The sequence below is a fragment of the Mesorhizobium sp. M0048 genome (genome assembly GCF_040323405.1).
In the GTDB taxonomy this organism is placed as follows: Bacteria; Pseudomonadota; Alphaproteobacteria; order Rhizobiales; family Rhizobiaceae; genus Mesorhizobium.
In genome coordinates, this window is the sequence record NZ_JAMYUV010000008.1 from 53,587 (window position 1) to 163,607 (window position 110,021).

Sequence of the window (110,021 nt, forward strand, 5' to 3'; positions counted from 1 at the left end):
TCGCCGATATTGGGCATGCCGAAACCATAGGCAACCGTGTTGATCGCCGCCGTGGTGTTCGAGGTGAAGACGATGTTGTCGGTGCTCGGTGCGTTGAGGAAACGGCGCACCGTCTCGCGCGCCTTCTCATAGGCGTCGGTCGCAGCATTGGACAGGAAATGCAGGCCGCGGTGGACGTTGGCATATTCCTGGGAATAGGCGTGCTGGATAGCGTCGAGCACGGCCTGCGGCTTCTGCGCCGAGGCGCCATTGTCGAGATAGACCAGAGGTTTGCCGTAAACTTGCCGCGACAGGATCGGGAAGTCGCGGCGGATCGCCTCGACGTCGTAGGGGATGTTTTCGACTTTCTGGTCCATCACAAGCTCTCTCGAGGCATCGCCTCATTCCGTCCAGCACCCCTCATCCGACCGAGCTTCGCTCGGCCACCTTCTCCCACAAGGGGAGAAGGAAGAGCGCCTCTCCTTCTCCCCTTGTGGGAGAAGGTGGCGCCGAAGGCGACGGATGAGGGGTGTTGGCACCAACCCCTCAGTCACCTCTACCCGTGCGTCAAAAACCAATCGTCGAGCCGACGTTCCAGCGCCTCGACGATGGCCTCGTCGTCCAGTTCCTCGATCACTTCGGCGACGAAGGCCTTGACCAGCAAGCCGCGCGCGGTCTTCTCGTCGACGCCGCGCGCCATCAGGTAAAACAGATGGCTGTGGTCGATCTCGGTGACGGTCGCGCCATGGCCGCAGACGACGTCGTCGGCGAAGATTTCGAGTTCCGGCTTGGTCGAGAACTCGCCGTCGTCCGACAGAAGCAGCGTGTTGCAGGCCATCTTGGCGTTGGTCTTCTGCGCATATTGGTGGACGTTGATGCGGCCCTGGAAGACGCCGCGCGCCTTGCCGGTCACCACATTGCGGATGACTTCGGTCGATGCGGTATGCGGCACGGCGTGGTCGAGCACCATGGTGACGTCGGTATGGGTGTCGCCGGCGAGCAGATTGATGCCGCGCAGCGTGAATTCGGCGCCCTCGCCGGTCGTCTTCACAACGACCTCTTGGCGCACCAGTCTGCCGCCGGCATTCATGACGAACAGCGTCAGCTTCGAATTCTTGCCGAGATGCGCCTTGAACTGGGCGAGATGCGTCGCCGTATCCGGCTGCTCCTGCACGACAAGCCATGTCACTTCGGCGCCCTCGCCAAGCACAAGCTGGCTGACCGAACTGACCAGCGCCGCCCCCTCGCCCGCCTGGCGTTCGACGATGACAGCGTTGGCGCCGGCACCGACACGGACGGCCAGGCGTACATGCGTCTGTCCACCGGCCTGCAGATTCTGCAGCTCAAGCGGCTTTTCCAGTTGGGCGCCGTCGGCGATGTCGACGAAATAGCCGTCGGCGACAAAGGCGGTGTTGAGCGCGCCGATGGCGTCGTCGCTGCCATAAGAATCAAGCCCAGATGCTGCGCTGCCGTCGGTCAGCTTCTCCGACAGGCGCTGCACGGCAACGCCTTCGATATCGGGCAGTTTCATATTCGAAACGCCGTTCAGCACCGGCAAAACGCTGGAGCCCTCGACGATCGGCGCAACGGCTTTCGCGACCGCTGCCGGATCGAAGTCCGGCACCGAGATCAGCAGCCGGCGCAGGTCCGTATAGTGCCAGGATTCGACGCGCCGCGTCGGCAGGCCGCTCTTGATCGCCTCGATGGCGTCGTCGCGCTTCAGCATCACCGCGCCGTCGCCGGGCAGCAGCGACAGCCGCTCGCCAAAGGCGTCGATCAGCGCCGTTTCGGCCGGTGTCCGCTGGGGTGTCGTGTGCATATTCATCAGTATCGCCTTGTTTGGCTTGCCTTCCGGGCCTGCTGGCATCTCACGCGGCTTGCCCGATCACGCCGGCATAGCCATTGGCCTCGAGATCGAGCGCAAGCGACTTGTCGCCCGACTTGATCACCTGGCCCCTGTAGAGCACGTGCACCGTATCGGGCACGATGTATTGGAGCAGGCGCTGGTAGTGGGTGATGACGACGATGGCGCGGTCCGGCGAGCGCAGCGTGTTGACGCCGTCCGCGACGATCTTCAGCGCGTCGATATCGAGGCCGGAATCGGTCTCGTCGAGGACGCAAAGCTTCGGCTCGAGAAGCTTCATCTGCAAGATCTCGGCGCGCTTCTTCTCGCCGCCGGAAAAGCCGACATTGAGCGGCCGCTTCAGCATCGCCATGTCCATGTTGAGCGAGGCCGCCGCGTCCTTCACGCGCTTGAGGAATTCCGGGATTTTTAGCGGCTCCTGGCCGCGCGCCTTGCGCTGCTCGTTCATCGCCACTTTCAGGAATTCCATCGTCGCCACGCCCGGTATCTCCATCGGATACTGGAAGGCGAGAAAGATGCCGGCGGTAGCGCGCTCGGCCGGATCCATTTCAAGGATCGACTGGCCGTTGTAGAGGATGTCGCCCTCGGTGACCTCATAGTCCTCGCGGCCGGCGAGGATATAGGACAGCGTCGATTTCCCCGAGCCGTTCGGCCCCATGATGGCGGCGACCTCACCGGCCTTCACCGAAAGATTCAGGCCGCGGATGATCTCGGTGCCGTCATCGACGATACGGGCATGGAGGTTTCTGATTTCAAGCATTATTTTCCACTTTCTTGTTCGCGGTGCCCGGCCTGCGACGGAACTTTTCTAAAAGCTCGAAAAGCGCGTACAAACTTGCTGGTGACCAACATCCAGCCAAAAAACCCAGCCGCGCTTAAGCCTGCAATCGAACCACCAATAGTTTTTGTCGAACTCAAGCCAAACACTGCGCCTATCAACGCCATCACAGCACCACCAACAGCCAATGTCAGCAAGAGCATCAGAACGGCAAATATCAAGCCTTCCACCCGCTTGAACAAATCCATGATCGCCGTTCCAGTTAACTCACCCAACACTCCCCTCAAGACTAATCCCGATCAGCTTCTGCGCTTCGACCGCGAATTCCATCGGCAGTTGCTGGATGACGTCCTTGACGAAGCCGTTGACGATCAGCGCAATCGCCTCTTCTTCCGGGATGCCGCGCTGCATGACGTAGAACTTCTGGTCCTCTGAAATCTTCGAAGTGGTCGCCTCGTGCTCGAACTGCGCGGTCGAATTCTTGGCTTCCATGTAGGGCACGGTGTGTGCGCCGCACTGATCGCCGATCAGCAGGGAATCGCAATTGGTGAAGTTGCGGGCGTTGGTCGCCTTGCGGTGCGCCGAGACCTGGCCGCGATAGGTGTTCTGCGAGAAGCCGGCGGCAATGCCCTTGGAGATGATGCGGCTCGACGTGTTCTTGCCGAGATGGATCATCTTGGTGCCGCTGTCGACCTGCTGATAGCCGTTGGAGACGGCGATCGAATAGAACTCGCCACTAGAATCGTCGCCGCGCAGGATGCAGCTCGGATATTTCCAGGTGATGGCCGAACCGGTCTCGACCTGTGTCCACGAAATCTTCGAGCGATGGCCGCGGCAGTCGCCGCGCTTGGTGACGAAATTATAGATGCCGCCCTTGCCTTCGGCGTCGCCGGGATACCAGTTCTGCACCGTCGAATATTTGATTTCGGCGTCATCGAGCGCGATCAGCTCGACCACCGCGGCATGAAGCTGGTTCTCGTCGCGTTGCGGCGCCGTGCAGCCTTCGAGGTAAGAGACGTAAGCCCCCTCCTCAGCGATGATCAGCGTGCGCTCGAACTGGCCGGTATTCTTCTCGTTCATGCGGAAATAAGTCGACAGTTCCATCGGGCAGCGCACGCCCCTGGGCACGAAGACGAAGGAGCCGTCGGTGAACACGGCCGAATTCAGCGTCGCGTAGAAATTGTCGGAGGTCGGCACGACCGAGCCGAGATACTTCTTCACCAGCTCCGGATGCTCGCGGATGGCTTCCGAGATCGAGCAGAAGATGACGCCGGCCTGCGCCAGCTCCTTCTTGAAAGTGGTGACGACGGAGACGGAATCGAACACCGCATCGACGGCGACGCGGCCCGACTTGTAGACGTTGTCGCTGGCTTCCTCGAGCTCCGACGCATCGGTCTTCTGCACGCCGGCGAGGATTTCCTGTTCCCTGAGCGGAATGCCGAGCTTCTCGTAGACCTTCAGCAGTTCGGGATCGACCTCGCTGAGCGAAGTCGGGCCGGGCGTGCTCTTGGGCGCCGCGTAATAATAAATGTCCTGGAAATCGATTTTGGGATAGTGGACGCGCGCCCATTTCGGCTCGTCCAGCGTCAGCCAGCGGCGATAGGCTTCCAGGCGCCATTCCAGCATCCAGGACGGCTCGTCCTTCTTGGCCGAAATGAAGCGGATAATGTCTTCACTCAGGCCCTTGGGGGCCTTGTCCATCGCGATTTCGGTCTGGAATCCGTATTTATACTGGTCGACATCGATCTTTCGAACTCGATCGATCGTCTCCTGCACAGCAGGCATCAGCGTTCTCCATCCACGCCGGGGTCAAGGCCCGGCAGTTTTCAAACTATGGCACCGCGAACGAGCACCCTTGAGCACCCGCGGCGGCGTAAGTTTCATATAGTGCGTTCATGCCGGAAATTCACCCGGCCAAATTCGAACGCACGGCTCTACCAGGCCACAAGGCCCAAATATTCCTTCGCCGCGCTCAGGCGGCCTTTTCCCTGTTCACCTTTTCCCTACCGGCTTGCCGTGCAACGATCGTCGCCAGCGCCGCGCGAAACAGCTCGATATCCTTGGCGCTGGTCGCGTGGCCGATGGACACACGCAACGCGCCAACGCTATCGCCGTAACCCATGGCTTTCAGCACGTGACTCGGCCCGACTTTGCCCGACGAACAGGCCGATCCGGCCGACAGCGCCACACCGGCAAGGTCGAAGGCGATCTGCGCCGTCTCGGCCTTGATGCCGGGAATAGCGAAGAATGTGGTATTGGCAAGCCTTGCAGCGCCGGTCCCGAAGATTTCGGCGTCCGGAACAAGCGTTTTAACGATCGCCTCGATTTCGTCGCGACGCTGCCGCACCGCTTCGATCGTTTGCAAGCCGGCAGACGCTTCGCTAGCGGCCGCACCAAACCCGGCAATCGCCGCCAGGTTTTCGGTGCCGCCCCGATGGCCCTTTTCCTGGCCGCCGCCGCTGACCAGCGGTTTTGGCATCATCAGGTCCGACGCCGCGACAATGGCGCCGACGCCCTTGGGGCCGCCGATCTTGTGCGACGAGAGAATAAAATAGTCTGCGTAAGCCTCTGATATATCGAGCGGAATGCGGCCGGCTGCCTGCACGGCATCGACGACCAGGATGCCACCCGCCGCCTTGACGATTTCGGCGATGCGGCCGACCGGCTGGATTACGCCGGTTTCATTGTTGGCAGCGTGGATGGCCACCAGCGGTAAGCCTTCGGCCTTGTCATGCTGGGCGAGAGCCTCGGCCAAAACGTCGAGCCTGACGACGCCGTCGGCGTCGACGCCGATCCGTATCACCTGCGCCGCTGGGAAACGCCCGCCGTTCAGCAGGCAAGGATGATCGGCCTCGGACACATAGAGCCGGCTCATACGGACAGCACCGCGCCCCATCTGCCAGTCCGGCGTCAGCAGCGTCGAGGCCGCTTCCGTCGCGCCGGAGGTGAATACGACATGCTCGGCCCTGGCGTTGGCCAGTCGCGCCACATTGCGCCTGGCATCCTCGATCAGCCGCCGCGCAGCGCGGCCCTCGGCATGGACGGAGGACGGGTTGGCGGCGACGTCGAGCGCGGCGACCACCGCCGCGCGCGCGGCGGCAAGCAGCGGCGCGCTGGCATTGTAGTCGAGATAGGCGCGTGCTCCGGCCATTTCCGTCCAACTGGTCCCTTCAAAAGCCGTTCCGCGAAGATAGCGCGTTATTTCCTTGAAATTGCAAGGCAAGACGTCCTATTTACGCGGCTTGCGGCGCGGGTGGCCGAGCCACAGTTTTGGCCGCCCAGTTTTGAACAATTCTAAACTAGCTTCTAGAAAGACGCTCGCCCTGCGTCAAGGCCTAGGGAAAACTGGGGCCAGAGGAAAAGTTGTTCCGGGCGCCGCGCAATTTATGCCAAGTGGAGTATTTCATGCCTGAGGTCATTTTCACCGGTCCGGCCGGCCGTCTGGAGGGTCGCTATCAGCCCTCGAAGGAAAAGAGCGCGCCGATTGCCATCGTCCTGCACCCGCACCCCCAGTTCGGCGGCACGATGAACAACAAGATCGTCTACGACCTCTTCTACATGTTCCAGAAGCGCAATTTCACCACGCTGCGCTTCAATTTCCGCGGCATCGGCCGCAGCCAGGGAGAGTTCGACCACGGCACCGGCGAGTTGTCCGACGCCGCGGCGGCGCTCGACTGGGTGCAGTCGCTGCACCCCGATTCGAAGAGTTGCTGGGTTGCCGGCTATTCGTTCGGCTCGTGGATCGGCATGCAGCTTCTCATGCGCCGGCCGGAGATCGAGGGCTTTATCTCGGTCGCGCCCCAGCCCAATACCTATGATTTCTCGTTCCTGGCGCCATGCCCGTCGTCCGGCCTGATCATCCACGGCGACGCCGACAAGGTCGCGCCGCCCAAGGACGTGCAGGGCCTGGTCGACAAGCTGCACACGCAAAAAGGCATTACCATCACTCAGAAGACCTTGCCCGGCGCCAACCATTTCTTTGCCAACCATGCGGAGCTTCTGATCGAGGAATGCGCGGACTACCTCGACCGCCGGCTGGCCGGGGAACTGTCCGACCCACGGCCGAAGCGGCTGAGATAATCGGCGATGTACCAACCGCCTCACTTCCAGGAAACACGGCCGGACGTCCTGCACGGGCTGATCCGGGCGCATCCGCTTGGCCTGCTGGTGTCGAACGGCACCGAGGGGCCGATCGCCAACGCAATTCCCTTTCTTCTAGACGCGCCCTCCCTGCTCAACGCGGATGTGCCGCCGAACGGCAGGCTGCGCGCCCATCTGGCCAAGGCCAATCCGCAATGGCGGCTTTTGGCCGACAGTCCCCTGGTGCCGGTGCTGGTCGTCTTCCAGGGCGCCGATGCCTATGTGACGCCGTCCTGGTACGAGACCAAGCGTGAAACCGGCAAGGTGGTGCCGACCTGGAACTACGCCATCGTCCAGGTGCGCGGCATCGTCACGGTGATCGAAGACCAGGATTGGCTGGCCGAGCAGATTTCCGATCTGACGATGTCGCAGGAGGGCAGCCGCCCGGCGCCGTGGGCGGTGACCGACGCGCCGGCACCCTTCATCCAGTCACAGATCAAGGGCATCGTCGGCCTGGAAATCGAAATCACCGAAATCAGCGGCAAGTGGAAAGTCAGCCAGAACCGCCCGGCCGGCGACCGCGTCGGTGTCGCCGAGGGGCTCGAGAGCGAGACCGCCAACTCGGCCGACATGGTCCAGTTGGTAAGGTCCTACGGCGGGCTGGACGGCAAGTAGTCTTGCTTGCTTGCTCGACCGGTTCAGGCCGGTGGCGGGCTCAATCGACCTTGGTCATCGCCGCCTTGCGCTCGTTGGCGATCAGCCAGAGATTGCGGATATAGATCAACAGGCCCATGGCCTGGCCGGCGATGAACACCGGATCCTGACGCTGGATGGCGTAGATCAGCAGCAGGCCGCCGCCGAACAGCGAAAAGAACCAGAAGGCAATCGGCACGACGCTGCGCTTGGCTTTTTCCGACGCCACCCACTGCACCAGAAAGCGCATGGTGAAGAAGAACTGGGCGACGAAGCCGAGCAGCACCCAGGCATCGAATTGCTTGACGAAAACATCGTGAAGCCAGGTCGCCAATTCCTGAAGCACGTTACCCATGCCTGATTTCCTCTACTTTGGGCATTCTGCGGCGCCTGCGGCGCAGCCACCAGACGCCGGCAAGATCGAGCACGCCCTGAAGGCCGCGATCGAAGATGCCGTAATTCGATTTGCCGTGACGGCGGGAGCGGTCGACGACATCGCAATGGACGACGCGGTAGCCCTCCTGGATGACCAGCGCTGGAACAAAGCGATGGGTGCCGTCGAAGAAGGGCAATTTCCGCAAAATGTCGGTGTGAATCGCCTTGAGGCCGCAGCCGGTATCCCGCGTCTCGTCGTGCAGGATGGCTTTTCTCAGCCCGTTGGCGAAACGCGACGCCAGTTGCTTGATCTTGCTGTCGCGGCGCTTCAGACGCTGTCCCTGCGCGGCCCCGACTTCGGGACCAGCCTGCCGCAGCGCGTCGATCAACACTGGGATATAACCGGGGTCGTTCTGACCGTCGCCGTCAATGGTGGCGACTATATCGCCCCGCGCCGCCCAGGCGCCTGAGCGCACCGAGAGCGACTGTCCGGCGGATTTTTCATGCCTGAGATGGCGCAGCGGAAACCGGCGAAGCGCTGCCTCTGCTGCAAGCACCGAAGGCGTATCGTCTGTCGAGCCATCGTCGACGACGATGACCTCGAAGTCCCGCCCGGCCATGGCAGTGCCGATCTCGTCGAGCAGAAGCGGCAGGTTCGCCGCCTCGTTCCGGCAAGGAATGACGATGGATATCTCCGGCATCTCGACTCTGTCACAGGATATGGCATTCGATCGATGCCGCGCGGTCCAGAGGAAGAGCCCCGCTGGCGCGGCGCCTCATTACGCCAGCCGAAACAATGACGCAAGCAGGCCGCACGCTATCCGCGCGGACACAAAACCGGATTCCACTTTTGCTGATCGCGCAAAACCATCCGAAGCGTGATCGGACGCAAAACCGGATTCCACTTTTGCTGATCGCGCTTGAGTGCTAAACGCCCGCCTTCATGCACAGCCGGGCCGCGTTCGGCCGGAAGCTTTTCGGGAAAGAAAATGTCCGCCTTCAAATCCGATTTCCTGCGCACCATGAGCGAGCGCGGTTTCATCCACCAGACCTCGGACGATGCCGGCCTCGACCAGCTTTTCGCCACGGAAACGGTGAGCGCCTATATCGGCTTCGACGCCACCGCGAGGAGCCTGCATGCCGGGTCGCTGATCCAGATCATGATGCTTTACTGGCTGCAGCAGACCGGCCACCGGCCGATCGCGCTGATGGGCGGCGGCACCTCGATGATTGGCGATCCGTCGTTCAAGGACGAGGCCCGCAAGCTTTTGACGCCGCAGGATATCGAGAACAATCTCGCCGGCATCCGCCGCAACTTCATGCCCTACCTCAAATTCGGCAGCGGCCCGAACGGCGCCGTCATGATCAACAATGCCGACTGGCTGATGGATATCAACTACGTCAATTTTCTGCGCGATGTCGGCCGGCATTTTTCGGTCAACCGCATGCTGGCCTTCGATTCGGTCAAGCTCCGGCTGGATCGCGAGCAGTCGCTGTCGTTCCTCGAATTCAACTACATGATCCTGCAGGCCTACGACTTCGTCGAGCTCTACAAGCGCCTCGGTTGCCGGCTGCAGATGGGCGGCTCCGACCAGTGGGGCAACATCGTCAACGGTATCGATCTCGGCCATCGCATGGAAGGCGCGCAGCTTTATGCGCTGACGACGCCGCTGCTCACCACCTCGTCCGGCGCCAAGATGGGCAAGTCGGCCTCGGGCGCGGTCTGGCTCGATGCGGAGATGTTGAGCCCGTACGACTTCTGGCAATATTGGCGCAACACCGAGGATGCCGATGTCGGCCGTTTCCTCAAGCTCTATACGACCTTGCCGCTCGCCGAGGTCGCGCGCCTCGAACGGCTCGGCGGCTCGGAGATCAACGAAGCCAAGAAGATCCTCGCCACCGAAATCACCGCCATGCTGCATGGCCGCGGGGCGGCAGAGGAGGCCAGCGAAACGGCGCGCAAGACGTTCGAAGAAGGGGCGCTCGCCGAAACACTGCCAACAGTCGAGGTGGGCAGGGCCGATCTTGAAGCCGGCGTCGGCATATTGTCGCTGTTCGTCACCGCCGGGCTGGCTGCGTCCAACGGCGAGGCACGGCGGCATATCCAGGGCGGCGCCATGCGCCTTAACGATCAGCCCGTGTCAGACGATCGCAGGATGGTGACGCTGCAGGATCTGGGGCCGGAAAACGTCGCAAAGCTGTCGCTCGGCAAGAAGAAGCACGTTCTGGTGCGGCCGGTCTGACCAGGGCCCGCCCTTCCTGTTAGATCTTTTCCGAAACCGGTTTCATCTTGCGGCGCTGGACCTTAGGTTCGGAATCACGGCCGAGGTTAATCGGCTAGCTCCCGAGAATGGCCGAGATGCCATTCGTCTCATCGATCGGAAGGAGCAGGTAGCGCAAATTGCGGACGTTCTGCGGCGCTTCGATGAACGTCTTGTTCGGGGCCGGAAGCGGACCGCCTGCTCGTAGAAGCGAGATCTATACAAGCTGACATTAAGTTCCGCGCGAGCAGCCTCCTGATCTGATCCAAAACGGTCCTTGCCGAGACTGATCCATTGCCTGAAAGCGGACGTAGGTAGAATCGGTGCGCCTGCCCCGGCTTAGGCGACGTTGCGGACGTCCGTTCTCCAAAGTTGTTACGCCGGGTGGACGGGGATGCACGTGCAAGCTGGGGTCAGAACGGGTTATCAACGCGCTTGTCCGCAGCAAGCGCTTCATAATCATGCAATCGCCTCTGTTGTGCGTGACAGGAGGTCTTCCGCCAGCCGTGACGCGGCCTCTCGCGCATCCTGGCGAGCCGCATGATCAATATCGGGTCCAAAGAGGGTCTTCTGGATGATTAGACTGCGGACATCTTCGATACCGATGAAGCGCAACCACGCTTGTACATAAGGTTTTTGAAAATCGAAGCGCTGCGCCGGAGTGATAGATTGCGCTGCATAGTCGAGACCTCGCGCGTAGACTACCACTGCGATCTTATCCCGGAGCAGTCCTCCGAACCCGTGTTCAGGATCGAACGAGAAAAGGATGTCCTTCTGCGATACCAGGTCGATGAAGTGCTTGAGCTTGTAGGGAATGCTGAAATTCCACAGAGGCGTCGACAGCAGGACAATATCCGCCCAGTGCAGTTGTTGCGCCAACTCTTGCAATGTGGCCCATGCCTGCTGTTGAGAAGGGGTAAGCGGCGCGCCGCTGAGCCCCGCATATTTGGCCAACATCGCGTCCACACCGAATTCTGGGAGGTCGACATCCCATAGGTCGAGCGTTGAAATCTCCAAGTCGGGTCGTCGAGCACGATAGCTTTGAACAAAGGCGTCGGCGACCTCACGCGAGGCGGAACGCTCTTTGCGGGGCGAGGAAACGATATGCAGTAGCTTGGTCATGGATCACCCTTGCTCATTGTGACGAACCACATTGCGTCATATTTCAATTCGATATAGAAATTGAGATTATCGACGATATTAATCATGGATCAGAATATATGTTGGAATTGGTCCTGCTCAGGACGTTCGTCGCCGTGTTCGACGAAGGCGGCTTCAGTCGGGCAGGAGCGCGACTAAACCTTACGCAGTCGGCCGTCAGTGGGCACCTGCGCCGTCTCGAGGAGCAGGTCGGAAAGCCCTTACTCAACAGGACGACGCGCTCGCTGGAGATGACACCCGATGGCGAGCGCCTGCTCGCCTATGCCCGGGCGATGCTCGCCCTTAACCGGGATGCTTTGGCCGATCTGGCGCAGGCACCCTTTCACGGCAGGGTTCGCGTCGGCCTCTCGGAAGACTTCGCACAGGTCCCCATCCTTCGCGCCTTGCAGGCATTCGGCGCTGATCGCCCCGGATTGCAGGTCGAGGTGCAAGTCGGGATTCCGAGTGCGCTCCTCTCGAAGATGAAGGAGGGCAACATCGAACTGGTGCTCGGATCACAATGTGAGGGTGAGGAGATGGGGCGCCTCCTGTGGCGCGAGCCTCTTGTCTGGGCATGGGGGGATCGTACCGGCGTGAATCTTCCGGACCCGCTGCCGTTGGCGGTGTTGCCGGAACCTTGCCCCTACAGGGAAGTTGCTCTTGAACGGCTTGCCAAGGCCGGGATCAGCCAGCGCACGGTGATGATCTGCGCAAGCAACTCCAGCCTGAGGGCGGCTGCCATCTCAGGCTTTGCTGTAGCGCCGATGATCGCCAGTCAGCTGAGAAACGGCCTTGTCAGGGTACCCGAAAGCTACGGTCTGCCAGAGTTACCAGAAGCGGAGTTCAGGCTATTTGCCGCATCGAACGGCGATACCTCCGTCCTCGAAGAACTGGCGGAGGCCATCATGAATGCCGTTCCTCGAAGGCACGCTGGCGAGGACTGATCCTGAACTCGCACCGACGTCTGCTTTATGGCTAGTTCCGAATGTCCAGAAATGGCGCAACCGCGCGACCTCCATCATGGTCACAACAATGTCTGCTGTCAGGCAATGGTAACGGTCACCTCAATGGCCGAGATTGCGGCGGGAAGCGGCCATTTAAACCCGGGCTGACGTCAGTCGCCTTTGGATCATGGGCGTGAATTCGCGGGCGGACGAGCGGCCGCTTGAGATCAAAACTCGGTCGCTCGAGGTAATTGGGTTTTGACCTCACCGATACTCGAAGATCGACCTGAAGATCCCGGGCGCTATCACCGATAGCGGATTGACCTCCAGGTTGGGCTTGTTGGCGTTGCCCTTGAGCCTGTAGGTGACGCCGATCAGGCCGCGGTCGCGGCCGTTGCCGAGCAGCGCGCCTATCACCGGCAGTTCGCCGAAGATGCGGTTTACGCCGTAGGCCGGCATGAACGTGCCGGTCATGTCCATGTTGTTGTTCTGGTCGTAGAGCGTGCCCTGGAAGGTGGTGCCGATGCGCGGGCCGCGCAGCACGCCGTTGCGCAGCTTCAGATAGCCACTGCCCTTGTCGATCTCGCTGAAGCCGCGCTCGAATTTCACCCTCGACGTGTCGAGATTGCCCTTGACCGCCTCGTTGAGGCTGCGGCTGTCGCCGGCCGGCGTCGTCGACACGATCGAGGCGAGCTTCGGCTCGTTGACGACAACGAAATTCCTGGCGTCGACCTGGCCCTTCATCGGCCCGTCGCCGGCCCCGGTGAGCGCCAACGTGATCGAGCCGCCTTCCATATGCTCGTAGATGTTGAGGAAGCGCAGTATGGCGCCGGCGTCGGCCGACTTCATGTTGAGCGTTCGCAGGCCGCCGCCGGTCGTGTTGCTGACGGTGATCGCGGCTCCCGAACTTGCGGTGGCGCTCACCTTGAGCCCGTTCACTCTGGAGCCGGCGGCGCTGTAGTCGAGCTTCAGATTCGACAGCACCTCGTCGTGGAAGCCGGTCAGGGAGCTGACGTCGGCGCTGACCGAGATCGCATCGACGCCGGTGGTCTTCGTCGCGGTATCGACATCGGACGTGAATTGCTTGATCAGCGAGCGTGCGTCCAACGCGCTGCCGCTGACCTCGACCGCATAGGCCTTGCCCGACCGCTTCACCGAGACGGCGACGTCGTCGCCCCTGTTCAACGTGACCTTGCTGAACCGGGCCGAGGACAAGGCGCCGTTAATCAGCACGGCGCTGCCGTCGATGGAGAAGGTCTTGCCGTCGAGTTCGAAATTGGACAGCGTCGTGGTGTCGCCGGTCTTCGCCATGGCGAAGACGACCTTGGCGGGAATGCCGGGGCCCTTGCTCCAGCCGGCCCAGGGAATGTCCAGCCTGGCATTGGTCAGGTCGGCCGACACGTTCTGGTAGCCGGCGCCGCTCTTGTCGATTGCCACCTTGATGGTTCCGGAAAGCAGTGTCGACAGGCCAGGCATGGCGCTGGCGCGCGTCTTGTCGTCGAGCACCAGCGCTACTTTACGACTGCGCGGCGGACCGCCATCCCTCAGCGGCTCAATCAGGTCGAGCTCGGCCGGAATCCCGTTGAGCAGTGCCTTGGCCGAGATCACCGCCCGGTCGGGCGCGACCGTGATCGAGCCGTCGGCATGGCTGACCGTCTGGCCCTCGAACGGCTTGGCAAGCGACAGGTCCTTGTAGTCGAGCGCCACCAGCCAATCGAGTTTGGACGAGTCGACACCGGACTGCAGCGGAATATCAGCCTTGACGTGGCCGGTCACCGTGCCGGACAGGTCGTCCGGCAGCAGGCCGACATGGCGCATAGCGTTGATCGGATCAAACGATGCCAGTTCGGCGATTGCCGGCGCCTCGCCGGCGACATCGATGTCGAGCGCGCCGATCACCGGCGGATGGTTCGCCGCCTTGACGGTAAGCGTGCCGTTGCTTGCCGCCACGGTGCGGCCGCTCGGCATATAGACGCTACCCGACGACAGCGCGACGTCGACGTCGTTGCCGTGGAAGCCGACGACGCCGACGGCATCGCGGATCGGCGGAATGCGGCCGGCCGTGTCGAAGCGCGATCCTTCGACCTGGAAGCGGCCGAACACTTCATCGGCGGAAAGCGGCACGCCGTTGCCGAGCCGTCCGGGCACGACCTGGAATTGCAGGCTGCCATTGGCGACGCGGCCGCCGAACAGGTTCTTAAGCACCCACAGCCTGGCATTGCGCGCCGAAAACCACGGCCATAATTGCTTGACGTGCGAGACCGGCATGTCGTGGACATTGAGCGCCACCGATATGCCCGGCGCCTGGTTGGCGACGTATGAAACCGAAGCCGTGCCCAGCACTTCGCTGCCGGGTCCGGACCGGACGCCGATCTGCTCGGCGATCAGCTTTTGGCTCGTCGGCTGGTAGAGGCCGGCAATACGGGCGATGAAGCTGAGCGCCGGCTCCGGCGAATCCGAAGGCGCCAGGGTCGAACCGTCGCTGGTGAGGTCGTAACGATAGGATGGCTCCTCGCCGGCTGTGCCGGTAGCCGGCTTCGGCCCGATCGAACCGGCGAAATCGAAGGTCGAGCGGCCGGTTTTCAGCAGCAAACTGTCGACCTGGATCTTGTTCGACCCGGCGACGAGCGTCGCATCGAGATCGATATCGGCCGGAAGCAGGCCGCGCGAACCGAGATCGAGCACCGATCCGGTCAGCGACAGGGCAGCGGTCAGCCGCGAACCGTTGTCGCCGGTCCCTTCCGACCCCGCCAGCTTCAAGGCGATCGCGCCCAATTTGCCACCTGCTGCCGCAGCGTCGGCGTCCGCCGTCTGGATGCTGGCGTCCAGCATGGTGATGCGTCGCGTCGCCGGATCGCGGGTGGCGGAAGCGGCGATGGTGAGCGCCCTGCCGTCGACATCCGCGTCGGATGAAAACTCCATGCTTCCCGGTCCCGATTGCGAGACTGAGGCGTCGGCGATGGTGACCGACTCGACAGATCCGGTCTCGGGCAGTACCAGCTCGACGTTGCGCAGATCGATCTGGCGCATCGAATCCTCGCGCACCGCATCGAGCGCCCGGTTGAGGTTGGCGAAGACGGCGGCGGAAAGTTTTTCCGGATCGATGAGGCCGTCCTGGTTGCGCAGCTCCGCCGTCCAGTCACCGCCGGACGGCATTGCCGCCATGACGATGTGCGCGTCGGAAATCCGGGCGCTGGTCAGCCGCACCTCGCCCGAAAGCAACGGGATCAGCCGGATGCCAAAGCGGACCCGGCCGGCGTCGGCCATCGGTGTTCCGTCGGCGGTCTTGAGGCTGACGTCGCTGACCTGCAGCGCAATGAAGCTCGACCCGTCAAGCGTCAGCCGGGCCGGTCCGACGGCAACGTCGACATCGAAGCCGGCCAATTTCTCGATTGCCGTTTCGGCTTCCGCGCGAAGCCGCTCCGAGCCGAAGCCGGATACGCCGATCGCGTAGACGCCGGCGGCAGCCAGCAGCACAAGGGCGACGAGGCCGGCAAACAGCCGCGCCATCAAACGGACGCCGCGACCGATCGACGCCTGGCCGAGCGGCGGGACGCGGCACGCGGACGGAAAGGTTCCCAGGTCGGTGATCTCGTCACGCCTGAACCTGATCTTCTCGTGCTGCGGTAGCTCCTGATCCACGCAATCTTCCGTTGAGACGAATTCGATCGTGGACGAATCCTCGCTCGACATTATATCGGTGCAGCCTGGCGCGTAACTTCAAACAAGGGCATCGGTATGGCTGACCTCGACGTGGGCGATGTTGCGCCGCAATTCGATCTTCCGCGCGACGGCGGCGGTTCACTCAGCCTCGCCGCATTGCTGGGAAAACCCATCGTACTCTATTTCTACCCACAGGACGACACCACAAGCTGCACCAACGAGGCGATCGGCTTTTCGCAGTTGAAGCCAGAGTTCGAAAAGGCCGGCGCTGTCGTCATCGGGCTCTCGCCGGACAGCGCCAAGAAACACGACAAATTCAAGGCGAAGTACGATCTGAGCGTCGATCTTGTCGCCGACGAAGAGCGCAAAGTGATCGAGGCTTACCATTTGTGGGTGGAAAAGAAGCTCTACGGCCGCACCTATATGGGCGTCGAGCGGGCGACGTTCCTGATCGGCCGCGACGGACGCATCGCCAGGATCTGGCGCAACGTCCGCGTCAAGGGGCACGCCGAAGAGGTGCTGAACGCGATTCGCGCTCTTTGAGAGCTGCGCCAGGCCGCCGCAATGCGATACCCGTTTTGCGCGAAGACCTTTGCCTGTCGTTCGATCCGGCAAAACTTTGTTAACCCTAATAATGTGTAATCAGGCTCGTCGTTGGTGTCGTAACGAAAGCTTGGTCCCGTGAACGTAGCCAGTCAGTCAGCGGTCTTCGGCAGACGCAAAGAGCCCCACACGGTCATCATCGCCCGGGGCGACCAGATAAGGCATTTCACCATACACCCGTGGCTTGCGGCATTTTGCGGCTCGGCGCTAGCGGCGATCGTCATTGGCTACCTGCTGGCGACCTCTTATCTGGTGCTGCGCGACGATCTGATCGGCGCCACGACGGCGCGGCAGGCGCGCATGCAGCAGGCCTACGAAGACCGCATCTCGGCACTGCGCAGCCAGGTCGATCGCATCACCAGCCGCCAGCTACTCGATCAGCAGCTGATGGAAACCAAGGTCAGCGAGCTGCTGGAACGGCAGAGCCAGCTCAGCCTGCGTCACGGCCGCCTCGGGCCGATCCTCGAACGAGCCGAAAACGAGGTCGCAACGCCGCCCGTGCCGACGGCAAAGCCGGACGAACATGCCGACGCGACCGGCAGCATCCAGCCGATGGGCTATTCCGTCGCCAGCCTTGCCGCCCCCCTTGCCGCTCCTGTGGGCGTTGACGACACCAGGCCGTTCTCACTGTGGTCGACCCGCGCCGATCCGCTGCCGAGCGAAAGCGCGGCCGACCGGGCGGACAAGCTCTTCGTTTCGATCAACAACTCGCTGAAGGCCATCGAGAGCCAGCAGCTCACCCGCATCGCCACACTTGCCGACAATGCCTACAAAAGCGCCGACGCGATCTCGCAGGCGCTTGAGGCCGCCGGCCTGCTCGTCGATAGCGAATTCGAAAAGAGCGACGTCGGTGGCCCGCTGATACCACTCGACAGCTCGTTGGTCTTCGACAGCAAGGTCAAGGAGTTGGACGAGGCTCTTGACGCGCTGGACCATCTTAAAAAGGAAGCGCGGCGGCTGCCGCTCGCCAACCCCGCGCCCGGCCATAGCGTCACCAGCCCGTTCGGCGTGCGCACCGATCCCATCCTCGGCACGGCCGCCTTGCATTCCGGCATGGATTTCAGGGCGCCGGTCGGTATGCCGGCCAAGGTCACGGCAGCCGGCGTGGTCGTCAAGGCCGGCTGGAACGGCGGCTACGGCCGCATGATTGAGGTCGACCACGGCAACGGTTTTGTGACGCGTTACGGGCATCTCAGCGAAATCGACGTCGCCGTCGGACAGAAGCTCGATGCCGGAGACATCATCGGCAAGACCGGCAACAGCGGCCGCTCAACCGGCCCGCATCTGCATTACGAGGTCCGCCACAACGGCGAGGCAATCGATCCGCTACGGTTTCTGGCCATCGGCAAGAAGGTCGAGCGGTACCTCTAGGGAGCCGGGCTGCTCCCTTCGGGCTCGGCATGACGCCAGGTTCGCTCCGCACGGGGTGTCAATTTTATTTTTGAATTCCATTTGACTGAATAAATCTTCGGTGCCAGTCTGACCTCTCTCGAGGGCGCAAGGCATGGCACTGCGGGGAACCAATCAGGAGTTCGGGCGGCCGTATAATCGGCGCATCGTGCTCGAATCCATCCGCCTTCACGGACCGATTGCCCGCGGCGACATTGCAAGACGCGTCGGGCTCACCGTGCAGACGGTGTCGACCATCGTTCGCGAGCTGGAAGAGCACGGTTACGTGTTGTCGCTGCGCGAAGAGCCCAAGGGGCGCGGCCTGCCACCGGCGACGCTGCGCATCAATCCGGAAGGCGGCTATGCCGTCGGCATCCACGTCACCCCGCTGGGCATCAATGCCGCCCTGATCAACCTAAGCGGCGATGTTATCGAGAGCACCTACCGCGAAGCCCCAAATGCAACGCCCGACCACGCTTTCGACCTGATCGGCGCCATGGTGCTCGAATTGACGGCATTGCGGCCCGGTGGCCGCGTTCTCGGCATCGGCATGGCGCTGCCCGGACCGTTCGGCGTGGAGTCCATGAGCTTTGTGGGGCCGACCACCATGACCGGCTGGAAGGATGTGGCGCTGCGCGAGCGGCTGGCCGCCTCAACCGGGCTGCCGGCCTTTTTCGAAACCGACATGGCGGCGGCGGCTATCGGCGAGCGCCTCTACGGCCTCGGGACGGCATATTCCGAATATTACTATCTCTATTTCGGTGTCGGCCTCGGCGGCGTCATGGTGCATGATGGGGCCGCATTGCGCGGCGCCTGGGGAAATGCCGGCGAGATCGGCCACATTCCTGCTGTGCCGGGCGGCGAGCCGTGCCCGTGCGGCAATCGCGGCTGCCTCGAACGGTATCTCTCGCTCGAGGCGCTGCGGCGCCGCAAAATCGCCGACGCCGAGTGGGTGAGCGAGATTGCGCCGATATTCCGCAACGCCGTCACCATCATCGAAAACCTGTTCGACCCCGAAACCATCATCCTCGGCGGGCTGGCGTCCACCGACCTGCTCGAAAGGCTTGCCGGCGCGGCCGCGCACCTGCCCAATTCGGTCTCGGCGCGAAGCGATCGCACGACGCCCCGCGTCAGCGTCGCACGCGGCGGCCAGCATGCGGTGTTGCGCGGCGCCGCCGCACTTGCCGTTTCGGGGGTGCTTTCGCCGCGCTTCGGCCAGATCTTCACCGCCGAACGCGAACGCGGTCGGGATCTCTTGCATAACAAGGGGATCGCGGCATGAGTGAACCGCTGCTGGTGCTCGACAACGTCGCCAAGAATTACGGCGCCATCGAAGCGCTGAAAGGCATCAGCTTTTCGATCGGCAAGGGCGAAGTGGTGGCGCTTCTGGGCGACAACGGCGCCGGCAAATCGACGCTGGTCAAGATCATTGCCGGCGGCCTCGAGCCGACCTCCGGCCGCATGCTGTTCGAAGGCAAGGAATTCCTGGCCAAATCTCCCGCCGAGGCCAAAGCCGCTGGGATCGAGACGGTCTACCAGGACCTGTCGCTTTGCACCAACGTCGACGTGGTCGCCAATTTCTTCATGGGCCGCGAGATCACCAGGAAGGTTCTCGGCATTCCGGTACTCGACGAGCGCGCGATGGAGCAGGTGGTACAAAGGGCACTGGCCAGCGCCGGCACCCGCATTCCCTCGCTTCGCACCAATGTCGAGCATCTTTCCGGCGGCCAGCGGCAGGCCATCGAGCTCAATCGGTTCGTGCATTTTGGCGGCAAGCTGGTGCTTCTCGACGAGCCGTTCGCGGCGCTCGGCGTCGAGCAGACGCGGCGCGGCCTCGACATGATCCGCCAGGTGGCGAGCCAGGGCATCGGCGTCGTCATCATCACCCATATCATGCAACAGGCCTTCCAGGTCGCCGACCGGATCGTGGTGATCCGGCAAGGTGTCGTGGCTGGCGACGTCGCACGCAACAAAACAAGTCCCGACGCGGTGATCAACATGATCACCGGAGAGACGCTCGCCGGTGCCGGACCGGCGAACTGAGGGACAAATGAGGGGTCCGGCGCAAGAGGAGCGAACGACATGAAGAAAATACTTCTTTCCGTCTTCGGTATCCTGGCACTGGCCTTTGCCACGCTCACGCCGGCATTCGCTCAGTCGAAGGGCACCGTCTACTACATGGTGCCGACATTGCTCGATGAGTTCCAGACCGGCTCGGTGAGCGCGCTGGAACTGTTCCTGAAGCAGGTCGGTTACGAGATGAAGACGCTGAACGCCGACAACAAGACCGACGCGCAGCAATCGCAGATGAACGACGTCATCGCGCTGAAGCCGGCGGCGATCATCCTTGCCGCCGTCGATTTCAATGCGCTGAAGCCGTCGGTCGAGGCGGCCCGTGCCGCCGGCATCCCGGTCGTCGAGTTCGACCGCCAGATAACCTCGACCCCGTCCGACTTCACCTCGGTGGCCGGAACCGTCGAGATCGGCTACGTCGCTGCCGATCAGGCGCAAAAGCTCCTGACCGCGAAGAACGGCTCGGTGAAGGGCAAGATCCTGCAGGTGCTCGGCGATCCGGGCGACCCCTACACGCTCGACATTCAGAAGGGTTTCGAGGAGAAGATGAAGGCGTTCCCGGACGTCAAGATCATCTCGCTGCCGGCCATGCAATGGGAGGCCAGTAACGCGGGCACCATCGTTGCCGACCAGATGCTCGCCAACCCCGACATCGACCTGATCTTCAGCCACGCCGCGCATCTTTCGGTCGCCGCCGTCGCCTCGCTCGAGGCCGCCGGCAAGAAACCGGGCGACGTCATGCTGATGAGCTCGAACGGCGCTCCGGTCGGCCTCGACCTGATCCGCAAGGGCTGGCTCAATGTCGAAGTCGAGCAGCCGCTCTACGCTCAGGCTGCGGCGGTCGCGATGTTCATGGACAAGGTGGTCAGCAAGCAGGAGATCAAGCCAGGCGAATATGATGTGCTTGGCCTGAAATCGACCCTGACCAAGGAAGCGTGGGGGCCGAACATCAAGATCCCCGGCGCTGCGATCACCAAGGAAAACGTCGATAACCCGGCCTTCTGGGGCAACATGAAGCCGCCGACCGAAACCATAAAGCCGGTCGAATAGCGAACTCACCAGAAGCTCCGGGCCATGCCGGCCCGGAGCCCAGCCCTGCAGCCACGGTGCGTTCGAACGGACGCGCACGGGAATGCTGCAGCAATTTGCAACCGCGCCTGATAGTCCGAAAACCGGGTGGTTTTTCGGGGTCGGCGCCAACCGGATCCTGAGATGAACCCCCGCACGCGCCAAACCCTCGAGTTCATCCTCGACAATCTCGTCTGGTTCATGCTGGTCTTCGTGCTGGTGGTCTTTTCCATCCTTATCCCGAACTATTTTCAGCTCGGCATCTTCGCCAACATCATCGAGGCGTCGAGCGTGCTCGGCGTCATGTCGATCGGCTTGGCGCTGGTCATCATCGCCGGCCATATGGACCTGTCTGTCGAATCGGTGGCGGCGCTCAGCGCCATGGCGGTCGGCATTCTGTTCTGCTCGTCGGGCATCGGCCTTGGCATCCAGTTGCAGCCGCAATGGCTGATGGTTCCGGTTTCGCTGCTCATCGCCCTTGCCGTCGGCGGCCTCATCGGCGTCATCAACGGCTACCTGGTGGTCAAGGTGAAGATGAGTGCCTTCATCATCACGCTGGCCTCCTACATCTGGGTGCGCGGCCTGGTGCTGGTCATTTCCGGCGGCCGCTCGGCACAGGACCTTGCGCCGGCAATCCGCTGGTTCGCCATCCAGCGCCTGGGCGGCCTGCCGCTGACCGCCTGGATCGCCATCGCCTGTTTCATCGTCTTCTCGCTGATCATGGCCAAGACGCCCTTCGGCCGGCACCTGGTCATGATCGGCGGCAACGAGACGGCGACCTTTCGCGCCGGCATCCGCGTCAACCGCAACCTGGTCATAGCCTTCGTTCTCGCCGGCGCCATTGCCGGTCTTGCTGGCTGGCTGCTGGCAATCCGCACCTCCGGTGCAACCGCCAATCTCGGCGTCGGCCTGTTGTTCAATGCCTTCGCCGCGGTCGTCATCGGCGGCGTCAGCCTGAAGGGCGGCGTCGGCACCTTGCCCGGCGTCTATGCCGGCGTGCTGCTGCTCTCGGCCATCAACACGGCGATCAATTTGATGGGCCTGCCGGCCAACTTCACCCAGGTGATCCACGGCCTTCTGGTGCTCGCCGCCGTGCTGCTCGACGCATTCAAGCAGACCATTCGCCAGAGGCTGGCATGACCGGCCGTCTGGAAGATAAGGTCGCGCTGATCGTCGGAAGCGCACGCGGGATCGGCAAGGCGATCGCACAGCGCTTTGCCGAGGAGGGCGCGAAGCTGGTCCTGGCCGATACCGAGGTTGAGGCCGGGCAAGCGACTGCGGACGAGCTTGGCGCCGCCTTCATTCGCACCGACATCTCGCAGATGGCCGATGCCGAGGCTGCTGTTGCACTGGCGCTCGACCGTCACGGCCGGCTCGACATCATGGTGCAGAATGCCGGAATCTATCCTTGGCAATTGCTGGAAAACACGAGTCCCGACGATTGGGATCGGGTCATGGCGGTGAACTTGCGTGGCAGCTTCATCGCCGCACGCGCGGCGCTGGTGCCGATGAAGGCACAGCATTTTGGCCGCATGCTGTTCACCTCCTCCATCACCGGCCCGCACGTCACCAGCCCCGGTCATGGCCACTATTCGGCGACCAAGGCCGGTATCAACGGCCTCATCCGTTCGGCGGCTCTCGAATTCTCGACGTACGGCATCACCGTGAACGGCGTCGAGCCCGGCAACATCCTCACCGAAGGCATAGAGCAGCATCGCGGTACGGCCTTCATCAAGAACATGGAAGACGCCATCCCGCTCGGCCGTCTCGGCAGCCCACGCGATGTGGCCAATGCCTTCCTGTTCCTAGCCTCAGATGACGCCGACTACATCACCGGCACGACCATCATCGTCGACGGCGGGCAGCTTTTGCCTGAGGGCAAGGATTTCCGGCTGCTGCCGCCATGATCCTCGATTTCGGCGGCGGTTTCTTCCTGCGCCGGGCGACCGCCGCCGATCATCCGGCACTTGCGATGATCTGTCTCAAGACCGGCGATGCCGGCAAGGAGGCCAGCTGCCGAGAGGACGACCCGGACCTGCTCGGCCTGCTCTACACCATTCCCTACCAGGCCCTCGAACCCGATCTGGCCTTTATTATCGATAGCCCGACAGGTGCGGCCGGCTATCTGCTTGGCGCAGCCGAAACAGCCGCTTTCAATGCCAGCCTGGCATCAGACTGGTACCCGGAGCTGCAGCGGCGCGTTGCAGCCCCGGGACCCGACAGCTCACGCTGGCGTGGCAGCGATTGGGCGCGGCACCGGGTCCATCATCCCGATTTCGCTGTTTCGCCTGCGCTGGCGGCCTACCCGTCGCATGGCCATATCGACCTGTTGCCGCAAGCGCGCGGGAAAGGCATCGGCAGGCGCGCGATGGCCTTCCTCGAGCAGCGCCTTGCCGCGAGCGGCTCGACCGGCATTCACCTCGAAGTCATGCCGGAGAACGATGGTGCGCTGAAGTTCTATAAGGCGATTGGATTTGAGGTGGTGCAGGACGCTGATTCATCGAAGCGTTGTGTTTATGTGGCGAAACTGATTGCTCACGCTCCGGCGAGTGCAGGCTGATCTGCGACAAGCCAATCGCCCAAGTTGCAAAGAACCGGGAGGCCGATGGAAGTACAATGCTGCCGTTCTGCAGCAGCCAGTTGCCCCGTGTGAACACCTTTGCCGCGGGAACGAAACCTTCCTCGGGTGGTCCACCGCAGACACGAAAGTTACCAGCATCAACACAGTGCGGGGCTAATTCGAGTGTTGGCGGAGCGGCTACTAGTTCACTGTGGGCGGCAGGGGAACATTCGCGACCGTTTCCCCGGCCACGATCGAGAACACATAAAGCAGATAGATCGCTAACACCAACAGCGCGAGGAATGAGCCGCTGGCCAAGATTCCCGCAATCGTGGCGCGGCGATACGGTTCGCCTTTTTCCTTCTTGAAGGTGTCTTCTGCGCTACGGGTTGTCTCCACAACCCGTTCGCCCGGAAGCCGGTTTCCTTCGGCCTCCTTAGATATCTTATCGGCGAGATCTCCTGCGATCACCGCATCATCCGGAAGATGACTCGCAAGCCATCCAGGAATATTTTCGCGCCCACCCATGCCCATGTGCAGTAAGATTTTAGCTTTCTTTTGTGCTCCCTTAAATTACTGTAAGCTTTAACTTTCGGCAATCGTTTGCCACCCAGGGAGCCAGCAGATCAGACTTAGGTCCCACGGGAAAGACAGTTCGATCAGACCAAAGTCCTACTGTCTATGCGCTCACCCCGGACCGCGAAGCGTTTGGGAGCGGAGATACCGCAACAATCACGAAACCGCCAGTTGCGTCGATTGCTGGTTTGTTTGCCGGGACAACTCAGTATCGAAGGGTCCATGTGCACTGCGGCGGGACCTTACCGTCGACCGACCACGTGCCTGTTAGCCAATCTCGATACCATCACTCTCGAGAGGCCTGCCCTGGCTCTGCGACGTCTTCAGCAGTGAATGTGACGCCTCGATCAGCCGACGCGATAGGGCGATCGTGTAGCGAAGCTCTTCAATCAGCGCGGTTCCGTGTTCAGTGGCCTGACGAGCACGTGCTACTTGGTTATTGTCGGGCTTCCGAGGGAATTCTTTCACGCTCCGACCTCCAAACCATGCCGACATTATCGCGAAGACCAGTGCCTGGCAACGAAGAAGCCCGCCGCCTCTTTCCGATGCGGCGGGGCGATCAAGGAGAAATGATAAGATGCCAGATAGTTGCGTCTACCAACCGCCAGTTGGACGATTCTCCGACGGTGCAGGCGTGTGAACCGGACATTGCAAAAAGACAATGCCTGAATGAACACGTCGATGGAAAGTGGTGGGCGATGACGGGCTCGAACCGCCGACATCTTCGGTGTAAACGAAGCGCTCTACCAACTGAGCTAATCGCCCGCTCCGGGCCGGACCTTTAAGCAGTTAGGACCGGCTTCGCAAGGCCAAATGAACGGCGAGTGGCTTGGCCGGGAGTCGGTTTCGGCAACAAAGTTCGGCTTGTCAAAAAACCTTCTCCTGTTTGCTGTTATGCTGTCCGGGTCCGCTTGACACCCGGTGGCTTACCCCTTATCCACCGCCCCAACGACGAACACGGCTGACACGTGCTCGTCCATGCGCGGGTGTAGCTCAGTTGGTTAGAGTGCCGGCCTGTCACGCCGGAGGTCGCGGGTTCGAGCCCCGTCACTCGCGCCATTTCTCCTTAGGGCCACGTGCCCTTGATGTCGGAGAAATGTCGACGTTGATTTGTCAAAAATCATCTTCTTTCGTGACCCAGTCCAGGTCCATTCCTTTCGAATTCTGGCATTGATCCTCATCCATCGACCTGCCCGCCTGTTTGTGGTCAAGCCAGAAGACAATAGCTTCTCGGACAGAGCCGGGTCTAACCCATTCGCTCCCGCTCACAGTCTCATCCCGCAGCGCCGGGCTTCACCCCTTGGCGAGCAGTGCCTCGACTTCCTGCAGCGTCGGCATGGACGGCGCGGTGCCCGGGCGCGTGACCGAGATGCCGGCGACGGCGCAGGCGAAGCGCACCGCCTGCAGGGGTTCGATCCCGCTCGACAGCGCGGCGGCCAGGCCGCCATTGAAGGCGTCGCCCGCCCCGGTGGTCTCGATGACCGGGCCGGCGGCGACCGCTGCGACATGCTCGGAACGGTCGGCCGTGTGCAGCAGCGCGCCCTTTTCGCCGAGCGTCACGACGACAGCGCCCACGCCCTTCTCAAGCAGGCTGTCGGCGGCACGGCGGGCATCGTCGATGGAGGACACCTTGATGCCGGTCAGTTCCTCGGCCTCAGTCTCGTTCGGCGTCACATAGTCGCAAAGTGTATAGATGCGGTCCGGAAGCTTGGCCGCCGGCGCCGGGTTGAGAATGGTGGTCACCCCTGCCCCGCGCGCGATCTCCAGCGCCCGCATCGCCGCCTCGATCGGCTGCTCAAGCTGGGTGACGAAGACGCCGGCCGCGCGGATCAGGCCGGCATTTGCCTCGATATCGGCGGGCGTGATCAGCATCGCCGCACCGGGGCTGACGATGATCGCGTTGTTGCCGCTCGTCTCCTCGATGAAGATATAGGCGGCACCGGTGTAGCTTTCCGGCGTGTCGATGACGGCGCTCTTCACTCCGGCCTGCGACCAGGTCTGTCTCGCCATATCGGCAAAGGGGTCAGCCCCGAGGCGGGTCAGGAAGGTGACATCGGCACCGAGCCGGCCGGCTGCCACCGCCTGGTTCGAGCCCTTGCCGCCGGGGCCGAGCGTGAAGGACGTGCCCAGGATCGTCTCGCCCATCCGCGGCTGGCGGGCGGCGCGGTAGGCCGTGTCGGCGACGAAGACGCCCAATATGACAACCGGCTTCATGACGATCGGTTTCGCCGGCATGCCCCTACTCCGCATCCGGTGGCACGACGCCCTTGCGGAAGGCAAAACAGCCATAGAAGCGGCGCTCGCCGGTCTGGATGACGCAATAGGCCTTCTTGGCGCGTTCGTAGAAGGCGTAGCGCTCGACCGAGATCATCGGCCAGGCCTTGCCCTCGGCGGCATCGATCTCTTTTTGCACTTCCTGCTGCACGGCGGGAATGTCGTCCGGCTTGCCGACGATCTCCATGCGCGCGGCCGCGTCGTCGACGAAGGTGTCCAGCGGATAGAGCGAAAGCACCGCCTTGACCACGTCGGCCGCCGACGCATCGATGCGCAGCAGCCGGCCAAGCACGGTCTGGCGCGCCACCGAATCGGACGGGAAATTGGTGTCGGCGATAATCAGATCGTCGCCGTGGCCCATCGCCCGCAGCGCCTGCAGCACATCGGCATTGAGCAGGGGATTGATTCCTTTGAGCATGGTATTCCTCGCGAAGTTTGCTGGGGCGAAATCAAAGACGCTTGCCGGTCTCTGCGTCGAAGAGATGCACCTGGTCGAGCCGCGGTTTCAGCTGCAGTGTGTCGCCCGGCTTGAAGTCGTGGCGCTCACGGAACAGCGCCACCATCTCGCCCTCGCCGAAGCGCAGGAACACCAACGTCTCGGAACCGGTCGGCTCGACCACCGAAATCTTCGCCGAAACACCATCTGGATGGATTTCGAGGTGCTCGGGCCGCACGCCGTAGACGACATTGCGGCCATCTTCCACGGCACTCTTGGCAGCAATCGGGAACGGCGTCCCGGCGATCTCGACGACGGGCTTGTCGCCCTTGCGCACGACGCCCTTGAGCAGGTTCATCGAGGGCGAGCCGATGAAGCCGGCGACAAACAGGTTGGCCGGCCGGTCGAACAATTCCAGCGGCGCGCCGACCTGCTCGATGCGACCGTCGCGCATCACCACGATCTTGTCGGCCATGGTCATGGCCTCGATCTGGTCGTGGGTGACGTAGATGGTGGTGGTCTTCAGTCGTTGGTGCAGTTCCTTTATCTCCGTGCGCATCTGGACACGCAGCTTGGCATCGAGATTGGAGAGCGGCTCGTCGAACAGGAACACCTGCGGGTTGCGCACGATGGCGCGGCCCATGGCGACGCGCTGGCGCTGGCCGCCCGAGAGCTGGCGCGGATAGCGCTTGAGGTAGGGATTGAGGTCGAGGATGTCGGCGGCCCGCTTGACCCGCTCAGTGACCACCGCCGGGTCGGTTTTGCGCAGCTTGAGAGCGAAGGCCATGTTCTGCTCGACCGTCTTGTGCGGATAGAGCGCGTAGTTCTGGAACACCATGGCAATGTCGCGCTTGGCCGGCGGCAAATGGTTGACGACGCGCTCGCCGATGGCGATGGTGCCGCCGGAGACCGTTTCCAGCCCCGCTACCATCCTCAGCAATGTGGACTTGCCGCAACCGGAAGGCCCGACCAGCACCACGAACTGCCCGTCGGCGATGTCGACGCTGACATCGTGCAGAACCTTGACGGTTCCGAACGCCTTGGCCACATTGCGGATCGCGACTTGAGCCATCATTCCCCCTTTGGTTGCCGTGAAGCTAAACAACGCAAACGGCGAGGGCAAGTCGGTCTCTTATAGATAAAAAACCCATTCACGTTGACACCGCACTTCGTTGTGCGAATAGTGACAGTGTCCGGCTTATGACCCTGTTCCGGGCGCACCGGTACGCTTGTCCGGGACTGAATGCCAAGCGTCGCGGGAGGGAGAATTCGGGCCGCTATTTACGGGAGTCGCTGTCGTTGGGGAACATAATCGGCGCTCCATCATCTGAACCAAATTCACGATTGACCTTCTGGGAGGAACGAGATGAAAGTCAGCCTTTATAACCAATTTGTCCGCGCCGGGGCCACCCGCCGCGACGTGCTGAAGGGAGCGGCCAGCATGGCCGCCCTCGCCGCGGCGTCTGGCGCCGGGCTTGGCGCCCTGACGCGCCCGGCCGCGGCCGCCGATGACCTGCGTGCGCAGATCCTGCAGATTCCGGGCGTCGGCAAGGGTCAGCCGACCGATGCCGATTTCCAGCAGGTCGGCGAGCTTTGCCTGGGAGCCACCAAGGCCAATGTCAAGGAAGGCGAATTCGCCGGCGTTGAACTCACCTTCATGGGCCTCAACAACCAGAACCTGCACAATGTGCTGTTTCGCGGCTTCCTGAAGCCGTGGGAGACCTATACCGGCGCCAAGATCAACTGGATCGACCTGGCGCAGGCTGACTACAATCCGCGTCTGCAGCAGGCGATCGCTACCAACACTATCGACTTCGACATTGTCGAAATGGGCGCACCGTTCGAAGGCGACGTCTGCGGCAAGGGCCTGACTTCGGAGATGCCCGACTGGGTCAGGACGCAGATCGACATGGACGACCTGGTGGCCTATCTGAAACCTCCCGTCGGCACATGGAACGGCAAGCAGTATCGTGTGACCGTCGACGGCGACGCGCATAACTTCAACTACCGCACCGATGTGTTCGCCGATGCCGATCTCGCCAAGGCGTGGAAGGATGGGGGCGGTGAAGGCGAATGGGGCGTGCCGAAGACCTGGCAGCAAGTGCAGGCGGTGACCAAGTTCCTCAAGGGCAAGCAGGTGAACGGCCAGGACGTCTATGGCTATCTCGATGCGCCCAAGCCCTGGGGCGGTTTCGGCTTCTACTTCCTCGGCAGCCGCGCCAGCGCTTACGCCAAACATCCCGACGACAAAGCTTGGCTATTCGATCCGGACACCATGAAACCGCGCGTCAACAACCCGGCCTGGGTCCGCGCGATCCAGGACGTGATCGATGCATTGCCTTCCGAACCGCAAGATCAGATCAATGCCGACCCGAACCAGACCTGTTTCTCTCAATTCCTCGGCGGCACCGGGTCGATGCTGGTTTGGTGGGGAGACGCTGGCTCGAACGTCAAAACCAACGACTCGTCGGTCGTAGGGGACGTCACCGGCTTCTCGATCCTGCCGGGCTCGGACGATGTCTACAACTCCAAGACCGGCCAGTGGGACAAGCTCGCCAGCGGCCCGAACCATGCGCCGAACTGCGCCTATCTCGGCTGGGGCGTCTACGTCATGGCGCGCGTCGACAGCGACGAAAAGAAGAAGAAGGCCGCCTGGTCCGCCGCCGCTCATCTCGGCGGCAAGGACCTGTCGCTCTGGTGCGCGGCCTATCCGTCGGGTTTCCAGCCCTACCGCAACTCGCATTTCAACATTCCGGAATGGGTGGCGGCGGGCTACGACGAAGCGTTCATAAGCTCATATCTCAAGTCGGAAGCCGAGAGCTACAACCATCCGAACGCGGCGATCGAGCCGCGTATCCCCGGCATCTTCCAGTACTACAGCGCCGCCGAGGACATTTTGGCCAACACCTTTGCCGGCAAGATGAAGGCGCAGGAAGGCGCCGACGCCATCGCAGCCGCTTGGGAGAAGATCACCGACCAGATTGGCCGCGACAACCAGATCAAGCTCTACAAGGCCTCGCTCGGCATGTAGGCTGAGATCGTGAAACTTGGTCCGGCAGCGCAAAGCCGCCGGACCTCCGCTTGACCGACTTGGCCTCGACCAGCTCGGCCGGTCATCGAGCCTCCTGTGAACGGGCAAGACGCGTGGCTGACCGGACCCTGGCTGACCAGACTTTGTCGACAAGTGAATGGCCGGCAGGCGCCGTGCCATCCGACCTGATCCCACGGAGCCGCAAACGGCTTGGCTGGGCGCTGATGGCTGCTGCAACGCTCGGCCTTCTGGCGGTGATCGCGCTGCAGATCCTTTACAAGAGCGATGTCGACGCTATCGGCTTCGAGAGCTGGCGGCCGGTGGTCTACGCCTATGTGCTGTGGGGTGTCGCACTCGGCATCGGCCAGGTGCTGACGCGCGGCGAGGACGGCCAGCGCGCGCTGTTCCTGCTGCCGGCGCTGCTGTTCACCATTGCCATGGTGATCTTCCCGACCCTGTTCGGCTTCTACATCGCGCTGACCGATTGGAACCTCAGTTCTTTCAGCGGCCGGAAGTTCAACGGGCTCGACAATTTCTGGCAGATGCTGAACGATGCCTATTATCGCAACGCGCTGTTCAACATGGTGCTCTACGTGCTGGCGGTGTTGGTCGAATATGTGATCGCCTTCGGCCTGGCGCTGCTGCTCAACGCGCAGATCCGGGCGCGAAAATTCTTCCGCGTCGTCTTCCTGCTGCCGCTGATGCTGTCGCCGGTGGCGGTGTCGTGGATGATCGGCAAGTCGTTGATGGAATACCGCTTCGGGCCGGCCGCCACGCTGGCGCGGCATCTCGGCTGGGAAAACCCGGCCTTCTTCTCCAACCCGATCACCGCCCGCATCTCGATCATGGTGCTCGACGCCTGGACCTTCATCCCGTTCATGATGATCATGCTGCTCGCCGGCCTGCAGGCGATGTCGCGCGAAGTGCTCGAGGCGGCGCGTGTCGATGGCGCCAACCCATGGCAGACCTTCTGGCAGGTCACCTTCCCGCTGATGCTGCCGGTCTCGGTGACGGCAGTCATCCTGCGCATCATCTTCAAGCTGAAGCTCGCCGATATCATCATCACCGTCACCTCTGGCGGCCCGGGCGGCGCGACCGATTCAGTGTCGAGCTTCATCTACCGCGAATATCGCGATCGATCGAATGTCGGCTACGGCACGATGCTGGCGATGGCCTATTTGATCATCATCATCGTGTTCGTGACCTGGCTGCTGAAATTCGCCAGCCGCTTCGTGCGCAACGTCAACTGATCGGGCCGGCAAGATGAGCGTTCAGACCACGGACTATGCCGCTTCCGAAATTCGTTCGCCGGCGAGCTTCGTCGCCAACCGCGTCTTCATCTACGGCGCGCTCATCTTCTGGGCCTTCATCTGTCTGTTCCCGATCTATTGGACGATAACCACTTCGTTCAAGACCGCGGTGGACGTCACCCAGGGCCATCTGATTCCGTTCGTCGACTTCCAGCCCGACTGGAAAGGCTGGCGGTCACTCGGCCTCTCTCCGGACTCGATCCTTCGGACGTCGACGGTTCGCGACGAATTTATCAAGCGCTTCATGAATTCGGTCATCACTTCGGTCGGCGCCTCGAGCCTGGCGATCGTCATTGGCAGCCTCGCCGCTTACGGGCTGACCCGCTATCGTTACAAGTTCGCCTGGTTCAGGAACGAGGACATCTCCTTCTTCTTCCTGTCGCAGCTGATCCTGCCGCCGGTGGTACTGGCCTTGCCCTTTCTCGTGCTCTACCGGGAAGTCGGCCTGCTCGACACACGCATCGGGCTGATCCTGCTCTATACGCTGATGGTGCTGCCGATCGTCATCTGGATCATGCGCGACCAGTTCAATTCCATTCCCGTAGAACTGGAGGAGGCAGCACTCGTCGACGGCCTGTCGATCTGGGGCGCTTTCTTGCGCATCGTCATGCCGATCGCGCTGCCGGGCATGGTCGCGGCCTTCATCCTTGCAATGGTGCTGTGCTGGAACGAGTATTTCTTCGCCGCGCTTCTGACCTCGACCGACGCCAAAACCATCCCTGTCATGGTGGCGAGCCAGACCGGCTCACAAGGCATCAACTGGTGGTCGATGGCAGCGCTCGCCACCGCGGCCATCACACCGCTCGCCGTTATCGGCATCGCGCTCGAGCGTTACCTGATCATGGGCATGACGGCGGGCGCGGTGAAATAACTGCGCCAGCCTTCCCTTCTTCCACAACAAGGGAATAACAAGGGAAGAGGGAAAACCGCGCTAACCCGAAAGGGTTGCCCGCAAATGATCGAGGATCATGGCGATCCCTTTTTGCCCCAATTCGGCCGAGGCTTCGGAAGCACTTGCCGTGTACCAGCCGGTGTTGTCGGCGAAGCGGTCGGCATCGACCGCTTCCGGGCACAACGCCAGCATCAGCGACGTCTCGCCGATGCCGGCATGGTCAAACGGGTATTGGGTGTGCATTGAAGCCGGCATCAGCGGATGCACCTGCACCCAGTTGAAGAAATTGCTGCCCTCGGCGTGCTCGGCATAATAGTTGGCCATCGCCGCAGAGCCCCACCAGCCTTCGCCACGTTCTTTCTCCAGGAAGCGGAAGATCGCCTGCCGGCCGGCGGCCTTGAAGGCGAGATCGGTTGGCATGCCGGCAGCAAAATTTTCGGTCTGGTGGTGAATGATGGCGTGGATGTTGCGGAAGCCGATACGCAGCAGGCTGTAGAACAATTCTTCCGCAAATGGCGCCAGCACATTGCCGCCGACCTGCACCGAACCACTGCCCTCCGGTGCTGCAACCGCATAGCTCGCCGCGCCGTAATAGAAGGGCGGCAGAATGACGATCTCGGCTTCTTTTTCGAACAGTTCCAGGCTCTTGATCACCGCCAGCGTGTCCATGCCGACGGCCATGTGCTCGCCATGGTATTCAAGCACACCGAGCGGCAACACGACCGGCCGGTTCTCGACAATCGCCTTGCGGATCTGGTGCGGCAGCATCAATTCGTACCGCATGACAACTACTCCATATTGGTGTGGCGGGCGCGCATCGCTTCAGGCGAGACGCCGGTCAGGTCCCGGAGCTTCAGCACCATCACTTCGAAGAGAACGAACAGCGCGCCTTCGAAGACCGAGCCCATCGGCAGCACGGACGTCTTTTCCGGCCCCTGGTCGTCGGCCATGGTCTGAGCCGGGATAAGCAGTGTGAAGTCGGCCAGCTTCGCGGCAGTGCTGTGGGATTGCGCGGTGAGCAGCAGGACTGTGGCACCGGCCTCGCGCGCGACCCGCATCAAGGTCAGCACCGTCGAGGTCTCGCCCGGGCCGGAACTGGCGAGGAAGACATCGCCCGCGCCCAGGGGCGGCGTGGTCATATCGCCGACAACCGAAACCGGCAGACCGAGGTGATAGAGCCGCATGGCAAAACCCTTGACCTGCAGCGCCTCGCGGCCGCACCCATAGGTGACGATCTTTCTCGCGCCCGCCAAGATGGCGCAAGCGGCGTCGATGCGGCTTTCGTCGATACGTTCCAGCACGGTACCAAGCTCGCTCAGCGCAATCCCAAACAGGTTTTCGCCGGCGTCCCTCATGACTGCACCAGCTTGCAGTTGCCGGAGAACCACTTGAATATGTCAGTCACATCTGCCCCGAACAGCTTGTTTTCATTCATGCTATCACCGCGAAAATCGGTGTCCAACGACACGCAGTGCTTTTGATGTGCCACAGCCGTGATAGTGTCACGGCAAATCGCAAATGAGGAACAACAGTATATGAAGACACGGCATTTCGACCGCATCGGCAATGGCGGCATCACCTTCACCGAGCTCGGCTTCGGCACCGCGCCGCTCGGCAATCTCTACCGCGCCGTCTCCGACGAGGACGCCAATGCCACGCTGGAGGCGGCATGGCGGGTCGGCTGCCGCTACTTCGACACCGCGCCGCTTTATGGGCTAGGCCTAGCCGAAACGCGGCTCAATCCGTTCCTGCGTTCGAAGAAGCGCGACGACTACGTGCTGTCCAGCAAAGTCGGACGCATCATGCGCGCCTGTCCGCCGGATCAGCGCACCGGCATCGGCAAATTCTTCGACACCCCTTCGCGCCGCGAGGTCTACGACTATAGCTATGACGGTATCATGCGCTCCTTCGAGGCCTCGCTGGAACGGCTCGGTGTCGACCGCATCGACATCCTCTTCGTGCACGATGTCGACGTCTTCACGCATGGCAGCAAGGAAGCCTCGGACCAGCGCATCCAGGAATTCATGAGCTCCGGCTACTATGGATTGCTGGCATTGCGCGACCAGGGCGTGATCAAGGCGTTCGGCGGCGGCATCAACGAGTGGCAGGTTGCCCAGACGCTGGCCGAGCGCGGCGATTTCGATCTGTTCCTGCTTGCCGGGCGCTACACGCTGCTGGAGCAGGAGGCGCTGCAGTCTTTCCTGCCGCTATGCCAGCAACGCGGCATCGGCATCGTTCTCGGCGGGCCTTACAATTCCGGCATCCTGGCAACCGGGCCGAAGCCCGGCGCCTACTACAACTATTCGAAGGCGCCGCAGGACATCATCGACCGCGTCACCCGTATCGAGGCCGTCTGCAAGCGCCACGGCGCGCGCCTGATCGAGGCGGCGCTGCAGTTCCCGCTGCTGCATCCTTCCGTCGTCTCGGTAATCCCCGGCGGCCAGTGGCCTGGCGAAGTCGAAAGCAATCGCTCGCTGCTCGACGCGAAGCTGCCATCGGCGCTGTGGGCCGATCTCAAGAAAGAAGGCTTGATGCGCACGGACGCGCCGACGGCGTAGCGCCGTCCTTTCCAACAGAAAAGAAAAACCGGATATGCCGGTTCTTCTTTTCTCTGAAAGACTTAAGGAGGCGCTTAGTTGACCGCGTCCTTGAGGCCCTTGCCGGCCGAGAACTTCGGCACGGTGCGCGCCGGGATCTTCACTTCCGCACCGGTCTGCGGATTGCGGCCGGTCGACGCGGCGCGTTTTGACACGGTGAAATTTCCGAAGCCGACAAGCCGGACATCGCCGCCCTTTTTCAGTTCGCCGGTGATGACGGAAAACACCGCATCAACCGCCGACTGCGCGTCACCCTTCGAAATACTCGCGGCATCGGCGACAGCGGATACCAGTTCGTTCTTGTTCATAAAAATTCCCTTCCATGAGAAAACCGGAACACTCGACTCATCCGGCAGGAAACGGACTTTAGAAAGAAGCGCCCCGGCAACCAAGTCGAAAAGCGCCAAGAAAGTTGAAAAAAGCCCGGAAATCTGCGGTTCTTCACATGAAAAAGCCGGGCTCAAGGCCCGGCTCTCTCTTTGTGCATTGCAACTTTAGCAAGCGCTAATGCGCCAGCGATTTACCAGCTTCGTCTGCGACATCGACCACGGCCGGCGCATTAACGGGTTCGACCCACTGGATCGGTTCCGGCATGCGCACCAGCGCATGGCGCAACACTTCACCGACGCGTGAGACCGGAATGATTTCCATGCCGCTCTTCACGTTTTCCGGAATCTCCGCCAGATCCTTGGCGTTCTCTTCCGGGATCAGCACCTTCTTGATGCCGCCGCGCAGTGCGGCAAGCAGCTTTTCCTTAAGGCCGCCGATCGGCAGCACCCTTCCGCGCAGCGTGATCTCGCCGGTCATCGCCACATCGGCCCTGACCGGGATACCGGTCAGCACCGAAACGATTGCCGTCGCCATCGCCACGCCAGCCGACGGTCCGTCCTTCGGGGTTGCGCCCTCCGGCACGTGGACGTGGATATCGCGCTTATCGAACAGCGGCGGCTCGACGCCGAAATCGATGGCCCGCGAGCGGACGTAAGAGGCCGCCGCCGAGATCGATTCCTTCATCACATCGCGCAGATTGCCGGTCACGGTCATGCGCCCCTTGCCGGGCATCATGACGCCTTCCACCGTCAACAGCTCGCCGCCGACTTCCGTCCAGGCGAGCCCGGTGACCACGCCGACCTGATCGTCGCTCTCGACCTGGCCGAAGCGGAAGCGCGGAACACCAAGGTAATCGGCAAGATTGTCCGCCGTGATGTTGATCGTCTTCTTCTTCGTCTTCAGGATCTCGGTCACCGCCTTGCGCCCGAGCTTCATCAGCTCGCGCTCCAGGCTCCTGACGCCCGCTTCACGGGTGTAGGTCTGGATGATGCCGCGGATCGCGTCCTCGCCGACGGAGAACTCCTTCGGCTGCAATGCGTGGTCGCGGATCACCTTGGGCATCAGGTGACGCTTGGCGATTTCGATCTTCTCGTCCTCGGTGTAACCGGCGATACGGATGATCTCCATGCGGTCCATCAAGGGCGCAGGGATGTTCAGCGTGTTCGCCGTCGTCACGAACATCACGCTCGACAGGTCGTATTCGACCTCGAGGTAATGGTCCATGAACGTCGAGTTCTGCTCGGGATCGAGCACCTCGAGCAAAGCCGATGACGGATCGCCGCGGAAATCCTGGCCCATCTTGTCGATCTCGTCGAGCAGGAAGAGCGGATTGGATTTCTTCGCCTTCTTCATCGACTGGATGACCTTGCCGGGCATCGAGCCGATGTAGGTGCGCCGGTGACCGCGGATCTCGGCCTCGTCGCGCACGCCGCCCAGCGCCATGCGGATGAACTCGCGACCGGTCGCCTTGGCGATCGACTTGCCGAGCGAGGTCTTGCCGACACCGGGAGGTCCGACGAGGCACAGGATCGGCCCCTTCAGCTTCTTCTGGCGGCTCTGCACGGCGAGGTATTCGACGATGCGGTCCTTGACCTTGTCGAGGCCGAAATGATCCGTATCGAGCACGTTCTGGGCAAAGGCCAGATCCTGCTTGACCTTGGAGTTCCTGCCCCATGGGATCGACAGCAGCCAGTCGAGATAGTTGCGCACCACGGTCGATTCAGCCGACATCGGCGACATCGTCCGCAGCTTCTTCAGTTCGGCTTCCGCCTTTTCGCGGGCCTCCTTGGAAAGCTTGGTCTTCTTGATACGCGCCTCGATCTCGGCGGCCTCGTCGCGGCCGTCCTCGCCCTCGCCGAGCTCCTTCTGGATCGCCTTCATCTGCTCGTTGAGGTAGTATTCGCGCTGTGTCTTCTCCATCTGGCGCTTGACGCGCGAGCGGATGCGCTTCTCGACCTGCAGCACCGAGATTTCGGCTTCCATGAAGCCCATCGCCTTTTCCAGCCGTTCCTTGACGGACAGCGTGGCAAGCATCTCCTGCTTCTCGGGGATCTTGATGGCAAGATGCGAAGCGACCGTGTCGGCGAGCTTGGAATAGTCGTCGATCTGGCTGGCGGCACCCACCACTTCGGGCGAGATCTTCTTGTTCAGCTTGACGTAGTTCTCGAAGTCGGTGACCACGGAACGCGCCAGCGCCTCGACCTCGACCTCTTCCTCATCCGGTTCGACCAGCGCCGCAGCACGGGCTTCATGGAAGTCGGGACGGTCGGTGAACGCGACGATTTTCGCACGCGAGGCACCTTCGACCAGCACCTTCACGGTGCCGTCCGGCAGTTTCAGCAATTGCAGCACATTGGCGAGCGTGCCGATGTCAAAGATGGCATCGGGCTCCGGATCGTCGTCGGCGGCATTCATCTGGGTCGCGAGCAGGATCTGCCTTTCCTGACCCATCACTTCTTCCAGCGCCTTGATCGACTTTTCACGCCCGACAAAGAGCGGAACGATCATGTGCGGGAACACCACGATGTCGCGCAGTGGGAGGACTGCGAAGACGCCGTCGCTGGGAGCCTTGGATAATTTGGCCATTGTCCAACCTTTCATGTCGCGGCCGCCAATCGGCCAACCGCGAATCTCATATTAACGACCGAGGATCGTTCCGCCTACCACCGTTTGTGACGGGAGTTTTACAGCACAGAATTCGGCACCACGGCCTTCTGCCATTAGTTGGAGGCACTGAGGGTAAAGATCAAGGGTCAACACGGTCCGTACCTCCAATCCGCACCCAGCACGCGGCGCCATGCGCGGTATGCGACAGCAAAACGGCGCCCCGCGGCGCCGTTTCAGAAAAATCCATTGCCGGCTCACGTCAGGCGCTGACGTTGCCCTTCTTCTCCTTCTGCTCGGAATAGATGTAGAGCGGCCTGGCGTTGCCTGACACCACCTCTTCCGAAATAACCACTTCGCGCACGCCTTCCAGTGCCGGCAGCTCGAACATGGTGTCGAGCAAGATCGCTTCCATGATCGAACGCAGGCCGCGTGCGCCGGTCTTGCGCTCGATGGCGCGCTTGGCGATCGCCGAGAGCGCGTTCTCGTGGAAGGTCAGGTCGACATTTTCCATCTCGAACAGCCGCTGATACTGCTTGACCAGCGCGTTCTTCGGCTCGGTCAGGATTTGGATCAGTGCCGGCTCGTCGAGATCCTCCAGCGTCGCCAAGACAGGCAGACGGCCGACGAACTCGGGAATGAGGCCAAACTTCAAGAGGTCCTCAGGCTCGACCAGGCGGAAAACATCGCCGGTGCGGCGATCCTCGGGCGAAGCGACGATAGCGCCGAAACCGATCGAGGTCTTCCTGCCGCGATCCGAGATGATCTTGTCCAGCCCGGCGAAAGCGCCGCCGCAGATAAATAGGATGTTGGCGGTGTCGACCTGCAGAAATTCCTGCTGCGGATGCTTCCTACCGCCCTGCGGCGGCACGGACGCGACAGTGCCCTCCATGATCTTCAAAAGTGCCTGCTGCACGCCCTCGCCCGATACGTCACGGGTGATCGACGGGTTGTCCGACTTGCGCGAGATTTTGTCGATCTCGTCGATATAGACGATGCCGCGCTGGGCGCGCTCGACATTGTAGTCGGCCGACTGCAACAGCTTCAGGATGATGTTCTCGACGTCCTCGCCGACATAACCGGCTTCGGTCAGCGTCGTCGCGTCGGCCATGGTGAAGGGGACGTCGATGATGCGGGCCAGCGTCTGCGCCAGCAGCGTCTTGCCGCAGCCGGTCGGGCCGATCAGCAGGATGTTCGACTTCGCCAGTTCGACATCGTTGTTCTTGCCGGCATGGGCGAGGCGCTTGTAGTGGTTGTGGACGGCCACCGACAGCACGCGCTTGGCGTAGGGCTGGCCGATGACGTAGTCGTCGAGAACCTTGAGGATTTCCTGCGGTGTCGGCACGCCCTCGCGCGACTTCACCATCGAGGTCTTGTTCTCTTCGCGGATGATGTCCATGCACAGTTCGACGCATTCGTCGCAGATGAACACCGTCGGCCCGGCGATCAGCTTGCGCACTTCGTGCTGGCTTTTGCCGCAAAACGAGCAATAAAGCGTGTTCTTGGAATCACCGCTGTTGTTGCCGACCTTGCTCATTTTCCTGTCCTTTCATGGCCGCCCGCCGATGGTCTGGTTGAAAGGGCGCATATTCAATCTATCGCGGGAATCCGCTGCCGCCAGTGCCCCGGCTCCCGCAACGCATTCCGTACGAAACACAAATCGGAAAACGGGGCAATGATTCGAACAACCCCACGCAAAGCTAAGCCGTCGAAAATCAACATAGCCTTAACGTAGGCAATTGCACCCGTCGAGGGAACAGCCAATTGTGGCCGAAATGCCGCAAGCTGCGCCAAAAGCGCGTAATCCCGCCACTCATTGCCACCGCGTGGCCACCGCGGGACTATAAGGCAATACCTTCGACCGGCTCACGTGACGAAATGACCTTGTCGATGAGGCCGAAATCCCTGGCCTCGTCGGCAGTCATGAAATGGTCACGGTCGAGCGTTCTTTCAATCTCATCGTAGCTCTTGCCGGTGTGCTTGACGTAAACCTCGTTGAGGCGGCGCTTCAGCTTGATGATATCCTGGGCATGGCGCTCGATGTCGGAGGCCTGGCCCTGGAAGCCGCCGGAAGGCTGGTGGACCATGATGCGGGCATTCGGTGTAGCAAAGCGCATGTCCTTGTGGCCGGCAGTCAGGAGCAGCGAACCCATCGATGCGGCCTGGCCGATGCAGAGCGTCGACACGGCGGGCTTGATGAACTGCATGGTATCGTAGATCGCCATGCCGGAGGTGACGACGCCGCCGGGCGAGTTGATATAGAGGTTGATTTCTTTCTTCGGATTCTCCGCTTCGAGGAACAGCAGTTGCGCGCAGACCAGCGTCGCCATGCCGTCCTCGACCGGGCCGGTGATGAAAATGATGCGCTCCTTGAGGAGCCGCGAGAAAATGTCGTAGGCCCGCTCGCCGCGATTGGTCTGTTCGACCACCATCGGAACGAGGTTCATGTAGGTTTCGACGGGGTTCTTCATGGACTATCCCTTTTTGAGGATGGGATTCCGGCGCCGGAGATTTGCAATCGGGCAGAATCGGTTCTGGATCGTTATTGTGTAAATAGGATGCCGGCTCACCCTAGCGCAAGGCCGCCTCTCCTAGCCATCCGGTTAAGTCGAATCAAGGTTTCCAAAGCAAGTTTTGCCCGTCGCCGTGCCGGCAGCCCTCTCCTGCCGTCGGAAGGTCGCTCATGCCTGGCCGGCGTTTAGCGTTTTCTTAACCGCATCGCTTAACGAAAAGTGGTGAAACCGCTTTTTCCAGCCACGGCTTACCCTACAATTCAACGTTGAACTCGCTTCATGCAGTTCAAACAGGGGAGTGCGATGATCAGGAAAGCTGCTTCCTTGGCCCTTACCGGCATCACCGTTCTCGGCATGGCGTCCGAAACGGCTGCCGGCGGACGCGTGATCGAATGCTACGAGCAGGTCAACAGGCCGGCCGTCTACGACACAGTCTATGAGGACGTGCTCGTCAGCCCAGCCGGCCAGCAGGTGGAATACGAAGCGCCAATCTACGGGACGCGCGAGCGCTTGGTGCAGATCGCGCCGGCGCACGTCAGCTACGAGATCGTGCCCGCCATCACCCGCATCATCTACCGCTCCGTGAAGGTTGCTGACGGCGGCTATTCCTGGGAATGGCGCATCATCAATGGCCGCAAGGTGCTGTGCAAGGTCAGGCACAAGGCGCGCTATGAACGCGTGGCCGAAATCGTCGTGGTTGAGCCGGAACGCCGGCGGCGCGTTGTCCTCCCCGCCGAATACGAGAGCGTCGCCGAAGAGGTTCTGGTGCGGCCGGAGCAGCGGCGCATCATCGACATTCCGGCGTCGTATCAGACAGTGGCTCGCCGCTTGGTGGTCAGGGAGGGTTCGTCGAGCTGGCGGCGAGTGCATATTCCGAGGCATTGCCGATACTAGGCGCTCAGGGCGCCTCGGCCCTGAGCCATTTCTTCAGGCCGTCGACATCGTCATTGCCGACGCAGGCCGCAACCCTTCTGCCAACAGCCGCGCCGAACTTGTAGCCGTGGCCGGAGCAGGCCGAGACGACCAGGCATTTGCCTTTCCGGTGGGCCAGGAATCTCTCGTCGACGGTGAAGGTGTAGGCGCAGGTGACCACTTCGGTGACCCTGTACTCCTCGATCCGGGCAATCGGCGGCGAAAACAGGTTGCGGATCGCCTCACCCTCGCCCGGCACCGGCTGGCGGTTCCAGTCGGCATCGCTGGTCGGCACCCTGTGCAGGCCCGAGCCGAATTTCATGCCGGCGCCACCTGTCGGCGGAATTGCGTAGCCGTCGATGGTGCCGCCGACGTTGAGGACGACCGGCGCTGCCTGCCAGGCTGCCTTCAGATCAACCGGCGGTTCGACATAGGCGAGCGCGGTGCGCCAGGTTTTCAGTTCGCCGTCCAGTTCCGGGAACAGTTTCAGGACCCAGGCGCCGGCAGCGACGACGATCCGGTCGGCCTGCATCGTTTCGCCGCTCGCAAGCACGACCTGTCCGGCGTCGGCGTCGATCTCGGCGACCTTGCTGTTTTCGTAGACATTGGCGCCGTTCGCGCGCAGCCACCTGGCGAGGCCCGAAGCGATCTTGCGGCAGTGCAGCGCGCCGCCGTCCGGCGAAAAATATGCATAGCGGAATGAACCAGGTTCTAGGAACGGCCAGCGTTCGACCGCGGCGTCCGGCTCGACCAATTCGAACGGATAATTTCCCGCTTCCATGCCCTCGCGGTATTCCTCCGCCTCATCTCCCGGCTCGCGCGAAATACAGATGAAGCCGCGCGGATCGAGATGGCTTTCACCGAGATCGGCCCACATCTCGTCCCAGGCCTCATAGGCTTCGGTGATCAGCCGGCCGTAGCCCGTTCCGGCCCGGTAGGCGCGGCGAATAATGCGATGGTGGTCGCCGGAGGCGGCGAGCGGATTGGGAATCGATCCCTGCTCGACGATCGAGACGAGGTGACCAGCCTTGACCAGCGACCACGCCGTCGAAAGTCCGGCAATGCCTGCACCGACCACGATCACATTCATGAAAACTGTCCTTCCGCAACCGCTTCGGCGGCTCACCTCACGGCAGGGCCAACATACGGTCTGGCACCAGACTGGCAAGCCGCGCTAATGATCTGGCATGACCGAATTGAAGCCGCCCTACCTTGCCTTTGATCCAGCCACGCGCAGCCTGCGGCTCGATCCGCACGAGCCGGCTTTCTTCCACAATCCATACGAGGCCTACACCTTCCTGCATGGCGCATCGAACGCCTTCTTCTGGGAAGAATTTGGCTTCTGGTGCTTTGGCGGCTTCGACGATGTCAACCGTCTGCTGCGCGATCGCCGCTTCGGCCGCCAGAACCCGGCCGGCATTCCGGACAGCCGAGGCATCGGCCAGGACCGTACGCATCTCAGCGCATTCGACGGCGTCGAGGCCAATTCGATGCTGGAGCTGGAGCCGCCTGTCCACACACGGCTCAGAACGCTGGTCAACCGCGCCTTCGTCTCGCGCCAGATCGAGCGGCTCAGGCCGCGCGTCGAGGCGCTGGCCAACGAACTGATCGACCGCTTCGAACCAGGAGAAGTCGACCTGCTGCCGGCGCTCGCCGCTCCCTTGCCGATCACCATCATTGCCGAGATGCTCGGCGTGCCGGTCGACATGGGGCCGCAGCTGCTCGACTGGTCGCATCGGATGGTCGCCATGTACATGCACGGCCGCACCCGCGAGACCGAAGAGACGGCCAATCGCGCGGCGCGGGACTTTTCGCATTTTTTGCGCGGCTACGTCGCCGAGCGGCGAAAGAGGCCGGGCGACGATCTTCTGTCGCTGCTGATTGCGGCGCAGGAGGACGGCCAGAAACTGTCGGAGGACGAGCTGGTATCCTCGGCCATCCTTTTGCTCAATGCCGGCCATGAGGCAACTGTCCACCAGACCGGCAATGCGGTGCGGTCGATCCTCGCACAAGGCGGCGATCCACGCCGCTTCTTCACCTCGTCGGAAGCAACAGCCGCGACGGTCGAAGAGTGCCTGCGCTTCGACGCGCCGCTGCACATGTTCACGCGCTACGCCTATCAGAAGGTCGAGGCCGGGCCTGGTATCGTCGTCCAGCCGGGCGAGACGATCGGTCTGCTGCTCGGCATGGCCAATCACGACCCGGCGGCCTTTGCCGAGCCCTTCGCCTTCAGGCCGGGCCGCGCCGACCAGAAGAACGTATCGTTCGGCGCCGGCATTCATTTCTGCATCGGCGCGCCGCTCGCCCGGCTCGAATTGCAGGTGTCGCTGAAAACCCTGTTCGACCGGCTACCGCAGCTGCATCTTGCCGAACAGCCGCGCTTGCGCGACACCTATCATTTCCATGGGCTGGAAACGCTCGCCGTGCGCTTTTGAGCATTCGTCCGGCAGGCTCAGCCGCAGGGGTGATCAAAGCTTGATCACATACTCCTTGCGAGTCGTTTCAAACACTTCCCAGCTGCCCTTAAAGCCCGGCCTCAGCACGAAGCTGTCGCCTGCCCTGACAGTGCGCGCATCGCCGCCGTCTTCGGCGATCACCGAAACCCCTGACAGGATGTGGGAGAACTCCCACTCATCATATTCGATGCGCCATTTGCCTGGCGTCGCTTCCCAGACGCCGGCATAAAGGCCGCCGTCCTGTTCCTCGACATTCCAGGTGCGGAATTTCGGATCGCCCGAAATCAGGCGATCCGGCGCCGGCGCGCCAAGTTCCGGTTCGACGGTGTCGACGCCGACGGAAAGAAATTTCGGCGGAGTCATGGCGATCAAACCTTGGCGAGAGCCTGTTCCAGATCGGCGACGATGTCGTTGACGTCCTCGATACCGACCGAAAGCCTGACTGTGTCCGGCCCTGCCCCCGCGTTGATCTTCTGCTCGTCGGAAAGCTGGCGATGCGTGGTCGATGCCGGGTGGATGACCAGCGACTTGGTGTCGCCGACATTGGCCAGGTGCGAGAACAATTCGAGCGCTTCGACGAATTTGATGCCCGCCGCATAGCCGCCCTTCAACCCGAAGGTGAACACCGCGCCGGCGCCAAGCGGCGAGTACTTCTTCTGCAGCGCATTGTTCTTGTCGCCGGGCAGGCCGGGATAGGACACCCAGGCGACCTTGGGGTGCTTGGAGAGCCATCCGGCGACCGCCGCCGCATTGTCGCAGTGGCGCTGCATCCTGAGCGGCAACGTCTCCAGGCCAGTCAGGATAAGGAATGCATTGAACGGCGAAAGCGCCGCGCCGATATCGCGCAGGCCAAGCACGCGGGCAGCGATGGCGAAGGCGAAATTGCCGAAGGTCTCGTGCAGGACGAGGCCGCCATATTCGGGGCGCGGCTCCGACAGCATCGGATATTTGCCCGACTTCGACCAGTCGAAGGTGCCGCCGTCGACGATGGCGCCGCCGATGGAATTGCCGTGACCGCCGATGAACTTGGTCAGCGAATGCACGACGATGTCGGCGCCATGTTCGATCGGCCGCAGCAGATAGGGCGAGGCCAGCGTGTTGTCGACGATCAGCGGCAGGCCGTGCTTGCGTGCAACGTCGCCGATCTTCTCGATGTCGACGAAGACGCCGCCCGGATTGGCCAGGCTTTCGATGAAGATTGCCTTGGTCCTGTCGTCGATCTGGCTCTCGAAGCTCGAGATGTCATTGGTGTCGGCCCAGCGCACCTGCCAGCCGAAATTCTTGAAGGCATGACCGAACTGGTTGATCGAGCCGCCGTAAAGCTTTGTCGCTGAAACGAAATTGTCGCCGGGCTGCATCAGATTGTGGAAGACCAGCACCTGCGCGGCATGGCCGGAGGCGACCGCAAGGCCTGCCGTGCCGCCTTCGAGTGCCGCGATGCGCTCTTCCAGCACCGCCTGGGTCGGGTTCATGATGCGGGTATAGATGTTGCCGAACGCCTTCAGCCCGAACAGCGAGGCGGCATGGTCGGCATCGTCGAAGACGAAGGAGGTCGTCTGGTAAATCGGCGTCGCTCGCGCGCCGGTCGCCGGATCCGGCTTGGCGCCGGCATGGACGGCGAGCGTGTTGAAACCGGGCGTGCGGGCCATCGAAAAACCTCCCTTTGAACCTTCTGAAAAGCGCGCCGCATTCTTGGCGGAGCCCGGCTCCGAATGCAAAGAAGAAAATGCCCTTCCCCGTGACAACGGCGGGCGGGGCTGGCGGAAAAATACAGCAGAACTGGAAGATTATTTCTGGCGAACGCCGAAACTCTGGAATCCCGGGCGCATCAGCGGCTTTTTCGACGACAAGACGCCGGAATTGACGCCGGTCCAGCCGATCTCGCCGGACAGCTTGCCGTATTCGATCTTCGGGCAACGGTTCATCACCACCTTGACGCCGGCGGCCTCGGCACGCGCGGCGGCCTCGTCATTGCGCACACCAAGCTGCATCCAGATGACGTTCGGCAGCGGATCGAGCCGCAAGACCTCCTCGACGATGCCCGGCACTGCCACGGAGCCGCGAAAGACGTCGACCATGTCGATTGGCTCTGGAACATCGGCCAGCCTGGCATAGGTCATCCGCCCGAGGATTTCCTTGCCGGCCTGGCCGGGATTGATCGGGAACACCGAAAACCCCTTGCCGAGCAGATATTTCAGCACAAAGTAGCTCGGCCGCACGTCATTGGCCGACGCGCCGACCATGGCGATGGTCTTCACCGAATTGAGGATGCCGGCGATATAGGCGTTGTCGTAGGCGTCGTGGTTCATGCCTTGTCATACAGCGCTTCGGAGTGAGGTGCCAACAGCCGAGCAAGTGGCTTGCAATGGGCCAGAGGGGAACCTCGTCAGCCGGGCAGCGAGATCGTTCCGTCTTCCGCAATCGGAAAGGCCGGATTGTGCGCGACTTCCCAGACATGCCCGTCGGCATCGGCGAAATATCCATACCAGCCGCCCCAGAAGGCGCGGCCAGCCGGCTTGACGATACGGCCGCCGGCTTTCTCGGCCATCGCCAGCACTGCATCGACCTCGGCGTCGGAGCGGGTGTTGTAGGCGAGATAGACGGCCGACGGCGCCTTGGAGAAGGTAACGCCCGAATCCTCTTCGGCGCTTTGCCGCGGGAACAGGCCGAGAATGGCGCCGCCCATCTGGAAGAAGGCAACGCCCTCGGTGATCCCGGCATGGCGCTTCAGGCCCATCGCCTCGTAGAAGTGCACGGCGCGGTCGAGATCGTCCGTGGCGATGGTGATGATGGAGACGCGCGGTTCCATACCCGCCTCCTATTCCTCCGGCCATTCCGGCTTGCGCTTGCCGATGAAGGCGCCGATGCCCTCTTCCGCATCGCGCGCCAGCATGTTCTCGACCATGACGCGCCCGGTGTAGTCATAGGCCTCGGCCAGCCCCATCTCGGCCTGCTCATAAAACGCTTCCTTGCCGATCTTGACGACCAAGGACGATTTGGAGGCAATGGTTTGCGCGTATTTGGTGACGATTTGATTCAGATATTCGCGCGGCACGACGCGGTTGACCAAGCCGAATTCCTTGGCGGTTACCGCATCGATCGTCTCGCCGGTCAAAAGCATCTCCATGGCGTACTTGCGCGAGACGTTGCGCGACAGCGCGACCATCGGCGTCGAGCAGAACAGGCCGATATTGACGCCAGGCGTGCAGAAGGTCGCCTCGTGCGAGGCGATGGCGAGGTCGCAGCTGGCGACCAGCTGCAATCCGGCCGCTGTCGCCAGGCCATCGACTTCGGCGATCACCGCCTTAGGATGGCGAACGATCGCCTGCATCAGGGAAGCGCAGGCGGAAAACGTCTTTTCGAAGAAGGCCCTGCCGCGATCGGCATCGGCGCGGTGCGCGCTCAACTCCTTGAGGTCGTGCCCGGCGCAGAACACTTTGCCGGTCGCCCCAAGCACGATGACGCGGACGGATTTGTCGGCCTTGGCGCGGTCGAGTTCCGCCGTCAGCGCCGCCATCATTGCAAGCGAAAGAGCGTTGGCCGGCGGATTGGCGAGCGTCAGGCGCAGCACGCCGTTGTCCAGCCTGGAGACGACCGGCCCTTCGGCAACGGCAGGCTTGATGGCGACGATTTCGGCCATGATCGTTCCTCTGCGATTCCGGATCGGTGATGAACTAATCTAGTATGCCGTCTCGCTTCGTCCAACTCCCTCGTCCGCTTCTGCCCTAATGAATGGCCGTTGCCAGAAACGCCACGTCGCGTTCATACAAGCAGGGCGCAAACCGGGAGACTGAAATGCCTGCCCAAAGCAATCTCCAGCCGATGCTGGCGGCTGCCGAAATCAACACGCTGATGGCAACCGTTTTCCCGCAGCTCAACGACCAGTTCACCTTCTATGAGGCGTTGGAGGTGTTTCCAGGCGGCTGTATCGTGCGACTCAATGCCGACGAGCGCCATTTGCGCCCCGGCGGCACCGTGTCGGGTTCGGCGCTGTTCACGCTGGCCGACATAGGCGGCTATGTCTGCGTGCTATCGCATGCCGGACCGGATGCGCTTTCGGTCACCACCAGCCTCAACATCAATTTCGTCCGCAAGGCCGAGGCCGGGCCGATCGACGGCCATTGCCGCATCCTGAAGCTGGGCAAGAGCCTGATGGTGTTCGACATCGACATCGTCGCCGGGCCTGAGAGACACACGGTAGCGCACGCAACGGGCACCTATTCGATCCCACCAAGGCGGGTACCGGCCTGATGCTTTCTATTGAATTTTTTGTTGATGTGTATATATGTGCGCACAGGGATTTTTGTTTGAGCGTGACAGCCGCAAAATCGTGAAGCGTCTCGAGGATGATGGTTTCGAGCTGGTTTCCGTACGCGGCTCGCATCACAAGTTTCGAAAGGGCGAGATCGTGTTGATCGTTCCGCATCCGGAGAAGGATCTACCAACCGGTACAGCTCGCGCCATCTCCAAACAAGCGGGCTGGATATAGGTACCTGGAGCGTCTTGGAGGCTGAGATGAAGAACTATTTCGCGTTGGTCGATAAAGATCCCAACAGCGCGTTCGGCATTCGCTTTCCCGACATTCCCGGCTGCTTTTCAGCCGCGGACGAGGCGGAAGACATCGTTCCGAATGCAGTCGAAGCGTTGCAACTGTGGGCGGAGGACATGCCTGTTCCCGAACCGTCCAGCCATGAGGCGATCGTTGCGCTTGCGGATATACGCAAAGCACTTGCTGAAGGAGGCTATCTGGTCTCGGTACCACTCATCGACAATGACAGCGCCGTCGTAAGGGCGAATGTAACTTTCGAGCGCGGCGTCTTGCGGGCGATCGACGCCGCAGCGCGCGACCGAGGCATAACGCGATCGGCATTCCTCTCCAGCGCAGCTCGCAAGGAAATCGAGGCAAAGCACTGAACTCACCTGACACAGGGCCAAAATCGCGATGTGGTAAAATCATACCTTTAACTCAAATCCTTGTTTTCATTTAAGTTTATCTTCCAGCAATCATTTCATGCGCCTTGACGCGATAACCACCCTCCCCTATAAACCGTGACGAAGCAGCGGCCCGCAAAGGCCGCCGTTTTGTTATTGGCGACGGCAAGTGCCTTTTGCCAATCCAAGCAACAAGAAACGCCTTCTTTTGAAGGTCCGAACCGAAAGCAACAATCCATGGCAACCTTTTCGCAGAAGCCTGCGGATGTGGTGAAGAAGTGGGTGCTGATCGACGCCGAGGGTCTCGTCGTCGGCCGTCTCGCCACTGTCATCGCCAATCATCTTCGCGGCAAGCACAAGCCCACCTTCACCCCGCACGTCGACGACGGCGACAACGTTATCGTCATCAATGCCGACAAGGTGGTGTTCACCGGCAAGAAGTTCACCGACAAGGTCTATTACTGGCACACCGGCCACCCCGGCGGCGTCAAGGAGCGCACCGCGCGCCAGCTGCTCGAGGGCCGCTTTCCCGAGCGTGTCGTCGAAAAGGCCGTCGAACGCATGATCCCGCGCGGCCCGCTCGGCCGACGCCAGATGAAGAATCTCCGCGTCTATGCAGGCACGGAACATCCGCATGTCGCCCAGCAGCCCGTTGTCCTCGACGTGGCCAAGCTGAACGCCAAGAACAAGAAGGTTTCGTAAGATGGCTGAGCTTTCCTCGCTCGCAGAACTCGGAACTGCCACCGGTAACACCAACACCCAGCCGGCGGCACCCGTCCATGTCCAGAAGCTCGACAAATCGGGCCGCGCCTATGCCACCGGCAAGCGCAAGAACGCCATCGCGCGCGTCTGGGTGAAGCCCGGCTCCGGCAAGATCGTCGTCAACGACAAGGTGTTCGCCGAATATTTCGCGCGTCCGGTCCTGCAGATGATCCTCAACCAGCCGATCATCGCGGCCAACCGCGCCGGCCAGTACGACATCGTTGCCACCGTCATCGGCGGCGGCCTTTCCGGCCAGGCCGGTGCCGTGCGCCACGGCATCTCCAAGGCGCTGACCTATTACGAGCCGGCGCTGCGCGCCGTACTCAAGAAGGGCGGCTTCCTGACCCGCGACAGCCGCGTCGTCGAGCGCAAGAAGTACGGCAAGGCGAAGGCCCGCCGGAGCTTCCAGTTCTCCAAGCGCTAAGCGCTGCGCAATTACACGCTATCGAAAGGCCGCCTCCGGGCGGCCTTTTCATGAATGGCGGCAACCAATCACCGGCGGCAGGCGCGGCTCGCTCGCATCGTGGCAGACTTCAGGCCTTGATGAAGTCGATAAACGCCCGGAGCGGCGCCGGCACGAGGCGCCGGCCGGGATAATAAAGGAACGGCCCGGAGAAGCTCTGCCACCAGGGTTCAAGCAGCGGCTCGAGCGCCCCGCTCTCGAAATGAGGGCGTAGCCAATCTTCGAACAGGCTGATGATGCCGGTGCCAGCGATGGCTGCATCGACTTTGAGGTCCGTCGCCCCGCCCAGGGTCACGAGAAGCGGCCCCGTCGGGTCGACCCGCACCACCTCGCCGTCGCGCTCGAATTCCCACGGCGGCATCGCACGGCTGGCAAAGCGGCCGCGCAGGCAGGCGTGGCCGAGCAGGTCGCTCGGGTGTTGCGGCCGGCCATGACGATCCAGGTAGGCAGGGCTGGCGGCGGTGGCGAAGCGCTGCACGCGCGGTCCGATCGGCACGGCGATCATGTCCTGCTCCAGCCGCTCGTCGTAGCGGATGCCGGCGTCGCAGCCGGCCGCCAGCACATCGACGAAGCTTTCCTCAGCGATCACCTCCAGCCGGATGCCGGGATAGGCGGCAAGGAACCGCGGGACGATGCTGGGCAGGACCAGCCGCGCCGCGCTGACCGGCACGTTGAGGCGCAACAAGCCCGCCGGCCTGTCGCGAAAGCCGTTCACCACGTCGAGAGCCGACTCCACCTCGGTCAAGGCTGGACCGAGCCGCGCCAGCAGGCCTTCGCCGGCCTCCGTCAGGACGACGCTGCGGGTCGTCCTGTTGAGCAGCCTGACACCGAGCTGCGTCTCCAGACGCCGCACGGCCTCGCTCAACCCCGACGCGCTGCCGCCGCTGGCGCGGGCGCCATCGCGAAAACCCTTGGCGCGCGCTACGGCCACGAAAGCGTTCAGATCCCCGAGATCGATCTTCATTGTTCGTCATTCCGCACAGCCTGTGCGGATTGTACCCAATTATCATTGGATCGGACAGCGTCTATCTGTGCGCCATCCCTGAAGGAGAAAGACCATGTCCAGTATCGACCAGTCCGGCACATTCATCCTCGGCGACCGCAAAGTCAGACGGCTCGGCTACGGCGCCATGCAACTCGCAGGGCCCGGCGTCTTCGGGCCACCAAAGGACCACGACACGGCATTGGCCGTGCTGCGCGAAGCCGTTGCACAAGGCGTCAATCACATCGACACCAGTGACTTCTATGGCCCGCACGTGACTAACCTGTTGATCCGCGAAGCGCTCGCACCCTATCCTGACGACCTCGTTATAGTCACCAAGATCGGCGCCAGGCGCGGCCAGGGCGGATCGTGGCTGCCGGCCTTCTCGGCCCAAGAACTCACCCAGGCGGTGCACGACAATCTGCACAATCTCGGGCTCGACGTGCTGGAGGCGGTCAACCTTCGGATCATGTTCGACGCGCATGGCCCCGCCGGAGGGTCGATCGAGGCGCCGCTTGCGACGCTCGCCGAGCTTCAGCGACAGGGCCTCGTGCGCCACATCGGGCTGAGCAACGTCACCGCTGCGCAGATCGCCGAAGGCCGCAGGATTTGCAAGATCGTCTGCGTGCAGAATCAGTACAATCTGGCGCATCGGGGCGACGATGCCTTGATTGACGATCTCGCCCGCGACGGCATCGCCTATGTGCCGTTCTTCCCGCTTGGCGGCTTCAATCCGTTGCAGTCGTCGACCTTGTCCAAGGTCGCCGCACGCCTCGGCGCCACGCCCATGCAGGTCGCGCTCGCCTGGCTGCTTCGCCGCGCGCCCAACATTCTTCTGATCCCAGGCACGTCTTCCGTCGCGCATCTCAGGGAGAACCTCGCCGCGGGCGATCTCGCGTTGCCCGAAGATGCGATCGAGGAATTGGACAGTATCGCCGGAACTGTCCCCGCTCACGCGTAGCGCGGCAATCGCTCTGGTTCGTGCCCGGCGTTAGTTAATGCTGGCCGTATTCGCCGGCTCGGCCGGGCGCTTCTCACCGGCGTAGGGCACGCGAAAACCGTTCGCCGCCAGCCAACCGATGGCCGCCTTCGGTTCGTCGGTCTGGATGATGGTGGCGCCGCGCTCGACCCAGAAGCCGTAGGTCTCGCGCGGCAGGCTGGCCGCGACCGCCAGCTCGTCGCCGCGACCGCCGGCGAGGAAGCCGCCCGGCTTGTTGACGATGGCATAGGTGTCGGCCCAGATGTGCCAGTCGCCCCTTACCGCCAGCGCGCGCATGCGCGGGCTGAACAGCGGGCCGCCGGTCTCCGTCAGCGTCTCTGATCCCATGCGCCAGTTGATCATCTCGACTGCGCGCATCGGGAAGGCCCGGCTCAGTTCCTCGGCAAACATGGCGTCGCGAACCGCGTCATCGGCGATGATCGGCATGAACTGGAAGCCGCTGCCGATCTCGGCCATGGCAGCCTTGACCCTGGCGATCCTCTCCGCATTCCACAGGTTCTCTTTGACGATCACCTGTTCGGCCATGCCGAGATCGCGGGCGACGGCGACCATGCCGGCGAGGCTTCCGGTGTCGAGCTTGTTGTCGAGGTTGACGAGAATCCTGTCCCTGGTCGCCACCAGCATCTCGCGCAACGTCGAGACCGTCTCGCCCGTAACGGCGCCGGTGCCTTCGATCACCAATCGGCAGGTCTTGAGTTCGGCCAATGTGCGGTTGACCACCTCGCCCTTGCAGGTCGTGGTGCGGTCAAGCCAGCTGTCATGCATGACGACGAATTCTCCGTCCTTCGAGCGCCTGATGTCGACCTCGACGATTTCGGCGCCCATTGCGATCGACGCCTCGACGGCGGCGATCGAGTTTTCGGGATAGAGCGTCTTGCCGGCCTGCATGCCGCCGGCGCGGTGCGCGGCCACCATCACATGGTCGCGCCATTGGTTGGCGTGCTCGAAACGGTCGAGAATCTGCCTGGCGCGCGTTTCACCCGCCAATGCCTGGCCAAGGGAGACCACCAGCGCCGCGGAAAGCAGAAGGCTCAGCCAAATCGTTCGCATGAGACAAGTCGTTCGCACGAGAATCGCTCCGTACCGGGATCGCACCCCGGTTAAGCGATGCCCGTGACAGGCAGGTGAACGAAGCCGGCTTCGCAAACGCAGGAAAATCAGATCAATGCCGGCCGAAGCAGCCGTTGGCGGCTACTTTCGGTTATTTACCAGGCAATCTCCGGGCCGGCCATGCGGGGTTCGCCTGGCGAGCAAGGATTTGTGACCGGATCGAATGGCCGTGATCCTCCGCAGGGGTCGCAATTCTGAGAATTATGTCCAATAAGGTTGCGCGTCGACGCACAGGAGATCGCTTCATGCCGCCAAGGACCATCGATCACGCCTTCACCACCCGCTCCAGGACGGGCGCGTCGTTTGAGCCGACCTATGCCGGCGCGCTGTCGTTCATGCGGCGCAAATATTCGAAGGACGTGAAGGGCGCCGATGTAGTGGTGTGGGGCATTCCCTTCGATGCGGCGGTCACCAATCGGCCGGGCGCTCGTTTCGGACCGCAGGCGATTCGCCGCGCCTCGGCCATCCTCGACAACGATCCGCAATATCCGTTTTCGCGCGACCTGTTCGAACAGCTTGCTGTGATCGACTTTGGCGACTGCCTGCTCGACAGCGGCAATCACCAGAAGACGCCTGCCACGATCGAGCGCGAAGCGGCGAAGATCTTGAAATCCGGCGCCTTTCTGCTTTCACTCGGCGGCGATCATTTCGTCACCTGGCCGCTGCTCAAGGCGCATGCCGCCATCCACGGCCCGCTGGCCCTGGTGCAGTTCGACGCACATCAGGACACCTGGCCCGACGACGGCAAGCGCATCGATCACGGCTCCTTCGTCGGCCGTGCGGTCAAGGAAGGCATCATCGATCCCGACCGCTCGATCCAGATCGGCATCCGAACCCATGCGCCCGACACATTCGGCATCAAGATCCTATATGGCCATGAAGTGGAGGAAATGCGGGCGTCCGACATCGCCTATGCCATCGTCGACCGTACGGGCGGCAAGAAGACCTACGTCACTTTCGACATCGATTGTCTGGATCCGGCTTTTGCGCCCGGCACGGGAACGCCGGTCGCGGGAGGCCCGTCTTCGGCAAAGATCCTGTCGGTGCTGCGCCAGATCAACCAGGTCGATATCGTCGGCGCCGACGTCGTCGAGGTTGCGCCAGCCTATGATCACGCCGATATAACGGCAATTGCCGGCTCGATGGTGGCCATGCACTATCTCGGGCTGCTGGCGGAACGAAAGGCCCGGCTCGAGGACATGAACCAGAGCAACCACAGCGTTGCCGGATTGAATCAGGCAAGCGGCATATAGCTTTGAGATAACAGGAATTTTGGCAGGCAATGAAACCGAAAATCTTCATCGACGGCGAGCACGGCACCACCGGTTTGCAGATAAGGGCGCTGCTTGCCGAGCGCGGCGACCTGGAAATCATCTCCATCCCGGCCGAACGCCGCAAGGAAACGGCAGCGCGCGCCGAGTTCCTCAATGCCGCCGATGTTGCGATCCTCTGCCTACCGGACGCGGCCGCTAAGGAAAGCGTTTCGCTGATCGCCAATGACACCACCAAGGTGATCGACGCCTCGACGGCGCATCGCGTCGCCGAGGGCTGGGAATATGGTTTCGCCGAAATGGAAAAGGAACAGGCGAAGAAGATCGCTTCGGCGAAGCGCGTCGCCAATCCGGGCTGCTGGCCGCAAGGACCGATCGCGACGCTGCGGCCGCTGGTTGCGGCGGGGCTGTTGCCGGCCAATTTTCCGGTCACCGTCAACGGCATTTCCGGCTATTCCGGCGGCGGCCGGCCGATGATCGAGGATTATGTCGCCAAGGGCGAAGATGCGCCGGAATTCCTGCCCTACGGGCTGACGCTGCAGCACAAGCACGTGCCTGAGCTAAGGACCTATGCCAAGCTTTCGCACGATCCGATCATGCAGCCGGCAGTCGGCAATTTCGCGCAAGGCATGATCACCGTGGTGCCGCTGCAACTCGGCGGCCTCGACCATGTGCCGACCGGCGCCGAGCTTCATGCGGCAATCGCCGATCATTTCGCTTCCATCGATGGCGGCGTGGTCGAGGTGGCGCCGTATCTGCATCAGGAACGCATGCCCGACATCGATCCGGAGATCTACAACGGCACCAACCGGATGAAGCTTTATGTCTTTGCCAATGATAACAGGGCGCAGGCGCTGCTGATTGCCGTCTACGACAATCTCGGCAAGGGCGCCTCGGGCGCCGCTGTGCAGAACATGGATCTGATGCTCGGCCTTTGAATGGATGCGCCGAGATTTCCAAAGCGCTGGAAGGTCGGCGCGCCGGAGCTCATTGCCGAAACGTTCGGTAGCCGCATCTGGAAAGTTGTTCGCGAGGACGGCTCACCGGCAATCGTCAAGGATCTAAAGCCTTTCGACGATGTGGAGGACGAGTTGCGTGGCGAGCATTTCCTCACCTGGCGACGCGGCGAAGGCGCGGTGCGGCTGCTCGGCCGCGACGGCCACCGCATGCTGCTCGAATACGCCGGCGAAATCTCGCTGTCACAGATCATTGCGGATCAGGACGACAATGCCGCCACCGCCATCGCGGCCGAGGTGATGGCAAGACTGGTCTCGCCGTCGAAGCACGCCGCCCCGCCGGACCTTCAGCCGTTGCGGAGACGGTTTTCCAGCCTGTTCAAAAAGGCGAAGGCCGATCGCGCCGCCGGCGAAAAGAGCCTGTATGTCGAAGCTGCCGAAATCGCGGAACGGCTGTTGTCCAATCCGCACGACGTACGGCCGCTGCATGGCGACCTGCATCACGACAACATCATGCACGGTCCACGCGGCTGGCTGGCGATCGATCCGAAGGGCGTCCTCGGCGACCTGGGTTTCGACGCCGCCAACATGTTCTACAACCCACTCGACCGAGATGATCTTTGCCTCGATCCGAGGCGGATCGCCCATATGGCGCAAGTCTTTGGCGCCACGCTCGGCCAGACGGGGCCTGCCGTACTGGACCACGCCGTTGCCTATGGCTGCCTGTCGGCTGCATGGCACCATGAAGATCGCAATGCGGTCGACGAAAACCGCGAGCTGGCGATTGCCGCAGCAATCTGGCGGGTGCGGCTCAGCCTCTGAGAGCGATCTCGTGGGGCAGCGGGTAAGCGCCCTTGGTACCGCGCCAATGCGCAGCGGCGAAGCCCAGCAGAACCAGCGCGAATGCCTGATGCGTCAGGGCCATGTGCAGCGGCACCTGCATCAACAGGGTGCCGATGCCGATCGACGCCTGCACCACGACAATCAGGAACAGCAGCGTCGCGCGTCGGGCATGCGTCGTGCCGGGCAGACGCCGGCGTGTCGCGATCATATGCCAGAGCGCGACCGCGAAGATCGTGTAGGCGCCGAGCCGGTGGACGAATTGCACCGTCTTCGGGTTTTCGAAGAAATTGCGCCATGCCGGCTCGAGCAGCAGCAGGTCGCCGGGGACCAGCTTGCCGTCCATCAGCGGCCAGGTGTTGTAGCTCAAGCCGGCGTCTAGCCCTGCGACCAGCCCGCCGAGATAGATCTGGACCAGCGCCAGCAGCACCAGGAAGCCGGCCAGACGTTGCGTCGAGCGGTCGGCGGCAGGTTCCGAGTGCGGCGCCAGCCCACGCGCGACCACCATGGTCGCCGTGAAGATCAGCGCCGCCAGCGTCAGATGCGTCGCCAGCCGATATTGGCTGACCGAAACCCGTTCAACCAACCCGGACGCCACCATCCACCAGCCTATTGCGCCCTGCAGAGCGCCGAGAAGGAGGATGCCCGACAACTTCGTGCCGAGGCCCCGCTCGATGCGGCGCGTCGCCCAGAAGAACAGCAGCGGCAGGGCGAAGACCACGCCGACACTACGCGCCAGGATGCGGTGCACCCATTCCCACCAGAAGATCGATTTGAACGCCTCGATGCTCATGCCGTTGTTGAGTTCGGCATATTGCGGGGTCTGCTGGTAGCGCAGGAACTCCTCCTGCCACTCGGCATCATTGAGCGGCGGGATGACGCCGTGTATCGGCTGCCATTCGGTGATCGACAGGCCGGAATTGGTGAGCCTTGTAGCGCCGCCGACCAGTACCAGCGCAAACAGCACCAGGAGCACGACATAGAGCCAACCGCGTACCAGCGCGCGGTTGCGAAGGTCGCGATCGCGGGCGGCGAAAGGCGCGGCATCGGATATGGCAGCAGCCATGGATTTGTCCCGGCAGTTGAAGTCGCGGATTGGTGAACCATCGCAACCCGGCTTGCAAGACCGGACAGCGCGGCACGCCGTCGCGCCGTTTCTGGCGGGTTGCGCGTATTGGCTGTTCGGCCTAAGCGATAGCGATCAACGAGATCGCGCCATGCCCATTCGCCTGAAAAAGCTGATCGGAAGCTTCCTGCTGGTAGTGCTGGTCATTGTCTATGCGCTGGTCGCCTCGATCGTGGCGGTCGCCCAATTGTCGCAGTCCGGGCCGCTGGCGCACTTCATCTTCTTCCTGCTCAGCGGGCTTTTGTGGGTGCTGCCGGCGATGGGCATCATCAAATGGCTGATCCTGGAGCCGCGGCCGAAGGGGCGAGGCAACAGTTAGATCGTCACCACCGTCTTGCCGGCATTGGCCAGCGGCGTCGTCACGCCCGACAACATTGTTCGGATGTGGGCGACGCTCTGATAGCGGCCATTGACCGAAATGCGCGGCAGGGCGTGCAGGAAGCCGGCATGCTCGGCGCGGAGTATGCCGTGGCGGGTCGTCACCGCCGAGGCGTAGCCGGCATCGCGGGCTAGGCCTACTTCGCGGCGGCCGACGGCACTGGCATAACCGTAGGGATAGGCGAAATGGCGCGGTTCCTCGCCGAGTTTGGCCTGCAATATGCGCTTGACGTCGCCGATCTCATGTCGCGCATCGCTCTCGGGAAGCCGCTTCAGATTGCAGTGATTGACGCTATGTGCGCCGATCGTCACCAGCGGGTGCCCGGCCATGGTGCGGATCTCGTCCCAGTTCATCAGCGTGCTCGGGCGCGGACCACCCAATTCGATGCCGTTCGAGCGCGCCAGATCGCGCAACACCGCACGCTGGTCCTGCTCGCGCACCTTCAGCGTCAGATGAGCGTGCAGGCGCGCATTGGCCTGGACCTTTTTTCCCGGACTCGAGCAGTCGATTGTCACCGGGCCAGCGGGCGTCGTCAGCGTCAGGCGATCGCGCGCATTGACGATGTCCTCGACCACGTCCCACCACAAATCGGCAGCGCCGTCGATCAGCCCCGGCGCGACGTAGATGGTGATCGGCGCGCCGTGTTTCTCCAGCACCGGCAGCGCCTCGGTCATGTTGTCTCGATAGGCGTCGTCGGCGGTGATTGTCGCAAACTGGCCGTCCTTGTCGCCAGCCTTGATGCGCTCGATCGCCTCGTCAAGCGTGACGAAACTGTAGCCGTTCGCCTTCATGTCGGCGATCACGGTGTCGAGGAACCCGGGCGCGATGTTCAAGTGGCGGTTGACGCCGTTCGGCTTTTCCGGCGTCGCGGTAACCCGATGCAGCATCAGGATGGCGCCAAGGCCGCCGATAAACGGCTTGGCCAGCGGCGCGAGACCGGAATAGCGGGCGATATTGAGCGCCAGTTTGCGGATTGCCTCGCCCCCGTCGATCATTCATTCACCTTTTGCGCCTAAGCTCATCAAGCATGGAATGCGCCTGCGCGGGACCCCCAATCGCGACGAATACGCCCTAAGGATTGAGGTATGGTTGACGCCACCGCGTCATTTGACGGCAATCGGCTGGCAAGCAGCGAGGCGTCGCCGTGTGCCTTGCCGGCCGGCAAAGCCGGCCTGTCAACCTCGGTCGCCGATAGTGCGGCGTTGGCGGCGTACGCAGAATTCTGCCATTCGGCGCTTTTTGCCCCTGCGCAAAGCGCAGGCTGGATCCTGAACTGGGCCGCACATACCGGCGCCGACGTTGTCGTTGCGACGCTGCGCGCCGAGGACAGGCCGGTTTTCTCACTGGCGCTGGAGGTCACTCGCAGTGGAGCGTTCCGCGTCGCCCGGTTCATGGGCGGCCGCCATGCAAACGGCAATTTTGCCGCCGCCGACCCGCAATGGCTGGCGAATGCCGATAGCGCGGCGATCCGCTCGATGCTGGCTGCGATTGCCAAGGCGCGGCGCGACATCGATCTTGTTGCGCTGGAGCGGTTGCTGCCCGATCTCGACGGCGTTGCCAACCCGCTCTCCGCCTTGCCGCATTTTTCGAGCCCCAATCTGTCGCTGGCCGCCGGTCTTGTGGGAGGATTTGACGCACTGCTCACCCGCGTGAGCGGCAAGCGCAGGCGCAAGAAGCATCGCTCGCAGGCGCGCAAGTTCGAGGCCGTTGGCAGCTATCGTCGCATCGAGGCGAGAACTTCGGACGAGGTGCACACGCTGCTCGATGCCTTTTTCGAGATGAAGGAATTCCGCTTCCGCAAGATGGGCATCGCCAATGTTTTCGGTGAGGCGGAGGTGCGCGCTTTTTTCCGCTCGCTGTTTGCCGACGCGCTTCAAGAGGAAGATCCGTCCTTCGTCCTGCATGGGCTGGAAGTCGCCGGCAAACTTCGTGCAGTCACCGGGTCGAGCCGCTCGGGCAAGCGGCTGATCTGCGAATTCGGGGCGATTGCCGAGGACGACCTCGCACACACCAGCCCGGGCGACTTCCTGTTCTTCGAGAACATCCAGGAAGCCTGCGAGGCGGGTTTCGAAATCTATGATTTCTCGGTCGGCGACGAACCCTACAAGCGATTGTGGTGCGATGTCGAAACGCAGCATTTCGAGGTGCTGGTTCCGCTGACGCCGAAAGGTCGTGCGCTGGCGCTTGCGCTCAGGCACGGCGCAAGCCTGAAGGCATTCATCAAGCACAGCCCAATGGTCTGGAAGCTGACCAAGCTGCTGCGCCGTAAAGCCGTGGGGCGGACAGCACCGGCCGCAGGCGAAGACGACAGCTGATTTCGATTTGAGAGAAAACTGCCTCAGGCGGCCGAGCGCCGTCCCGGCATTGGGCCCGGCGCCACATGGCCGATGGGCGTGACCAGCGTCAGGTCGGGATAGCCACTCTCGATGAGCGCGACTGCGGCTTGCGTCACCTGGTCGTCCGGCTCCAGCATGGAGAGCAGCACCTCGGTGCCCTCGCCCACCAGGCGGCTGATGCCTTGCGCGTCGGCCGGCCCGCATTCGACCACAACCAGATCATAGGCCGTGGTTAGCGACTGCATGATGATCGGCAGCCGGTCGGCGGCGCGCATGGCACGGACCGGATCGGCTGTGCCGACGGGAATCACGTGGCAGTCCGAATAGAGATCGGGGTGGATCACATCGCTGAACTGCGCTTGCGAGGCGAGCAGATCGGTGATGCCCGGAAACAGCCCGCTGTCCAACATCGGCCGCGAGGCAGCACCCGAAGCGGTGAGATCAAGCAGCAGCACGCGTAGCCCGGCGTCGGAGACTGCGCGCGCCACCAGCACCGCCGAGGCAGCCGCCTCGTCGCCTTCCGGTGACACGAATATGGCCCGGGCTGCACCGGTGGCGATCAGTTTTTCCGCGGCCTTGTCGATGTCGATCTCGCCGAGGATAGAACGTGCCGGTTCAATGTCTCCAGCGGCCATTTCAGAGTACTCCGGTTCGATTTTCTCGGCAGCCGCTTCCGCCACCGTGACGGGTTCCGGCTCCACTTTGGTTTCAATGATACTGTCGTCGTCGGTCTCATCGATCTCGGCGACTGCCGGTTCGGACCGCGCAACCGGCGGGTCGGGCTCGGCCGATGCGCGTTCGGCCTGGACAGCCGGCATCGCAACCTGCTCGATGTGTTCGAAATGGGCACCGGCGGCCGGACGCATGGCACGGCCGGAAAACAGTTCCTGCAGCAACGTGACGATCGCCATGATGAGCAACGAGCCGACAAAGGCCGCGCCGACAATCGGACCAATCTTGGGGAAATAGGGTTCGGTCGGCGCCCGGGCCTCCGAAAATAGGCGAGCGTCAACAGGTAGGTAGTTGCGATCCTTGCGTGCGGCCGCCTGGAGATAGCTGGACGAGTAGAGATCGAGTTGCTGGCGCTTGGTCGCGGCATCGCGCTGCAGCGCATCGAGTTCCACCTGCTCTTCGCCGGCGCGGGCGGACGCCGCCTTCAGCGTGTTGACGTCGGCTAAGAGTTGAGCCTCGCGCGCCTTTGCCGTCTCGGCCTGCGCCATCAGACCCTTCATGATCTTTTCCGCTTCGTTGCGGATCTGGCGGTCGAGATCGGCGAGTTGCGACCTCAGCGCCCGAATGCGCGGATGGTTGTCGAGCAAGGTGGTGGAAAGGTCGGCGATGTTGTTCTTGAGTTCGACTTGGCGCTCGCGCAGGCGCTGGATCAGTTCGGACGACAACACCTCCGGAACGGCATCCAGTGAGCCGCCACTGCGCAATGCCCTGCGCACGCTGTCGGCGGTCGCTTCCGCTGAAGCGCGGTTGGCGCGCACCCGTGACAATTCGCTCGACAATTCGGACAGCTGCTGGGTGGCAAGGACCGAATTGTTGCCACCCATCAAAAGATCGGACTGGGCACGGAATGCGGCAACCTTGGCTTCCGCCTCCTTCACCCGATTCTGCAGATCCGCGATTTCCGGCGCCAGAAAGTCGGTGGCAGCGGAATTCGATTCGAGCTTGGCGTTGCCCTTGGATGCGATATAGGCGTTTGCAATGGCGTTTGGGATCGCGGCGGCAAGCTGTGGATCCTCCGACGAGAACTCGATTGCTATCGCACGGGTTTTTTCGACGCCATAGACGTTGAGCTTCTCATGCATTGCGTCCAGCACGCGCTCTTCCAGCGGGATCTCGAAGGGATCGCTTTTCAAGCCAACGAGGACGAGGGTGCGGCTCAGCGCCGACATCTTCAGCGCCTCGTCGAATTCGGGCAACTTCGCCAGGTTGAGCTTCGCCGCCACCTGTTTGAGGATGTCGGGGGACGAGATGATCTGGACCTCGGTGGCCACAGCCTCTTCGTCGGGAATCGACCGTTCGTTGCCGTTGGCCCCGGCTGGCCGCGTGAACTCCGATTCTCGAGGCCCGATCTCCAGCTTGGCTGCCGCCTTGTATTCGGGCGTTGCAAGCCAGGCGAGCGCAAAGGCCAGGCCGGTTACAACCAGCGCGACGACAAGGATGCGCAACCAGTTTCGCGCCAGGCTGGCGAAAAGCTGCCTGAGATCGATGTCGACATCTGCGGCCGCGGATTGAACGGACATGCATCCCTGCTCCGGTACTGAGTCAGCATGCACCGTAAACAACTATGGTAACTCAGCCGTTAATATCGCGGTAAGAGCCTGTTAGGCTCTACTAACAAGCCGCAAACAAGAGGCTGAAAACGATCTGCATTTGTCGATCCGGCCCGTATCGGCCGTGCGCCTTTACCGGCCATTAACCCTAACAGGATGATAACCGAGCTCGATCGTTAAGGTTTGCCGCAGAGTCGCCGGCTATTCAAAGGTACGTGTCCGCTCATGAAAAGCACTGCTCCCCTTTTCCGCGCGCTGCTTGCCGTATCGATGCTTTCGGGCTGCTCCAGCTACCGGCCGACGCCGGCCGCATTCCATGAAGTTCTTGACCAGCCCTATCGCCTCGGCGCCGGCGACCGCGTCCGCGTCACAGTGTTCGAGCAGGAAGGATTGACCAACACCTACAGTGTCGACCAATCCGGCTATCTCTCGCTGCCGCTCGTCGGCAACGTGCCGGCGCGCGGCCACACCGCCCAGCAGCTCGAGGGCGAGATCGCCGAGAAACTGCGCCAGGGCTATTTGCGGGATCCTGACATTTCGGTCGAAATCGATCGCTATCGACCGATCTTCGTCATGGGTGAAGTGGGTGCGGCGGGCCAGTATTCCTATGTTCCGGGCCTGACAGTGCAGAAGGCCGTCGCCATCGCCGGCGGGTTCACGCCACGCGCCAACCAGGAAAGCGTCGACATTACCCGCGACATCAACGGCAAGGTGATAACCGGACGCGTGGTGACCTCCGACCCGCTACTGCCCGGCGATACAGTCTATGTTCGCGAACGCCTGTTTTGATGTGCTGACCAAGTGGCGGACACACTCAGGATCGTCCACTGCTTTCGCTCACCGGTCGGAGGCATCTTCCGGCATGTGCGTGACCTGACCGAGGCTCAGGTCGCCGCCGGCCATGCCGTCGGCATCGTCTGCGATTCGACGACGGGCGGCGATTTCGAGGAACGGCTGTTCGAACAGATGAAGGGCAGCCTGGCGCTCGGCATTCACCGCACGCCGATGCAGCGGCATGTCGGGCCAGGCGATCTCGCCTCGGCCCGGCGCACCTATAGGATCATAAAAGAATTGCGGCCGGACGTGCTGCACGGGCATGGCGCCAAAGGTGGCGCCTATGCCCGTCTGTTCGGCTCATTGTTGCGGGTATCCAGGTCTCGCGTAGCCCGCCTTTATTCGCCGCATGGCGGCTCGCTTCACTATGACGAGACCACCGCCATGGGGAAGCTGTTCTTCGCGCTCGAGCGCTTCATGGCTCGCTTCACCGATTGCCTGCTGTTTGTTTCCGATTATGAGCGACGGACTTATCGCAGGAAGGTCGGCGAGCCGCCTATTCCGAACGCTCTCGTCCACAACGGCCTGCGCGCCGCAGAGTTCGAGCCGGTGCGGACCGAGCACAATGCGGTTGACCTCCTCTACATCGGCATGATGCGAGACCTCAAAGGCCCCGACATCTTCATCGATGCGCTGGGGCTTGCCGCAACACGGCTCGGCCACCCATTGAAGGCGCTGATGGTCGGCGACGGCGACGACCTGCCGCGCTATCGCGCCCAGGTGAGTCAGCGCGGCCTGGACGTCGGCTTCCTGGCGCCGATGCCGGCCAGGCTGGCCTTCACGCTGGCCAAGCTGGTCGTCGTTCCATCGCGCGCGGAAGCCATGCCCTATATCGTTCTGGAAGCGCTCGCCGCCGGCAAGCCGATCATCGCGACGTCGGTCGGCGGCATACCGGAAATCTTCGACGCCAGCTCGCCTGCCCTGATCCGGCCCGACCCGCGCGAACTTGGCGACAAGATAAGCGCCGCATTGGCCGATCTCGACGCCTACAAGGGCCTGATGCCCGGCATCGCCGACCTCAAGGCACGATTCGGCGCCGATGTAATGGCCGCTGAAATCGAAAAGGCTTATTTCGCCGCGCAAAAAAAATAGGGCAACGGGTTCCACCGGGCTGCACCTGGTGAAAGCGTCTCCAAAGCCATCTGTTGTTTCAAGGGTTTCTTAGCTCTCTTTTGCTATTCACCTGAGGGAAACCTGCGGACACCCCATGAACGAAATCGACCCCGCGCGCCGTTTTTCGCTAGACGCGGTGCGCAAATTCAACGCCCCTGCCGAGAACAACACGGCCGGCGGCATGAACGACGTCGCCCGCCAGGTCGCCTCGCAATACCGGCGCGATACGATGTCGCCGATCATGGTGAGCGGCGTGCTGCGCATGGTGGAATTCGCGCTGCTGTTGGTGTCAGGTCTTGCCGTCTATTTCTACTACGTCGGCTTTTTCAACTATCTTGCCTGGCAATACTCCCTGACGATCGCCGCCACCTCGTTCCTCGCGGTCGTTCTGCTCGACGTCACCGACTGCTACCAGATCGTCGCGCTAATGCGGCCGATCGCCAATTTTGGCCGGCTCCTGCTGGTCTGGGCCGGAACGTTCGCCTTGATGGCGCTCACCGCCTTCACCATGAAAATGTCGGAAGACTATTCGCGCCTGCTCTTCGGCACGTGGTTTGTTGTCGGCTTCGTGCTGATCCTGGGTCTCCGCCTGGTGATGTCGAAGCTGATCCGGCGCTGGGCGCGCGATGGGCGGATGGAGCGCCGCGCCGTTATCGTCGGTGGCGGCAAGGCGGCGGAAGTACTGATCCGCTCGGTCGAAAGGCAGCCCTACAACGACATCCGCATCTGCGGCATCTTCGACGACCGCGGCGATAAGCGGTCGCCGCCGGTTGTAGCCGGTTATCCCAAGCTCGGCACAATTTCCGAACTCATCGAATTTGCCCGCATCGCGCGCATCGACATGCTGATCGTATCACTGCCGCTGACCGCCGAATCGCGCGTGCTGCAGTTATTGAAGAAGCTGTGGGTGCTGCCGGTCGACATCCGGCTGTCGGCGCATTCGAACGCGCTGCAGTTCAGGCCGCGCGCCTATTCCTATATCGGCTCGGTGCCGATGCTCGATATCTTCGACAAGCCGATCAACGACTGGGATTCGGTCGCCAAGCGCGCCTTCGACATCGTCTTTTCAATCATCGGCATCATCGTGTTCTCGCCGGTGATGCTGGCGACCGCGATCGCGATCAAACTCGACAGCAAGGGGCCGGTGCTGTTCCACCAGAAGCGGCACGGCTTCAACAACGAGATCATCGAGGTCTATAAGTTCCGGTCGATGTACACCGACAAGGCGGACCCGACGGCGAAGCAGACCGTGACAAAGAACGATCCACGCGTCACCCGCGTCGGCCGCTTCATCCGCAAGACCTCGATCGACGAATTGCCGCAGTTCTTCAATTCGCTGTTCGGTTCGCTGTCGCTGGTCGGGCCGCGCCCGCACGCCATTGCCGCGCAGTCGCACAACCTCCTCTACAATGAGGTGGTCGACGGCTATTTCGCCCGTCACAAGGTCAAGCCCGGTGTAACCGGCTGGGCGCAGATCAATGGCTGGCGCGGCGAGATGGACACCAACGAGAAGATTCGCATGCGGACGGAATACGACCTCTATTACATCGAGAACTGGTCGCTCCTGTTCGACCTCAAAATCCTGTTCCTGACGCCGATCCGCCTGCTCAACACGGAAAATGCATATTGAGCGCGACGGCCTATGAATTGCCGGCGGCGGCGGTCAACGCCAAGCTGATCGCACTGATTGCGTCAGGGGCGGTTTTCCTCGGCGTCTTCCTGTCCGGCTTCGTCATTGCCGAGCCGGCGCCGTACGACGTCTATATGATCGGGCTGATCGTGGTGTGGCCCTTGTTCGGAATGCGCATACAGCACGCGGCGGTGCCGCTTCTGGTGCTGCTGTTGATCATGAACATCGGCGGCATGATCTCGATGACGCAGACGTCGGACCTCGCCGGCACGCCGCTCTATCTCGCCGTCTCGCTGTTCCTGGCCTTAACCGCGGTTTTCTTCGCTTCGGTAACGGCGGTCCGGCCCAGTCTCTATCGGGTGATCTTCGTCGCCTATGTGGTGTCGGCGGTGCTGACTTCGCTGGTCGGCATAGCCGGCTATTTTCATGCCTTTCCGGGAGCCGAGATCTTCACCAAATACGACCGCGCCGCCGGCGCCTTCCAGGACCCGAACGTGTTCGGGCCGTTCCTGGTGCTGCCGGGCATCTACCTGCTCTATCTGCTGCTTACCGGCTCGGTCGCGCGCATGCCTCTATTGGCTGTGCCGCTGCTGATCATCACCGCCGGCATCTTCTTTTCCTTTTCGCGCGGCGCCTGGGGCATGTTCGCCGTTTCGGCGATCCTGCTAACCGGTGCCTTGTTCCTGCAGAGCGCCAGCGGCAAGTTCCGGCTGCGCGTGGTCGTCATGACCATCGCCGCCGTCGGACTGCTGGTCATCGCAATGATCGTCATCCTGCAACTGCCGGGCGTCGCCGAGATGTTCTCGAACCGCGCACAGCTTGAACAAAGCTACGACACCGCCCGCCTCGGCCGCTTCGCCCGCTACACGATCGGCTTTCAGATGGCACTGGAGCATCCGTTCGGCATCGGCCCGCTCGTCTTCGGCAAGATGTTCGGCGAGGACACGCACGACATCTGGCTGAAGATGCTGATGGATTACGGCTGGCTCGGCTTCATGTCGTTCCTGACGCTGACGTGCTGGACGATCGCCGCCGGCTTCCGCATTCTGCTGCGCGACCGGCCGTGGCAGCCTTATCTTCTATGCGCCTACGTCGCCTTCATCGGCAATATCGGGCTCGGCACCTTCATCGACATCGACCACTGGCGACATGTCTACCTGCTGCTTGGCTTGATCTGGGGTGCCATCGCGCTCGAATACCGCCACCAGTGGCAACTGCGGGCGGCGCAGCGACCGGCAATGCCCGTTGCTGTTGCTTCAGGCAGGACAGCAACCGAATTCGGTTGACCGGAGCCGGTCTATCACGATACATCGCGACCGGTCCGGAGTGTAGCGCAGCCCGGTAGCGCACTTGACTGGGGGTCAAGGGGTCGTCGGTTCGAATCCGGCCACTCCGACCATTAAAATCCAAAGGCTTAGCCAGTTTTCCCCCAAACTGGCTGTACAGACATAACCGCACTGCAGCCAGCGCAACATACGCAGGCGCGTGATCTCATCGAGGAATCATCACGCATCACTCGTGCGCGAGGCACGGAGGCTGGCGTCTAGCCAGAAGCCCACCGAGAAACCGCGCGGTAATAGGTAGGTAAGCTTTGCTGCGTACGCCAACCTTTATCGTGAGCCCGTATTCCAGCTTCAATAAGAAAAGGTCCCGCCGCACATACCAGAACGGCGGGACTCGATCAGGCGCCTTGCATCAGGCAGGGGTGACTCGGGGGTTTGGGCACGCCCGGTGCGCGCGGATCGTAGTGAACCCTAGGCCCATCAGCTGCAATGCGTCCACCAACCGTCGGTTGGAAAGAACTAATTCAATCCCGATGGCTGGCCTGGCCTGAACAGGCGCGCTCAAGGCTCAGTTTCTTCCCGGGGAAGAGCTTTTTGATCAGGACAATCAGGATAGGGCAATTCTTCACACGGAGGGGGCCTGTGGCCAACTCTGCCATAATGTTCCGCGAGTTTTGCGAAACCGTAGGCGAAGGCGAAGAGAAGCGCGAGGATAACCGCTATTCGGACGGCCATACCGTATTGTAGCAGGATCCTCGCATTGGAGCGCGCGGCGTTTTGGTACGTTTGAATGTTGAGTTCGAAAAAGGTTGGCTTTATTTGAATTGCCGTCGTTCGCAGTTGTAAGGGCGAGCGGACGCTAGGAAGATGCCACGCGCTTTCGCCCTTCCGGGAGAGATGCAATGTCGCTTCAAGGGGTTGCCTGTCCTGCCGAGCTGACCATGTTGACCAAGGCACTTGATGCCCGATGCCGTGAACTAGGCCTCGCTGACGGCGATCCAGGCAGAGAAGTGCTCGGCCGCAGGGTGATGGATTTGTTCGAAAGTGGTCAGCTCAGCGCCGAAGACCTGAGACTGGCTCTGAGCGGCGAGATCTTTAACGCCAAAAATCCTGCGGCCGGAGCCAGTGGGCTTTGATACGGCAAGCGGCTATCCGCGCAGCCATTTGAATTACTGGGCCAGCGTGTGAACAAATGTGATTTGGCCGTCGGTGCCAGACGGGCTAACTTTGCCCATCGAACGAACGAGGAGAATGATCATGAAGACATTCCTCGCAATAGCCGCGGCACTGACCATGTCCATATCAGTTGCCTCTGCGGATTGCCCCGCGCATTCAAAGGTCCAGGCATCGGTCGACACGCAGACGACAGCGAGCGTCGAGAAGGCCGATATGTCGACTGCCACGGACGCTCAGACGATCAAGAAAGAAGAGCCACAGAAGACCGAGTAGCGGTAACGCTCAGCGGATCCCACGACCCGGGTAAATGGCTACTGGCACACATCCACCCACTCGGCGTCGACGAGTTCGGCCAGGCGTTGCGGGCTGAGCCGTACGGCGGCATTCGTCGCGCCTGCCGCCGGGACGACCTCGTCAAAGGCGCTCAGCGAGATGTCGCAGTAGACCGGGAGCGGCGCCGGTAGGCCGAATGGGCACACCCCGCCGACGGGATGACCGGTCGCGGCAAGCACCTGTTCGGCATCCAGCATTCGCGCCTTGCCGCCGAACCGGTCCTTGAATTTGCGATTGTCCAGCCTGGAGATCCCGCTGGCCACGATCAGCATCGTCTGGTCGCCGGCGCGCAAGCAGATCGTCTTGGCAATCTGCGCTGGCGCTACGCCATGCGCTTCGGCGGCCAGAGGCACTGTCGCCGAGCTGGCTTCCGTGACGATAACGTCGATGTCGGGCGCGTGTGCGTCGAAAAAGGCGCGAACGGATTCGAGGCTCATCTCCGGCAATTTCCGTCTGGCGTCGCCTGGCGGCCGGCAAGTCCACTACGTGGCCGAAAAAACGAAGCCCGCCAGGGCGACCCATGGCGAGCTCGTGGAATAAAAGCATGACACGTCGCTACGACACGGATCGCCTTTTGACAGGCAACACGGCTTCGTCAAACAGAGCGCTTTCCGGAAGTTGAAGCGCGGAGGCAATACGCCGACGTTTCGAAGGATCGGCATCCTTGCCGCTTTCGATGTCGGCAATCTCATAGGCTGCCAGCCCGCACGCCAAGGACAGCTCTTCGATGCTGTATCCACGGGCTTCCCGGGCGGTGCGGACGGCACTGCGTTCAGGCGTAACCGCGCTCGCCGCCAGGTCGGAGTAAGGTTCGCGTTTTGCTATTTGGGGCATTGGCAACTCCGTGGGATGAAAGAGTTAGATCAAATCATGTTGTTGCCTGAGACGATCGGGAGAATGCCCGCTCGTCGGTGATTTGCCAAGCATCAAAGATAGCGTCACGGCATCGTGAACCGACGCCGGAATCAATGGCGGATGCCGGTGCGCCGACATCTGGCCGGATCATCGGCAGACACGGTTCGGAAACAAAATTCTACAGGCCGGAAAAACTGCCGAAAACTTCAAGGCGATAGTCGCAACCGCACCGATCGGGTCACCGACTGAATCGGTGACGCTTAAATTCCGCCTGCGCAAAAAGGAAACGATGTCATGAACAAGCCTCTTCTCTCCGCCCTTGGACTTGCAATCGCACTTGCCCTCTCGATGCCGATCATCGGCGCAAGCAGCGCGAATGCAACGACGATGCACACCACCGTCAAGAAGCATCACCGCCATCACCGCCTCCACCGCCACTACCGCCACCATCACAAGAAGGTTGTGGCGAAGAAGTACTGAAAACACCCTCGGACGAACAACCGGCAAACAAGGCATTCTGGCCCTTGATCAAGGGCGGCACGCTTACCGGGTTTGGCGTGTCGGCGAACAATGGCGGCGGTCCGCTGACCGCCGCCATTTGCTTATCTCAACGTGCCGATCTTGAACGCGCCCGCGGTGCTTGTTGCTGCCGGCCGCCGAGGAACAGACTGGCGACGAGCCCGACCACAACCAGTCCGACAGCGGCCGCCGTCGCCGGGTGATCTCGGGCGGTCTTCTCGATCGCCCGGCCTTGCCTTCTGATTGCCGGCAAGGCGTCGCCGAGGCGCTCAGTGATATCCGAATAATAATCCGATGCGGTATCGCGCCCGTCTTCGTAAAAGGCGCCGCCCCGCTTTAACACGGCTTTCTTCAAGGTGGCCAGTTCCCTGGTCAGGGCCGCGACCTGCTTGTTCAGATCGGTGTCGGAGATGCTCGAAAGCGATGGCATGACGTGCTTCCTTCATATGTAGAAGGAAGCCTAACGCATGACCCTGAAGACCGTTCCGGTCAGCCCGGCGGGCTCTAGCGAACCTGATCGAGCAGGCGCTTGCATTCCAGGAGGTCGAACAGCGCCTCCTGCAGCAATGCGCGATTGTCACGGGAAAGCTTTGACGTGTCCGGCGGAACCGGACCTTCCTCGTCGGTCTTGCCGATGCCGAAAAAACGACGGCTGGGTTTCACCCTCGGTTGGCCGACCAGCATTTCGTCGTCCGGGCCGCGCGGCTGCGCCGCTTGCGTCAGCGGTACCGTGTCAGCCTGTCGGCGCTGCGAGATCGCCTCGACCGCCGCCATGTCGCCATTGCCGACGGCGATCAGAAACTGGTTGCCGTTCTCGCGCAACAGCTTCTGCACCCCCTTGATCGTATAGCCCTGATCGTAGAGCATATGGCGAATACCCTTGATCAGTTCGACATCCTGCGGGCGGTAGTAGCGGCGGCCGCCGCCGCGCTTCATCGGCTTGATCTGGTTGAAACGCGTCTCCCAGAAGCGCAGCACGTGCTGCGGCAAATCCAGATCCTCCGCGACCTCGCTGATGGTGCGGAAAGCATCAGGGCTCTTGTCCATGGACGAATCCTCACGCTAGAGCATGATCGCGAAGGCGGGAACCGGGTTCGGGCGACGTCACGCTTGACAAAGAGAGCAGCTTTCCGTCCCGCCGGAACGGATCACACCCAAATACCGATCCGGCCTACCGAATCGCATCTATTTCAGCGGTTTATGAAACAATATTCAAGCCCAGCGCAAAAGCACGGCTCGTTTTTCAACCGAAGCCTGGAGCATGATTCTCAGCAAAGTGGATCGGGCGTCTACTTGCTGCCCTTGGCTTTGCTGTTTTGATGGGAGCGCAGGATACGGTTCTTCAGCACGTTCGACGACTTGAAGGTCATCACCCGGCGCGGCAGGATCGGCACTTCCTCACCGGTCTTGGGATTGCGCCCGATGCGCTCGTTTTTGGAGCGGACGTGGAAGGTCGCGAAGGACGACAGCTTCACCGTCTCGCCGCGAACGATCGCCTCGCAGATCTCATTCAGCACCGCCTCGACAAGCTCAGCCGATTCAGTACGCGACAGCCCAACCTTGCGGTAAACGGCTTCGGCGAGGTCGGCGCGCGTAAGTGTCTTTCCCCCCATACGAACCGTCCCATCAGCTCAAAAACATAAATCGATACAAGCAACGGCAGAACCTAAGTAATTGATCCGTCAAGGTCAAGGACCCGAACCCGATAGTTCGGCACTTACCAGCGGAGCAGGACCGCGCCCCAGGTGAAGCCGCCGCCCATCGCCTCAAGCAGTACCAGGTCACCCGTTTTGATGCGACCGTCGGCGACGGCCGCGGACAGTGCCAGCGGCACGGAAGCAGCGGAGGTATTACCGTGCAGATCGACGGTCACAACCACCTTCCGCTCCTCTATCCCGAGCTTTTTGGCCGAAGCGTCAATAATTCGTTTATTGGCTTGATGCGGCACGAACCAGTCGAGATCGGCGGCGCTGATGCCGGCCTGTGCGAACGTCGCCTCGATGACGTCGGTGATCATGCCGACCGCATGCTTGAACACTTCGCGGCCTTCCATCCTGAGGTGCCCGACCGTTCCGGTGGTCGACGGCCCACCGTCGACGAAAAGCTTGTCCTTGTGGATGCCGTCGGAGCGCAGGCTGGCCGCCAGAACGCCTCGGTCGGCGATGCCGCCTGCTCCCGTGCCTGCTTCCAGCACCATCGCGCCGGCGCCGTCGCCGAACAAAACGCAGGTCGAGCGGTCGTTCCAGTCGAGAATGCGCGAAAATGTTTCCGAGCCGATCACCAGCACCCGTCTGGCCAAGCCGCCGCGGATATAGAGGTCGGCGGTCGTCACTGCATAGACGAAGCCGGAGCAAACCGCCTGCAGGTCAAAGGCAAAACCGTGGTGCATGCCGAGCCGGTTCTGGATCTCGACCGCGGTCGCGGGAAAGGTGTTGTTGGGCGTCGAGGTCGCCAGCACGATCAGGTCGATGTCGTCCGCCATCAGGCCGGCGCTGTCGAGGGCTGCGCGCGCCGCCGCCTCGCCCAGCGAGGCCGTCGTCTCGTCGTCGGCCGCGATGTGGCGCTGGCGAATACCGGTGCGCTGGACGATCCACTCGTCCGATGTCTCGACCATGCCTTCGAAATCGGCATTCTTCATAATGCGGCGGGGCAGCGCGGCGCCCGTGCCGCGCACGACTGATCTGATCAATGCTCTTTCCTATTCCTTTGCGTCGATGACGACGTCGGATTTCCGGATTGTCTGGGCATTCGGATTGCGGGCATGGAACAGGTCGAGATCGGCTTCAATGCGGTCAAGCAGATTGTTGCGTACCATGTCGTAGCCAAGCTCGATCGCCGCCGCAAAGCCATCCGAATCAGCCCCGCCATGGCTTTTCACCACGATGCCGTTCAACCCGAGGAAGACGCCGCCATTGGAGCGGCCGACATCCATCTTCTCGCGCAGGCGATTGAAGGCGGTCTTCGCGAAGATATAGCCGATCCTGGCCATCAGCGTCCGGTTCATCGCCGCGCGCAGATAGCCGGCGATCTGCCTGACCGTGCCTTCCGCCGTCTTCAGCGCGATGTTGCCGGCAAATCCTTCGGTAACGACGACGTCGACACTGCCCTTGCCGATGTCGTCACCCTCGACAAAGCCATGGTAGTTCATCGAGGCCATGTTGGCCTCGCGAAGCATGCGGCCCGCCTCCTTGACCTCCTCCTGACCCTTGATCTCCTCGACGCCGACATTGAGCAGGCCGACGCTCGGCCGTTCGATGCCGAAAACCGAGCGCGCCATGCCGGTGCCCAGAATGGCAAAATCAACCAGTTGATGCGCATCCGCGCCGATAGTGGCGCCGACGTCCAGCACCACGCTTTCGCCGCGCAATGTCGGCCAGAGCGCTGCGATTGCCGGGCGATCGATGGTCGCCATGGTGCGAAGGCAGAACCTGGACATTGCCATCAGCGCCCCGGTATTGCCGGCTGAGATGCAGGCGTCGGCAGTGCCTGCCTTGACCGCCTCGACGGCCTTCCACATCGATGATTTCCAGCGACCATGGCGCAGCGCCTGGCTCGGCTTGTCGTCCATCCGGACTGCGATCTCGCAGTGGATGAACTCGCTCACGTCCGCCAGCTTGGGGAATTTGGCGAGTTCGGGCCGTACCACTTCTTCGCGCCCATAAATGACGAAGCGTATGTCCGGACGGCGGGTGGCGACAGTCATGAGCGCCGGGATGACCACGCTTGGCCCGTGATCGCCGCCCATGGCATCGATGGAAATCCTGATCACGCGGTGTTCATCTCACGGTTGCTTGGCCAGCGGGCTTGCCAAGGTACGGGGCTCGCGAAGGTTCGGCGAAAATAACGGTTTTGGGCTGCCGCACAACCAACTTTTCTCAAATTGGATCAGCTATCAGGATTTTCCCAACAGTGATCTCAGCTTTTGCTGGAATTCATTCTCCACAGGCTCGGCATCGCCGGCAGCCTCCAGCGACACACCGGGCTTGCGCGGATAGGGATCGATCGCCAAGCCAAAGAACTGTTCGGCAAGCGCCCCGACGTCGATGGCGTCGCCGGAAAAGGTTTCCGGGCTGTCCGGCCCTTCGGCGTCGAGCAGGATCTCACCGCCGCCGTCGAAACCTTGCCGCCCGAGTTTGGATTGCTCCGGCAGGAACAGCGCTTCGACCGGCTCGTCGATATGCGCCTTGACCGGGTCGAGGGTGACGATGCAGGCCTGCGTTACATCGGCCTCGACATGGCCGCTGACTTTCACCCCGTTGCGCTTCCAAGGCTCGACCAGGAGTTCGGCGCGATAGTTTTCTACCGAAAGCAGCTCGTGCTCGGCGGCCAGCAGGGCGCGCTGCCCGGCGTCGGCATCGATCACCACCGGCAGCCCCTTTTGCGGCAGCCGAGCGACATTTGCCCGGAATGACACTGGGCTGTGGATATCAGGACGTTTCATCTTCGCCTCCACTTCGCCATCTTCATTCGGCCTGCCGCCGCTCAAGCGTTGGCCACGGGAAATACCACCGTGCCGGAAACGATCGATTCGGTCGGCTGTTCCGTGAGTTGCCTGGATGCATTGGCGGCATAGAGTGCCAGCTGCGACGCTTGCGGCCAGGCGCCGGCATCGGGCCTGACATTGCGGGCAAGGGCGGCGGCAAGTGCATCATGGTCATTTCGTTGCAGTGCATCGTCATAGGCGGCGGTGCGGCCGTAGAACATCTTCGCCAGTTTCCGCATGCGCTTCGGCACGCCGACGTCGCCAATGCCCAATTCCCGCAATGAATGTTCGACATCCATGAAGAACTCGTCGATCAGCACCTGCGCAACCTCTGCCGCCGCACCACCCTCGCCGCGCAACCGGTGCTGGAACAGGAACATGTGCAACGACAGCATCTCGAAGCGGCCGAGCGGTGTGTCCGGCACGTTCCAGGCGGAATAAAACACCGTTTGCCGCGCCGCCGCCACGATTTGTGCGTAAAGCGCCTCGGTGATGGCGCGGTTGGCATGTCGTTCGCGGCCAAAGAGGCGCTGGAACATTTGAGGGTGGTCTCCCGGGACCGTTTGTTGAAGTGGCCTTGTTGCATCGGCAAGCAAGCTGGTTTACCGGTTTTGCGGCCCAGCGCAAGTTGCGGCCAGCTTATGGAGTTGTAGTTGCGCGCGCTGAAATTCAAGTCGACTTTCCTGCCCAGGCCCACCGGTGCGGTTCCGCTGCTGGTGATCGCTGCGGCGCTTTCCGCCTGCAATTCATCCAAGATGATCGGCGATCTCAATCCGAGCGAGACGCTGACGCAAGGCTACGTCATCGACCAGCAGGCGATCGACCTGGTGCCGGTCGGCTCAAGCCGCGAACAGGTGCTGCTGGCGCTCGGCACTCCCTCGACGAAAGCGACCTTCGACAACGAGGCCTTTTATTACATTTCGCAGACGCGCAAGCGCTACGTCGCCTTCGACAAGCCGCGGCTGGTCGACCAGCATGTACTGGCGGTCTATTTTGGCGATGATGGGCGCGTTACGCAGATAGCCAATTACGGGTTGAAGGACGGCAAAGTGTTCGACTTCATCTCGCGCACCACGCCGACCGGCGGCAAGGACCAGAACTTCCTCAGCCAGATCATCAGTGGCGCCAGCAAGCTGGCGCCTGGTGTTCCCGGCGCCAGCGGCGGCAGCTCGCTCGGCGGCACCTGATCCACCCAGGGTGTCGGCTTCCTTCCGTTCCTTTCGCTTCCCTGTAAGCGGCACATCTCAGGCAATGAAAAACCCGCGGGAGCGATCCCGCGGGTTTTTGTCTTAAGGTCGTAGCGACCGAGCTTAGCCGTGCGCGAGAACGGCCAGCAACAGCAGCGCGACGATGTTGGTGATCTTGATCGCCGGGTTGACCGCCGGGCCGGCAGTATCCTTGTAGGGGTCGCCGACCGTGTCGCCGGTTACCGAGGCCTTGTGCGCTTCGGAGCCCTTCATATGCTTGACGCCGTCCTTGTCGACAAAACCATCTTCGAACGACTTCTTGGCGTTGTCCCAGGCACCGCCGCCGGAGGTCATCGAGATGGCGACGAAAAGGCCGTTGACGATGACGCCGAGCAGCGAGGCACCGAGCGCGGCAAAGGCGGATGCCTTCGAACCGGAGATCAGGAGGACGCCGAAATAGACGACCAGCGGCGCCAGCACCGGCAACAATGACGGAACGATCATCTCCCGGATCGCTGCCTTGGTCAGAAGGTCGACGGCGCGCGCATAGTTCGGCTTCGAGGTGCCGGCCATGATGCCCGGATCCTCGCGGAACTGCTTGCGCACCTCCTGGACGATAGCACCCGCGGCGCGGCCGACGGCGGTCATGGCGATGCCGCCGAACAGATACGGGATCAGGCCGCCGAAGATCAGGCCGGCGACGACGTAAGGATTGGAGAGGTCGAAGGAGACGTCGCCCATGCCCTGGAAGTACGGGTATTTGTCGCCATTGGCGGCAAAGAACTTCAGGTCGTTAGAATAGGCCGCGAACAGCACCAGCGCGCCGAGGCCGGCCGAGCCGATGGCGTAGCCCTTGGTTACCGCCTTGGTGGTGTTGCCGACAGCGTCAAGCGCGTCGGTTGACTGGCGCACTTCCTTGGGGAGGCCCGCCATTTCGGCAATGCCGCCGGCATTGTCCGTAACCGGGCCGAAGGCATCGAGCGCGACGATCATGCCGGCGAGGCCGAGCATCGTCGTCACCGCGATCGCCGTGCCGTAGAGGCCGGCAAGCTGGTATGTCGAGATGATGCCGCCGACGATGACGATCGCCGGCAACGCCGTCGCTTCCAGCGAGACCGCGAGGCCCTGGATGACGTTGGTGCCGTGACCGGTGACCGAGGCCTGGGCGATGGAGTTCACCGGACGCTTGTTGGTGCCGGTATAATATTCGGTGATCACCACGATGAGGCCGGTCACCGCAAGGCCGACAAGACCGCAGATGAACAGGTTCGTGCCGGTAATAGCCATGCCGGCGACGGTGCCGATCTCCCCCCAGCCGATACATGCCGAAGTGGCTACGGCAAGGCCGACAATCGACAGCAGCCCGGTCACGATCAGGCCCTTGTAGAGCGCGCCCATGATCGAGCCGCTGGAACCAAGCTTGACGAAGAAAGTGCCGACGATCGAGGTGAGGATGCAGGCGCCGCAGATGGCCAGCGGATAGAGCATGGCCGCGCCGAGAACGGCGGTGCCGCCGAAGAAGATGGCGGCGAGGACCATGGTGGCGACCACAGTCACTGCATAGGTCTCGAACAGGTCGGCCGCCATGCCGGCGCAATCGCCGACATTGTCGCCGACATTGTCGGCAATGGTGGCCGGATTGCGTGGATCGTCTTCGGGAATGCCGGCTTCAACCTTGCCGACGAGATCCCCGCCGACGTCGGCGCCTTTAGTGAAGATGCCGCCGCCGAGACGGGCGAAGATCGATATAAGCGAGGCGCCGAAGCCGAGCGAAACAAGCGAGTCGATGACGACGCGATCGTTTGGCTGCAGACCCATGAAGTGGGTCAGGATCAGGTAGTAGATGGAGACGCCGAGAAGGGCCAGGCCAGCAACCAGCATGCCAGTGATGGCGCCCGACTTGAAGGCGATCTCAAGGCCGGCAGCGAGGCTGTTGGAAGCCGCCTGCGCGGTGCGCACATTGGCCCGCACCGAGACGTGCATGCCGATGAAGCCAGCGGCACCCGACAGAACGGCGCCGATCAGGAAGCCGATGGCGGCGGTAATCGAAAGCAGCCACCAGGCGAGCAGCAGGACCACGACACCGACGATGGCGATGGTGGTGTACTGGCGCGCCAGATAAGCCTGCGCGCCTTCGCGGATGGCCGCGGAAATTTCCTGCATGCGTGCATTGCCCTGATCGGCCGCGAGAACCGAACGTGTCGCCCAGATGGCGTAAAGGACTGAAAGCAGACCGCAGGCGATGACAGCTGAAATTATGGTCATTGCCGAATTTTCCTCGATTGGTGGCCCAAAAGAACCCCTCCCCGGGCCGTTGAGACAGGGGACGAATTTCCGCAACCGGAATCCGTCCCTTCGCAGCGGCTTATGCGAAACAGGGCTCGGAACGTCAAGATATTGTTCGGTTCTTGTCCGGCTTTCGCCCAAAAGATCCCGGGTTTCGCCCAAAAGGCTGGACGGCAGTGCGCCTGTCGACACCGCCATCCGGTTAGATCGATTGAAATCGACGAAGGGCCGTCAAGCTTTGCGCGGGTCGCCGTCCGGCTGGACGACGAAGACCAGCACCACCAGCATGGTCATGTAGAATTTGAACGCCGCCTCCTGACCATTCCATGTCGAAGACTGCCACATGGCAAACCACTCGCCGCCAACGACCATGAAGCCGAAATACCAAACGAGAAAGCCAATTGTGGCGGCAATGATGGCGAACTTCTTGGCATCGTTGAAAGCCTGTCCGCTGGCGTTGCGCGCCTGCCAAAGTTGCCAGGCGGCGATCAGGTACAGCAGGCAGGTCAGCGCCTCGCCAAGGATGATCAGCCAGTAGCCTGCCGTCCACAAGGCCGGGTTGGTGATCGAGCGGTACATCAGTGCGTTGCCGGGAAAGGTCGTGTCCATGCTCAGCACATGCTGGACAAAGGCGAAGTTTGAGCCGTAATCGGTGATGTTGCCAAAGGCGACGAGGAAGGCGAAAGCCGCCAGACACAAACACATGACGATCTTGGAGAAACGCGCGGTCATGGCAAGAACTCCTGCTGAAAGATCGGGGGATCACACTCATCAATCGCCGAGTCCCGAAGATCGCGCAACGGGTGGCCCAGTGATCATCGTACTCACAGCCATTGCAAGACATTATGCCGGCAAGCAAGACATTGCCGAGACTGTCGAAGCCCTCGATCTCGATAGTGATTGCGCTGTGGGCGACTTGGTCTCTGTGGTTAGAGCCGGTACACAGCACGATTTCGCCGTCATCCGCCGCCGCTGGATCGCCAGCGGGACGGGTATGGCGCTCGAACTGACGCTTGATCATCCGGCGCGTTCGATCGGCCGCTGAAAGGAACGAAGCTCGCTCGGAGAGGCTTACTCCGCCTCGCGTCCCATGCGCCGCGCTGTGCGGCGCTCGATCGCCGACAGCCCGTCATAGATCAGTACGGCAAGGGCGGCGACGATCAGGCCGCCCTGCAGGATGAAGGCGAGGTTGTTCGACAGCAGGCCGGCGATGATCACCTCGCCCAATGTCCTCGCCGCAACTGTCGAGCCGATGGTCGCGGTGGCAAGGCTGATCACCACCGACAGCCGGATACCGCCGAGAATGGTCGGCGCGCTGAGCGGCAGCTCGACCTTGACCAGCCTTTGCCAGCCAGTCATGCCGGCGCCACGCGCCGCCTCGACGACGTTGGCCGGCAGCGTCGTCAGGCCGGTCAGCGCGTTCTCGAAGATCGGCAGCAGGCCATAGAGAAACAGCGCAATCAGCGTCGGCTTTTCGCCGAAGCCGACCGCCGGCACGGCAAGCGCCAGCACCGCCACCGGTGGAAAGGTCTGGCCTATATTGACCAGGCTGCGCGACAGCGGCAGGAATTCGGCGCCGGCCGGCCTGGTGACCAAAATGGCGAGCGCGACCGCAACGATCGTCGCGGCAACCGTCGCGATCAGCACGGTCCGCAGATGCAGCAGCGTCAGCGTCAACAGGCTGCCCTGATTGTAGATTACCGGCGCGTTGTTCTCTGTCAGCGGCTTCAGCAGCGGTTCGAACCAGCCGGGATTGGTGACGAAGGCGATAAGCACCACCACCAGGGCAAGCCTGAGCAGTGATGGAAGCCAAGCCTTGAAGCCAGCCTCTTTCATGCCGGTCTCGCCGCGCGCTTAACTAGCCCGTCCACCGTGACGCGGCCAAGCGGCTTGCCGTCGGTATCTGTCACCGGCAGCGCAGGGCGGCCCGACCACAGGAGTTCGGCGAGCGCGTCGCGCTGGCTGGCGTCACCGGGGATCGCCTCGCCTTCGGCGGTGCCGTTTTCCACCGCGTCGCGGACCCGGCCAAGCGACAACAGCCGGAACGGTTTTTCGCTGGCACCTACCAGGGTTTCGACAAACGTGCTGGCCGGTTTCGCCAGTATTTCGGCCGGCTCGGCATATTGCACCACTTTGCCGCCGTCCATCACGGCGATCTTGTCGCCCATGTGAACGGCCTCTTCCATATCATGGGTGACCAGGATGATGGTGGTGCCGAAGCGCTTCTGGATTGCCAGCAGATCCTCCTGCGCCTTGTTGCGGATAATCGGATCGAGCGCCCCGAACGGCTCATCCATCAACAGCACGTTGGGTTCCGCGGCAAGCGCCCGAGCGACGCCGACGCGCTGCTGCTGGCCGCCGGAAAGCTCGTGCGGATAGCGTGGCCCGTAGTCTTGCGGGTCGAGCTGGTATAGCGTCATCAGCTCGTCGACGCGGGCCTTGATGCGGTTGGCGTCCCAGCCGAGCAATACCGGCACAGTGGCGATGTTCTGCGCCACCGTGCGATGCGGAAACAGGCCGTGGCCCTGGATGGCATAGCCTATGCTGCGGCGCAGCTCATAATCCGGCACCGAGCGGTTGTCGACGCCGTCGAGCTTGATCACGCCCGATGTCGGCTCGACCAGCCGGTTTATCATGCGAAGCAGCGTCGTCTTGCCGGAGCCGGAGGTGCCGACGATGACGGCGATGCTGCGCGGCTCGATTACCATCGACACGTCGTTGACGACTGTCGTCTCGCCATAGCGCTTGGTGATGCCTTCGATCTCGATCATGCCGTTTCAACCCTGCGCTTGCTGGCGCTCATTTGGATCACTGCATCGAGGATGATGGCGGCGGCGAAGGCCAGCGCCACCGTCGGCACGGCGCCGAGCAGCACCAGGTCCATCGCCGTCTGACCGACGCCCTGGAACACGAACACGCCAAAGCCGCCGCCGCCGATCAACGCGGCAATCGTGGCGAGGCCGATATTCTGCACCAGCACGATGCGGATGCCGGTGAGGATCACCGGGAAGGCGAGCGGAAACTCGACGCCGAACAGCCGCTGGCGGTCGGTCATGCCCATGCCGCGCGCTGCGTCGTTGGCGGCACGCGGCACACCGGCAAGGCCGACCACGGTATTAGTCACCACCGGCAGCAGCGAATAGAGGAACAGGGCGACGAAAGCCGGCGCTGTGCCGATGCCGCGAATGCCGAGCGCGGCAGCACCCGGCACATGCGAAGCGACCCAGCCGAGCGGCGCGATCAAGAGGCCGAACAGCGCGATCGAAGGAATGGTCTGGATGATGTTCAGCACGTTGAGCACGCCGGCCCGCAATTTCTCGACGCGATGGCAGAGGATGCCAAGCGGCAGGCCGATAATCACTGCTGCCGCCAGTGAACCCAGCGCCAGCGTAACGTGCTTGGAGCCTTCCGCCCAAAAACTATCGGAGCGATTGAAATATTCCTTGAGGATCGACAGGCTGTTCCAGCTCCCCGAGACGAGCAGCAGGCCGATCGCCGCTGCGGCGACAACAAGCACGCCGACCCGTGCCCGGGGCGACAGGTTCAGTCTTGTGAGCACGTCGGCGAGCAGAAGGGTGAAGGCGAAGATAAGCAGCCAGAAGCCCGAAGCCGGCGAGATACGGGCGAAGGTGTTGCCTGCGGGCGTCAGGAAGCTGCCGGCAACGCCGATCAGCAGCGCCAGCGCCGCAAGTGCAACCGCACTGGCGGCGAGGCGCAGAGCAAGCGGCGTTTTCAGCAGCGCAATGAGCGCCGCTGCGACAACAATCGCCATCAATAGCGGACCGACCGCCGCGGGCAAAGATTCGAGGATCGAGCGCGCCTCGCCGGGTACGATGCGATTGGCACGGAAGGTGGCGAATGGCGCCGCGAAAGCCGCATAGGCCGATATCGCCGCGATGACCACGCCAAGCTTGTCGAACCGGATGCGCACGCCCTCCCCCATCGGCCGATCCGGCGCACCTTGAAGCGGAGCGCCGGAATCGCCTTACTTCAGGAAGCCGTTCTTTTTCAAAAAGTCCTCAGCGACGCCCTTGACTGGCTCGCCGCCAACCTGCACGCGGCCATTCAACTCCTGCAGCGTGACGAGATCGAGCTTGGCGAAGACCGGCTTCAGCAGCGTCTCGATTTCGGGATGCTCCTTCAGCACCGCCTCGCGAATGATCGGCGCCGGCTGGTAGACCGGCTGCACAACCTTGTCGTCTTCAAGCACGACTAGGCCGGAGGGCGCGATGCCGCCGTCGGTGCCGTAGACCATGGCGGCGTTGGCGCCGTTGGTCTGGTTGGCCGCAGCGGCAATGGTCGCCGCCGTATCGCCGCCCGACAGCGTGATCAACTGGTCCGGCTTCAGCGTGAAGCCATAGGTCTTCTGGAACGCGGGCAGCGCGGCCGCCGAATTGACGAACTCGGCGGAGGCCGCCAGCACCACCTTGCCGCCGCCCGAGACATATTTGCCGAAGTCAGAAAGGGTGACGAGCTTATTGGTATCGGCGACCTCCTTGCGCAGGGCGATCGCCCAGGTGTTGTTGGCCGGTGACGGTGACAGCCAGACGATCTTGTTGGCGTCGTAGTCGAGCTTCTTGGCAGTCTCGTAGGCCTTGGCGGCGTCTTTCCACACCGGATCGTCGGCCTTCTCGAAGAAAAAGGCGGCGTTGCCAGTGTATTCCGGATAGATGTCGATCTCGCCGGCTGTAATCGCCTTGCGGACCACGGGCGTGCCGCCGAGCTGGATACGGTCGGTGGTCTGGATATTATTGGCATTCAGCACCAGTTGGATGATATTGCCGAGCACGCCGCCCTCGGTGTCGATCTTCGACGACACCACCACCTGGGCACTCGCCGAGGCAAACGTAATTCCGAGCGCTAGTACAGCGCCGGCCAGAACCTTGATTGAAAACATCTCACAAATCCCTTGCTGTGAACCGGAATACGGCTGCCGCATATGAGCATGGCTTCGATGCCCCGTCGGGGTACACGGTTTCATAAGAGGGGGGATGGGCGCAATAATTTTGTTCGGATGTGAGTGAATCCGCTGCCGCGACGCCCCGACAGCGTGACGTCAGTTGGCCGCCCGCAAGCCCGTCATCTTCAACACGCCCAGTGCCACGAAGCACAGCGCGACGACCGGGAAAATCATCCAGTTCAGCATCTCCCAGCCCCAGGCATTGTAGACCGCGCCCGACATCAGCGAGGCGAAGGCGACGGAGCCGAACAGGACGAAATCGTGGAACCCCTGGACCTTGCCTTTTTCGGATGGCTGGTAGCTGTCGGCCACCATGGCAGTGGCACCGATGAAGCTGAAGTTCCAGCCAAGGCCGAGCAGGATCAGCGTCGTCCAGAACTGCCACAGTGCCAACCCCGACAGCGCGACTATGCCGCAGCCAACGAGCAGTACCAGGCCGATAGCCACGATCCGTTCAGCGCCAAAACGATGGATCAGCGACCCCGTGAAGAAGCTCGGCGCGAACATCGCCATGACGTGCCAGGAAATGCCGAGCGTGGCGTCGTCGGTCGAAAGGCCGCAGCCGACCATGGCCAGCGGCGCGCCGGTCATCACGAAGCTCATCAGTGCGTAGCTGCCGATGGCGCAAAACAACGCCGCGACGAAGCGTGGCCTGGTGACGATTTCTGAGAGCGGCCTGGCGTCGCCGTCGGAAATTTCAACCTTCTCGGTTGCTTTGGCTGGGATACGCAACAAAGAGAGAATGGCGGCGCCGACCGCCGCCAGCACCAGGATGGACGCAAACGAGCCGGCAAACTTCACCGGCGAGAACAGATCGCCGGTGAAGATGACGATCTGCGGCCCGAGTATGGCGGTGACGATGCCGCCGGCCAGCACGAGGAGATGGCACGCGCCTTGAATTCAGGCGGAGCATTGTCGGCGGCGGCAAAGCGGAATTGCTGGACGAAGGCGCCCCCGATCCCGATCACGGCCAAGCCGAAAGCGAACAGCCAGAAGCTGGGATGAAACAGCGCCAGCGTGGCGATCAGGCCGCCAAGCGCTGTCACCGCCGTTCCGGTTATGAAGCCGTCGCGCTGGCCGAGCCGGCGGATGACCGCCGCGGCCGGCAGGGAACCGAGTGCCACGCCGACATTGAAGCCGGTGATCGGCGCGGTTGCCAGCGACTTGTCAGCGTCGAGCAGATACTGCCCGGCCAATCCGCCCATGGAAATGGCGATGGGTGCGGCCGAGCCGATGATCGCCTGCGAGGCTGCGAGGATGAAGGCGGTGCGACGCGCTTCCTTGCCCGCCTCAACGGCGACGACGGCGGTCATGAGGCGTCCTTACCGCGGCCCTCGCCGCGCACCCGGCGCGACACGCGATCAAGCACGGCATTGACCAGTTTCGGCTCGTCGTCCTCGTAAAATGCCTTGGCGATGTCGACATACTCGGAGACGATGACCGCCACCGGCACGTCCTCGCGCTGCATCAGCTCGTAGACGCCGGCGCGCAATATGGCGCGCAATGTGGAATCGAGCCTGGATAGAGGCCAGTCCTCGGTCAGTGCCTGTCGGATGATCGGATCGATGGTCTTCTGGTGCTCGACGACGCCTGCAAGAATGGCGCGAAACCATTGCGCATCGGCTTCGCGATAGAGCGCGCCGTCGACTTCCTTTCCGAGCCTGAACGCCTCGTATTCGGCGGTGATCTCAAACACGCCGCTGCCGGCGACGTCCATCTGATAGAGCGCCTGTACAGCGGCCAGACGGGCTGCACCGCGCTTGTTGGCATGGCGAACCGCAGGCTGGCCGGGCGAAGCGGGTTCGCTCACGTTCGCTCTCCCAGCTGTTCCTTTAGAGCGATCATGGTCAGCGCCGCGCGCGCCGCAAAGCCGCCCTTGTCGCCTTCCGAACGCCTGGCCCGTGTCCACGCCTGTTCGTCGTTTTCGGTGGTCAGGATGCCGTTGCCGATACAGACCGAATCCTGCACGGACAGGTCCATCAGGGCACGGCTGGATTCATTGGCGACAATCTCGAAATGATAGGTGTCGCCGCGGATGACTGTGCCGAGGGCGACGAAACCGTCATAGTTCGTCCCGCCTTCGGAGGCACCGTCGAGCGCGAAGGAAATCACGGCGGGGATTTCGAGCGAACCAGGAACGGTGACGACATCGTATGTCGCGCCCGCTTGGTCGAGCGCGCTGGTCGCGCCTTCGAGCAGCGCGTCGGCAAGGTCGTCGTGAAAGCGCGCCTCGATGACAAGAAGGTGCGCCTTCTTCTTCGGACGGGTGAACGCTTTGCCGTGTTGGGATGTGCCTGCCATAGATGTCTCCGGGGATCGCCGGTGACTTAGGCCGAAGCCGGTTTGATCGCAAGCGGAAGATTGCCGAAGGAACTTTCAAGGCCAACTCGGCGGCGATCGCATCAGGGAATGGGCTTTATGGACGAGCGCCTCAAAGCCCCTCCTTCGCCGCCTCCATCAGCCGCGCGGCGTAGCGGGCCATGGTGTCGATCTCGAGATTGACCCAGTCGCCGACCTGGCGTTCGCCCCAGGTGGTGACGGTCAGCGAATGATGGATCAACAGCACGTCGAAGCGGGTGCCTTCGACCTTGTTGACGGTGAGCGAAGTGCCGTCGAGTGCGACGGAACCCTTGGGGGCGATGAATTTGGCAAGCCCGCGCGGTGCTTCCAGGGTAAAGCGCACGGCGTCACCCTCCTCCTTGCGGGCCACGATCTCGGCCATGCCGTCGACATGGCCTGATACAATGTGGCCACCGAGTTCGTCGCCGATCTTCAGCGCCCGCTCCAGATTGATCCTCGTGCCGGATTTCCAGGCCATAGCTGTCGTCAGTCTGAGTGCTTCTTCCCAGGCCTCGACCTCGAACCACCGTGCGTTGGCGCCGTCTTCCGGCAGTCCCGTTACCGTCAGACAGACGCCGCCACAGGAAATCGAGGCGCCGATGGCAATGGTCTGCGGATCGTAGGCGGTGTCGATACGCAAACCGACGCCTTCCCTGAGCGGCTTCACGGCAGCGACGGTGCCGACATCGGTGACGATTCCAGTGAACATTAGTTTGGCCCCGTGAACATCAGTTCGGTCCTAGATGTCTCTTATCCATTCCGCATATGTGTCTTCGCCGAAACGCATGTTGCGCAATTTGCGAAATCCCGGCGGGATATTGTTGGCATCGATTGGCGATACAATGCCGCCCTCGCCGATCGCGTCCGGCCCCTGAAACAGCACGATACGATCGACCAGTTGTTCGTCGAGGAACGCCTTGGCCACCCTGGCGCCGCCCTCGACCAAGAGGCTGGCCATGCCGAGCGCCGCCAGATCCTCGAGCAGTTCCGGCAGCGCAATATCGCCTTCATACGTCTCAGTGCCGATGAAGCGAACGCCGACGCGTTCGAGCGCGGCGCGCCGGTGCGGATCGGCCTCGGCGCAGGCAGCGATATAGAGCGGCACACGGTCGACGCCGGCGACCAGTTTCGAAGTCTCGGCTAGCCTGATCTGACGGTCGAGCATGATGCGCGCCGGCGAACGGCTCTCCAGTCCCGGAAGCCTAACCGTCAGCGCCGGATCGTCCTCCAGTGCCGTGCCGATGCCGATCAATATGCCATCGGCTTCGCCCCGCATCAGATAGACTTCGCGCCGGGCGATATCGCCGGTGATGGAGACTTGTCCCTCGCCTCTCACGCCGATCTTGTTGTCGCTTGAAAGCGCAAGCTTCAGAATCACTTCCGGGCGTTTTTTCAGAGATCGAATCAAATAGCCGGCCATCTGCTCCGCGGCGTCGGCCGCCAGCACTTTTTCCACCACCTCGACCCCAGCGGCACGCAAGATTGCATAGCCCTTGCCGGAAACACGCGGGTCCGGATCGCTGGCAGCGCCGACCACACGCGCCACGCCGGCACTGACCAGCGCATTGGCGCAAGGCGGCGTGCGGCCGTGATGGGCGCAGGGCTCCAGCGTTACATAGGCGGTGGCGCCGCGCGCCAGTTCGCCGGCCTCTGCCAAAGCCTCGGTCTCGGCATGCGGCCGGCCGCCGACGGCGGTGACGCCGCTGCCGACGATCATCGGCCCGTTGCCGTCATCACGCACGATCAGCGTGCCGACGGAAGGATTGGTCGAGGTCCGGCCGGCATTCTTGCGCGACAGCCTGAGGGCTGCCGCCATATAGCGGCGATCGAGGAGCTCTTGCTCAGCCGTGCTGGGTTCGGACCCTGCCATGCTCAACTGGCATCCTCTTCGCTCTTCCGCTCTTCGCCCCTGGGCTCGTCGGTTTTGAGCTCGTCGCCTTTGAGTTCACCCAACACGTCGTGGAAATCCTTGGCCTCGCGGAAATTGCGGTAGACGGAGGCAAAGCGCACATAGGCGACATCATCGAGCGACTTAAGCGCCTCCATGACCAGCCGGCCGACTTCGCCCGAAGCCACTTCGGTCTCGCCCGAGCTTTCGAGCTGGCGCACGATGCCGGTCACCGCCCGGTCGATACGTTCCGGGTCGACATTGCGCTTGCGTACCGCGATCTCGACAGAGCGCAGCAACTTGTCGCGGTCGAACGGCACCTTGCGTCCAGACTTCTTCACGACGACGAGATCGCGCAATTGGACGCGCTCGAAAGTGGTGAAGCGGCCGCCGCAATCCGGGCAGACGCGCCGCCTGCGGATCGCCGCTCCGTCTTCGGCAGGGCGCGAATCCTTCACCTGGGTATCTTCGGACTGGCAATAAGGGCAGCGCATGGAGAGCCTTCGGTTCGCGATTCTCGTGGAGCGAAAGGCTTAGAGGTTTTTGCCACGATGGCAAAGTATGGCCGATGACCGATCGCGCCTCAGAGATAGCGAGGCACGAGGAAAATTGCGAGAGTGGCAAGCAGTTGAACGGCAATACGCCAATCAGGGAGCGACGTCGCCGGTCGGGAAGCCGCAGGACGTGCCGAGATAGCGATAGGCCTTGGTGAAGCCGTCCATCGATATGGTCGCGACCGGCTTGTCGGCGAAGCTGACATCAAGGGCGCTCGTACGGCGCATGGCACGCAGTATGGCAAGCGTGGTCTCGGGTTTGTTGTCCATCATCCACTGTCCGTCGGCGATAAGATGAAAACCAGCCTTGATCTTGTCGTTAACGTCGCGAAACACCGCCGGGACGTTGTCACCTTTGGGCAAGTCACTGTTTCTCACGGCGATGATGAGGCTCGGATAGCCTCCGGGTGGCAGTACGTCGCCGTTCGAGATGGCCAGCGTAAGGGTACCGGTGGTCCCGTTAGCGTCGAAAAAGACCGTCGAAGCGGCGCAGGTCTTGCGCACATCCTCACCGGTGTTGACCTCGTCCATCGTGGTGGACCACCTGCCGAAGGTCTCTGTCCTTGGCGCTGCCGGCGTCGGCTCGGTCTGCGCCAAGGCGAGGCCGGACAGCTGCAAAATGGCCGATGCCAGCAAGGCACCAAAGCCGGCGACACGGAAAGTTTGCATCATTGAGCTTCTCCGCAGGTGCCTTGCTGTCGCACCGGGATTGTCGCGCACATGGAGGACACTCGGCGTCGGTCAACCAAGATACGGGTAAAGCGGAAAACGATCCGTCAATGCCGCCACCTTGGTCTTCACAACTGCCTCGACGGCCGCATTGCCATCGTCGGAATTGGCGACTTTCAGTCCATCCAGCACCTCGGCGATCAGCTTGCCAATCTCGCGGAACTCAGCCTGGCCGAAGCCGCGCGTGGTGCCAGCCGGCGTGCCAAGCCGAACGCCCGAGGTGACGAAAGGCTTTTCCGGGTCGAAGGGGATGCCGTTCTTGTTGCAGGTGATGTTGGCGCGGCCAAGGGCAGCCTCGGCGCGCTTCCCGGTGGCGTTCTTGGGGCGCAGGTCGACCAACATCAGATGGTTGTCAGTGCCGCCGGAGACGATGTCGAGACCGGTTTCCTGCAGGCTGGAGGCCAGTGCCTTGGCATTGGCAACGACGCTCTCCGCATAGACCTTGAAGCTCGGCTTCAGCGCCTCGCCCAGGGCCACCGCCTTGGCGGCGATGACATGCATCAGCGGTCCGCCCTGCAGGCCGGGGAAGACGGCCGAATTCATCTTCTTGGCAATGTCCTCGTCATTGCACAGGATCATGCCGCCACGCGGGCCGCGCAGCGACTTGTGCGTCGTGGTGGTGACCACATGGGCATGCGGCAGCGGCGACGGATGCATGCCACCGGCGACCAGTCCGGCGATATGAGCCATATCGACCATCAGATAGGCGCCGATCGAATCGGCGATCTCGCGAAAACGCTTCCAGTCCCAGACACGTGAATAGGCTGTGCCGCCGGCCAGGATCAGCTTCGGCCTGGTCTCATGGGCGGTCTTCTCGATCGCGTCCATATCGAGCAGATGATCGTCCCGGCGCACGCCATAGGAGACGACCTTGAACCATTTGCCGCTCATATTGACCGGCGAGCCATGCGTCAGGTGCCCGCCGGAATTGAGGTCGAGACCCATGAAGGTGTCGCCGGGCTGCAGCAGCGCCAGGAACACCGCCTGGTTCATCTGGCTGCCGGAATTCGGCTGGACGTTGGCGAAGTTGCAGCCGAACAGCTTTTTCGCGCGTTCGATGGCGAGTTCCTCGGCGACATCGACAAACTGGCAGCCGCCATAGTAGCGTTTGCCTGGATAGCCCTCGGCATATTTGTTGGTCATGATCGACCCCTGCGCCTCGAGCACGGCGCGCGAGACGATGTTTTCCGAGGCAATCAGCTCGATCTCATGGCGCTGGCGACCGAGTTCGTTGCGGATGGCGCCGAAAATCTCGGGATCGGCATCGGCAAGCGTGGTTTCGAAGAAGGATTCGAATTTGTTCGACACTGCCGCTGCTGTTGCCATGGGCTGAACTCCTCAAGGTTCGGGGTCTGTCGCGCCATTAACACAGTTGCTTTCGGCCCGCCACGTTTGGAGCGCGAAATTTGCTGGCCGGATTGCGCCAGAGAGACTGGCGGCCTATTCCCTTGCCCTGCTGAAGGGCCGGCAGGCTTCGGTGAGCGTGATCTCGGTGAACAGCGCCTGCATCGTATGGTCGTTGATCTGGCCGGCGTGATGGCGCCGCGCACGCCGGCAACAGAGCCGGCGATCCGGACGCGCAGCCCGAACGGCTCGGCCTTGCGCTTGTGTAATCGCGCCGAGACGCGCGTCGCGATGTCGCCGACCCAGACCCCCAGGAAGCGCAGCCCCATCCGGCGATCGGCCCAGCGAAGCTTGTCGCGAAAGACCCGGCAACGAAAAAGGCCGCCCTTCCGGCGGCCTTTTGCAAATGAACTCAGCTGCTTAGAGCGCGGATGTGATCTGCAGCTCGTTGGCTCCGTCGAGGCCGTAAATGTCGTCACGGAACTGGACCACGCCCGGCCCTGTTGACCAGGCCGAGACGTAGAGAAAATAGACCGGCACCGGATTGGTGACCTGCACCGGCGTGTTCTCCCCGGTCTTGATCGCCGCCTCGAAATGCTGGCGATCCCAGCCCGGTGTGTCGCGCAGAATCCAGGTGACGAGGTCGCGCACGTTCTGTACGCGCACGCAGCCAGAGGAATCGAAGCGCATCAGCTTGCCGAAAAGGCTCTGCTGCGGCGTGTCGTGCATGTAGACGCCGTCCGGGCTGGGGAAATTGATCTTGACCGAGGCCATCGCGTTGCCGGAACCGGGATCCTGGCGGAAGCGATATTTTTCGGCATCGTCGGTCGACCAGTCGACCGTCATTGGGTCGACCTCGCTGCCGTCCGGCGCGAACAGGCGGATATGGCTATCCTTGAGATAGTTGGGGTCCTTCCGCATCAGCGGAATGATGTCCTTGCGCACGATCGAGACCGGCGCGTTCCAGTACGGATTGACGATGATTTCGTTGATCTTGGAATTGACGATCGGCGTCTGGCGATCGATCTTGCCGACGATCGCGGTGTGGCGCAGCACAACGCGGTCGTTCTCGACAGCCTCGATCTGCGCCGCCGGGATGTCGACCAGCACATAGCGGTTGCCAAGCGTGCCGGCCCGCTCACGCATCCGTTGCAGATTGGTCTGCAGCTGACCAAGCCGAACCGGCGCCGACACGTTCATTGCCGCGAAAGTATATTTGCCGGTGGTCCCGTCGGCCGGCAAGCCGTGACGCAACTGGAAGCGCTTGAGCGCCGAGTCGACGTAAGAATCGAACGCTTCCGAGAGCCCGGCGCTGTGCGCCAGATCGCCCGATATCATCAAGCGCCTGCGCAGCGGCACCACATCGGGATCCTCGACGCCAAGCTGCAGCTTCTTGGTGTCTGGAACCTGCTCCCAGCCGCCTTGCGCGACGATATTCTGATACTGCATGATCGCCTGCTCGGTGAAGGACACCGTCTGCAGGCTGAAGATCGGCAGCGTCGAGGCAACCTTGCCGCCTTCGCTGGCACGCGCATCGAATTGGTCGTCCCAATTGCCACGCGCCGAGGATTTCAGGATATCCCCGATCACATCCTGTGCACTGGCGCGGCCGGCGACCATTGCGGCTGCGAGCGCGGAGGCTCCTGAAAGGAAGAAACGGCGGCTGGTTCTCATGGATGGTCCAGACATTCTTGCTACAATTCAACCCACCGGGCGGTCTCGCCCGCACTCTAGAGTTGGCTTCTTAACAATTAGCCAACCATGGCCCGCATCACTTCGGTGTAAAAACACATGGGTGTAAAAACACATGGAAGTGACTTGAGCACAGGACAAATGCACGGCTTTGGCCCAGCATCACCCGCATCTTCGGTTCCATTCGAATATGGCGGCAACGTGGCTGTTGCTCGAATTTGGATCGGCCGGCCTGACGAAACGGCAAGACCGGTGCTTTTCGGCACCGGTCTTTGGTCTGCTCCGCGGCAGCACTTCCGTGGTCCAGCTTCAGATCTTGCTGCGGCGGGTGCGATTACATCCGATAGGCGATGGTATCGTTCCAGAACCGATCCAGCCGCTGCAGGGCGCGGTTCATCTGCTTGAACTCTTCCGTGTTGATGCCGCCGACCTGCTCGATCGAGCCGACATGGCGTTCGTAAAGGCCGGCGACGACTTCCGCCACCTCGTTGCCCTTCGGCGTCAGCGAGACACGGACCGAACGGCGGTCGATGCGCGAGCGCTGGTGGTTGATGAAGCCGAGATCGACCAGCTTCTTTAGATTGTAGGAGACATTCGAGCCGAGATAATAGCCGCGCGAGCGCAGTTCGCCAGCGGTCAGCTCCGAATTGCCGATGTTGAACAGCAGCAGCGCCTGGATGGCGTTGATGTCGGAGCGACCGTTGCGGTCGAATTCGTCCTTGATCACATCAAGCAGACGGCGATGCAGCCGCTCGACCAGCTGCAGCGATTCCATGTACAGCGAACGGATCGCCTCGCGGCGGTCATCGGATACGTTGGCGGTCTTCGCCGCCGGACGCGAATTGATCATTGTCTTTGCCTCTCGTTTGTCGCCAGGTGATTTTTTTGTTCTTCACCTTGATCGCGACACTATCGAATACTCATAAAATTCGACTTAAACGCCAAGGCTAACAAGAGCTTACCGGTAAGGGGTTTCGAAAGAGGCTTAACGGACGGTCACCCGAGCAAGGATGATTAACCTAAAGATTTAGCCAACGATCCTGGCCGGAATTGCTATCGCCGGGCTTGCCGCTTCTGGATCCAGATCACCACGCGGAACACTATGTAGAGCAGCGCCACCGCAAGGTGCGAGGCGACGATCAGCGGCCGGCGGCCGAACAAGTCGGGGAAGCCAGCATACATGACGCACTCGGTCACCGCGCAGATGAACCAGATCACCGGCCCCCAGGACGCCAGCATCCACAGGCCGGCGGCAGCGAATGGAAAAAACACCGCCAGCACCACCGCCGCCACCTGCCAGTGCACCGGCATCAGATCGAAGCGCCACAACTGGCCGGGGTAAACGCCGATCAGCCGGATCCAGTACAAGATGCCGAACAGCAGACAATAGCCGGCGATAACGCGCTGGAACCAGGCGAAGATGACCTCGATCGTCGAGGGCTGCAGCACCACGCGTCTCGAGGTGGCCTCGCTCACAGCTTCAGTTCCCGTTCGCCGAGCGATGCGAAATAGGCATCGACGTCGGCGGCGCTGACGTCATCGATGCCTGCCGGCCGCCATTGCGGCGTCGAGCCTTTATCGATGATGGCGGCGCGGATACCTTCATAGAAGTCGTGCCCGACAAGCATACGGTTGAGGATACGGAACTCCATTTTCATGCACTCGTCCATCGACAACGTCTGCCCGGCGCTGATCTGGCGCCACGCGACATGCAGGCTGGTCGGTGAACGTGTGCGGATGGTGGCCAGCGTCTTTGCCGCGAACTCGTCGGCGATGGCTGCCCGCTCCAGGCTGGCGACCATATCGGCCAGTGACGGCTGCGCGAAATGCCGAGCGATGGCTTCCAGCGTCGGCCTGTCTGTCTCGCGTTTGGCCGGGACGAAGCAGCCGCGCAGCACCGATTCCGGGTCGCCGCTTGCCGCCAGCCGGTCGAGAAAGCCGGGCTGGTCCTCCGCCTTGATCGTATGGGTGGCGAGGCCCGACCACAAAGCATCGCCATAGCGGATGCGGTTGCCGGTCAGCGCCAGATACATGCCGAAGCTGCCGCCGAGATCCGGCAACAGATGGCTGGCGCCGACATCCGGGAAAAAGCCGATGCCGACCTCTGGCATGGCAAATTGCGCGTTCTCGGTCAGCACCCGCTGCGAGCCATGGAAGGAGATGCCGACGCCGCCGCCCATGACGATGCCGTCGATCAGGGCGACATAGGGTTTCTTGAAACGGGCGATGCGGGCGTTCAGCCGGTACTCGTCGGCGAAGAACTCGACCGGCGGTTTTCCAGCCCGGCCGGCTTCGTAGATGTGGAGGATGTCGCCGCCCGCCGAAAATGCCCTGCCCTCGGCCTTGACGACGACGACGTCGACACCATCGTCGCGTTCCCAGCTGCGCAGCGCCTTGTCCAGCGCCTTGACCATGCGGTGGGTTACGGCATTGAGCGCCTGCGGCCGCGTCAGCGTGACGACGCCGGCCCTGCCCAACCTTTCGAAGCGAATCTCGTCGCCTCCGCCAAAATCCATCGCCAGAGAATCCCTCCCGCGCCCGCCGGGAGTGAAGTGCTAATGCGTGGCGCATAGCCACGTCAATGGCAGCGCCAATCCCGCCTGCTGGCCCGTGGCCGCAGCCGGTGCTAATGCTGGCGCTTTGAACTGGAAGGTTGGGCCATGCCTTGGTTGCCACGCCTTGCTGTTGTGGTGGTCGGCCTAATCGCTGCGAACACTCCTCCCGTATCGGCCGAAACCGTGGATAGTCTCTACCAGTCGCAGACCATCGTCACCGGCCAGGGCGAGGTCAATCGCGAGATCGGTTTCAAGACATGTTTGGATGCGGTGCTGGTCCGTGTCTCCGGTGATCAGCGGCTGGCGAAAAAAACCTGAGGTGGCGGCGCTGCGCGACAAGGCCGGCAGCTTCGTTGCCGAATTCCGCTACCACGACCGCCTTGAAGGCATTCCGGTCCATGACGAACAAGGCACGCACGACCGGCCGCATGATCTCACCTGCCTATACAGGCCCGACGTCATCGATCCGGTGCTTGCCGCGCTTGGCAGCAAGCCATGGCTTGCCGAGCGGCCACGCCTGGCGATTTTTCTGGCGGCGGAGCAAGGCACAAGGCATTTCGCGCTGACTGCCGACGACCAGCGCGGGGCGGCGATGCGCGAATCCTTCGTCAATGCCACCGGTCCGCTGGTCATGCGGATTTTGTTTCCCGAAGCGTCGATGCTGTCGGCCTCGAAGCTTGACGACCGGGCCCTGCGCCATGCCGATATGGCGACGCTGGACCAGCTTGCCCGAAAGGCCGGTGCCGATCAGGCGCTCGCCGGCAGCCTGATCTGGAGCGACAAAGAGTTGGGCTGGATCGCCGATTGGCGGCTTGCCATGAACGGCAAGGCTTATAAGTGGCAAGTGCGCGGTGTCAGCTTCGACGAGGCATTCCGCGTCGCCATGCGGGGTGCTGCGCAGATCCTGTCGGGCAATGGTCAACCAGAATAACGCCCAACAGGACCGCTGGCACAATCGTGTCGCATTGGTCAGCAGCGAAGGCTCGTGGTAAAAGCCGCCCGTCCGGAGTTTTGGCGATGAACAAATTCACACCTGCAAAGCCTGCCGGCGCGCGCAGCGTCGACGAGATCACCGGCAGCCGGCGGCTGCGGCGCATGCGCAAGGCCGATTGGTCGCGCCGCCTTGTCCAGGAGAACCGGCTCTCGGTCGACGATCTGATCTGGCCGATCTTCGTCGTCGACGGCAGACAAGTGCGCGAACCGATCGCCGCCATGCCCGGCGTGTTCCGCCTGTCGCTCGACCTCGCCGTCAAGGAGGCTGAGCGCGCGGCCAAGCTTGGCATTCCGGCGATCGCCACTTTCCCCAATGTGGAGCTCGGCCTGCGCGATCAGACCGGTTCGCACATCCTCGATCCCGAAAACATCATCAACCGCGCCACCCGCGCCATCAAGCGGGCGGTGCCGGAGATCGGCATCATCACCGACGCGGCGCTGGATCCGTTCACCTCGCATGGCCATGACGGCATCTTGCGCGAGGGCATTATCGTCAATGATGAAACGGTGGAGCAGGTGTCGGCGGCGGCCGTCATTCAGGCGGCGGCGGGGGCCGACATCATTGCCCCCTCGGACATGATGGACGGCCGGATCGGTGCCATCCGCGATGCGCTCGACGCCAATGGATTTCAGGATGTAGCGATCATGTCCTATGCGACCAAGTTCGCATCCGCCTTTTACGGCCCCTATCGTGAGGCGGTCGGCACCGCCGGCCTGCTCAAGGGCGACAAGAAGACCTATTACATCGACCACGCCAATTCCGACGAAGCGGTGCGCGAGGCCGAGCAGGATCTAGCCGAAGGCGCCGACATGCTGATGGTCAAGCCCGGCCTGCCCTATCTCGACATCATCCGCCGGCTGAAGGACGAGTTGCAAATGCCGACCTTCGCCTATCAGGTCTCGGGCGAATATTCGATGATCAAGGCCGCCGCCGCCAATGGCTGGATCGACGGCGACAAGGCGATGCTGGAATCGCTGCTCGCGTTCAAGCGCGCCGGCTGCGACGGGATTCTCACCTACTTTGCGCCCGAAGTAGCGGCGATGCTGAAGGGATAGGTGATCGCATCGTTTTGGGACTTTGGTGCATGGGATGGGGCCTGTCGTAAACCTTCGGGATTGGCCGAATCCTCCCTCCCCCTCGTCATCCTGGGGCGGAGCAGGAGCGAAGCGACGCGGCGCAGACCCTAGGATCCATGCCGTGACCTGGCGGCAGCGCTCCGGCGGATCGAAAACGAACGCACCCATCCGGTTCTCCGAAAAAGTTCGGCCCATTCCGGATTGGTCTTCTTGATCTCCATTCGCGTGGTTCGTCGTTCTGGGCCGCTGTATTCTTCGGCCGATGTCACGGCATGGATCCTAGGGTCTGCGCCGCGTCGCTTCGCTCCTTGCTTCGCTCCAGGATGACGACGGGATGGTTGGTTATGGCCAATCGCCAGCGTTGGGAGATTGGCGGTTGTGGCCCAGCCGTTCATCGCTAGCCGGCGATCCAAAAACACCGCTTGCAAAATGCAATCAGTTAAGCTAACCCGATAACTGCTTGCATGTCACAATTGGTTATCGAGGAGGCTCTCATGTCCAAACTTCGCGTCAGCGCTTTCACCCTGTCGATCGACGGCTTCGGCGCCGGTCCCGACCAAGACCTGAAGAACCCGCTGGGTGTTGGCGGGGAAGCCCTGCACGGATGGATGTTCGGCACCCGCACTTTCCGCAAGATGGTCCTCGGCAAGGATGGCGGGACCACGGACACTGACGAGGCGTTCGCCGCACGCAGCTTCGAAAACGTCGGCGCATGGATCCTCGGCCGCAACATGTTTGGGCCAATCCGCGGCGAATGGCCGGATGACAGCTGGAAAGGCTGGTGGGGTGACAACCCGCCCTACCATGTGCCGGTCTTCGTGCTCACGCATCATCCGCGTGATCCGATTGTAATGGAGGGCGGCACGACCTTCTATTTCGTGACCGATGGCATCCACTCAGCGCTACAAAAGGCGAAAGCAGCGGCTGACGGCAAGGACATAAGGCTCGGCGGCGGCGTCGCCACGATCCGGCAATATCTCCAGGAAAAGCTCATCGACGAATTGCATCTGGCGATCTCACCGGTCCTGCTCGGCGCCGGCGAGAACCTTTTTGCCGGCATCGACATGCCCAAGCTCGGCTATCGCTGCAGCGAGCAGGTCGCGACGCCGAAAGCCACGCACGTCATCATCGAACGTGCCTAGCTTGTCGCAGGGCGCCACAGAGCAGCGCCCTCCTCGCCGCTTTAGTCAGTACTTCTCCGGCACATACAGTTCGCGCGGCAGTACCTGGCGCTCGTATTCGGGATTGAAGACGCGCTCCGGCAGTATGATCTCTTCGTGCGGCACCTCCTCATAAGGCATCTGCTTGAGGAGTTGGTCGATGCAGTTCAGCCGTGCCCGTTTCTTGTCGTTGCCCTCGACGATGAACCACGGGGCGCCACCCTTGCCCGCCGAGTCGCGGCCCTCGAAGACCACGACGAGCTTCTTCTTGTGATAGGCGACCCAGGACTGCAGCTTGATCAATTCGGATTGCAGCATGATGAGATCGCGAAAATACTGCAGGCGGTCGATCGATGGCGGATGCGCATTCTTGTAGATCTTGGCGATCTCCATCGACAGCGCCGGCTCCGAGATTTCCAGCTTATAATCTTCGTCGAGCGTGTCGGCGAGTTCCGCTTCCAGCCAGTCCCCGGCCGGGGAATTCTGTTTTATCTCGATCATTTGCGCTGCTCCGCTTACAGTCCTTGCCGGCCGCTGTCAGGCGCTCCGCCGCCCGGCCCGGCGGCCGGAAATCGAAGCGCTGAACCGATGTTAGTATAGGCCGGCAATGACGGTTTTATTGCAGCCACTGCTGCGCTGGCTGTGCGTTCAATCCGAAAGATGTGATCGAGCTTGCCCTGCGGAACTGGCGACAAGCGGAACGAATTATCCTACAAATGCCCGGTTCATTGAGGGCTGTCGTTTGCAACGCCCTTTCCCGATAAATCGTGAGGATACGACATGGAATACCGCACTCTCGGCCGTTCCGGGCTGAAGGTTTCGACGCTGACCATGGGGACAATGACATTCGGCGGCGGCGGCGCGTTTTCGGCGGTCGGCAAGACCGACCTCGACGAGGCGCGTCGGATGATCGACCTTTGCATCGATGCCGGCGTCAATGTTATCGACACCGCCAACGTCTATTCGAACGGCCGTGTCGGAAGAGATCATCGGCGAGGCGCTCGGAGGCAAGCGCAAGGGCGACGTGCTGATCGCCTCCAAGGCACGCATGCGGATCGGCAAAGGCCCCAACGATGAAGGCTTGTCGCGCTACCATCTGATCCGCGAATGCGAGAGGAGCCTGAAGCGCCTCAGGACCGATGTCATCGACATCTATTTCCTGCACGAGTGGGATGGCCTGACACCGCTAGAGGAAACCATCGCCGCGCTCGACACGCTGGTCGCGCAGGGCAAGGTCCGTTATGTCGGCTGCTCCAATTATTCCGGCTGGCAAGTGATGAAGGGGCTGGGGATCAGTGACCGTCATCACCAGCCGCGCTTCGTCACCCAGCAGATCCATTACACGTTGGAAGCGCGCGAGGCCGAGTATGAATTGTTGCCGATCTCGGTCGACCAAGGGCTCGGCGTGCTGGTCTGGAGCCCGCTTGCCGGCGGGTTGCTGTCCGGTAAATACCACCGTGACCAGCCGACCGCCCGCCAGCTCAGCGGCTGGTCGGAACCGCCGATCCGCGACGAGGACCGGCTGTGGCGGATCGTCGACGCGCTGATCGACATCGGCAACAACCACGGTGTGTCGGCGGCGCAGGTTGCGCTTGCCTGGCTGCTCGGTCGGCCCGCCGTCAGCTCGCTGGTGATCGGCGGACGAACCGAAGCGCATTTCAAAGACAATATCGCCGCTGCAAGCCTTGTGCTTGGCGATGAGGAGCGCACACGCCTCGACGCGGTCAGCAGGCCGCCCGTGCTCTATCCTTACTGGCACCAGCAATTCACGGCAAAGGACCGGTTCGGTCCGGCCGATCTCGTCCTCGACCGCGACGGCGCCTGAAAACAGCCTGAAGCCAGGTTCCCGGACTGCGCCGAGATATGGAGCCGATCGTGCCTTGCGGTGTTGTGTTTGCGGCCCAATGCTCCTAGGCAAAGGCCAAGCACAATGAAAGGAACCGATATGGCACGAGCACCGAACTACGGTCAGGAACGCAAGGAACGCGACCGGCAGAAGGCTGCCAAGAAGGCGGAAAAGCAGGCTGCCAAGGTCGCAGCCAAGGAGCGATCGAAGCCCGAGGGCGAGAGCGAGTCCCAAACCAAAACCGAAACGGCCGAGTGATGACGCCCGGCCTGTCAGGCGGTCCGGGCCTCGGTCAAATCCCGCTATGCCTCAGGCGGGCGCCTTGTCGCTGACGAAGACGTTCACTTCACGAGCGGCGGCAATGAAGGCCCGTCTTGCGTTCATGGCCGGCTTGTCGCCGGCCAGCGCATCATGACAGGCCTGCAGCGCTTCGCGGTGCTTGGGGCTGCGCTTGCCGGGCCAATTGTTGAGGAGGTAGTCGGAAGCCTCGCGGGCCGTACGCAAGAGCTGATTGCTTCCTGCCGCGCCCTTGACGGTCACGGGTGTGTCAAATCGGTTGTTTTCCATCGCCGCTCTTACGCCATCGGCATTTGCGAAGCGAGACCGAAAGTAGCATTCTTCGCTCATCTGCCCTTTTTCGTCATCAATGGCCGCGGATCCTCACTCAAGCGACGACGGCAAATCCCCGGGCGCGCAGGCCGCGCCGGTCGTTGCGCAGCGAGGTCACCAGCCGGTCGCGGCTGCCGATGATATGGGTTGAAAGCAGGCGGGCAGCGCTATCGGCATCGCCGGCCCGTACCGCCGACAGAATGGCATGGTGTTCGGCCCAGGCACGGCCAAGTGCTGCCTCGTCGCGAACCTCGAGCCAGCGGGCGCGCGACAGGCGTGTCATCGCGTCGCGAACCGCTCTGAACAGAAACTCGTTGCCGGACAGACGCGCCAACTCGATATGAAAGTCCATGCCGACGCGATGCCATTCCTCGCGCGGCGTCTTGTCGTCGCAAGAATCGAGCATCCCCTCAATGATTTCGACGGCACTCCGGTCCTGCAAGGTGCAAGTTATTCTGAGCGCCGCGACCTCGACCGCCTCGCGATAGACGGCGATCTGCTCGAGTTCGGCGAGATTAATAGGCGAGACCGTCCAGCCGCGGCCGTCGCGGCAGATCAGGCCTTCGGTCTCGAGCCGCAGCAATGCCGCCCTGACCGGCGTGCGCGAGGCGCCGAAACGGCTTTCGACCCAGCGCTCCGTCAGCCGCTCGCCGGGACCGATCTCGAGCCCGAGGATCATCTCGCGAAGCTGCTTTTCGACGTTTTGCATCTGCGACATTGGCGTTCCTTTTGTTGGAGCCGGTTCATTGGCTCTCTGTTCACCGGCCATTTGTTGCCGATCCCTTTGCAGGGGCCGCATTGACAGCGACCAGCCTTGCGTCCATGATGGATACCAATCTGGTATACCAAAATGGGATCCACAACAAGTTTTCATCCAAGCCGGCGGGACAGGACAGGACATGCCGCAAGACGCCACCCTCGCCACGCAAGGCACGCACAACGTCCACTGGCGTCGCAATCTCGCCGTGTGTTTTGCCGGCTCGTTCAGCACGCTTGTAGCGATGACGCTGCTGTTGCCCTTCCTGCCGCTGTACGTCGAGCAGTTGGGCGCCGAGGGTCACGCGGCGATCGTCCAGTGGTCGGGCATTGCCTACGGCGCCACCTTCCTTGCTGCCGCGCTGGTTGCGCCCTTGTGGGGGCGGCTAGGCGACCGCTACGGCCGCAAACTGATGCTGGTGCGTGCCAGTTTCGGCATGGCGCTGTGCATGTCGCTGACCGGCATGGTGCAGACCGTCTGGCAATTGGTGCTCCTGCGCCTGCTGATCGGCTTTGCCGGCGGCTATTCTTCGGGCTCGACCATCCTGGTTGCCATGCAGACGCCGAAGGATCGCTCTGGCTGGGCGCTGGGCGTGCTGTCGGCCGGCATAACCGCCGGTGCTCTGGTCGGTCCGCTGCTCGGCGGCGCGCTGCCGCCGCTGATTGGAATCCGCGCCACCTTCCTGCTCGCCGGCGGCGTCATTTTCCTGGCGTTTCTGGCAACCACCTTGCTGATCAGGGAGGCCCCTCGCCCGGTTGCCGTCAAGGCGGCGTCACAAGAAAAAGCGAGAGGCGGCTGGTCGCAGATTCCCGACAAGCGCCCCGTCGTCGCCATGCTGGCGACCGGCATGCTGTTGAGTTTTGCCACCATGTCGATCGAGCCGATCATCACCGTCTATGTCCAACAGCTCATCGAAGATCAGAGCCAGGTCACGCTGATCTCCGGCATCGTCATGTCCGCGGCAGCGCTCGGCGCCATCCTGTCAGCGTCGCGGCTCGGCAAGCTCGCCGACCGTATCGGCCATTGGAACGTAATCGTTGCCGCACTCGCCGTCTCGGCGCTGCTCCTGATCCCGCAGGCCTTCGTTACGCAGGGCTGGCAACTCGTCGGCCTGCGTTTCTTGATGGGCCTGGCGCTTGGCGGTCTCGTGCCCTGCATCACCAGCGTCATCCGCCACAATGTGCCAGACGGCGTCGGCGGCAATGTGCTGGGCTTGTCGATCTCGGCGCAATATGTCGGGCAGGTCGCCGGACCGTTGCTCGGCGGCTTCGTCGGCGGCCATTTCGGTATGCGCTCGGTGTTTCTCGGCACATCGGTGCTGATGGCGGGCGGAGCGGCCTATAACTGGCTGGTCCAGTCGCGCCGCGAACGCGCCATGCTGGCGGAAGCCGGCAAATCCTGACACGGTTCGCCGCACTATCTCAGGCGGTCGCCAGGAATCGCGGAGGCGTGGAAATGAGCATGGCTGAACAGACGGCGGGCAGTCGCATTCTGATTTTTGCCGGCAGCCTATGCGGCGCAACCGGCGTGGCTCTTTCGGCGGCGGCGGCACATCTCGGCGGCGCTTTCGTCGGTACGGCCGCATCCTTCCTGCTCATGCATGCGCCGGTCTTCCTTACCGTCGGGCTGCTCGGTGGCAATAGAATCCTGCGAACCGGAAGCCTCATCCTTCTCGTCGGGCTTCTGCTTTTCTCGGGAGATCTTTTGGCCCGCGACTTCCTTGGCTCGCGGCTGTTCCCGATGTCGGCGCCGATCGGCGGCACGTTGCTCATCGGCGGCTGGCTCGTGATGGCCGCCTCGGCGCTGGTACACCCGCGCCGCCATTGATGCGGCAACCAATGGCGGCCGCTGCTCTTTTCGCCAGCCGCGCTCGATCCACGAGCTCTGTCTTGCCAGCTCAGTCTTGCGGACGTTCGGGCCGGACTTGGCCGTCGCGCTTGGGCGTCTTGACTATACGCCGTCGCTCCAGCCGTTCGGTGGCCGGCGAGATGCCCCAATAATTGCGATAGATGTCTTCGAACAGATGCTTGATCGGATGCATGGCTTAATGTCCTCTAGCTTTTTGAATCGATCCAATGCGCGGGCACAAATAATAGGCCGCCGATCAGCTCCGCTTGCGCCCTACGAGGAAACGCAGGTCGCGAATCCACGGACCGGTCCTGTCGCGCCCCTTACGGACATCCGCGCCCGAGCGGATGCTCCAGTCGTTCCGGTAAATGTCCTCGAACAGATAATTGACGGGGTGCATGGCGCTCTCCTCTTGTATCGATCCAATCTGCGGATAAAAACCGCTCTTGGATCGATTCAAGAATACGCGTCACATTATAAATGTCAAGCAGAAATTTGAATCGATCCAAGGAAGATGTTAGGTAATCGGCGATACTGTTGGACAGGAGTCCTGGAGACAAACAAATGGCATCACTCACCGAAGGCGGCAGGAGGCCCATCCGGCTGGCGGACATCGCCAAGGCCGCGGGCGTATCGCACGGCACTGCCTCCAATGTCTTCAGCCGTCCCGAAATCGTGCGCGAGGAGGTCCGCGAGCGGGTCAAGGCGGCGGCCGACGCGCTGGGCTACGCCGGCCCGGATCCCAAGGGCCGCCTGCTGCGCGCCGGCAAGGTCAATGCAATCGGCGTCGCCACAACCGAGCCGCTGTCTTATTTCTTCGACGACCCGTTTGCCCGCGTGATGATGGCCGGCATCTCGGAGGCCTGCGACGCCACCGGCGCGGGAATAGCCCTCGTGTCGGCTGGCAACGAGGAAAAACTTGCCTGGAATATCCAGAGCGCCCTCGTGGACGGCTTCATCCTGTTCTGCATCGAGGGCGGTCCGCGTCTCGTTGAGCTGACGCGCGAACGAAAGCTCCCCTTCGTCGCGCTCGAGCTCGGCTCGCAGGACGACACGGTCTCCGCGATCAGTATCGACAATGTTGCCGGCGGCCGGCTCGCGGCGCGCCATCTGGCGGAACTTGGACATCGCCGCTTCGCCGTGTTGTCGCTGGCCTTCGCCGACGACAGCACCGGTCTTGTCTCGCCCGAGCAGGTCCGGACGGCGTCCTATACCGGAACCCGTGATCGCCTCCTCGGCTATTTCGAAGAGCTTTCCCGGTTTGGTGTCGACACCACCAAAGTGCCGGTCTACGAGACCGAAAACGATAAGGCGAGCACAAGGGCTGGCCTTGAAACCATCTTCGCCTCGGCGGAACCGCCGACCGCCATCCTGGCGATGTCGGACCGGATCGCAATGGTGGCATTGGAATGGCTCAACGCACGGGGCATCGCGGTTCCCCGCGATGTTTCCGTCGTCGGCTTCGACGGCGTGCCTGAAGCCGCAACTTGCGAGCCTCCGCTCACCACCATCGCCCAGCCGATCGCCGAGATCGGCCGCCGGGCAGCGCGAAGAATCCTCGACTTCGACGGCACGGTGCGGCGAGAAACGCTCGACGTCGAACTTGTCGTCAGGGCATCGTCCGGACCACCGCCAAGTACAGGCTGACTGGGGCAGATCGGCTCCAAATCTTATCTATTGGCCGCCATGGGACCGATGCCAAAGGATGGACGAACAGGCAGCGCCTCGTTGCGGACCGGCTTGCCCTTGCCGGACCAGCCGATTGCGGACAGCCACTCCAGATAAAAGGCGAGCGCGAACTGCATGGCGATGCCGGCGGCGAGCAGCAGACTGTCATAGGCAATGCCGCCCGGGTTGATCAGCTTCATCACCTGCGCCGCCATGGCAATCACCGTGCCGGCAATGAAAACCGGCAGCGAGCGTTTGCCCAATATGGCGAGCGGATTGTCGCGGCCGGTGCGGAACAGGTTCGAGACGAAAGGCAAGGCGACGACCAGATAGCTCATCGCCAGGATGTGCAGCAGCCGCGGCAACGACAGGAACGTCTTGTCGAAACCGGTCAGCACCACCGGCAGGTCGAGCCATGACACATGCCCCCACAGCGGGCTATGCACCCAGACGAGCGCCGTCAGCACATAGGCGGCCGCCGCGCCGACCAGCCATCGATTGACCGGGATGGTGCCGCCGCGCCGCACATGCAACACGCTGGCCATGCCGATATTGAACAGCAATTGCCATGACAGCGGATTGAGGAACCAGAACCCGGGCTCCGGGTAGTTCGGCGGCGCGATCTGGTAGATTCCGGCAACCAGCCAAAGGGCTGCGGACACGGCAAGCGCGGCCAGTGGCCTGTAGCTGATGAACAGCAGGAAGGCCGGCGCCATCAACAGCAGCACCGCATAGACCGGCAGTATGTTGTTGTAACCGAGCTGATGGCCGAGCGTGACGACACCGACCAGGACTTGCGGCGGATTCCTGACGAGCGGCTCGATGTTGATCAGCGTCAGAAGGTCCGGCCGTTTCGCAAACACCGCCGCTGCGCAGAAGATGGCCATGACCACCATCGTCGTGACGATGTGGGTGACATAGAGCACGCCGGCGCGGCGCCACATCTTCAGCGTTGCGACCAACCGGTTTCCCGGCTGGAATCTGGTGCCGTAGGCAAGAGCGACGGACATGCCGGAGATCAGCACGAAGGCCTCGGCCGCATCCGAAAACCCGAAATTCTTGTAGGTCAGGGTTTCGAAAACTGTGCCCGGCACGTGGTCGATGAATATGGTCAGGAGGGCGAGTGCCCGGAACACGTCAATACGCGTATCGCGTTCCGGCGAAACTGGCATGGTCATCGATAAAAGGCCTTAAAGCTGGTTGTTCATGCGCGGTATGCGACCACCCGGGCGACCACCCGGCGCACACTGCTTCGAATCCCTCCCGCGGGGATTATATCGGCAAAGAAACGGACTGAAATGCGCCCGGTTCAATCAACTTTCGCGGAGCTTGAAAATATTCCGTTTTGAAGCCGGCAAATGAATGAAACATCGTGAAAACAAAAGGATGCAACTATGTCCGAAAAACCTCCGGAAGATGACTTTTTGCGGCGCGACCTGCCATTTTTTTATCGCGTTTACAGGCCCGCAGCACCAACCGGAGAGTGCCTCTTTCTGCTGCATGGATCGGGTGTCGACGAGACGACTCTGGTGCCGCTGGGGCGCCAAGTCTCGCCGCACGCCACCTTGGTGGCGATGCGTGGCCGCATCGCCCAGGAAGACGGTTTCCGCTGGTTCAGGCGGATTTCGCCGATACGATTCGAGCAGGACAGCATCCGCAAAGAGGCGGACGCTTTCGCTGACTTCATCCCCAAGGCCGCGAAACGCCACGACCTCGATCTCGCCCGAGCCTCCTTTATCGGCTACTCCAACGGCGCCAACCTGGTTTCAAGCGTGATGCTGCTTCATCCGCGGCTGATCGTCCAAGCGGCTTTGCTGCGCCCGATGCCGGTTCTGGACGAGGTGCCGCCGGCGGATCTCAGCAACGCACGGGTGGTAATCTTATCCGGCGCCGACGACCTGATTTACCGGCCCTTCGCACTCGCGCTGGTCGGACTGCTCAGCCGGCATGGCGCCAAAGTCGAGGCCCACACCGTCGCCTCCGGCCATGAAATCGGCAATCCGGACGCCGCGATCGTCAGGCGGTGGCTGGCAGATCCTGCAGCCGCCGTTGCAACGTCAGATCGATAAGCCTCGAAGCTAGCCTCGCCCCATGCGGTTCCAGGCGTCCAGCCCGGCGATCTTGTAGGCTTCGGCCAGCGTCGGATAGTTGAAGGTGTTGTTGACGAAGAAGTCGACAGTGCCACCGAGATTGATGACCGCCTGGCCAATGTGGATGAGTTCGGTCGCGCCCTCGCCGACAATATGGGCGCCGAGCAGACGGCGTGTTTCGATCGAAAACAGAAGCTTCAGAAAGCCGGTGTTGACGCCCATGATGTGGCCGCGCGAGGTCTCGCGAAACCGCGCCACGCCGACCTCATAGGCTGCACCACTCTCGCGCACCTGCTCCTCGGACTGGCCGACAGTGGAGATTTCCGGCACGGCATATATGCCATAGGGAAAGGTTTCGGGCGGCGGCGGCAACGGCACGCCGAACGCGTGGCAGGCGGCCACCCTGCCCTGCTCCATCGAAGTCGAGGCCAGGCTCGGAAAACCAATGACGTCGCCGGCGGCATAGATGTTGGGCGCGCTTGTCTGGAACGTCTGCGGATCGACCTTGATGCGGCCCCTGGGATCGGCCTCAATGCCGACCGCTTCCAAGCCCAGGCTGCCGACATTGCCGGTACGCCCTGCAGCATAAAGCACCATCTCGGAACGTATGGTGCGGCCGTCGGCCAGCATCACCTCGGCATGATCGGGTTTCGAGGCGATCTCCTTGACGGCGCTGCCCAAGCGGATGGTCATGCCGCGGTCGCGCATCTGATGGATGAAGTCGTCGACGATCTCGCGGTCGACGAAATCCAACATGGTATTGCGCGGCTCGACCAGCGTCACCGACACGTCGAGCGCCGAAAAGATCGTTGCATATTCGACGCCGATGACGCCGGCGCCGATCACCGTCAGAGTGCGCGGCAGGCGGTCGAGCTCCAGCATCTCGTCGCTGTCGAAGATCCGTGTCTTGTCGAACGGCACGTCGCGCGGCCGGTGCGGCCGGGTGCCGACCGCGATCAGCGCATGGGCGAAGCCAACCTCGCTGTAGTCGCCGGTGTCGGTGGTCAGGCTGACCTTGTTGGGGCCGAGGAATTTTGCCGCGGCACGTGCGCTCTTGACCGTGTTGCGCATGAACTGGTGCTGCAGCACCTCGACCTCATGGTCGAGCGTCTTATGCAGGCGCTCGACCAGATCGCCAACCGAAATGTCCTGCTTGACCCGGTAGCCGCGACCGTAAAAGCCGCGCTCGCGCCAGCCTGAGAGGTTGAGCACCGTCTCGCGCAACGTCTTCGACGGGATGGTGCCGGTATGCACCGACACGCCGCCGAGGCGCCGGCCTCTGTCGACCACCAGCACCGACTTGCCGAGCTTGGCCGACTGCACCGCGGCGCGGCGCCCGGATGGGCCGCTGCCGATGACCAGCATGTCGTAGTCCATGTCGCCCCGTCCCCTCGGCTTGGCGCTTTTGTTGCGCCGCAGCAAGCTAACGCTATCCGCGCCACAAATTCAACAAGTCACAGACGGCGCCAAGTGCTCCGTCACCATCTACATGGTGGACGGCTCGATCTTGATTCCGCCGCGAACCTTCACCATTTCATCCACAAGCGGCCCCGTGCATTAACCCGGGTTCGATTACGAGGAAATGACATGAACGCTCGCGTTCTCGACGGCGAAATCATCACCAGCAGGCTCGAAGATATCAGCGCCTATGAGGGCGTACGCACGCGGCGCATTCTCGCCTTCTTCATCGATTATTTCATCGTGGCGCTGCTCACCATTCCATTCGCGATCCTGGTGTTCTTGTTCGGGCTGTTGACGCTCGGCCTCGGCTGGATGCTGTTTTCCATTCTCGTGCCAGCCGTCGCCATCCTCTACATCTGGAACACGCTCGGCAGTAAAGACCAGGCCACCACCGGCATGAAGATAATGGGCATCCGGCTCGACCGACTCGACGGCAGCCCCATCGACGGGCTGACCGCCGTCGTGCATTCGGTGCTGTTTTGGGCCGGCAATGTCATCCTTTCGCCGCTGGTCCTGCTGGTGAGCCTGTTTTCCGATCGCAAGCGCACGCTGCACGACCTGCTGCTCGGCACTGTCGTCAGCCGCAGCGGCCGCTGAGCAGACTTTTGAAGCGCGGCCGCAGCCTTTGCGCACAAATGTGAAGACGTCCAATCAACCAGGCTTTCACAATCCTGTTGAATTTTTCGGCTTCCGCGCCAAAGGTAGAGCGATTCGCAGGAGTGTTTCCAAGGCTCGATGACGCAGCACCCGACCCAGTCGCCGCAGTTCTTTCTGACCGCGCCCTCGCCATGTCCCTATCTCGAGGGCCAGTTCGAGCGCAAGGTGTTCACACACCTGGTCGGCGACAAGGCCCCGGAAATGAACGATCTGTTGACGCAGGGTGGATTCAGGCGGTCGCAGAACATCGCCTACAGGCCGGCTTGCGAGACCTGCCGCGCCTGTGTGTCGGTGCGCATCCTGGCGCAGGAATTCACCGCCAGCCGCAACATGAAACGGGTCATACAGCATAATTCGGATCTGGTCGGCGCCATGCACGACGCCGAGCCCTCCACCGAGCAGTATTCGCTGTTCCGCAGCTATCTCGACGCCCGCCATCGCCGTGGCGGCATGTCCGATATGACCGTGCTCGACTACGCCATGATGGTAGAGGATACCCATGTCGACACCAAGGTCATCGAATACCGTCGCCGCGGACCCGACAGCTTCATCACCGGCAAGGGCCAGGGCGAGCTGATCGCCGTGGCGCTCACCGACAAGATGGCCGATGGCCTGTCGATGGTCTATTCCTACTTCAACCCGGACTTCGAGGACCGCTCGCTCGGCACCTTCATGATCCTCGACCACATCGCCCGCGCCAGGGCGATGGGCCTGCCCCATGTCTACCTGGGTTACTGGGTCAACGGCTCGCGCAAGATGAATTATAAGATGCGCTTCCAGCCGCAGGAGCATCTCGGCCCGAAAGGTTGGGAACGCTACAATCACGAAGCGGTTTCGCGCTGATCTTCGCTTTCGGTATTCAGTCTTAAATTGTTTCGAGGAAGATGCCCGCTGGGCTTCCGGCCGATCGGCTGGAAACCGGGCAGGTCAATTTTGCGCCTCCAAGCCTACGCGAGAATTGCCGCATGTCTTCCCACAACGAGCACCAGAGAGGCCTTCTGATCACCGCCATCGGCGGGCTGACGCTGACGGTCGACATTCCGCTGATCCGGCTCGCCGATGGCGAGGCATGGACGATCCTGCTGTTGCGCACCGGTACGACCTTCGTCGCCACGCTCATCATCTGGGCCGTCTGGCGCTCGCTGAGCGCAAAGGCGCCGCAGCTTATCCCGGGCTGGTCAGGGCTCATCGTTGCCGCCCTCTACGGGCTCGGCTCGATCGCCTTCATCACCGGCGTCTACAGCACCTCGACCGCCAACCTCGTTTTCATCCTGGCGTTCACAACCATGTTCGCGGCCCTTTTGTCATGGCTGTTCCTGAAGGAGAGGCCACGGCCCCTGACGCTTGCAGCGCTGGCACTGATGATCGTCGGCGTGACGATCATTGTCGGCGATTCCGTTGGAACCGGACATCTCTTCGGCGACCTGATGGCGCTATGCTCGGCTTTCATGATCGCAGCGGCCATCACTATCTCGCGCGCAAGCGGCAAGGATATGGGTTTCACGGCGCTGATCGGAGTGGTCCTGCCGCTGGCCGTCGCCGCCCTGATGGTTTCCAAGGTGGGTTTTCACGTCAACGCGCCATGGTGGATCGTCTTCAACGGTGCCGTCATCATGCCGATCTCTTTCTTCTGCCTCGCCAACGGCCCGAAATACATCTCCGGGCCGGAAGTGGCGATGTTCTACCTGTTAGAAACCGTGCTGGCGCCGGTCTGGGTGTGGATGATCTTCGCCGAAGCGCCGTCGCGCTACAGCCTGATCGGCGGCGCAATCCTCATCATGACCTTGATCGGCCATTCGCTCTGGCAGTTGCACGAGGGGCGCAAGCGCCGCGCCACGTTCGCCGTCAGTCACCCGGCCTGATTCTTTTTCGCGGCGGCACGTTCGGCGACAATTTCGATCTGCGGCGGCGCGTCATCGTGCTCCGCCGGTTCGGCGGCAGCGAGTTCATCGGTCAGTTCCACTTCGCGCAGCCATTCGCGCCAGATTGCGACCAGCAGGGCCATCAGCACCGGGCCTATGAACAGGCCGAGAAAACCCATCGTCTTGACGCCGCCGATCAGGCCGAAAAAGGTTGGCAGGAAGGGCAGCTTTATCGGCCCGCCGACCAGCTTTGGGCGCAATGTCTTGTCGACGACGAAGAGTTCGACCGCGCCCCAGACGAACAGTGCCAGCCCAGCCATCGGCGAGCCGCTGGCGGCGAGATAGATCGAGACCAGCGTGAAGGACAGGGGCGCGCCGCCGGGGATCAGCGC

The 110,021-nt window shown here is 62.2% G+C and carries 116 protein-coding genes, 3 tRNA genes and 2 pseudogenes (2 of these 121 only partly in view); 53 read left to right on the plus strand and 68 right to left on the minus strand.

Annotated elements, in window-relative coordinates:
• The 6 genes from NKJ84_RS10835 to NKJ84_RS10860 form a co-directional block, all read right to left on the minus strand.
• A protein-coding gene (locus NKJ84_RS10835; RefSeq protein WP_352506443.1) for a cysteine desulfurase crosses the window boundary here: on the minus strand, positions 1-356 show its 5' end (the start). The gene continues 886 nt to the left of window position 1, outside the view; the window shows 356 of its 1,242 coding nt (coding positions 1-356); its start codon is at positions 354-356; its stop codon lies off the left edge, out of view.
• 179 nt (positions 357-535) lie between these two features.
• Complete coding sequence (gene sufD, locus NKJ84_RS10840) at positions 536-1,804, minus strand: Fe-S cluster assembly protein SufD (RefSeq protein WP_352506444.1); 1,269 nt, start codon at positions 1,802-1,804, stop codon at positions 536-538.
• Between the two features lie 43 nt (positions 1,805-1,847).
• Positions 1,848-2,603 (minus strand): Fe-S cluster assembly ATPase SufC, encoded by a 756-nt coding sequence (gene sufC / locus NKJ84_RS10845; protein ID WP_352506445.1) that lies wholly within the window; start codon positions 2,601-2,603, stop codon positions 1,848-1,850.
• Positions 2,603-2,869, minus strand: coding sequence for a hypothetical protein (locus tag NKJ84_RS10850; RefSeq protein WP_352506446.1), 267 nt, complete (start codon positions 2,867-2,869; stop codon positions 2,603-2,605). Before NKJ84_RS10850 ends, sufC begins: the two co-directional genes overlap by 1 nt.
• Positions 2,870-2,888: 19 nt before the next feature.
• On the minus strand, positions 2,889-4,406 hold the full coding sequence (gene sufB, locus NKJ84_RS10855) for a Fe-S cluster assembly protein SufB (RefSeq protein ID WP_352506447.1): 1,518 nt from the start codon (positions 4,404-4,406) through the stop codon (positions 2,889-2,891).
• Between the two features lie 187 nt (positions 4,407-4,593).
• A complete protein-coding gene (locus NKJ84_RS10860) occupies positions 4,594-5,772 on the minus strand; it encodes a cysteine desulfurase family protein (RefSeq protein ID WP_352506448.1) in 1,179 nt (392 codons plus the stop codon).
• 254 nt (positions 5,773-6,026) lie between these two features.
• On the opposite strand from NKJ84_RS10860, the gene NKJ84_RS10865 reads away from it, so the two are divergent.
• Positions 6,027-6,701, plus strand: a complete 675-nt coding sequence (locus NKJ84_RS10865) for an alpha/beta hydrolase (protein WP_023674683.1) — start codon at positions 6,027-6,029, stop codon at positions 6,699-6,701.
• A gap of 6 nt (positions 6,702-6,707) precedes the next feature.
• Positions 6,708-7,376 carry an FMN-binding negative transcriptional regulator gene (locus NKJ84_RS10870; protein WP_352506449.1) on the plus strand — a complete coding sequence of 223 codons (669 nt, stop codon included), beginning with the start codon at positions 6,708-6,710 and terminating at the stop codon, positions 7,374-7,376.
• Positions 7,377-7,416: 40 nt separating this feature from the next.
• On the opposite strand, the gene NKJ84_RS10875 is transcribed toward NKJ84_RS10870, so the two are convergent.
• The 3 genes from NKJ84_RS10875 to NKJ84_RS10885 all read right to left on the minus strand — a co-directional run bounded on the left by NKJ84_RS10875 (position 7,417) and on the right by NKJ84_RS10885 (position 8,772).
• A complete protein-coding gene (locus NKJ84_RS10875; RefSeq protein WP_023674681.1) occupies positions 7,417-7,749 on the minus strand; it encodes a lipid-A-disaccharide synthase N-terminal domain-containing protein in 333 nt (110 codons plus the stop codon).
• Positions 7,742-8,470 (minus strand): glycosyltransferase family 2 protein, encoded by a 729-nt coding sequence (locus NKJ84_RS10880; protein ID WP_352477338.1) that lies wholly within the window; start codon positions 8,468-8,470, stop codon positions 7,742-7,744. Before NKJ84_RS10880 ends, NKJ84_RS10875 begins: the two co-directional genes overlap by 8 nt.
• 116 nt (positions 8,471-8,586) lie before the next feature.
• Positions 8,587-8,772 carry a hypothetical protein gene (locus NKJ84_RS10885; RefSeq protein WP_352506450.1) on the minus strand — a complete coding sequence of 62 codons (186 nt, stop codon included), beginning with the start codon at positions 8,770-8,772 and terminating at the stop codon, positions 8,587-8,589.
• Between NKJ84_RS10885 and tyrS the strand changes: the two genes are divergently transcribed.
• Positions 8,759-10,012 (plus strand): tyrosine--tRNA ligase, encoded by a 1,254-nt coding sequence (gene tyrS / locus NKJ84_RS10890; protein WP_352506451.1) that lies wholly within the window; start codon positions 8,759-8,761, stop codon positions 10,010-10,012. The genes NKJ84_RS10885 and tyrS overlap by 14 nt on opposite strands.
• 477 nt (positions 10,013-10,489) lie before the next feature.
• On the opposite strand, the gene NKJ84_RS10895 is transcribed toward tyrS, so the two are convergent.
• A complete protein-coding gene (locus NKJ84_RS10895) occupies positions 10,490-11,152 on the minus strand; it encodes an FMN-dependent NADH-azoreductase (protein ID WP_352506452.1) in 663 nt (220 codons plus the stop codon).
• Between the two features lie 98 nt (positions 11,153-11,250).
• Here NKJ84_RS10895 and NKJ84_RS10900 point away from each other — a divergent pair, with 98 nt between their 5' ends.
• Positions 11,251-12,114, plus strand: a complete 864-nt coding sequence (locus NKJ84_RS10900) for a LysR family transcriptional regulator (protein ID WP_352506453.1) — start codon at positions 11,251-11,253, stop codon at positions 12,112-12,114.
• Positions 12,115-12,378: 264 nt separating this feature from the next.
• On the opposite strand, the gene NKJ84_RS10905 is transcribed toward NKJ84_RS10900, so the two are convergent.
• Entirely contained in the window at positions 12,379-15,756 is a 3,378-nt protein-coding gene (locus NKJ84_RS10905) for an AsmA-like C-terminal region-containing protein (protein ID WP_352506454.1), read from the minus strand.
• 96 nt (positions 15,757-15,852) lie between these two features.
• Here NKJ84_RS10905 and NKJ84_RS10910 point away from each other — a divergent pair, with 96 nt between their 5' ends.
• From NKJ84_RS10910 to NKJ84_RS10945, 8 genes are all read left to right on the plus strand, one after another.
• Positions 15,853-16,320 (plus strand): peroxiredoxin, encoded by a 468-nt coding sequence (locus NKJ84_RS10910; RefSeq protein ID WP_352506455.1) that lies wholly within the window; start codon positions 15,853-15,855, stop codon positions 16,318-16,320.
• Between the two features lie 138 nt (positions 16,321-16,458).
• A complete protein-coding gene (locus NKJ84_RS10915; RefSeq protein ID WP_352506456.1) occupies positions 16,459-17,751 on the plus strand; it encodes a M23 family metallopeptidase in 1,293 nt (430 codons plus the stop codon).
• A 133-nt stretch (positions 17,752-17,884) separates the two neighbouring features.
• Positions 17,885-19,051 carry an ROK family transcriptional regulator gene (locus tag NKJ84_RS10920; RefSeq protein WP_352506457.1) on the plus strand — a complete coding sequence of 389 codons (1,167 nt, stop codon included), beginning with the start codon at positions 17,885-17,887 and terminating at the stop codon, positions 19,049-19,051.
• Positions 19,048-19,812 (plus strand): ATP-binding cassette domain-containing protein, encoded by a 765-nt coding sequence (locus tag NKJ84_RS10925; RefSeq protein ID WP_254817614.1) that lies wholly within the window; start codon positions 19,048-19,050, stop codon positions 19,810-19,812. The genes NKJ84_RS10920 and NKJ84_RS10925 overlap by 4 nt, the downstream gene beginning before the upstream one ends.
• Positions 19,813-19,851: 39 nt before the next feature.
• Positions 19,852-20,892, plus strand: coding sequence for a sugar ABC transporter substrate-binding protein (locus tag NKJ84_RS10930; RefSeq protein ID WP_352506458.1), 1,041 nt, complete (start codon positions 19,852-19,854; stop codon positions 20,890-20,892).
• Positions 20,893-21,054: 162 nt separating this feature from the next.
• A complete protein-coding gene (locus tag NKJ84_RS10935; RefSeq protein WP_254817612.1) occupies positions 21,055-22,050 on the plus strand; it encodes an ABC transporter permease in 996 nt (331 codons plus the stop codon).
• Positions 22,047-22,817: an SDR family NAD(P)-dependent oxidoreductase gene (locus tag NKJ84_RS10940; RefSeq protein WP_352506459.1), complete on the plus strand. Its 771-nt coding sequence runs from the start codon at positions 22,047-22,049 to the stop codon at positions 22,815-22,817. The genes NKJ84_RS10935 and NKJ84_RS10940 overlap by 4 nt, the downstream gene beginning before the upstream one ends.
• Complete coding sequence (locus NKJ84_RS10945; protein WP_352506460.1) at positions 22,814-23,470, plus strand: GNAT family N-acetyltransferase; 657 nt, start codon at positions 22,814-22,816, stop codon at positions 23,468-23,470. Before NKJ84_RS10940 ends, NKJ84_RS10945 begins: the two co-directional genes overlap by 4 nt.
• A gap of 201 nt (positions 23,471-23,671) precedes the next feature.
• On the opposite strand, the gene NKJ84_RS10950 is transcribed toward NKJ84_RS10945, so the two are convergent.
• Together NKJ84_RS10950 and NKJ84_RS10955 are read right to left on the minus strand one after the other, a co-directional pair.
• Complete coding sequence (locus tag NKJ84_RS10950) at positions 23,672-23,998, minus strand: hypothetical protein (RefSeq protein WP_254817609.1); 327 nt, start codon at positions 23,996-23,998, stop codon at positions 23,672-23,674.
• Between the two features lie 737 nt (positions 23,999-24,735).
• Positions 24,736-24,811: transfer RNA gene (locus tag NKJ84_RS10955), tRNA-Val, on the minus strand.
• 217 nt (positions 24,812-25,028) lie between these two features.
• Between NKJ84_RS10955 and NKJ84_RS10960 the strand changes: the two genes are divergently transcribed.
• Positions 25,029-25,105 (plus strand) — tRNA-Asp (locus NKJ84_RS10960).
• Between the two features lie 234 nt (positions 25,106-25,339).
• On the opposite strand, the gene rbsK is transcribed toward NKJ84_RS10960, so the two are convergent.
• From rbsK to NKJ84_RS10975, 3 genes are read right to left on the minus strand one after another with little or no spacing between them, the layout of a single operon-like run.
• Positions 25,340-26,281 (minus strand): ribokinase, encoded by a 942-nt coding sequence (gene rbsK / locus NKJ84_RS10965; protein ID WP_352506461.1) that lies wholly within the window; start codon positions 26,279-26,281, stop codon positions 25,340-25,342.
• Positions 26,282-26,285: 4 nt separating this feature from the next.
• On the minus strand, positions 26,286-26,738 hold the full coding sequence (locus NKJ84_RS10970) for an RbsD/FucU family protein (protein ID WP_023674665.1): 453 nt from the start codon (positions 26,736-26,738) through the stop codon (positions 26,286-26,288).
• Between the two features lie 31 nt (positions 26,739-26,769).
• Positions 26,770-27,828 (minus strand): ABC transporter ATP-binding protein, encoded by a 1,059-nt coding sequence (locus tag NKJ84_RS10975; RefSeq protein ID WP_352506462.1) that lies wholly within the window; start codon positions 27,826-27,828, stop codon positions 26,770-26,772.
• 294 nt (positions 27,829-28,122) lie between these two features.
• Between NKJ84_RS10975 and NKJ84_RS10980 the strand changes: the two genes are divergently transcribed.
• From NKJ84_RS10980 to NKJ84_RS10990, 3 genes are all read left to right on the plus strand, one after another.
• Positions 28,123-29,787 carry an ABC transporter substrate-binding protein gene (locus NKJ84_RS10980; protein WP_352506463.1) on the plus strand — a complete coding sequence of 555 codons (1,665 nt, stop codon included), beginning with the start codon at positions 28,123-28,125 and terminating at the stop codon, positions 29,785-29,787.
• 128 nt (positions 29,788-29,915) lie between these two features.
• On the plus strand, positions 29,916-31,037 hold the full coding sequence (locus tag NKJ84_RS10985) for a carbohydrate ABC transporter permease (RefSeq protein WP_352506569.1): 1,122 nt from the start codon (positions 29,916-29,918) through the stop codon (positions 31,035-31,037).
• Between the two features lie 13 nt (positions 31,038-31,050).
• Positions 31,051-31,968, plus strand: a complete 918-nt coding sequence (locus NKJ84_RS10990; protein WP_352506464.1) for a carbohydrate ABC transporter permease — start codon at positions 31,051-31,053, stop codon at positions 31,966-31,968.
• A gap of 60 nt (positions 31,969-32,028) precedes the next feature.
• Here NKJ84_RS10990 and NKJ84_RS10995 read toward each other — a convergent pair whose 3' ends face one another.
• Together NKJ84_RS10995 and hxlB are read right to left on the minus strand one after the other, a co-directional pair.
• The gene (locus NKJ84_RS10995; protein WP_352506465.1) at positions 32,029-32,772 is read right to left on the minus strand and encodes a creatininase family protein; all 744 of its coding nucleotides are present in this window, start codon (positions 32,770-32,772) and stop codon (positions 32,029-32,031) included.
• A 5-nt stretch (positions 32,773-32,777) separates the two neighbouring features.
• Positions 32,778-33,344, minus strand: a complete 567-nt coding sequence (gene hxlB / locus NKJ84_RS11000; RefSeq protein WP_352506466.1) for a 6-phospho-3-hexuloisomerase — start codon at positions 33,342-33,344, stop codon at positions 32,778-32,780.
• A 180-nt stretch (positions 33,345-33,524) separates the two neighbouring features.
• On the opposite strand from hxlB, the gene NKJ84_RS11005 reads away from it, so the two are divergent.
• Positions 33,525-34,547, plus strand: a complete 1,023-nt coding sequence (locus tag NKJ84_RS11005; protein ID WP_352506467.1) for an aldo/keto reductase — start codon at positions 33,525-33,527, stop codon at positions 34,545-34,547.
• Between the two features lie 74 nt (positions 34,548-34,621).
• Here NKJ84_RS11005 and NKJ84_RS11010 read toward each other — a convergent pair whose 3' ends face one another.
• From NKJ84_RS11010 to NKJ84_RS11025, 4 genes are all read right to left on the minus strand, one after another.
• A complete protein-coding gene (locus tag NKJ84_RS11010) occupies positions 34,622-34,894 on the minus strand; it encodes an HU family DNA-binding protein (protein WP_006201846.1) in 273 nt (90 codons plus the stop codon).
• A gap of 196 nt (positions 34,895-35,090) precedes the next feature.
• Complete coding sequence (gene lon, locus NKJ84_RS11015; protein ID WP_254817728.1) at positions 35,091-37,502, minus strand: endopeptidase La; 2,412 nt, start codon at positions 37,500-37,502, stop codon at positions 35,091-35,093.
• Between the two features lie 280 nt (positions 37,503-37,782).
• A complete protein-coding gene (clpX, locus tag NKJ84_RS11020; protein WP_006332719.1) occupies positions 37,783-39,057 on the minus strand; it encodes an ATP-dependent Clp protease ATP-binding subunit ClpX in 1,275 nt (424 codons plus the stop codon).
• Positions 39,058-39,361: 304 nt separating this feature from the next.
• A complete protein-coding gene (locus NKJ84_RS11025) occupies positions 39,362-39,991 on the minus strand; it encodes an ATP-dependent Clp protease proteolytic subunit (protein WP_254817601.1) in 630 nt (209 codons plus the stop codon).
• Positions 39,992-40,336: 345 nt separating this feature from the next.
• Between NKJ84_RS11025 and NKJ84_RS11030 the strand changes: the two genes are divergently transcribed.
• A complete protein-coding gene (locus tag NKJ84_RS11030; protein ID WP_352506468.1) occupies positions 40,337-40,927 on the plus strand; it encodes a hypothetical protein in 591 nt (196 codons plus the stop codon).
• Between the two features lie 4 nt (positions 40,928-40,931).
• Here the strand turns inward: NKJ84_RS11030 and NKJ84_RS11035 are convergent, their stop codons facing one another.
• Entirely contained in the window at positions 40,932-42,035 is a 1,104-nt protein-coding gene (locus NKJ84_RS11035; protein ID WP_352506469.1) for an NAD(P)/FAD-dependent oxidoreductase, read from the minus strand.
• A gap of 97 nt (positions 42,036-42,132) precedes the next feature.
• Between NKJ84_RS11035 and NKJ84_RS11040 the strand changes: the two genes are divergently transcribed.
• Positions 42,133-43,380, plus strand: a complete 1,248-nt coding sequence (locus tag NKJ84_RS11040; RefSeq protein ID WP_352506470.1) for a cytochrome P450 — start codon at positions 42,133-42,135, stop codon at positions 43,378-43,380.
• Positions 43,381-43,413: 33 nt separating this feature from the next.
• Here the strand turns inward: NKJ84_RS11040 and NKJ84_RS11045 are convergent, their stop codons facing one another.
• The 5 genes from NKJ84_RS11045 to NKJ84_RS11065 all read right to left on the minus strand — a co-directional run bounded on the left by NKJ84_RS11045 (position 43,414) and on the right by NKJ84_RS11065 (position 47,041).
• Positions 43,414-43,764, minus strand: coding sequence for a cupin domain-containing protein (locus NKJ84_RS11045; RefSeq protein WP_352506471.1), 351 nt, complete (start codon positions 43,762-43,764; stop codon positions 43,414-43,416).
• Between the two features lie 5 nt (positions 43,765-43,769).
• On the minus strand, positions 43,770-45,050 hold the full coding sequence (locus tag NKJ84_RS11050; protein WP_352506472.1) for an O-acetylhomoserine aminocarboxypropyltransferase: 1,281 nt from the start codon (positions 45,048-45,050) through the stop codon (positions 43,770-43,772).
• 138 nt (positions 45,051-45,188) lie between these two features.
• The gene (locus tag NKJ84_RS11055; RefSeq protein WP_352506473.1) at positions 45,189-45,710 is read right to left on the minus strand and encodes a CoA-binding protein; all 522 of its coding nucleotides are present in this window, start codon (positions 45,708-45,710) and stop codon (positions 45,189-45,191) included.
• 77 nt (positions 45,711-45,787) lie between these two features.
• Positions 45,788-46,210: a VOC family protein gene (locus NKJ84_RS11060; RefSeq protein ID WP_352506474.1), complete on the minus strand. Its 423-nt coding sequence runs from the start codon at positions 46,208-46,210 to the stop codon at positions 45,788-45,790.
• Between the two features lie 9 nt (positions 46,211-46,219).
• A complete protein-coding gene (locus NKJ84_RS11065; protein WP_352506475.1) occupies positions 46,220-47,041 on the minus strand; it encodes an enoyl-CoA hydratase in 822 nt (273 codons plus the stop codon).
• A 155-nt stretch (positions 47,042-47,196) separates the two neighbouring features.
• On the opposite strand from NKJ84_RS11065, the gene NKJ84_RS11070 reads away from it, so the two are divergent.
• From NKJ84_RS11070 to rpsI, 5 genes are all read left to right on the plus strand, one after another.
• Positions 47,197-47,652 carry a PaaI family thioesterase gene (locus tag NKJ84_RS11070; RefSeq protein WP_352506476.1) on the plus strand — a complete coding sequence of 152 codons (456 nt, stop codon included), beginning with the start codon at positions 47,197-47,199 and terminating at the stop codon, positions 47,650-47,652.
• A 34-nt stretch (positions 47,653-47,686) separates the two neighbouring features.
• Entirely contained in the window at positions 47,687-47,890 is a 204-nt protein-coding gene (locus NKJ84_RS11075) for a type II toxin-antitoxin system HicA family toxin (RefSeq protein WP_352506477.1), read from the plus strand.
• A gap of 26 nt (positions 47,891-47,916) precedes the next feature.
• The gene (locus NKJ84_RS11080) at positions 47,917-48,315 is read left to right on the plus strand and encodes a type II toxin-antitoxin system HicB family antitoxin (RefSeq protein ID WP_352506478.1); all 399 of its coding nucleotides are present in this window, start codon (positions 47,917-47,919) and stop codon (positions 48,313-48,315) included.
• A 255-nt stretch (positions 48,316-48,570) separates the two neighbouring features.
• Positions 48,571-49,035, plus strand: a complete 465-nt coding sequence (gene rplM / locus NKJ84_RS11085; protein WP_023674645.1) for a 50S ribosomal protein L13 — start codon at positions 48,571-48,573, stop codon at positions 49,033-49,035.
• Position 49,036: 1 nt separating this feature from the next.
• Positions 49,037-49,519 (plus strand): 30S ribosomal protein S9, encoded by a 483-nt coding sequence (gene rpsI / locus NKJ84_RS11090; RefSeq protein WP_023717316.1) that lies wholly within the window; start codon positions 49,037-49,039, stop codon positions 49,517-49,519.
• 109 nt (positions 49,520-49,628) lie between these two features.
• Here the strand turns inward: rpsI and NKJ84_RS11095 are convergent, their stop codons facing one another.
• Positions 49,629-50,522 carry a LysR family transcriptional regulator gene (locus NKJ84_RS11095; protein WP_254817589.1) on the minus strand — a complete coding sequence of 298 codons (894 nt, stop codon included), beginning with the start codon at positions 50,520-50,522 and terminating at the stop codon, positions 49,629-49,631.
• 94 nt (positions 50,523-50,616) lie between these two features.
• On the opposite strand from NKJ84_RS11095, the gene NKJ84_RS11100 reads away from it, so the two are divergent.
• Positions 50,617-51,501: an aldo/keto reductase family oxidoreductase gene (locus tag NKJ84_RS11100; RefSeq protein ID WP_352506479.1), complete on the plus strand. Its 885-nt coding sequence runs from the start codon at positions 50,617-50,619 to the stop codon at positions 51,499-51,501.
• Positions 51,502-51,531: 30 nt separating this feature from the next.
• On the opposite strand, the gene NKJ84_RS11105 is transcribed toward NKJ84_RS11100, so the two are convergent.
• Positions 51,532-52,590, minus strand: a complete 1,059-nt coding sequence (locus NKJ84_RS11105; protein WP_352506480.1) for a glycerophosphodiester phosphodiesterase family protein — start codon at positions 52,588-52,590, stop codon at positions 51,532-51,534.
• A gap of 305 nt (positions 52,591-52,895) precedes the next feature.
• Here NKJ84_RS11105 and speB point away from each other — a divergent pair, with 305 nt between their 5' ends.
• From speB to NKJ84_RS11120, 3 genes are read left to right on the plus strand one after another with little or no spacing between them, the layout of a single operon-like run.
• A complete protein-coding gene (gene speB / locus NKJ84_RS11110; protein WP_352477301.1) occupies positions 52,896-53,903 on the plus strand; it encodes an agmatinase in 1,008 nt (335 codons plus the stop codon).
• A 29-nt stretch (positions 53,904-53,932) separates the two neighbouring features.
• The gene (gene argC / locus NKJ84_RS11115; protein ID WP_352506481.1) at positions 53,933-54,859 is read left to right on the plus strand and encodes an N-acetyl-gamma-glutamyl-phosphate reductase; all 927 of its coding nucleotides are present in this window, start codon (positions 53,933-53,935) and stop codon (positions 54,857-54,859) included.
• Entirely contained in the window at positions 54,860-55,699 is an 840-nt protein-coding gene (locus NKJ84_RS11120; protein WP_352506482.1) for an aminoglycoside phosphotransferase family protein, read from the plus strand.
• Here the strand turns inward: NKJ84_RS11120 and NKJ84_RS11125 are convergent.
• The gene (locus NKJ84_RS11125) at positions 55,689-56,783 is read right to left on the minus strand and encodes a COX15/CtaA family protein (protein ID WP_352506483.1); all 1,095 of its coding nucleotides are present in this window, start codon (positions 56,781-56,783) and stop codon (positions 55,689-55,691) included. The two genes, NKJ84_RS11120 and NKJ84_RS11125, sit on opposite strands and share 11 nt — an antisense overlap.
• Before the next feature lie 151 nt (positions 56,784-56,934).
• Here NKJ84_RS11125 and NKJ84_RS11130 point away from each other — a divergent pair, with 151 nt between their 5' ends.
• Complete coding sequence (locus NKJ84_RS11130; RefSeq protein WP_023674629.1) at positions 56,935-57,162, plus strand: DUF2842 domain-containing protein; 228 nt, start codon at positions 56,935-56,937, stop codon at positions 57,160-57,162.
• On the opposite strand, the gene NKJ84_RS11135 is transcribed toward NKJ84_RS11130, so the two are convergent.
• Positions 57,159-58,217, minus strand: a complete 1,059-nt coding sequence (locus NKJ84_RS11135) for a polysaccharide deacetylase family protein (RefSeq protein WP_352506484.1) — start codon at positions 58,215-58,217, stop codon at positions 57,159-57,161. The genes NKJ84_RS11130 and NKJ84_RS11135 overlap by 4 nt on opposite strands.
• Before the next feature lie 90 nt (positions 58,218-58,307).
• Between NKJ84_RS11135 and NKJ84_RS11140 the strand changes: the two genes are divergently transcribed.
• On the plus strand, positions 58,308-59,537 hold the full coding sequence (locus tag NKJ84_RS11140) for a GNAT family N-acetyltransferase (RefSeq protein ID WP_352506485.1): 1,230 nt from the start codon (positions 58,308-58,310) through the stop codon (positions 59,535-59,537).
• A gap of 23 nt (positions 59,538-59,560) precedes the next feature.
• Here NKJ84_RS11140 and NKJ84_RS11145 read toward each other — a convergent pair whose 3' ends face one another.
• A complete protein-coding gene (locus tag NKJ84_RS11145) occupies positions 59,561-61,810 on the minus strand; it encodes a GumC family protein (RefSeq protein WP_352506486.1) in 2,250 nt (749 codons plus the stop codon).
• A gap of 255 nt (positions 61,811-62,065) precedes the next feature.
• Here NKJ84_RS11145 and NKJ84_RS11150 point away from each other — a divergent pair, with 255 nt between their 5' ends.
• The 7 genes from NKJ84_RS11150 (at position 62,066) to NKJ84_RS11180 (ending at position 68,149) form a co-directional block, all read left to right on the plus strand.
• Positions 62,066-62,629, plus strand: coding sequence for a polysaccharide biosynthesis/export family protein (locus tag NKJ84_RS11150; protein ID WP_352506487.1), 564 nt, complete (start codon positions 62,066-62,068; stop codon positions 62,627-62,629).
• A gap of 12 nt (positions 62,630-62,641) precedes the next feature.
• A complete protein-coding gene (locus NKJ84_RS11155; protein ID WP_352506488.1) occupies positions 62,642-63,766 on the plus strand; it encodes a glycosyltransferase family 4 protein in 1,125 nt (374 codons plus the stop codon).
• 115 nt (positions 63,767-63,881) lie between these two features.
• Complete coding sequence (locus NKJ84_RS11160; protein ID WP_352477292.1) at positions 63,882-65,417, plus strand: undecaprenyl-phosphate glucose phosphotransferase; 1,536 nt, start codon at positions 63,882-63,884, stop codon at positions 65,415-65,417.
• A complete protein-coding gene (locus tag NKJ84_RS11165; RefSeq protein ID WP_352506489.1) occupies positions 65,414-66,703 on the plus strand; it encodes an O-antigen ligase family protein in 1,290 nt (429 codons plus the stop codon). The genes NKJ84_RS11160 and NKJ84_RS11165 overlap by 4 nt, the downstream gene beginning before the upstream one ends.
• A 36-nt stretch (positions 66,704-66,739) precedes the next feature.
• A tRNA-Pro gene (locus NKJ84_RS11170) sits at positions 66,740-66,816 on the plus strand.
• 825 nt (positions 66,817-67,641) lie between these two features.
• The gene (locus tag NKJ84_RS11175; RefSeq protein WP_352506490.1) at positions 67,642-67,836 is read left to right on the plus strand and encodes a hypothetical protein; all 195 of its coding nucleotides are present in this window, start codon (positions 67,642-67,644) and stop codon (positions 67,834-67,836) included.
• Positions 67,837-67,957: 121 nt separating this feature from the next.
• The gene (locus NKJ84_RS11180; protein WP_352506491.1) at positions 67,958-68,149 is read left to right on the plus strand and encodes a hypothetical protein; all 192 of its coding nucleotides are present in this window, start codon (positions 67,958-67,960) and stop codon (positions 68,147-68,149) included.
• A 38-nt stretch (positions 68,150-68,187) separates the two neighbouring features.
• Here the strand turns inward: NKJ84_RS11180 and NKJ84_RS11185 are convergent, their stop codons facing one another.
• Together NKJ84_RS11185 and NKJ84_RS11190 are read right to left on the minus strand one after the other, a co-directional pair.
• The gene (locus NKJ84_RS11185) at positions 68,188-68,646 is read right to left on the minus strand and encodes a YbaK/EbsC family protein (RefSeq protein ID WP_352506492.1); all 459 of its coding nucleotides are present in this window, start codon (positions 68,644-68,646) and stop codon (positions 68,188-68,190) included.
• 118 nt (positions 68,647-68,764) lie between these two features.
• Positions 68,765-69,043: a helix-turn-helix domain-containing protein gene (locus tag NKJ84_RS11190; protein WP_352506493.1), complete on the minus strand. Its 279-nt coding sequence runs from the start codon at positions 69,041-69,043 to the stop codon at positions 68,765-68,767.
• Positions 69,044-69,358: 315 nt separating this feature from the next.
• Between NKJ84_RS11190 and NKJ84_RS11195 the strand changes: the two genes are divergently transcribed.
• Positions 69,359-69,544, plus strand: a complete 186-nt coding sequence (locus tag NKJ84_RS11195; protein WP_352506494.1) for a hypothetical protein — start codon at positions 69,359-69,361, stop codon at positions 69,542-69,544.
• A 127-nt stretch (positions 69,545-69,671) separates the two neighbouring features.
• Here NKJ84_RS11195 and NKJ84_RS11200 read toward each other — a convergent pair whose 3' ends face one another.
• The 7 genes from NKJ84_RS11200 to NKJ84_RS11230 form a co-directional block, all read right to left on the minus strand.
• Positions 69,672-70,013 (minus strand): hypothetical protein, encoded by a 342-nt coding sequence (locus NKJ84_RS11200; RefSeq protein WP_254817569.1) that lies wholly within the window; start codon positions 70,011-70,013, stop codon positions 69,672-69,674.
• A 74-nt stretch (positions 70,014-70,087) separates the two neighbouring features.
• Entirely contained in the window at positions 70,088-70,630 is a 543-nt protein-coding gene (locus NKJ84_RS11205) for a MerR family transcriptional regulator (protein WP_254817568.1), read from the minus strand.
• A gap of 242 nt (positions 70,631-70,872) precedes the next feature.
• A complete protein-coding gene (locus NKJ84_RS11210; protein WP_023717292.1) occupies positions 70,873-71,196 on the minus strand; it encodes an integration host factor subunit alpha in 324 nt (107 codons plus the stop codon).
• Between the two features lie 104 nt (positions 71,197-71,300).
• Positions 71,301-72,272: a beta-ketoacyl-ACP synthase III gene (locus NKJ84_RS11215; protein ID WP_352506495.1), complete on the minus strand. Its 972-nt coding sequence runs from the start codon at positions 72,270-72,272 to the stop codon at positions 71,301-71,303.
• Between the two features lie 9 nt (positions 72,273-72,281).
• On the minus strand, positions 72,282-73,352 hold the full coding sequence (plsX, locus tag NKJ84_RS11220) for a phosphate acyltransferase PlsX (protein WP_352477175.1): 1,071 nt from the start codon (positions 73,350-73,352) through the stop codon (positions 72,282-72,284).
• 123 nt (positions 73,353-73,475) lie between these two features.
• Positions 73,476-74,024: a YceD family protein gene (locus tag NKJ84_RS11225; RefSeq protein WP_352477174.1), complete on the minus strand. Its 549-nt coding sequence runs from the start codon at positions 74,022-74,024 to the stop codon at positions 73,476-73,478.
• A 41-nt stretch (positions 74,025-74,065) separates the two neighbouring features.
• A complete protein-coding gene (locus NKJ84_RS11230) occupies positions 74,066-74,605 on the minus strand; it encodes a ubiquinol-cytochrome C chaperone family protein (RefSeq protein WP_352506496.1) in 540 nt (179 codons plus the stop codon).
• 114 nt (positions 74,606-74,719) lie between these two features.
• On the opposite strand from NKJ84_RS11230, the gene NKJ84_RS11235 reads away from it, so the two are divergent.
• Complete coding sequence (locus NKJ84_RS11235) at positions 74,720-75,253, plus strand: outer membrane protein assembly factor BamE (RefSeq protein WP_352506497.1); 534 nt, start codon at positions 74,720-74,722, stop codon at positions 75,251-75,253.
• A gap of 123 nt (positions 75,254-75,376) precedes the next feature.
• Here the strand turns inward: NKJ84_RS11235 and NKJ84_RS11240 are convergent, their stop codons facing one another.
• Positions 75,377-77,518: a sodium-translocating pyrophosphatase gene (locus NKJ84_RS11240; RefSeq protein WP_352506498.1), complete on the minus strand. Its 2,142-nt coding sequence runs from the start codon at positions 77,516-77,518 to the stop codon at positions 75,377-75,379.
• A gap of 252 nt (positions 77,519-77,770) precedes the next feature.
• Positions 77,771-78,271, minus strand: a complete 501-nt coding sequence (locus NKJ84_RS11245) for a DUF2165 family protein (protein ID WP_352506499.1) — start codon at positions 78,269-78,271, stop codon at positions 77,771-77,773.
• Positions 78,272-78,350: 79 nt separating this feature from the next.
• Between NKJ84_RS11245 and NKJ84_RS11250 the strand changes: the two genes are divergently transcribed.
• Positions 78,351-78,584, plus strand: coding sequence for a hypothetical protein (locus NKJ84_RS11250; RefSeq protein WP_352506500.1), 234 nt, complete (start codon positions 78,351-78,353; stop codon positions 78,582-78,584).
• Positions 78,585-78,610: 26 nt separating this feature from the next.
• Here NKJ84_RS11250 and NKJ84_RS11255 read toward each other — a convergent pair whose 3' ends face one another.
• From NKJ84_RS11255 to NKJ84_RS11330, 16 genes and pseudogenes are all read right to left on the minus strand, one after another.
• The gene (locus NKJ84_RS11255; protein WP_352506501.1) at positions 78,611-79,375 is read right to left on the minus strand and encodes an ABC transporter permease; all 765 of its coding nucleotides are present in this window, start codon (positions 79,373-79,375) and stop codon (positions 78,611-78,613) included.
• Positions 79,372-80,310 carry an ABC transporter ATP-binding protein gene (locus NKJ84_RS11260; RefSeq protein ID WP_352506502.1) on the minus strand — a complete coding sequence of 313 codons (939 nt, stop codon included), beginning with the start codon at positions 80,308-80,310 and terminating at the stop codon, positions 79,372-79,374. The genes NKJ84_RS11255 and NKJ84_RS11260 overlap by 4 nt, the downstream gene beginning before the upstream one ends.
• On the minus strand, positions 80,307-81,482 hold the full coding sequence (locus tag NKJ84_RS11265) for an ABC transporter permease (RefSeq protein WP_352506503.1): 1,176 nt from the start codon (positions 81,480-81,482) through the stop codon (positions 80,307-80,309). The genes NKJ84_RS11260 and NKJ84_RS11265 overlap by 4 nt, the downstream gene beginning before the upstream one ends.
• Positions 81,483-81,524: 42 nt before the next feature.
• On the minus strand, positions 81,525-82,436 hold the full coding sequence (osmF, locus tag NKJ84_RS11270) for a glycine betaine ABC transporter substrate-binding protein OsmF (protein WP_352506504.1): 912 nt from the start codon (positions 82,434-82,436) through the stop codon (positions 81,525-81,527).
• A 159-nt stretch (positions 82,437-82,595) separates the two neighbouring features.
• A pseudogene (locus NKJ84_RS11275) lies at positions 82,596-83,812 on the minus strand (MFS transporter).
• A complete protein-coding gene (gene nusB / locus NKJ84_RS11280) occupies positions 83,809-84,309 on the minus strand; it encodes a transcription antitermination factor NusB (protein WP_352506505.1) in 501 nt (166 codons plus the stop codon). Before nusB ends, NKJ84_RS11275 begins: the two are co-directional and overlap by 4 nt.
• The gene (gene ribH / locus NKJ84_RS11285; RefSeq protein ID WP_352506506.1) at positions 84,306-84,800 is read right to left on the minus strand and encodes a 6,7-dimethyl-8-ribityllumazine synthase; all 495 of its coding nucleotides are present in this window, start codon (positions 84,798-84,800) and stop codon (positions 84,306-84,308) included. The genes nusB and ribH overlap by 4 nt, the downstream gene beginning before the upstream one ends.
• A gap of 130 nt (positions 84,801-84,930) precedes the next feature.
• Positions 84,931-85,548: a riboflavin synthase gene (locus NKJ84_RS11290; protein ID WP_352506507.1), complete on the minus strand. Its 618-nt coding sequence runs from the start codon at positions 85,546-85,548 to the stop codon at positions 84,931-84,933.
• A 30-nt stretch (positions 85,549-85,578) separates the two neighbouring features.
• Complete coding sequence (ribD, locus tag NKJ84_RS11295; protein WP_352506508.1) at positions 85,579-86,709, minus strand: bifunctional diaminohydroxyphosphoribosylaminopyrimidine deaminase/5-amino-6-(5-phosphoribosylamino)uracil reductase RibD; 1,131 nt, start codon at positions 86,707-86,709, stop codon at positions 85,579-85,581.
• Positions 86,710-86,711: 2 nt separating this feature from the next.
• A complete protein-coding gene (nrdR, locus tag NKJ84_RS11300; protein ID WP_352506509.1) occupies positions 86,712-87,221 on the minus strand; it encodes a transcriptional regulator NrdR in 510 nt (169 codons plus the stop codon).
• 153 nt (positions 87,222-87,374) lie between these two features.
• Positions 87,375-87,953, minus strand: coding sequence for a hypothetical protein (locus NKJ84_RS11305; RefSeq protein ID WP_352506510.1), 579 nt, complete (start codon positions 87,951-87,953; stop codon positions 87,375-87,377).
• A 69-nt stretch (positions 87,954-88,022) separates the two neighbouring features.
• Positions 88,023-89,336, minus strand: coding sequence for a serine hydroxymethyltransferase (gene glyA, locus NKJ84_RS11310; protein ID WP_254817549.1), 1,314 nt, complete (start codon positions 89,334-89,336; stop codon positions 88,023-88,025).
• A 438-nt stretch (positions 89,337-89,774) separates the two neighbouring features.
• Positions 89,775-91,028 carry a L,D-transpeptidase family protein gene (locus NKJ84_RS11315; RefSeq protein WP_352506511.1) on the minus strand — a complete coding sequence of 418 codons (1,254 nt, stop codon included), beginning with the start codon at positions 91,026-91,028 and terminating at the stop codon, positions 89,775-89,777.
• Between the two features lie 352 nt (positions 91,029-91,380).
• Positions 91,381-91,896 carry a transcriptional regulator LdtR gene (gene ldtR / locus NKJ84_RS11320; RefSeq protein WP_023674486.1) on the minus strand — a complete coding sequence of 172 codons (516 nt, stop codon included), beginning with the start codon at positions 91,894-91,896 and terminating at the stop codon, positions 91,381-91,383.
• A 203-nt stretch (positions 91,897-92,099) separates the two neighbouring features.
• The gene (locus tag NKJ84_RS11325) at positions 92,100-92,522 is read right to left on the minus strand and encodes a DUF6163 family protein (protein WP_352506512.1); all 423 of its coding nucleotides are present in this window, start codon (positions 92,520-92,522) and stop codon (positions 92,100-92,102) included.
• The gene (locus NKJ84_RS11330) at positions 92,519-93,562 is read right to left on the minus strand and encodes an enoyl-CoA hydratase/isomerase family protein (protein ID WP_352506513.1); all 1,044 of its coding nucleotides are present in this window, start codon (positions 93,560-93,562) and stop codon (positions 92,519-92,521) included. Before NKJ84_RS11330 ends, NKJ84_RS11325 begins: the two co-directional genes overlap by 4 nt.
• A gap of 144 nt (positions 93,563-93,706) precedes the next feature.
• Here NKJ84_RS11330 and NKJ84_RS11335 point away from each other — a divergent pair, with 144 nt between their 5' ends.
• The 4 genes from NKJ84_RS11335 to NKJ84_RS11350 all read left to right on the plus strand — a co-directional run bounded on the left by NKJ84_RS11335 (position 93,707) and on the right by NKJ84_RS11350 (position 96,813).
• Positions 93,707-93,919, plus strand: a complete 213-nt coding sequence (locus tag NKJ84_RS11335; protein WP_352506514.1) for a DUF8605 domain-containing protein — start codon at positions 93,707-93,709, stop codon at positions 93,917-93,919.
• Positions 93,882-94,532 carry a DUF2066 domain-containing protein gene (locus NKJ84_RS11340; RefSeq protein WP_352506515.1) on the plus strand — a complete coding sequence of 217 codons (651 nt, stop codon included), beginning with the start codon at positions 93,882-93,884 and terminating at the stop codon, positions 94,530-94,532. The genes NKJ84_RS11335 and NKJ84_RS11340 overlap by 38 nt, the downstream gene beginning before the upstream one ends.
• An 86-nt stretch (positions 94,533-94,618) precedes the next feature.
• Positions 94,619-95,650 (plus strand): porphobilinogen synthase, encoded by a 1,032-nt coding sequence (hemB, locus tag NKJ84_RS11345; protein ID WP_352506516.1) that lies wholly within the window; start codon positions 94,619-94,621, stop codon positions 95,648-95,650.
• Between the two features lie 515 nt (positions 95,651-96,165).
• Entirely contained in the window at positions 96,166-96,813 is a 648-nt protein-coding gene (locus NKJ84_RS11350) for a dihydrofolate reductase family protein (RefSeq protein ID WP_352506517.1), read from the plus strand.
• A gap of 45 nt (positions 96,814-96,858) precedes the next feature.
• On the opposite strand, the gene NKJ84_RS11355 is transcribed toward NKJ84_RS11350, so the two are convergent.
• Complete coding sequence (locus NKJ84_RS11355) at positions 96,859-97,332, minus strand: polyphosphate kinase 2 family protein (RefSeq protein WP_352506518.1); 474 nt, start codon at positions 97,330-97,332, stop codon at positions 96,859-96,861.
• A 279-nt stretch (positions 97,333-97,611) separates the two neighbouring features.
• Between NKJ84_RS11355 and NKJ84_RS11360 the strand changes: the two are divergent.
• Both NKJ84_RS11360 and NKJ84_RS11365 read left to right on the plus strand, forming a co-directional pair.
• Positions 97,612-98,656, plus strand: a pseudogene (locus NKJ84_RS11360) (aldo/keto reductase).
• A 120-nt stretch (positions 98,657-98,776) separates the two neighbouring features.
• Positions 98,777-98,935: a hypothetical protein gene (locus NKJ84_RS11365; RefSeq protein WP_254817539.1), complete on the plus strand. Its 159-nt coding sequence runs from the start codon at positions 98,777-98,779 to the stop codon at positions 98,933-98,935.
• 51 nt (positions 98,936-98,986) lie between these two features.
• Here the strand turns inward: NKJ84_RS11365 and NKJ84_RS11370 are convergent, their stop codons facing one another.
• Positions 98,987-99,244 (minus strand): DUF982 domain-containing protein, encoded by a 258-nt coding sequence (locus NKJ84_RS11370; RefSeq protein ID WP_023674477.1) that lies wholly within the window; start codon positions 99,242-99,244, stop codon positions 98,987-98,989.
• Positions 99,245-99,341: 97 nt separating this feature from the next.
• A complete protein-coding gene (locus NKJ84_RS11375; RefSeq protein WP_352506519.1) occupies positions 99,342-100,004 on the minus strand; it encodes a GntR family transcriptional regulator in 663 nt (220 codons plus the stop codon).
• Between the two features lie 181 nt (positions 100,005-100,185).
• Here NKJ84_RS11375 and NKJ84_RS11380 point away from each other — a divergent pair, with 181 nt between their 5' ends.
• Both NKJ84_RS11380 and NKJ84_RS11385 read left to right on the plus strand, forming a co-directional pair.
• Entirely contained in the window at positions 100,186-101,445 is a 1,260-nt protein-coding gene (locus NKJ84_RS11380) for a multidrug efflux MFS transporter (protein ID WP_352506520.1), read from the plus strand.
• 53 nt (positions 101,446-101,498) lie between these two features.
• A complete protein-coding gene (locus tag NKJ84_RS11385; RefSeq protein ID WP_352506521.1) occupies positions 101,499-101,870 on the plus strand; it encodes a DUF423 domain-containing protein in 372 nt (123 codons plus the stop codon).
• 70 nt (positions 101,871-101,940) lie between these two features.
• Here the strand turns inward: NKJ84_RS11385 and NKJ84_RS11390 are convergent, their stop codons facing one another.
• Both NKJ84_RS11390 and NKJ84_RS11395 read right to left on the minus strand, forming a co-directional pair.
• Complete coding sequence (locus NKJ84_RS11390) at positions 101,941-102,084, minus strand: hypothetical protein (protein WP_352477145.1); 144 nt, start codon at positions 102,082-102,084, stop codon at positions 101,941-101,943.
• Between the two features lie 63 nt (positions 102,085-102,147).
• A complete protein-coding gene (locus NKJ84_RS11395) occupies positions 102,148-102,291 on the minus strand; it encodes a hypothetical protein (protein WP_352506522.1) in 144 nt (47 codons plus the stop codon).
• A 164-nt stretch (positions 102,292-102,455) separates the two neighbouring features.
• Between NKJ84_RS11395 and NKJ84_RS11400 the strand changes: the two genes are divergently transcribed.
• Positions 102,456-103,538 (plus strand): LacI family DNA-binding transcriptional regulator, encoded by a 1,083-nt coding sequence (locus NKJ84_RS11400; RefSeq protein WP_352506523.1) that lies wholly within the window; start codon positions 102,456-102,458, stop codon positions 103,536-103,538.
• 23 nt (positions 103,539-103,561) lie between these two features.
• Here NKJ84_RS11400 and NKJ84_RS11405 read toward each other — a convergent pair whose 3' ends face one another.
• Complete coding sequence (locus tag NKJ84_RS11405) at positions 103,562-104,737, minus strand: OpgC family protein (protein ID WP_352506524.1); 1,176 nt, start codon at positions 104,735-104,737, stop codon at positions 103,562-103,564.
• Between the two features lie 216 nt (positions 104,738-104,953).
• On the opposite strand from NKJ84_RS11405, the gene NKJ84_RS11410 reads away from it, so the two are divergent.
• The gene (locus NKJ84_RS11410; RefSeq protein ID WP_352506525.1) at positions 104,954-105,628 is read left to right on the plus strand and encodes an alpha/beta hydrolase; all 675 of its coding nucleotides are present in this window, start codon (positions 104,954-104,956) and stop codon (positions 105,626-105,628) included.
• 9 nt (positions 105,629-105,637) lie between these two features.
• Here the strand turns inward: NKJ84_RS11410 and sthA are convergent, their stop codons facing one another.
• Positions 105,638-107,026 (minus strand): Si-specific NAD(P)(+) transhydrogenase, encoded by a 1,389-nt coding sequence (sthA, locus tag NKJ84_RS11415; RefSeq protein ID WP_352506526.1) that lies wholly within the window; start codon positions 107,024-107,026, stop codon positions 105,638-105,640.
• Between the two features lie 210 nt (positions 107,027-107,236).
• On the opposite strand from sthA, the gene NKJ84_RS11420 reads away from it, so the two are divergent.
• From NKJ84_RS11420 to NKJ84_RS11430, 3 genes are all read left to right on the plus strand, one after another.
• Positions 107,237-107,707 carry an RDD family protein gene (locus tag NKJ84_RS11420; protein WP_352506527.1) on the plus strand — a complete coding sequence of 157 codons (471 nt, stop codon included), beginning with the start codon at positions 107,237-107,239 and terminating at the stop codon, positions 107,705-107,707.
• 138 nt (positions 107,708-107,845) lie between these two features.
• Positions 107,846-108,610: an arginyltransferase gene (locus NKJ84_RS11425; protein ID WP_023717252.1), complete on the plus strand. Its 765-nt coding sequence runs from the start codon at positions 107,846-107,848 to the stop codon at positions 108,608-108,610.
• Positions 108,611-108,732: 122 nt separating this feature from the next.
• A complete protein-coding gene (locus tag NKJ84_RS11430) occupies positions 108,733-109,629 on the plus strand; it encodes a DMT family transporter (RefSeq protein WP_352506528.1) in 897 nt (298 codons plus the stop codon).
• On the opposite strand, the gene NKJ84_RS11435 is transcribed toward NKJ84_RS11430, so the two are convergent.
• A protein-coding gene (locus tag NKJ84_RS11435; RefSeq protein ID WP_352506529.1) for an AI-2E family transporter crosses the window boundary here: on the minus strand, positions 109,617-110,021 show its final stretch. It continues 816 nt past the right edge of the window; the window shows 405 of its 1,221 coding nt (coding positions 817-1,221); its start codon lies off the right edge, out of view; it ends in the stop codon at positions 109,617-109,619. The genes NKJ84_RS11430 and NKJ84_RS11435 overlap by 13 nt on opposite strands.

Bases quoted from the DNA above. Each gene is read 5' to 3' on its own strand.
- sufD (WP_352506444.1), bottom strand. From the start codon at position 1,804: ATGAATATGCACACGACACCCCAGCGGACACCGGCCGAAACGGCGCTG.
- sufC (WP_352506445.1), bottom strand. From the start codon at position 2,603: ATGCTTGAAATCAGAAACCTCCATGCCCGTATCGTCGATGACGGCACC.
- NKJ84_RS10850 (WP_352506446.1), bottom strand. From the start codon at position 2,869: ATGGATTTGTTCAAGCGGGTGGAAGGCTTGATATTTGCCGTTCTGATG.
- sufB (WP_352506447.1), bottom strand. From the start codon at position 4,406: ATGCCTGCTGTGCAGGAGACGATCGATCGAGTTCGAAAGATCGATGTC.
- NKJ84_RS10860 (WP_352506448.1), bottom strand. From the start codon at position 5,772: ATGGCCGGAGCACGCGCCTATCTCGACTACAATGCCAGCGCGCCGCTG.
- NKJ84_RS10865 (WP_023674683.1), top strand. From the start codon at position 6,027: ATGCCTGAGGTCATTTTCACCGGTCCGGCCGGCCGTCTGGAGGGTCGC.
- NKJ84_RS10870 (WP_352506449.1), top strand. From the start codon at position 6,708: ATGTACCAACCGCCTCACTTCCAGGAAACACGGCCGGACGTCCTGCAC.
- NKJ84_RS10875 (WP_023674681.1), bottom strand. From the start codon at position 7,749: ATGGGTAACGTGCTTCAGGAATTGGCGACCTGGCTTCACGATGTTTTC.
- NKJ84_RS10880 (WP_352477338.1), bottom strand. From the start codon at position 8,470: ATGCCGGAGATATCCATCGTCATTCCTTGCCGGAACGAGGCGGCGAAC.
- tyrS (WP_352506451.1), top strand. From the start codon at position 8,759: ATGTCCGCCTTCAAATCCGATTTCCTGCGCACCATGAGCGAGCGCGGT.
- NKJ84_RS10895 (WP_352506452.1), bottom strand. From the start codon at position 11,152: ATGACCAAGCTACTGCATATCGTTTCCTCGCCCCGCAAAGAGCGTTCC.
- NKJ84_RS10900 (WP_352506453.1), top strand. From the start codon at position 11,251: ATGTTGGAATTGGTCCTGCTCAGGACGTTCGTCGCCGTGTTCGACGAA.
- NKJ84_RS10910 (WP_352506455.1), top strand. From the start codon at position 15,853: ATGGCTGACCTCGACGTGGGCGATGTTGCGCCGCAATTCGATCTTCCG.
- NKJ84_RS10920 (WP_352506457.1), top strand. From the start codon at position 17,885: ATGGCACTGCGGGGAACCAATCAGGAGTTCGGGCGGCCGTATAATCGG.
- NKJ84_RS10925 (WP_254817614.1), top strand. From the start codon at position 19,048: ATGAGTGAACCGCTGCTGGTGCTCGACAACGTCGCCAAGAATTACGGC.
- NKJ84_RS10930 (WP_352506458.1), top strand. From the start codon at position 19,852: ATGAAGAAAATACTTCTTTCCGTCTTCGGTATCCTGGCACTGGCCTTT.
- NKJ84_RS10935 (WP_254817612.1), top strand. From the start codon at position 21,055: ATGAACCCCCGCACGCGCCAAACCCTCGAGTTCATCCTCGACAATCTC.
- NKJ84_RS10940 (WP_352506459.1), top strand. From the start codon at position 22,047: ATGACCGGCCGTCTGGAAGATAAGGTCGCGCTGATCGTCGGAAGCGCA.
- NKJ84_RS10945 (WP_352506460.1), top strand. From the start codon at position 22,814: ATGATCCTCGATTTCGGCGGCGGTTTCTTCCTGCGCCGGGCGACCGCC.
- NKJ84_RS10950 (WP_254817609.1), bottom strand. From the start codon at position 23,998: ATGGGTGGGCGCGAAAATATTCCTGGATGGCTTGCGAGTCATCTTCCG.
- rbsK (WP_352506461.1), bottom strand. From the start codon at position 26,281: ATGCCGGCGAAACCGATCGTCATGAAGCCGGTTGTCATATTGGGCGTC.
- NKJ84_RS10970 (WP_023674665.1), bottom strand. From the start codon at position 26,738: ATGCTCAAAGGAATCAATCCCCTGCTCAATGCCGATGTGCTGCAGGCG.
- NKJ84_RS10975 (WP_352506462.1), bottom strand. From the start codon at position 27,828: ATGGCTCAAGTCGCGATCCGCAATGTGGCCAAGGCGTTCGGAACCGTC.
- NKJ84_RS10980 (WP_352506463.1), top strand. From the start codon at position 28,123: ATGAAAGTCAGCCTTTATAACCAATTTGTCCGCGCCGGGGCCACCCGC.
- NKJ84_RS10990 (WP_352506464.1), top strand. From the start codon at position 31,051: ATGAGCGTTCAGACCACGGACTATGCCGCTTCCGAAATTCGTTCGCCG.
- NKJ84_RS10995 (WP_352506465.1), bottom strand. From the start codon at position 32,772: ATGCGGTACGAATTGATGCTGCCGCACCAGATCCGCAAGGCGATTGTC.
- hxlB (WP_352506466.1), bottom strand. From the start codon at position 33,344: ATGAGGGACGCCGGCGAAAACCTGTTTGGGATTGCGCTGAGCGAGCTT.
- NKJ84_RS11005 (WP_352506467.1), top strand. From the start codon at position 33,525: ATGAAGACACGGCATTTCGACCGCATCGGCAATGGCGGCATCACCTTC.
- NKJ84_RS11010 (WP_006201846.1), bottom strand. From the start codon at position 34,894: ATGAACAAGAACGAACTGGTATCCGCTGTCGCCGATGCCGCGAGTATT.
- lon (WP_254817728.1), bottom strand. From the start codon at position 37,502: ATGGCCAAATTATCCAAGGCTCCCAGCGACGGCGTCTTCGCAGTCCTC.
- clpX (WP_006332719.1), bottom strand. From the start codon at position 39,057: ATGAGCAAGGTCGGCAACAACAGCGGTGATTCCAAGAACACGCTTTAT.
- NKJ84_RS11025 (WP_254817601.1), bottom strand. From the start codon at position 39,991: ATGAAGAACCCCGTCGAAACCTACATGAACCTCGTTCCGATGGTGGTC.
- NKJ84_RS11030 (WP_352506468.1), top strand. From the start codon at position 40,337: ATGATCAGGAAAGCTGCTTCCTTGGCCCTTACCGGCATCACCGTTCTC.
- NKJ84_RS11035 (WP_352506469.1), bottom strand. From the start codon at position 42,035: ATGAATGTGATCGTGGTCGGTGCAGGCATTGCCGGACTTTCGACGGCG.
- NKJ84_RS11040 (WP_352506470.1), top strand. From the start codon at position 42,133: ATGACCGAATTGAAGCCGCCCTACCTTGCCTTTGATCCAGCCACGCGC.
- NKJ84_RS11045 (WP_352506471.1), bottom strand. From the start codon at position 43,764: ATGACTCCGCCGAAATTTCTTTCCGTCGGCGTCGACACCGTCGAACCG.
- NKJ84_RS11050 (WP_352506472.1), bottom strand. From the start codon at position 45,050: ATGGCCCGCACGCCCGGTTTCAACACGCTCGCCGTCCATGCCGGCGCC.
- NKJ84_RS11055 (WP_352506473.1), bottom strand. From the start codon at position 45,710: ATGAACCACGACGCCTACGACAACGCCTATATCGCCGGCATCCTCAAT.
- NKJ84_RS11060 (WP_352506474.1), bottom strand. From the start codon at position 46,210: ATGGAACCGCGCGTCTCCATCATCACCATCGCCACGGACGATCTCGAC.
- NKJ84_RS11065 (WP_352506475.1), bottom strand. From the start codon at position 47,041: ATGGCCGAAATCGTCGCCATCAAGCCTGCCGTTGCCGAAGGGCCGGTC.
- NKJ84_RS11070 (WP_352506476.1), top strand. From the start codon at position 47,197: ATGCCTGCCCAAAGCAATCTCCAGCCGATGCTGGCGGCTGCCGAAATC.
- NKJ84_RS11075 (WP_352506477.1), top strand. From the start codon at position 47,687: ATGTGCGCACAGGGATTTTTGTTTGAGCGTGACAGCCGCAAAATCGTG.
- NKJ84_RS11080 (WP_352506478.1), top strand. From the start codon at position 47,917: ATGAAGAACTATTTCGCGTTGGTCGATAAAGATCCCAACAGCGCGTTC.
- rplM (WP_023674645.1), top strand. From the start codon at position 48,571: ATGGCAACCTTTTCGCAGAAGCCTGCGGATGTGGTGAAGAAGTGGGTG.
- rpsI (WP_023717316.1), top strand. From the start codon at position 49,037: ATGGCTGAGCTTTCCTCGCTCGCAGAACTCGGAACTGCCACCGGTAAC.
- NKJ84_RS11095 (WP_254817589.1), bottom strand. From the start codon at position 50,522: ATGAAGATCGATCTCGGGGATCTGAACGCTTTCGTGGCCGTAGCGCGC.
- NKJ84_RS11100 (WP_352506479.1), top strand. From the start codon at position 50,617: ATGTCCAGTATCGACCAGTCCGGCACATTCATCCTCGGCGACCGCAAA.
- NKJ84_RS11105 (WP_352506480.1), bottom strand. From the start codon at position 52,590: ATGCGAACGATTTGGCTGAGCCTTCTGCTTTCCGCGGCGCTGGTGGTC.
- speB (WP_352477301.1), top strand. From the start codon at position 52,896: ATGCCGCCAAGGACCATCGATCACGCCTTCACCACCCGCTCCAGGACG.
- argC (WP_352506481.1), top strand. From the start codon at position 53,933: ATGAAACCGAAAATCTTCATCGACGGCGAGCACGGCACCACCGGTTTG.
- NKJ84_RS11120 (WP_352506482.1), top strand. From the start codon at position 54,860: ATGGATGCGCCGAGATTTCCAAAGCGCTGGAAGGTCGGCGCGCCGGAG.
- NKJ84_RS11125 (WP_352506483.1), bottom strand. From the start codon at position 56,783: ATGGCTGCTGCCATATCCGATGCCGCGCCTTTCGCCGCCCGCGATCGC.
- NKJ84_RS11130 (WP_023674629.1), top strand. From the start codon at position 56,935: ATGCCCATTCGCCTGAAAAAGCTGATCGGAAGCTTCCTGCTGGTAGTG.
- NKJ84_RS11135 (WP_352506484.1), bottom strand. From the start codon at position 58,217: ATGATCGACGGGGGCGAGGCAATCCGCAAACTGGCGCTCAATATCGCC.
- NKJ84_RS11140 (WP_352506485.1), top strand. From the start codon at position 58,308: ATGGTTGACGCCACCGCGTCATTTGACGGCAATCGGCTGGCAAGCAGC.
- NKJ84_RS11145 (WP_352506486.1), bottom strand. From the start codon at position 61,810: ATGTCCGTTCAATCCGCGGCCGCAGATGTCGACATCGATCTCAGGCAG.
- NKJ84_RS11150 (WP_352506487.1), top strand. From the start codon at position 62,066: ATGAAAAGCACTGCTCCCCTTTTCCGCGCGCTGCTTGCCGTATCGATG.
- NKJ84_RS11160 (WP_352477292.1), top strand. From the start codon at position 63,882: ATGAACGAAATCGACCCCGCGCGCCGTTTTTCGCTAGACGCGGTGCGC.
- NKJ84_RS11175 (WP_352506490.1), top strand. From the start codon at position 67,642: ATGTTGACCAAGGCACTTGATGCCCGATGCCGTGAACTAGGCCTCGCT.
- NKJ84_RS11180 (WP_352506491.1), top strand. From the start codon at position 67,958: ATGAAGACATTCCTCGCAATAGCCGCGGCACTGACCATGTCCATATCA.
- NKJ84_RS11185 (WP_352506492.1), bottom strand. From the start codon at position 68,646: ATGAGCCTCGAATCCGTTCGCGCCTTTTTCGACGCACACGCGCCCGAC.
- NKJ84_RS11190 (WP_352506493.1), bottom strand. From the start codon at position 69,043: ATGCCCCAAATAGCAAAACGCGAACCTTACTCCGACCTGGCGGCGAGC.
- NKJ84_RS11195 (WP_352506494.1), top strand. From the start codon at position 69,359: ATGAACAAGCCTCTTCTCTCCGCCCTTGGACTTGCAATCGCACTTGCC.
- NKJ84_RS11200 (WP_254817569.1), bottom strand. From the start codon at position 70,013: ATGCCATCGCTTTCGAGCATCTCCGACACCGATCTGAACAAGCAGGTC.
- NKJ84_RS11205 (WP_254817568.1), bottom strand. From the start codon at position 70,630: ATGGACAAGAGCCCTGATGCTTTCCGCACCATCAGCGAGGTCGCGGAG.
- NKJ84_RS11210 (WP_023717292.1), bottom strand. From the start codon at position 71,196: ATGGGGGGAAAGACACTTACGCGCGCCGACCTCGCCGAAGCCGTTTAC.
- NKJ84_RS11225 (WP_352477174.1), bottom strand. From the start codon at position 74,024: ATGAAACGTCCTGATATCCACAGCCCAGTGTCATTCCGGGCAAATGTC.
- NKJ84_RS11230 (WP_352506496.1), bottom strand. From the start codon at position 74,605: ATGTTCCAGCGCCTCTTTGGCCGCGAACGACATGCCAACCGCGCCATC.
- NKJ84_RS11240 (WP_352506498.1), bottom strand. From the start codon at position 77,518: ATGACCATAATTTCAGCTGTCATCGCCTGCGGTCTGCTTTCAGTCCTT.
- NKJ84_RS11245 (WP_352506499.1), bottom strand. From the start codon at position 78,271: ATGACCGCGCGTTTCTCCAAGATCGTCATGTGTTTGTGTCTGGCGGCT.
- NKJ84_RS11255 (WP_352506501.1), bottom strand. From the start codon at position 79,375: ATGAAAGAGGCTGGCTTCAAGGCTTGGCTTCCATCACTGCTCAGGCTT.
- NKJ84_RS11260 (WP_352506502.1), bottom strand. From the start codon at position 80,310: ATGATCGAGATCGAAGGCATCACCAAGCGCTATGGCGAGACGACAGTC.
- NKJ84_RS11265 (WP_352506503.1), bottom strand. From the start codon at position 81,482: ATGGGGGAGGGCGTGCGCATCCGGTTCGACAAGCTTGGCGTGGTCATC.
- osmF (WP_352506504.1), bottom strand. From the start codon at position 82,436: ATGTTTTCAATCAAGGTTCTGGCCGGCGCTGTACTAGCGCTCGGAATT.
- ribH (WP_352506506.1), bottom strand. From the start codon at position 84,800: ATGGCAGGCACATCCCAACACGGCAAAGCGTTCACCCGTCCGAAGAAG.
- NKJ84_RS11290 (WP_352506507.1), bottom strand. From the start codon at position 85,548: ATGTTCACTGGAATCGTCACCGATGTCGGCACCGTCGCTGCCGTGAAG.
- ribD (WP_352506508.1), bottom strand. From the start codon at position 86,709: ATGGCAGGGTCCGAACCCAGCACGGCTGAGCAAGAGCTCCTCGATCGC.
- nrdR (WP_352506509.1), bottom strand. From the start codon at position 87,221: ATGCGCTGCCCTTATTGCCAGTCCGAAGATACCCAGGTGAAGGATTCG.
- NKJ84_RS11305 (WP_352506510.1), bottom strand. From the start codon at position 87,953: ATGATGCAAACTTTCCGTGTCGCCGGCTTTGGTGCCTTGCTGGCATCG.
- glyA (WP_254817549.1), bottom strand. From the start codon at position 89,336: ATGGCAACAGCAGCGGCAGTGTCGAACAAATTCGAATCCTTCTTCGAA.
- NKJ84_RS11315 (WP_352506511.1), bottom strand. From the start codon at position 91,028: ATGAGAACCAGCCGCCGTTTCTTCCTTTCAGGAGCCTCCGCGCTCGCA.
- ldtR (WP_023674486.1), bottom strand. From the start codon at position 91,896: ATGATCAATTCGCGTCCGGCGGCGAAGACCGCCAACGTATCCGATGAC.
- NKJ84_RS11330 (WP_352506513.1), bottom strand. From the start codon at position 93,562: ATGGATTTTGGCGGAGGCGACGAGATTCGCTTCGAAAGGTTGGGCAGG.
- NKJ84_RS11335 (WP_352506514.1), top strand. From the start codon at position 93,707: ATGCCTTGGTTGCCACGCCTTGCTGTTGTGGTGGTCGGCCTAATCGCT.
- hemB (WP_352506516.1), top strand. From the start codon at position 94,619: ATGAACAAATTCACACCTGCAAAGCCTGCCGGCGCGCGCAGCGTCGAC.
- NKJ84_RS11350 (WP_352506517.1), top strand. From the start codon at position 96,166: ATGTCCAAACTTCGCGTCAGCGCTTTCACCCTGTCGATCGACGGCTTC.
- NKJ84_RS11355 (WP_352506518.1), bottom strand. From the start codon at position 97,332: ATGATCGAGATAAAACAGAATTCCCCGGCCGGGGACTGGCTGGAAGCG.
- NKJ84_RS11365 (WP_254817539.1), top strand. From the start codon at position 98,777: ATGGCACGAGCACCGAACTACGGTCAGGAACGCAAGGAACGCGACCGG.
- NKJ84_RS11370 (WP_023674477.1), bottom strand. From the start codon at position 99,244: ATGGAAAACAACCGATTTGACACACCCGTGACCGTCAAGGGCGCGGCA.
- NKJ84_RS11375 (WP_352506519.1), bottom strand. From the start codon at position 100,004: ATGTCGCAGATGCAAAACGTCGAAAAGCAGCTTCGCGAGATGATCCTC.
- NKJ84_RS11380 (WP_352506520.1), top strand. From the start codon at position 100,186: ATGCCGCAAGACGCCACCCTCGCCACGCAAGGCACGCACAACGTCCAC.
- NKJ84_RS11385 (WP_352506521.1), top strand. From the start codon at position 101,499: ATGAGCATGGCTGAACAGACGGCGGGCAGTCGCATTCTGATTTTTGCC.
- NKJ84_RS11390 (WP_352477145.1), bottom strand. From the start codon at position 102,084: ATGCATCCGATCAAGCATCTGTTCGAAGACATCTATCGCAATTATTGG.
- NKJ84_RS11395 (WP_352506522.1), bottom strand. From the start codon at position 102,291: ATGCACCCCGTCAATTATCTGTTCGAGGACATTTACCGGAACGACTGG.
- NKJ84_RS11400 (WP_352506523.1), top strand. From the start codon at position 102,456: ATGGCATCACTCACCGAAGGCGGCAGGAGGCCCATCCGGCTGGCGGAC.
- NKJ84_RS11405 (WP_352506524.1), bottom strand. From the start codon at position 104,737: ATGACCATGCCAGTTTCGCCGGAACGCGATACGCGTATTGACGTGTTC.
- NKJ84_RS11410 (WP_352506525.1), top strand. From the start codon at position 104,954: ATGTCCGAAAAACCTCCGGAAGATGACTTTTTGCGGCGCGACCTGCCA.
- sthA (WP_352506526.1), bottom strand. From the start codon at position 107,026: ATGGACTACGACATGCTGGTCATCGGCAGCGGCCCATCCGGGCGCCGC.
- NKJ84_RS11420 (WP_352506527.1), top strand. From the start codon at position 107,237: ATGAACGCTCGCGTTCTCGACGGCGAAATCATCACCAGCAGGCTCGAA.
- NKJ84_RS11425 (WP_023717252.1), top strand. From the start codon at position 107,846: ATGACGCAGCACCCGACCCAGTCGCCGCAGTTCTTTCTGACCGCGCCC.
- NKJ84_RS11430 (WP_352506528.1), top strand. From the start codon at position 108,733: ATGTCTTCCCACAACGAGCACCAGAGAGGCCTTCTGATCACCGCCATC.